The 115343-nt window shown below is 68.3% G+C and carries 99 protein-coding genes and 1 pseudogene (1 of these 100 running past the window's edge); 84 read left to right on the top strand and 16 right to left on the bottom strand.

Going from position 1 to position 115343, the window contains the following annotated elements; all coding sequences use genetic code 11:
• From AC1DTF_RS01465 to AC1DTF_RS01445, 5 genes are all read left to right on the top strand, one after another.
• Positions 1 to 650: the end of a hypothetical protein gene (locus tag AC1DTF_RS01465; RefSeq protein ID WP_477472753.1), read on the top strand. The gene continues 694 nt to the left of window position 1, outside the view; the window shows 650 of its 1344 coding nt (coding positions 695-1344); its start codon lies off the left edge, out of view; its stop codon occupies positions 648 to 650.
• Between the two features lie 55 nt (positions 651 to 705).
• The gene (locus AC1DTF_RS01460; protein WP_477472752.1) at positions 706 to 4020 is read left to right on the top strand and encodes a transglutaminase family protein; all 3315 of its coding nucleotides are present in this window, start codon (positions 706 to 708) and stop codon (positions 4018 to 4020) included.
• Positions 4020 to 6668 carry a circularly permuted type 2 ATP-grasp protein gene (locus tag AC1DTF_RS01455; protein WP_477472751.1) on the top strand — a complete coding sequence of 883 codons (2649 nt, stop codon included), beginning with the start codon at positions 4020 to 4022 and terminating at the stop codon, positions 6666 to 6668. The genes AC1DTF_RS01460 and AC1DTF_RS01455 overlap by 1 nt, the downstream gene beginning before the upstream one ends.
• Complete coding sequence (locus AC1DTF_RS01450) at positions 6665 to 7567, top strand: transglutaminase family protein (RefSeq protein ID WP_057165003.1); 903 nt, start codon at positions 6665 to 6667, stop codon at positions 7565 to 7567. The genes AC1DTF_RS01455 and AC1DTF_RS01450 overlap by 4 nt, the downstream gene beginning before the upstream one ends.
• A 67-nt stretch (positions 7568 to 7634) precedes the next feature.
• The gene (locus AC1DTF_RS01445; protein ID WP_057165004.1) at positions 7635 to 8690 is read left to right on the top strand and encodes a zinc-binding metallopeptidase family protein; all 1056 of its coding nucleotides are present in this window, start codon (positions 7635 to 7637) and stop codon (positions 8688 to 8690) included.
• On the opposite strand, the gene AC1DTF_RS01440 is transcribed toward AC1DTF_RS01445, so the two are convergent.
• Together AC1DTF_RS01440 and AC1DTF_RS01435 are read right to left on the bottom strand one after the other, a co-directional pair.
• Entirely contained in the window at positions 8680 to 9699 is a 1020-nt protein-coding gene (locus AC1DTF_RS01440) for an SDR family oxidoreductase (protein ID WP_477472750.1), read from the bottom strand. The genes AC1DTF_RS01445 and AC1DTF_RS01440 overlap by 11 nt on opposite strands.
• Entirely contained in the window at positions 9689 to 10165 is a 477-nt protein-coding gene (locus tag AC1DTF_RS01435) for a MerR family transcriptional regulator (protein WP_057165006.1), read from the bottom strand. Before AC1DTF_RS01435 ends, AC1DTF_RS01440 begins: the two co-directional genes overlap by 11 nt.
• A 125-nt stretch (positions 10166 to 10290) precedes the next feature.
• Here AC1DTF_RS01435 and AC1DTF_RS01430 point away from each other — a divergent pair, with 125 nt between their 5' ends.
• From AC1DTF_RS01430 to AC1DTF_RS01415, 4 genes and pseudogenes are all read left to right on the top strand, one after another.
• The gene (locus AC1DTF_RS01430) at positions 10291 to 11124 is read left to right on the top strand and encodes a DUF3097 domain-containing protein (protein ID WP_477472749.1); all 834 of its coding nucleotides are present in this window, start codon (positions 10291 to 10293) and stop codon (positions 11122 to 11124) included.
• 77 nt (positions 11125 to 11201) lie between these two features.
• Complete coding sequence (locus AC1DTF_RS01425) at positions 11202 to 12518, top strand: replication-associated recombination protein A (RefSeq protein WP_200962041.1); 1317 nt, start codon at positions 11202 to 11204, stop codon at positions 12516 to 12518.
• 146 nt (positions 12519 to 12664) lie between these two features.
• Positions 12665 to 13012, top strand: coding sequence for an ArsR/SmtB family transcription factor (locus AC1DTF_RS01420; RefSeq protein WP_057165009.1), 348 nt, complete (start codon positions 12665 to 12667; stop codon positions 13010 to 13012).
• An 8-nt stretch (positions 13013 to 13020) separates the two neighbouring features.
• Positions 13021 to 13495 (top strand): annotated as a pseudogene (locus AC1DTF_RS01415) (SRPBCC family protein).
• Between the two features lies 1 nt (position 13496).
• Here the strand turns inward: AC1DTF_RS01415 and AC1DTF_RS01410 are convergent.
• Both AC1DTF_RS01410 and AC1DTF_RS01405 read right to left on the bottom strand, forming a co-directional pair.
• Complete coding sequence (locus AC1DTF_RS01410; protein WP_477472748.1) at positions 13497 to 14117, bottom strand: hypothetical protein; 621 nt, start codon at positions 14115 to 14117, stop codon at positions 13497 to 13499.
• 159 nt (positions 14118 to 14276) lie between these two features.
• Positions 14277 to 14588, bottom strand: a complete 312-nt coding sequence (locus tag AC1DTF_RS01405; RefSeq protein WP_057165012.1) for a GlsB/YeaQ/YmgE family stress response membrane protein — start codon at positions 14586 to 14588, stop codon at positions 14277 to 14279.
• A 111-nt stretch (positions 14589 to 14699) separates the two neighbouring features.
• Here AC1DTF_RS01405 and AC1DTF_RS01400 point away from each other — a divergent pair, with 111 nt between their 5' ends.
• The 10 genes from AC1DTF_RS01400 to aroB all read left to right on the top strand — a co-directional run bounded on the left by AC1DTF_RS01400 (position 14700) and on the right by aroB (position 24312).
• On the top strand, positions 14700 to 15089 hold the full coding sequence (locus AC1DTF_RS01400) for a secondary thiamine-phosphate synthase enzyme YjbQ (RefSeq protein WP_477472808.1): 390 nt from the start codon (positions 14700 to 14702) through the stop codon (positions 15087 to 15089).
• Between the two features lie 63 nt (positions 15090 to 15152).
• Positions 15153 to 17843: an alanine--tRNA ligase gene (alaS, locus tag AC1DTF_RS01395; protein ID WP_477472747.1), complete on the top strand. Its 2691-nt coding sequence runs from the start codon at positions 15153 to 15155 to the stop codon at positions 17841 to 17843.
• Between the two features lie 5 nt (positions 17844 to 17848).
• Positions 17849 to 18343, top strand: a complete 495-nt coding sequence (gene ruvX / locus AC1DTF_RS01390; protein WP_057165015.1) for a Holliday junction resolvase RuvX — start codon at positions 17849 to 17851, stop codon at positions 18341 to 18343.
• Positions 18336 to 19580, top strand: a complete 1245-nt coding sequence (mltG, locus tag AC1DTF_RS01385; RefSeq protein ID WP_057165016.1) for an endolytic transglycosylase MltG — start codon at positions 18336 to 18338, stop codon at positions 19578 to 19580. Before ruvX ends, mltG begins: the two co-directional genes overlap by 8 nt.
• Positions 19570 to 20382 carry a shikimate dehydrogenase gene (locus tag AC1DTF_RS01380; protein WP_477472746.1) on the top strand — a complete coding sequence of 271 codons (813 nt, stop codon included), beginning with the start codon at positions 19570 to 19572 and terminating at the stop codon, positions 20380 to 20382. Before mltG ends, AC1DTF_RS01380 begins: the two co-directional genes overlap by 11 nt.
• 9 nt (positions 20383 to 20391) lie before the next feature.
• Entirely contained in the window at positions 20392 to 20811 is a 420-nt protein-coding gene (locus tag AC1DTF_RS01375; protein ID WP_442928652.1) for a prepilin peptidase, read from the top strand.
• 14 nt (positions 20812 to 20825) lie between these two features.
• On the top strand, positions 20826 to 21344 hold the full coding sequence (locus AC1DTF_RS01370; protein WP_477472745.1) for an N-acetyltransferase family protein: 519 nt from the start codon (positions 20826 to 20828) through the stop codon (positions 21342 to 21344).
• A 42-nt stretch (positions 21345 to 21386) separates the two neighbouring features.
• On the top strand, positions 21387 to 22601 hold the full coding sequence (aroC, locus tag AC1DTF_RS01365) for a chorismate synthase (RefSeq protein WP_477472744.1): 1215 nt from the start codon (positions 21387 to 21389) through the stop codon (positions 22599 to 22601).
• Positions 22602 to 22604: 3 nt separating this feature from the next.
• Positions 22605 to 23240, top strand: a complete 636-nt coding sequence (locus AC1DTF_RS01360) for a shikimate kinase (RefSeq protein WP_057165019.1) — start codon at positions 22605 to 22607, stop codon at positions 23238 to 23240.
• Entirely contained in the window at positions 23233 to 24312 is a 1080-nt protein-coding gene (gene aroB / locus AC1DTF_RS01355) for a 3-dehydroquinate synthase (protein WP_477472743.1), read from the top strand. The genes AC1DTF_RS01360 and aroB overlap by 8 nt, the downstream gene beginning before the upstream one ends.
• Here the strand turns inward: aroB and AC1DTF_RS01350 are convergent.
• Positions 24309 to 24830 (bottom strand): B-4DMT family transporter, encoded by a 522-nt coding sequence (locus AC1DTF_RS01350; protein WP_057165021.1) that lies wholly within the window; start codon positions 24828 to 24830, stop codon positions 24309 to 24311. The two genes, aroB and AC1DTF_RS01350, sit on opposite strands and share 4 nt — an antisense overlap.
• A gap of 33 nt (positions 24831 to 24863) precedes the next feature.
• Between AC1DTF_RS01350 and AC1DTF_RS01345 the strand changes: the two genes are divergently transcribed.
• The 11 genes from AC1DTF_RS01345 (at position 24864) to AC1DTF_RS01295 (ending at position 36041) form a co-directional block, all read left to right on the top strand.
• Positions 24864 to 25958, top strand: a complete 1095-nt coding sequence (locus AC1DTF_RS01345; RefSeq protein WP_477472742.1) for a M24 family metallopeptidase — start codon at positions 24864 to 24866, stop codon at positions 25956 to 25958.
• 19 nt (positions 25959 to 25977) lie between these two features.
• On the top strand, positions 25978 to 26541 hold the full coding sequence (gene efp / locus AC1DTF_RS01340) for an elongation factor P (RefSeq protein ID WP_057165023.1): 564 nt from the start codon (positions 25978 to 25980) through the stop codon (positions 26539 to 26541).
• Positions 26534 to 27013 carry a transcription antitermination factor NusB gene (nusB, locus tag AC1DTF_RS01335; RefSeq protein ID WP_477472741.1) on the top strand — a complete coding sequence of 160 codons (480 nt, stop codon included), beginning with the start codon at positions 26534 to 26536 and terminating at the stop codon, positions 27011 to 27013. The genes efp and nusB overlap by 8 nt, the downstream gene beginning before the upstream one ends.
• Positions 27010 to 27537 (top strand): hypothetical protein, encoded by a 528-nt coding sequence (locus AC1DTF_RS01330; protein WP_057165025.1) that lies wholly within the window; start codon positions 27010 to 27012, stop codon positions 27535 to 27537. The genes nusB and AC1DTF_RS01330 overlap by 4 nt, the downstream gene beginning before the upstream one ends.
• Positions 27538 to 27675: 138 nt before the next feature.
• On the top strand, positions 27676 to 29202 hold the full coding sequence (locus AC1DTF_RS01325) for an HNH endonuclease signature motif containing protein (RefSeq protein ID WP_477472740.1): 1527 nt from the start codon (positions 27676 to 27678) through the stop codon (positions 29200 to 29202).
• A gap of 180 nt (positions 29203 to 29382) precedes the next feature.
• On the top strand, positions 29383 to 30120 hold the full coding sequence (locus AC1DTF_RS01320) for a GntR family transcriptional regulator (protein ID WP_477472739.1): 738 nt from the start codon (positions 29383 to 29385) through the stop codon (positions 30118 to 30120).
• A gap of 16 nt (positions 30121 to 30136) precedes the next feature.
• Positions 30137 to 30364 (top strand): 4Fe-4S dicluster domain-containing protein, encoded by a 228-nt coding sequence (locus tag AC1DTF_RS01315; RefSeq protein WP_019514073.1) that lies wholly within the window; start codon positions 30137 to 30139, stop codon positions 30362 to 30364.
• A gap of 16 nt (positions 30365 to 30380) precedes the next feature.
• Positions 30381 to 31745 (top strand): ABC transporter substrate-binding protein, encoded by a 1365-nt coding sequence (locus AC1DTF_RS01310; RefSeq protein WP_477472738.1) that lies wholly within the window; start codon positions 30381 to 30383, stop codon positions 31743 to 31745.
• Positions 31742 to 32584 carry an ABC transporter permease gene (locus AC1DTF_RS01305; protein WP_477472737.1) on the top strand — a complete coding sequence of 281 codons (843 nt, stop codon included), beginning with the start codon at positions 31742 to 31744 and terminating at the stop codon, positions 32582 to 32584. The genes AC1DTF_RS01310 and AC1DTF_RS01305 overlap by 4 nt, the downstream gene beginning before the upstream one ends.
• Positions 32581 to 33363: an ABC transporter ATP-binding protein gene (locus AC1DTF_RS01300; protein ID WP_057165030.1), complete on the top strand. Its 783-nt coding sequence runs from the start codon at positions 32581 to 32583 to the stop codon at positions 33361 to 33363. The genes AC1DTF_RS01305 and AC1DTF_RS01300 overlap by 4 nt, the downstream gene beginning before the upstream one ends.
• Positions 33360 to 36041, top strand: a complete 2682-nt coding sequence (locus AC1DTF_RS01295) for a fumarate reductase/succinate dehydrogenase flavoprotein subunit (protein ID WP_477472736.1) — start codon at positions 33360 to 33362, stop codon at positions 36039 to 36041. The genes AC1DTF_RS01300 and AC1DTF_RS01295 overlap by 4 nt, the downstream gene beginning before the upstream one ends.
• Here AC1DTF_RS01295 and AC1DTF_RS01290 read toward each other — a convergent pair.
• On the bottom strand, positions 36038 to 37240 hold the full coding sequence (locus AC1DTF_RS01290; RefSeq protein WP_477472735.1) for a serine hydrolase domain-containing protein: 1203 nt from the start codon (positions 37238 to 37240) through the stop codon (positions 36038 to 36040). The two genes, AC1DTF_RS01295 and AC1DTF_RS01290, sit on opposite strands and share 4 nt — an antisense overlap.
• Positions 37241 to 37270: 30 nt before the next feature.
• Between AC1DTF_RS01290 and AC1DTF_RS01285 the strand changes: the two genes are divergently transcribed.
• From AC1DTF_RS01285 to pyrF, 8 genes are all read left to right on the top strand, one after another.
• Positions 37271 to 38551 carry an MFS transporter gene (locus tag AC1DTF_RS01285; RefSeq protein ID WP_477472807.1) on the top strand — a complete coding sequence of 427 codons (1281 nt, stop codon included), beginning with the start codon at positions 37271 to 37273 and terminating at the stop codon, positions 38549 to 38551.
• 72 nt (positions 38552 to 38623) lie between these two features.
• Positions 38624 to 39205, top strand: a complete 582-nt coding sequence (pyrR, locus tag AC1DTF_RS01280; protein WP_477472734.1) for a bifunctional pyr operon transcriptional regulator/uracil phosphoribosyltransferase PyrR — start codon at positions 38624 to 38626, stop codon at positions 39203 to 39205.
• On the top strand, positions 39202 to 40149 hold the full coding sequence (locus AC1DTF_RS01275; protein ID WP_477472733.1) for an aspartate carbamoyltransferase catalytic subunit: 948 nt from the start codon (positions 39202 to 39204) through the stop codon (positions 40147 to 40149). Before pyrR ends, AC1DTF_RS01275 begins: the two co-directional genes overlap by 4 nt.
• Positions 40146 to 41435, top strand: coding sequence for a dihydroorotase (locus AC1DTF_RS01270; protein ID WP_477472732.1), 1290 nt, complete (start codon positions 40146 to 40148; stop codon positions 41433 to 41435). The genes AC1DTF_RS01275 and AC1DTF_RS01270 overlap by 4 nt, the downstream gene beginning before the upstream one ends.
• Positions 41432 to 41935, top strand: coding sequence for a PH-like domain-containing protein (locus AC1DTF_RS01265; RefSeq protein ID WP_477472731.1), 504 nt, complete (start codon positions 41432 to 41434; stop codon positions 41933 to 41935). Before AC1DTF_RS01270 ends, AC1DTF_RS01265 begins: the two co-directional genes overlap by 4 nt.
• Entirely contained in the window at positions 41935 to 43062 is a 1128-nt protein-coding gene (carA, locus tag AC1DTF_RS01260; protein ID WP_477472730.1) for a glutamine-hydrolyzing carbamoyl-phosphate synthase small subunit, read from the top strand. The genes AC1DTF_RS01265 and carA overlap by 1 nt, the downstream gene beginning before the upstream one ends.
• Complete coding sequence (gene carB / locus AC1DTF_RS01255) at positions 43062 to 46409, top strand: carbamoyl-phosphate synthase large subunit (RefSeq protein ID WP_477472729.1); 3348 nt, start codon at positions 43062 to 43064, stop codon at positions 46407 to 46409. Before carA ends, carB begins: the two co-directional genes overlap by 1 nt.
• Entirely contained in the window at positions 46406 to 47206 is an 801-nt protein-coding gene (gene pyrF, locus AC1DTF_RS01250) for an orotidine-5'-phosphate decarboxylase (RefSeq protein WP_477472728.1), read from the top strand. The genes carB and pyrF overlap by 4 nt, the downstream gene beginning before the upstream one ends.
• Here pyrF and AC1DTF_RS01245 read toward each other — a convergent pair.
• The gene (locus AC1DTF_RS01245; protein WP_477472727.1) at positions 47194 to 48252 is read right to left on the bottom strand and encodes a DUF2330 domain-containing protein; all 1059 of its coding nucleotides are present in this window, start codon (positions 48250 to 48252) and stop codon (positions 47194 to 47196) included. The two genes, pyrF and AC1DTF_RS01245, sit on opposite strands and share 13 nt — an antisense overlap.
• A gap of 463 nt (positions 48253 to 48715) precedes the next feature.
• On the opposite strand from AC1DTF_RS01245, the gene mihF reads away from it, so the two are divergent.
• The 5 genes from mihF (at position 48716) to metK (ending at position 52600) form a co-directional block, all read left to right on the top strand.
• Positions 48716 to 49039: an integration host factor, actinobacterial type gene (gene mihF / locus AC1DTF_RS01240; RefSeq protein ID WP_057165041.1), complete on the top strand. Its 324-nt coding sequence runs from the start codon at positions 48716 to 48718 to the stop codon at positions 49037 to 49039.
• A 16-nt stretch (positions 49040 to 49055) separates the two neighbouring features.
• Positions 49056 to 49634 carry a guanylate kinase gene (gene gmk / locus AC1DTF_RS01235; RefSeq protein WP_057165042.1) on the top strand — a complete coding sequence of 193 codons (579 nt, stop codon included), beginning with the start codon at positions 49056 to 49058 and terminating at the stop codon, positions 49632 to 49634.
• Between the two features lie 97 nt (positions 49635 to 49731).
• Complete coding sequence (gene rpoZ / locus AC1DTF_RS01230) at positions 49732 to 50031, top strand: DNA-directed RNA polymerase subunit omega (RefSeq protein ID WP_200962030.1); 300 nt, start codon at positions 49732 to 49734, stop codon at positions 50029 to 50031.
• Between the two features lie 29 nt (positions 50032 to 50060).
• Positions 50061 to 51302, top strand: coding sequence for a bifunctional phosphopantothenoylcysteine decarboxylase/phosphopantothenate--cysteine ligase CoaBC (gene coaBC / locus AC1DTF_RS01225; protein ID WP_057165044.1), 1242 nt, complete (start codon positions 50061 to 50063; stop codon positions 51300 to 51302).
• A 98-nt stretch (positions 51303 to 51400) separates the two neighbouring features.
• Positions 51401 to 52600, top strand: a complete 1200-nt coding sequence (gene metK, locus AC1DTF_RS01220) for a methionine adenosyltransferase (RefSeq protein WP_477472726.1) — start codon at positions 51401 to 51403, stop codon at positions 52598 to 52600.
• 74 nt (positions 52601 to 52674) lie between these two features.
• Here metK and AC1DTF_RS01215 read toward each other — a convergent pair whose 3' ends face one another.
• Genes AC1DTF_RS01215 through AC1DTF_RS01205 form a run of 3 tightly spaced genes read right to left on the bottom strand, consistent with a single transcriptional unit; the run spans position 52675 to position 56069 of the window.
• On the bottom strand, positions 52675 to 54147 hold the full coding sequence (locus AC1DTF_RS01215; RefSeq protein WP_477472725.1) for a flavin-containing monooxygenase: 1473 nt from the start codon (positions 54145 to 54147) through the stop codon (positions 52675 to 52677).
• A 10-nt stretch (positions 54148 to 54157) separates the two neighbouring features.
• A complete protein-coding gene (locus AC1DTF_RS01210) occupies positions 54158 to 55135 on the bottom strand; it encodes an alpha/beta hydrolase (RefSeq protein ID WP_477472724.1) in 978 nt (325 codons plus the stop codon).
• Between the two features lie 4 nt (positions 55136 to 55139).
• The gene (locus AC1DTF_RS01205; RefSeq protein ID WP_477472723.1) at positions 55140 to 56069 is read right to left on the bottom strand and encodes an alpha/beta hydrolase; all 930 of its coding nucleotides are present in this window, start codon (positions 56067 to 56069) and stop codon (positions 55140 to 55142) included.
• On the opposite strand from AC1DTF_RS01205, the gene AC1DTF_RS01200 reads away from it, so the two are divergent.
• The 11 genes from AC1DTF_RS01200 (at position 56068) to AC1DTF_RS01150 (ending at position 67613) form a co-directional block, all read left to right on the top strand.
• Positions 56068 to 56793: a lysoplasmalogenase gene (locus AC1DTF_RS01200; RefSeq protein ID WP_477472722.1), complete on the top strand. Its 726-nt coding sequence runs from the start codon at positions 56068 to 56070 to the stop codon at positions 56791 to 56793. The two genes, AC1DTF_RS01205 and AC1DTF_RS01200, sit on opposite strands and share 2 nt — an antisense overlap.
• Before the next feature lie 50 nt (positions 56794 to 56843).
• Positions 56844 to 58790 (top strand): primosomal protein N', encoded by a 1947-nt coding sequence (locus AC1DTF_RS01195; protein WP_477472806.1) that lies wholly within the window; start codon positions 56844 to 56846, stop codon positions 58788 to 58790.
• A 26-nt stretch (positions 58791 to 58816) separates the two neighbouring features.
• Entirely contained in the window at positions 58817 to 60628 is a 1812-nt protein-coding gene (locus AC1DTF_RS01190) for a DUF2207 domain-containing protein (protein WP_477472721.1), read from the top strand.
• Positions 60622 to 61164 carry a LemA family protein gene (locus AC1DTF_RS01185; protein ID WP_477472720.1) on the top strand — a complete coding sequence of 181 codons (543 nt, stop codon included), beginning with the start codon at positions 60622 to 60624 and terminating at the stop codon, positions 61162 to 61164. Before AC1DTF_RS01190 ends, AC1DTF_RS01185 begins: the two co-directional genes overlap by 7 nt.
• Positions 61165 to 61173: 9 nt before the next feature.
• Complete coding sequence (fmt, locus tag AC1DTF_RS01180; RefSeq protein WP_477472719.1) at positions 61174 to 62100, top strand: methionyl-tRNA formyltransferase; 927 nt, start codon at positions 61174 to 61176, stop codon at positions 62098 to 62100.
• A gap of 89 nt (positions 62101 to 62189) precedes the next feature.
• On the top strand, positions 62190 to 63521 hold the full coding sequence (locus AC1DTF_RS01175) for an RsmB/NOP family class I SAM-dependent RNA methyltransferase (RefSeq protein ID WP_477472805.1): 1332 nt from the start codon (positions 62190 to 62192) through the stop codon (positions 63519 to 63521).
• Positions 63522 to 63526: 5 nt separating this feature from the next.
• A complete protein-coding gene (gene rpe, locus AC1DTF_RS01170; protein ID WP_477472718.1) occupies positions 63527 to 64234 on the top strand; it encodes a ribulose-phosphate 3-epimerase in 708 nt (235 codons plus the stop codon).
• Complete coding sequence (gene ribD, locus AC1DTF_RS01165) at positions 64231 to 65259, top strand: bifunctional diaminohydroxyphosphoribosylaminopyrimidine deaminase/5-amino-6-(5-phosphoribosylamino)uracil reductase RibD (RefSeq protein WP_477472717.1); 1029 nt, start codon at positions 64231 to 64233, stop codon at positions 65257 to 65259. Before rpe ends, ribD begins: the two co-directional genes overlap by 4 nt.
• 171 nt (positions 65260 to 65430) lie before the next feature.
• Positions 65431 to 65580 carry a hypothetical protein gene (locus AC1DTF_RS01160; RefSeq protein WP_156408987.1) on the top strand — a complete coding sequence of 50 codons (150 nt, stop codon included), beginning with the start codon at positions 65431 to 65433 and terminating at the stop codon, positions 65578 to 65580.
• A 91-nt stretch (positions 65581 to 65671) separates the two neighbouring features.
• A complete protein-coding gene (locus tag AC1DTF_RS01155) occupies positions 65672 to 66598 on the top strand; it encodes a sugar phosphate isomerase/epimerase family protein (RefSeq protein ID WP_477472716.1) in 927 nt (308 codons plus the stop codon).
• A 13-nt stretch (positions 66599 to 66611) separates the two neighbouring features.
• Complete coding sequence (locus AC1DTF_RS01150; protein ID WP_477472715.1) at positions 66612 to 67613, top strand: endonuclease/exonuclease/phosphatase family protein; 1002 nt, start codon at positions 66612 to 66614, stop codon at positions 67611 to 67613.
• Positions 67614 to 67737: 124 nt separating this feature from the next.
• Here the strand turns inward: AC1DTF_RS01150 and AC1DTF_RS01145 are convergent, their stop codons facing one another.
• Positions 67738 to 67911: a hypothetical protein gene (locus AC1DTF_RS01145; RefSeq protein ID WP_477472714.1), complete on the bottom strand. Its 174-nt coding sequence runs from the start codon at positions 67909 to 67911 to the stop codon at positions 67738 to 67740.
• Between the two features lie 33 nt (positions 67912 to 67944).
• On the opposite strand from AC1DTF_RS01145, the gene AC1DTF_RS01140 reads away from it, so the two are divergent.
• The 3 genes from AC1DTF_RS01140 to AC1DTF_RS01130 all read left to right on the top strand — a co-directional run bounded on the left by AC1DTF_RS01140 (position 67945) and on the right by AC1DTF_RS01130 (position 71335).
• Positions 67945 to 68709 carry a glycosyltransferase family 2 protein gene (locus AC1DTF_RS01140; protein WP_477472804.1) on the top strand — a complete coding sequence of 255 codons (765 nt, stop codon included), beginning with the start codon at positions 67945 to 67947 and terminating at the stop codon, positions 68707 to 68709.
• Positions 68706 to 69527 carry an FkbM family methyltransferase gene (locus tag AC1DTF_RS01135; RefSeq protein ID WP_477472713.1) on the top strand — a complete coding sequence of 274 codons (822 nt, stop codon included), beginning with the start codon at positions 68706 to 68708 and terminating at the stop codon, positions 69525 to 69527. Before AC1DTF_RS01140 ends, AC1DTF_RS01135 begins: the two co-directional genes overlap by 4 nt.
• Positions 69528 to 69889: 362 nt before the next feature.
• On the top strand, positions 69890 to 71335 hold the full coding sequence (locus AC1DTF_RS01130; protein WP_477472712.1) for a hypothetical protein: 1446 nt from the start codon (positions 69890 to 69892) through the stop codon (positions 71333 to 71335).
• Positions 71336 to 71420: 85 nt separating this feature from the next.
• Here the strand turns inward: AC1DTF_RS01130 and AC1DTF_RS01125 are convergent, their stop codons facing one another.
• Entirely contained in the window at positions 71421 to 75335 is a 3915-nt protein-coding gene (locus AC1DTF_RS01125; RefSeq protein ID WP_477472711.1) for an alpha/beta fold hydrolase, read from the bottom strand.
• A 283-nt stretch (positions 75336 to 75618) separates the two neighbouring features.
• Between AC1DTF_RS01125 and AC1DTF_RS01120 the strand changes: the two genes are divergently transcribed.
• The 6 genes from AC1DTF_RS01120 to AC1DTF_RS01095 are packed head-to-tail and all read left to right on the top strand — an operon-like array spanning position 75619 to position 82007.
• The gene (locus AC1DTF_RS01120; protein ID WP_477472710.1) at positions 75619 to 76272 is read left to right on the top strand and encodes a hypothetical protein; all 654 of its coding nucleotides are present in this window, start codon (positions 75619 to 75621) and stop codon (positions 76270 to 76272) included.
• Between the two features lie 19 nt (positions 76273 to 76291).
• Positions 76292 to 78487: a hypothetical protein gene (locus AC1DTF_RS01115; RefSeq protein ID WP_477472709.1), complete on the top strand. Its 2196-nt coding sequence runs from the start codon at positions 76292 to 76294 to the stop codon at positions 78485 to 78487.
• The gene (locus AC1DTF_RS01110; RefSeq protein ID WP_477472708.1) at positions 78480 to 79424 is read left to right on the top strand and encodes a glycosyltransferase family 2 protein; all 945 of its coding nucleotides are present in this window, start codon (positions 78480 to 78482) and stop codon (positions 79422 to 79424) included. The genes AC1DTF_RS01115 and AC1DTF_RS01110 overlap by 8 nt, the downstream gene beginning before the upstream one ends.
• Positions 79421 to 79948 carry a hypothetical protein gene (locus AC1DTF_RS01105; RefSeq protein ID WP_477472707.1) on the top strand — a complete coding sequence of 176 codons (528 nt, stop codon included), beginning with the start codon at positions 79421 to 79423 and terminating at the stop codon, positions 79946 to 79948. The genes AC1DTF_RS01110 and AC1DTF_RS01105 overlap by 4 nt, the downstream gene beginning before the upstream one ends.
• A 35-nt stretch (positions 79949 to 79983) precedes the next feature.
• A complete protein-coding gene (locus AC1DTF_RS01100; protein WP_477472803.1) occupies positions 79984 to 80742 on the top strand; it encodes a glycoside hydrolase family 16 protein in 759 nt (252 codons plus the stop codon).
• Positions 80739 to 82007 carry a glycosyltransferase family 2 protein gene (locus AC1DTF_RS01095; protein WP_477472706.1) on the top strand — a complete coding sequence of 423 codons (1269 nt, stop codon included), beginning with the start codon at positions 80739 to 80741 and terminating at the stop codon, positions 82005 to 82007. The genes AC1DTF_RS01100 and AC1DTF_RS01095 overlap by 4 nt, the downstream gene beginning before the upstream one ends.
• Here the strand turns inward: AC1DTF_RS01095 and AC1DTF_RS01090 are convergent.
• From AC1DTF_RS01090 to AC1DTF_RS01080, 3 genes are read right to left on the bottom strand one after another with little or no spacing between them, the layout of a single operon-like run.
• The gene (locus AC1DTF_RS01090) at positions 82004 to 83239 is read right to left on the bottom strand and encodes a hypothetical protein (protein ID WP_477472705.1); all 1236 of its coding nucleotides are present in this window, start codon (positions 83237 to 83239) and stop codon (positions 82004 to 82006) included. The genes AC1DTF_RS01095 and AC1DTF_RS01090 overlap by 4 nt on opposite strands.
• 18 nt (positions 83240 to 83257) lie before the next feature.
• A complete protein-coding gene (locus tag AC1DTF_RS01085; protein WP_477472704.1) occupies positions 83258 to 84850 on the bottom strand; it encodes an MFS transporter in 1593 nt (530 codons plus the stop codon).
• The gene (locus tag AC1DTF_RS01080) at positions 84850 to 85560 is read right to left on the bottom strand and encodes an LppX_LprAFG lipoprotein (protein WP_477472703.1); all 711 of its coding nucleotides are present in this window, start codon (positions 85558 to 85560) and stop codon (positions 84850 to 84852) included. The genes AC1DTF_RS01085 and AC1DTF_RS01080 overlap by 1 nt, the downstream gene beginning before the upstream one ends.
• A 77-nt stretch (positions 85561 to 85637) precedes the next feature.
• On the opposite strand from AC1DTF_RS01080, the gene AC1DTF_RS01075 reads away from it, so the two are divergent.
• From AC1DTF_RS01075 to AC1DTF_RS01045, 7 genes are all read left to right on the top strand, one after another.
• A complete protein-coding gene (locus AC1DTF_RS01075; protein WP_477472702.1) occupies positions 85638 to 86237 on the top strand; it encodes a riboflavin synthase in 600 nt (199 codons plus the stop codon).
• A gap of 629 nt (positions 86238 to 86866) precedes the next feature.
• Positions 86867 to 92590, top strand: a complete 5724-nt coding sequence (locus tag AC1DTF_RS01070; RefSeq protein WP_477472701.1) for an Ig-like domain-containing protein — start codon at positions 86867 to 86869, stop codon at positions 92588 to 92590.
• Positions 92591 to 92633: 43 nt separating this feature from the next.
• Positions 92634 to 93260 carry a hypothetical protein gene (locus AC1DTF_RS01065; protein ID WP_057165069.1) on the top strand — a complete coding sequence of 209 codons (627 nt, stop codon included), beginning with the start codon at positions 92634 to 92636 and terminating at the stop codon, positions 93258 to 93260.
• Positions 93261 to 93284: 24 nt separating this feature from the next.
• Positions 93285 to 94970: a hypothetical protein gene (locus AC1DTF_RS01060; protein ID WP_477472700.1), complete on the top strand. Its 1686-nt coding sequence runs from the start codon at positions 93285 to 93287 to the stop codon at positions 94968 to 94970.
• 151 nt (positions 94971 to 95121) lie between these two features.
• Positions 95122 to 96396: a bifunctional 3,4-dihydroxy-2-butanone-4-phosphate synthase/GTP cyclohydrolase II gene (locus AC1DTF_RS01055; RefSeq protein WP_477472699.1), complete on the top strand. Its 1275-nt coding sequence runs from the start codon at positions 95122 to 95124 to the stop codon at positions 96394 to 96396.
• A gap of 17 nt (positions 96397 to 96413) precedes the next feature.
• Positions 96414 to 96872, top strand: coding sequence for a 6,7-dimethyl-8-ribityllumazine synthase (ribH, locus tag AC1DTF_RS01050; RefSeq protein WP_442928659.1), 459 nt, complete (start codon positions 96414 to 96416; stop codon positions 96870 to 96872).
• Positions 96869 to 97375: a PH domain-containing protein gene (locus AC1DTF_RS01045; RefSeq protein WP_057165073.1), complete on the top strand. Its 507-nt coding sequence runs from the start codon at positions 96869 to 96871 to the stop codon at positions 97373 to 97375. The genes ribH and AC1DTF_RS01045 overlap by 4 nt, the downstream gene beginning before the upstream one ends.
• Here the strand turns inward: AC1DTF_RS01045 and AC1DTF_RS01040 are convergent.
• Entirely contained in the window at positions 97350 to 97820 is a 471-nt protein-coding gene (locus AC1DTF_RS01040; protein WP_057165551.1) for a GNAT family N-acetyltransferase, read from the bottom strand. The two genes, AC1DTF_RS01045 and AC1DTF_RS01040, sit on opposite strands and share 26 nt — an antisense overlap.
• A gap of 51 nt (positions 97821 to 97871) precedes the next feature.
• On the opposite strand from AC1DTF_RS01040, the gene AC1DTF_RS01035 reads away from it, so the two are divergent.
• From AC1DTF_RS01035 to ppc, 14 genes are all read left to right on the top strand, one after another.
• Positions 97872 to 98627, top strand: a complete 756-nt coding sequence (locus tag AC1DTF_RS01035; RefSeq protein WP_057165074.1) for a hypothetical protein — start codon at positions 97872 to 97874, stop codon at positions 98625 to 98627.
• Positions 98624 to 99946: a MurL-like N-terminal domain-containing gene (locus AC1DTF_RS01030; RefSeq protein WP_477472698.1), complete on the top strand. Its 1323-nt coding sequence runs from the start codon at positions 98624 to 98626 to the stop codon at positions 99944 to 99946. The genes AC1DTF_RS01035 and AC1DTF_RS01030 overlap by 4 nt, the downstream gene beginning before the upstream one ends.
• The gene (locus AC1DTF_RS01025; RefSeq protein WP_477472697.1) at positions 99939 to 101228 is read left to right on the top strand and encodes a Mur ligase family protein; all 1290 of its coding nucleotides are present in this window, start codon (positions 99939 to 99941) and stop codon (positions 101226 to 101228) included. Before AC1DTF_RS01030 ends, AC1DTF_RS01025 begins: the two co-directional genes overlap by 8 nt.
• A gap of 9 nt (positions 101229 to 101237) precedes the next feature.
• Positions 101238 to 103394 (top strand): excinuclease ABC subunit UvrC, encoded by a 2157-nt coding sequence (uvrC, locus tag AC1DTF_RS01020; protein ID WP_477472696.1) that lies wholly within the window; start codon positions 101238 to 101240, stop codon positions 103392 to 103394.
• Positions 103391 to 104266, top strand: a complete 876-nt coding sequence (gene rapZ / locus AC1DTF_RS01015) for an RNase adapter RapZ (RefSeq protein WP_057165078.1) — start codon at positions 103391 to 103393, stop codon at positions 104264 to 104266. The genes uvrC and rapZ overlap by 4 nt, the downstream gene beginning before the upstream one ends.
• Entirely contained in the window at positions 104263 to 105297 is a 1035-nt protein-coding gene (yvcK, locus tag AC1DTF_RS01010; protein WP_057165079.1) for a uridine diphosphate-N-acetylglucosamine-binding protein YvcK, read from the top strand. Before rapZ ends, yvcK begins: the two co-directional genes overlap by 4 nt.
• Positions 105294 to 106271 (top strand): DNA-binding protein WhiA, encoded by a 978-nt coding sequence (gene whiA, locus AC1DTF_RS01005; protein WP_082613957.1) that lies wholly within the window; start codon positions 105294 to 105296, stop codon positions 106269 to 106271. The genes yvcK and whiA overlap by 4 nt, the downstream gene beginning before the upstream one ends.
• Before the next feature lie 29 nt (positions 106272 to 106300).
• Positions 106301 to 108073, top strand: a complete 1773-nt coding sequence (locus AC1DTF_RS01000) for an ABC transporter ATP-binding protein (protein ID WP_477472695.1) — start codon at positions 106301 to 106303, stop codon at positions 108071 to 108073.
• Positions 108070 to 109062: a phospholipase D-like domain-containing protein gene (locus tag AC1DTF_RS00995; RefSeq protein ID WP_477472694.1), complete on the top strand. Its 993-nt coding sequence runs from the start codon at positions 108070 to 108072 to the stop codon at positions 109060 to 109062. Before AC1DTF_RS01000 ends, AC1DTF_RS00995 begins: the two co-directional genes overlap by 4 nt.
• A 111-nt stretch (positions 109063 to 109173) precedes the next feature.
• Positions 109174 to 110196 (top strand): type I glyceraldehyde-3-phosphate dehydrogenase, encoded by a 1023-nt coding sequence (gap, locus tag AC1DTF_RS00990; protein ID WP_477472693.1) that lies wholly within the window; start codon positions 109174 to 109176, stop codon positions 110194 to 110196.
• Between the two features lie 2 nt (positions 110197 to 110198).
• Entirely contained in the window at positions 110199 to 111428 is a 1230-nt protein-coding gene (locus AC1DTF_RS00985; protein ID WP_477472692.1) for a phosphoglycerate kinase, read from the top strand.
• A gap of 21 nt (positions 111429 to 111449) precedes the next feature.
• A complete protein-coding gene (gene tpiA, locus AC1DTF_RS00980) occupies positions 111450 to 112235 on the top strand; it encodes a triose-phosphate isomerase (RefSeq protein ID WP_477472691.1) in 786 nt (261 codons plus the stop codon).
• A gap of 30 nt (positions 112236 to 112265) precedes the next feature.
• Positions 112266 to 112502, top strand: coding sequence for a preprotein translocase subunit SecG (gene secG / locus AC1DTF_RS00975; RefSeq protein WP_057165086.1), 237 nt, complete (start codon positions 112266 to 112268; stop codon positions 112500 to 112502).
• Positions 112503 to 112549: 47 nt separating this feature from the next.
• A partial coding sequence (gene ppc / locus AC1DTF_RS00970) for a phosphoenolpyruvate carboxylase (protein ID WP_477472690.1) occupies positions 112550 to 115343 on the top strand: 2794 nt, incomplete at its 3' end.

The following is a 115343-nucleotide window of genomic DNA, read 5'->3' as shown; positions in this document are numbered from 1 at the left end:
ACCAGGCCGAGTGGGAGGCCCGCGCCAAGGCGCTCGGTGGGTCCAGCAATGTGCTGCTGGCCGGCATCGCCGCGCGCGTCGGCGCCATCGTCGGGCGAGTCGACGCGGACGGCAAGGCCATGCTCTCGCTGCCGGTCAGCGAACGCGTCGACGGCGACACCCGGGGCAACGCACTCAACACCATCACGGTGATGGCCGACGGGCAACGGGCGCCGGACGATCTCAGCGAGATCCGGGCCGGCATCAAGGCCGCGCTCACCGAACTGGCCGGCAAGCGCGAGTGGCTGCTGGCCCCGCTGCCGCTGGTCCCGTACTCCCCGAAATTCCTGCTGCGCCGCCTGGAGAAGCTGGTTCTCAAGGTCGGCAAGCCCATCGGGTCCTCCAACAGCGGCCCGCTGCCCGACGAGGTCAACCGCCCGGACGGGACCCCCGCGGACCTGTTCGTCGCGGGCTCGCCGGAGCCCGGGCTCACCGCAGGTGACCTGGAGCGGATGGGTGGCCGGATGCTGGTCGCCGCGGGCACCGTCGGGGGTGCGGTATGCATCTCGGTGGCGTCCTGGGAGCCCGGCGCTCCGAATACCAAAGAGGCCCTTATGCAATCGGTCAAGGAAGCCTTCTATGATTTCGATCTGACCGCGGAGATGGAGTAGCGCCCGCGGCCACGCACAATGCGATCCCGCGCTACCTGTGATGGGATCGGACGCTATGGGAATCAAAGTGGCGCTGGAGCACCGGACCACCTATACCTTCGACAGGTTGGTGGACGTGCACCCGCACGTGGTGCGGCTGCGTCCGGCCCCGCACTCACGGACCCCGATCGAGGCTTACTCGCTGCAGGTCGAACCGGCCGACCATTTCGTCAACTGGCAGCAGGACGCCTTCGGTAACTTCGTGGCCCGGCTGGTGTTCCCGAACCGCGCCCGCAGCCTCAGCATCACCGTCGGGCTGATCGCCGACCTGAAGGTGATCAACCCGTTCGACTTCTTCATCGAGGAATGGGCGGAGAAGTTCCCCTTCGAATACCCCGAGGACCTGCTCGCCGACCTGGAGCCCTTCCTGCGGCCGGTCGACGAGGACGGCGTCGGGTCCGGTCCCGGTGACCTCACCAGGTCCTGGGTGCAGCATTTCTCCACCGCGCCGGGCACCCGCACGATCGACTTCCTGGTGAAGCTCAACGCCGCCGTCCGGGCCGACGTGGGTTACAGCGTCCGGATGGAACCCGGCGTGCAGACACCGGATTTCACGCTGCAGACCGGGATCGGCTCCTGCCGTGACTCGGCGTGGCTGATGGTCTCCATCCTGCGCCAGCTCGGCCTGGCGGCGCGCTTCGTCTCCGGGTACCTGGTGCAGCTGACCTCGGATGTCGAAGCGCTCGACGGCCCCTCCGGGCCGGCCGCCGACTTCACCGACCTGCACGCGTGGACCGAGGTCTACATTCCCGGCGCCGGTTGGATCGGCCTGGATCCCACGTCGGCCCTGTTCGCCGGGGAAGGCCACATCCCGCTGTCGGCGACCCCGCACCCCGCGTCCGCGGCGCCCATCACCGGTGCTGTCGGGCCGTGCGAATCGACGCTCGACTTCGCCAACATCGTGACCCGTATCCACGAGGATCCTCGGGTCACGTTGCCGTACACGCCCGAAGCGTGGAAGGCCATCAACGCCCTCGGCGCGCAGATCGACGAACGTCTGGTTGCCGGTGACGTACGCCTGACCGTCGGCGGCGAACCCACTTTCGTGTCGATCGACAACCAGACCGACCCGGAATGGCTCACCACCGCCGATGGCCCGCACAAGCGTGAGCGCGCTTCGGTGCTGGCCGAGCGGCTTCGCAAGGTGTGGGCGCCCAACGGCCTGGTGCAGCGCAGCCAGGGCAAGTGGTACCCGGGAGAACCGTTGCCGCGCTGGCAGATCGGCCTGATCTGGCGCACCGACGGTGAGCCGCTCTGGAACGATCCGACGTTGCTGGCAGACCCCTGGGCGGAGGCGAAGGCCGATGACGCGCCCTCCGATGCCGGCGCCCGCCTGCTCGGGTTCATCGCCGATGGGCTGGGACTGCCCGCCACCCAGGTGCGGGCCGCCTACGAGGACCCGCTGGAGCGTCTGGCCGCCGCGGTGCGCCGCCCCGCCGGGGATCCCGTCGCCACCGGAGACGACCTCACCGAGGATGACACCGCGCGGCGCGCCAAGCTGCTCGCCCGGCTCGACGAATCGACCGAGGAGCCCGCCGCCTACGTCCTGCCGCTGCACCGCCGGGACGACGAGTCCGGGTGGGCGAGCGCCGACTGGCAGCTGCGCCGCGGACGAATCGTATTGCTGGCCGGTGATTCCCCGGCCGGCCTGCGGCTGCCGCTGAACTCGATCAGCTGGCGGGCGCCACGGCCGGACTTCGATGCCGATCCGACCGCGCAGCGCGCCGCACTGCGCACCGGCGCGGTCGCCGACTCGCCGGCACCCGTGGAGGACGCCGATGAGGCGCCGACCACCGCGCTGGTCGCCGAGGTGCGCGACGGGGTGCTCTACGTCTATCTGCCGCCCACCACCGATCTGGACCATTTCGTCGAACTGGTGTCCCGGATCGAGCAGGCCGCGGCCGCCATCGCCGTGCCGGTGGTCATCGAGGGCTACGGACCGCCGCGCGACGGGCGGATCACGTCGATGAGCGTCACCCCCGACCCCGGCGTCATCGAGGTCAATGTGGCGCCCACCAGCAGCTTCGCCGAGCAGAAGGCGCAGCTGGAGACGCTCTACGAGGAGGCCCGGCAAGCCAGGCTGTCCACCGAGGCGTTCGACGTGGACGGCACCCACGGCGGTACCGGCGGTGGCAACCACATCACCCTGGGCGGTGTCACACCCGCCGATTCGCCGATGCTGCGCCGTCCCGACCTGCTGGTGTCGATGCTGACCTACTGGCAGCGCCACCCCGCACTGTCGTATCTGTTCTCCGGCCGCTTCATCGGCACCACCTCCCAGGCCCCGCGGGTGGACGAGGGTCGCGCGGAATCGTTGTACGAGTTGGAGATCGCGTTCGCCGAGATCGCCCGGCTGGCAGAGGAAGACGCCGACACCGCCTGGACCACCGACCGGGCGCTGCGCCACCTGCTCACCGATATCACCGGCAACACCCACCGCGCCGAATTCTGCATCGACAAGCTCTACAGCCCGGACAGTCCCACCGGCCGGCTCGGCCTGCTGGAACTGCGCGGGTTCGAGATGCCGCCGCATCATCAAATGGCGATGGTGCAGTCGCTGCTGGTGCGTTCGCTGATCTCGTGGTTCTGGGACGAGCCGCTCAAGATGCCGCTGATTCGGCACGGCGACAACCTGCACGGGCGATACCTTCTGCCGCACTTCATCATTCAAGACATCGCCGATGTGGCGGCCGACCTGCGGGCGCACGGCGTGAAGTTCGATACCAGCTGGCTGGACCCGTTCACCGAGTTCCGGTTCCCGCGCATCGGTACCGCGGTATTCGACGGCGTCGAGATCGAACTGCGCGGTGCCATCGAACCCTGGAACGTGCTCGGCGAGGAGTCCGCCGGAACCGGCACCGCCCGCTACGTCGATTCCTCGGTGGAGCGCATCCAGGTGCGCCTCGTCGGGGCCGACCGGCACCGCTACATCGTCACCGCGAACGGTCACCCGATACCGCTGCTGGCCACCGATAAGACCGACATCCAGGTCGGCGGCGTGCGGTACCGGGCCTGGCAGCCGCCCAGCGCGCTGCACCCGACCATCACCGTCGACGGTCCGCTGCGTTTCGAACTCGTCGACACCATGACCGGCACATCGCGCGGTGGCTGCACCTATCACGTCGCGCACCCCGGGGGCCGGGCCTATGACAGCCCGCCGGTCAACGCGGTGGAGGCCGAGTCCCGGCGTGGGCGCCGCTTCGAGGCGACGGGATTCACACCCGGACGTGTGGATATGTCGGATCTGCGGGAGAAGCAGGCGCGCCAGTCGACCGACACGGGCGCGCCCGGCATCCTGGACCTGCGCCGGGTGCGTACCGTTCTGCGTTGATGGTTCTTCGCACCGGCTCGATGGAGCCCAACTCCGGGCTCTCCGGCGCGCCGCCGCGCACCGTCGACGTGCTCGCCGGCTACCGGGCCAGGCGCACCCAGCAGGCGCTGTTCGATGTCCGGGGCATGCGGGGGGCCGGGTACGACGAGTTCATCGACGCCACCGGCACCATCCGCCCGGCGTGGCAGGAGCTCGCCGAATGCGTCGGGGACCGGGGACCCGACGGGCTGGACCGGCTGCGCGGCACGGTCCGCAACCTCGTCGATGACGACGGCATCACCTTCGTACACGTCGATCAGGACGCACTCACCGATGACGCGGTGGCCGAGCCGTGGCGCCTCGACGGGCTGCCGCTGCTGCTGTCCTCCGCGGATTGGGACACCCTGGAAGCCGGTCTGGTGCAGCGCTCCCGGCTGCTCGACGCCGTGCTGACCGACCTCTACAGCGAACGCAAGTCGATCACCAGCGGGGTGCTGCCCGCACAGCTGCTGTTCGCCCACCCGGCCTACGTGCGTGCCGCGCACGGTATCGAGGTACCGGGGCGCCACCAGCTGTTCCTGCACGGCTGCGATGTCAGCAGGGCCGCCGACGGCACCTTCCGCGCCAACGCCGACTGGACCCAGGCGCCCTCCGGTGCCGGCTACGCCCTGGCCGGCCGGCGCGTCATCGCCCACGCCGCACCCGATCTGTACGAGCGCATCGCGCCGCGCCCGGTGTCCCCGTGGGCGCAGGCGCTGCGGCTGGCCCTCATCGATGCCGCGCCCGAGGCTGCCGAGGAGCCGGTGGTGGTGGTGCTGAGTCCCGGCACCCAGTCCGAGACCGCGTTCGACCAGGCCTATCTGGCCAATGTGCTGGGCTTCCCGTTGGTGGAGAGCGCTGATCTGGTGGTGCGCGACGGCACCCTGTGGATGCGGTCGCTGGGCACCCTGAAGCGCGTCGATGTGGTGCTGCGCCGGGTCGACGCCGCCTACGTCGACCCCCTCGATCTGCGCGCCGACTCACGCCTTGGCGTGGTCGGACTCGTCGAGGTGCTGCGCCGCGGCGCCGTCACCGTGGTCAACACCCTGGGCAGCGGGATCCTGGAAAGCCCGGGGCTGCTTCATTTCCTGCCCCGGCTGACCGAGATGCTGGTGGGGGAGACCCCGACATTGGCGTCCCCGCAGACCTACTGGGGCGGCACCGATGTGGAGCGTTCCCATCTGCTGGCCAACCTGTCCACGCTGCTGATCAAACCGGCCACCGGTGGTCACACGATCGTCGGTCCGACGCTCACCGTGGCCGACCGTGAACTGCTGGCCGCCCGCATCAGTGCCCATCCGTGGCGGTGGGTGGGCCAGGAACTCCCGCAATTCTCCTCGGCGCCAACCGATTACTACCCCGGCGGCGTATCGGCCGCCGATGTCGGCATCCGGCTGTTCACCGTCGCCCAGCGCGGCGGTTACGCACCGCTGATCGGTGGTCTGGGGTTCCTGCCCGCCCCGGGCAACGCCGCCTACACCCTGGATACCGTTGCCGCCAAGGATGTCTGGGTGCGCACCCCGGACCGGGCCAAGGCGATCCCGACCCCGGCGGTCGACCTGCCGGTCATGACGCCGAGCCCGACCCGTGCCGTGAGCTCGCCGCGTGTGCTGTCCGATCTGTTCTGGCTGGGCCGCTACGCCGAGCGTGCCGAGCACATGGCTCGACTGCTCACGGTCACCCGCGAGCGCTACCACGAATACCGGTACCGCCAGGACATGGAGGAGAGCCAGTGCGTGCCGGTGCTGTTGGGTGCCATCGGCTCGATCACCGGAACCGATACCGGCGCGAGCGATGACGACCACGAGGCGATCGCGGTGGCGCCCAGCACACTCTGGGCGCTGACCGCCGACCGGCGCCGTCCCGGTTCGCTGGCGCAATCGGTGGAACGGCTGGGTCTGGCGGCCAGGGGTGTCCGCGACCAGATGTCCAACGACACCTGGATGGTGCTGGCCGCCGTGGAACGCGCCGTCGTCCAGCGGTACGGCGCCCCACCGGAATCGCAGGCGGCCGGGGACGCCTACCTGCTGACCGCGCAGTCCCAGACGCTGGCCGGGATGTTGGCGCTGTCCGGGATGGCCGCCGAGTCGATGGTGCAGGACATCGGCTGGACCATGATGGACGTCGGCAAGCGGATCGAGCGTGGACTCGGGCTGACCGCACTGCTGCGGGCCACGCTGACCACGGTGCGACGGCCAGGAGCCGAACAGACCGTCACCGAGTCCATGCTGGTGGCCTGTGAATCCTCGGTGATCTACCGGCGCCGCACACTGGGCAAGGTCAGCGTGTCGGCGATCGCGGACCTGGTGCTCTTCGACGAGGAGAACCCCAGATCGCTGGTGTTCCAACTGGAACGGCTGCGGGCGAACCTGAAACGGCTGCCGTCGTCGTCGGGTTCCTCACGGCCGGAACGCTGGGCCGACGAGATCGCCGCCACCTTGCGCCGCGTCGACCCGGCCGATCTGGAAACCGTCGGATCCGACGGCCGCCGAACCGAACTCGTGGAACTGCTCGACCGTCTGCACGCCGACCTGCGGGAGCTGTCCAACCTGATCACCGCCGCCCACCTGTCCCTGCCGACCGGCATCCAGCCGCTGTGGGGCCCCGATGAGCGCAGGTTGCTGCCGTGACACGTACCTACGAGATCACCCACCGCACCACCTACCGGTACTCGGACGATGTCACCAGCTCCTACGGCCGGGGCTTCCTGACGCCGCGGGAAACCGACACCCAACGCTGCCTGTCCCACGAACTGGTGATCGACCCGGACACCACGGACAGCACCACCAGCCGCGACGTCTACGGCAATCTCAGCTCCTACTTCCACGTCACCGAGCGGCACCGCACGCTGATCGTCACCAGCCGGTCGATCGTCGAGGTCGACCCGCCGGCCCCCGAGCTCTACGGCGGCGGTTCGGCACGCGCCCCGTGGGAGATCGCCCGGCCGGTGGGAGCGGACGGCGCGCTGGCCACCGAGTTCACCCTCGACCTGGCGTCCGCGGAGATCACCGACGCGGTACGCGACTATGCGGCACCGAGTTTCACCCCGGAGCGGCCGCTGATCGAGGTGCTGCGCGATCTGAACTCCCGCATCAACAACGACTTCACCTACCGCTCCGGGTCGACCACGGTGTCCACCCGGGTGTCCGAGGTGCTGGCCGCCCGGGAGGGTGTCTGCCAGGACTTCGCCCGGCTGGCGATCGCCTGCCTGCGTGCCAATGGACTCGCCGCCAGCTATGTGTCGGGGTACCTGGCCACCGACCCGCCGCCCGGACGGGAGCGGATGGTCGGGGTGGACGCCACCCACGCCTGGGCCTCGGTGTGGACCCCGCAGAACCAGTGGCTGGGGCTGGATCCCACCAACGACCAGATGGTCGACGAACGCTATATCGTGGTCGGTTTCGGCCGCGACTACGCCGACGTCCCGCCGCTGCGCGGCATCATCTATACAGACTCGGAGAGTAGCGTGATCGAGGTCTCCGTCGACGTCGCGCCGTATGTGACCGGCCCGCCGTCCAGCGTGGTTTAGCCGCGAGCCGCACGGGGCACGTTCAAGCGGTCGCGGATCTGGCCGCGTTATAGGGGAAGAGACGGACATGCGGGATTTCAACTGCCCGAATTGCGGACAGCGGTTGGCGTTCGAGAATTCGAAGTGCCTGTCGTGCGGTTCCAGGCTGGGTTTCTCGCTCGACGATATGGCACTGCTGGTGATCGCGCCCGAGGAGGAGAGCGAGCACGCGGGTGCGGTCGATGAGCAGCAGTACCGGCTGTGCGCGAATCTCCATCTGGCCGAATGCAACTGGTTGGTGGAGAAGGGGCCCATCGTCAAGCTGTGCGCATCGTGCGCGCTGACCCGTACCCGGCCGCACGACAACGACAGAGATGCGTTGGCCAAGTTCGCCAGCGCGGAGAAAGCCAAGCGCCGGGTGATCGCCGAGCTGCACGAGCTGAAGCTGCCGATCATCGGCCGGGATGAGGACCCGCAGTTCGGGCTGGCCTTCGACCTGCTGAGCAGCGTGCAGGAGAAGGTCTTCACCGGGCACGCCGACGGTGTCATCACCCTCGACCTCGCCGAAGGCGATGACGTGCACCGCGAGCAGCTGCGCGTCGCGATGGAGGAGCCCTACCGCACCCTGCTGGGGCACTTCCGCCACGAGCTGGGGCACTACTACTTCTACCGGCTGGTCAGCCCGTCGCAGGACTACCTCACGCGCTTCAACGAGCTGTTCGGCGATCCCGACCTCGATTACCAGGCCGCGCTGGACCGGCATTACACCGAGGGTGCACCGGCGGGCTGGAAGAGCGACTTCGTCTCCTCCTACGCGACCATGCATCCCGCCGAGGACTGGGCCGAGACCTTCGCCCACTATCTGCACATCCGCGACACGCTGGACACCGCAGCCGCCTTCAGCCTCGCCCCGGCCGGCGCCACCTTCGACCGGCGGGCGCTGGGCCCCAGCGGATTCGACACCATCATCGAGATGTGGTTGCCGCTGTCCTGGGCGTTGAACATGGTGAACCGTTCGATGGGCCGCGATGACCTGTACCCGTTCGTGCTGCCCGCGGCGGTGCTGGAGAAGATGCGCTTCATCCACACCGTCATCGACGAGATCACCTCATCGCCGACGAAGCTGGCCGCTGTCAGCGGCTGATCAGGCTCGCTGCGGTCGCGGTCACCGCATCGGCTGCCGGACGCGGACGCCAGTCGAGCTGCTCGACGGCCTTGGCGGCCGACACCTGTTTGGGTGGCCCGAGCAGACCGGCGAACACCTCGAGTTCCGGCCGCTCGGTGGCGGCGGCCCGGATCTCGTCGTCGGAGGCCTCGACGACCGGTACCTGCGCGGCGGCCTCACCGAGGCGCTCGCGCAGGGTGGCCGCGATCTCGGGCAGCGTCATCGCCGCACCGGCAGCGGCCAGATAGCGCTGCCCGGCCGCCACCGGCGAGGTCATGGCCCGGATATGCAGGTCGGCCACATCGCGGACGTCGACGACCGCGAACGAGGCGCGCGGCAGCGGTGAGGGTCGGCCCGACAGCAGCATCGCGATGATGCCGACCGAACTCGACAGGTTCGATCCGAGCGCGGGGCCGAACACCCCTACGGGGTTGATGACCGTCAGCTCGGGGGCACCGGGGTGCTCGGCCGCGAACTCCCACGCCGCCCGCTCGGCGAGCGTCTTCGACAGCACGTAGGGGCTGTTGTCCTGGGCCGGGTCGGTCCAATCGGATTCGTCGTAGGGCAGTCCGGACGGTTTCGGGCTGTAGCCGATCGCGGCGAACGACGACGTCAGGACCACCCTGCGCACCCCGTGCCGGGCCGCGGCGCGCAGCACCCGCAGCGTGCCGTCCCGCGCGGGTCCGATGAGTTCCCCCGCATCCTCGGGTTGCTTCGGCGGGAAGGGCGAGGCCATGTGCAGCACGTACTCGGCGCCGGACACCGCGTCGTCCCAGCCGTCGTCGGCCGTCAGATCGGCGATCGCGAAGCTCAGCGCGGAGACATCGGCACCGGCCCCGACAAGTGCCTCGGTGAGCTCATCGCGCCGGCCTGCCGACCGCACCGTGGTGCGTACCCGCCGGCCCGCCCCGAGAAGCTGCAGAATCGTATGCGCGGCAAGGAATCCGGACCCTCCGGTGACAAGAACGGGGGAAGTGTCATCGGCCATCGGTGGCCTCCTGGTTCAGTAGTCGGTTGCCCAACTCGACGATGGTCGGGATGAGGCGTTGTTCTTCGGCGTCGTCGCCGTCGCACCGGGCCTGCCACAGCGCGGCCTTGGCCGCGACATAGCGCCGCCGCACCTGCAGCCGGGCGATCTCGTCGCCCAGCCGCTGCGCGTGGTCGGCGAAAAGGCGCTGCTGCGCATCCACCGCATCGCCGTCCCGCATGTTGGCCACATAGGACCGCATGTCCTGCACCGACATTCCGGTGCCGCGCAGGCAGGCCAGAGATTCCACGGTGGCCACCAGGTCCGGTGGGAACCGGCGATGGCCGCTGCTGTCATCGCGGGGCACCGGGGCGATCAGCCCGATGCGCTCGTAGTAGCGCAACGCGGATTCGCTCAGCCCGGTGCGCCGGGCCACCTGCTGGATGGTGAGATCGGCGGTCACCGGTTCGGACAGGTTGATGGCCATGGCACCACTCTGCCGAACCTGAAGCGCTTCAAGTCAAGCCTCGCCGGGCAACGGGGCGATCACGATGGCGCGCCGGGGCATGTCGCAACGCCGATTCCGGCGCCGCTGTTTCTAGGATCGCCCGCGTGACTGATCGCTACGGCTCCGACATCCTGGCCACGAACCCGCACGCGCGTACGCGCGTGCGCTCGGTCGAACATCCGGCCGACAAGGGACTGGTCGTCGAGGACCCGTCCAGTGGTTTCGTCGGCGCGGTGGTGCGTATCGAGAGCGGCCGGGTGGACCTGGAAGACCGCAACCRCCGGGTCCGGTCATTCCCATTGGGGCCCGGCTTCCTGGTCGAGGGCAAACCGGTCATCCTGGTCAAGCCGAAGGTGGTGGCCGCGACAGCCCGCACGGCCTCGGGTTCGGTGGCGGTGTCCGGCGCCAAGGCCAGGGTCGCACTGGCCAGCCGCATCTACGTGGAGGGCCGCCACGATGCCGAGCTGGTCGAACAGGTGTGGGGCGCGGATCTGCGCATCGAGGGTGTCGTCGTCGAATACCTGGGCGGGGTCGACGACCTGAGCGCCATCGTGGCCGAGTTCCAGCCCGGTCCCGGCCGCCGGCTCGGGGTGCTGGTCGACCACCTGATTGCCGGCTCCAAGGAATCCAAGATCGCCGACGCCGTCCGGCGCGGACCCGGCGGGGAGAACACCCTGGTGGTCGGCCATCCCTACATCGATATCTGGCAGGCGGTCAAACCCGCGCGGCTGGGATTGAAGCAGTGGCCGGTGATCCCGCGCGGGATCGACTGGAAGCACGGCATCTGCGAGGCGCTGGGCTGGCCGCACGCCACCCAGGCCGACATCGCGGGCGCCTGGCAGCGGATCAGGGGTCGGGTGCGGGACTGGAACGACCTGGAGCCCGCGCTGATCGGCCGGGTCGAGGAGCTCATCGACTTCGTTACGGCACCAGCCTGATCGATTACGGCACCAGCCTGGCGGAGCCCGTCGGCTCGGCGTGGTAAGCAGAACTCGTGTCAGACAGTTTGTTCGACATGCCGGGCGATGCGCCGGCCGCTGCCGATATGCCGACGGGCGCCAGCCCGCTGGCCGTGCGCATGCGCCCGGCCAGCCTCGACGACGTCGTCGGCCAGCAGCATCTGCTCAAACCCGGCTCACCGCTGCGCCGCCTCGTGGAGGGCTCCGGCGCGGCCAGCGTCATCCTGTACGGGCCGCCCGGCACCGGTAAGACCACGCTGGCCTCGCTGATCTCCGGTGCCACCGGGCGCCGGTTCGAGGCGCTGTCGGCCCTGAGCGCCGGGGTCAAGGAAGTCCGGGCGGTGATCGAGACGGCGCGCCACGCCGCCATCCGCGGCCAGCAGACCGTGCTGTTCATCGACGAGGTGCACCGGTTCTCCAAGACCCAGCAGGACGCGCTGCTGGCGGCCGTGGAGAACCGGATCGTGCTGCTGGTCGCGGCGACCACGGAGAACCCGTCCTTCTCGGTGGTCGCCCCCCTGCTCAGCCGGTCACTGATCCTGCAGCTGCAGCCGTTGGGCGCCGATGACATCCGCGCCGTGCTGCAGCGGGCCGCCGCCGATGAGCGTGGTCTCGCCGGCAAGGTCGCCATCGACGACGATGCGCTGGAGCTGCTGGTCAAACTGTCGGCCGGGGATGCCCGCCGCGCGCTGACCGCGCTGGAGGTCGCCGCCGAAACCTCCGGCGGCGCGGGCGGCACGGTCACCGTCGAGGTGGTGGAGCAGTCGCTGGATCAGGCGGCGGTGCGCTATGACCGCGACGGCGATCAGCACTACGACGTCATCAGCGCCTTCATCAAGTCGGTGCGCGGCTCGGATGTGGATGCCGCGCTGCACTACCTGGCCCGGATGCTGACCGCGGGGGAGGATCCGCGCTTCCTGGCCCGCCGGCTGGTGATCCTGGCCAGCGAGGACATCGGGATGGCCGATCCGATGGCGCTGCAGACCGCGGTCGCCGCGGCGCAGACAGTGGCGCTGATCGGGATGCCGGAGGCGCAGCTGACGCTGGCGCACGCGACGGTGCATTTGGCGACCGCGCCGAAGTCGAACGCGGTGACGACCGCCCTCGGCGCGGCGATGGCGGATATCCGGGCGGGCAAGGCCGGCCTGGTGCCTGCGCACCTGCGTGACGGGCACTATTCGGGGGCTCAGAAGCTGGGCAACGCGGTCGGCTACAAATATGCCCATGACGCGCCGGGTGGTGTTGCCGCCCAACAGTATCCGCCCGATGAGCTGGTGGGTGTCGACTACTATCAGCCCACCAGTTACGGCGCCGAGCGGGAGATCGCGAGCCGGTTGGAGAAGTTGCGGGCCATCATCCGGCGCAAACGCTAGGTCGAGTGTGAGCGCTGTGTACGCCTGAACGCGAGTGTGCGTACATAGCCCCCACATTCGCGGCACGACGACGCCCCTTGACCCCGTTAGCGCCGTCGCCTATCGTGGTAATCAACCAATTGGTTGCACAACCGAAAGATTGACTAATGGGCATGCTGGACGACGACCTGGACCGCGCGTTCCTGGCGCTGGCCGATCCGGTCCGGCGTGCCATGGTGGCGCGACTGGCCAGGGGGCCGGCCACGGTCAACGAACTGGCCGCGCCGTTCGACATCACCAAACAGGCGGTGTCCAAGCACATTCAGGTGCTGGAGCGGGCCGGACTGGTCACCCGCAGCCGGGAGGCGCAGCGTCGGCCGGTGCACCTGGATGCCGCCGCGCTGGAACGGCTCACCGAATGGATCGACAGGTACCGGCTGGACGCCGAACGCACCTACCGCCGGCTGGACGGCCTGCTGGCGACGCTCACCGAAGAACCACCCACCGAAAGCTAGGAGACGACATGACCAACGCACTCGACCTGACCGCGCCGGTGGACACGCTGGCGATGGAGTTCAGCCGGGAGTTCGACGCGCCGGTGCACGCCCTGTTCCGGGCACACAGCGACCCCGAGTTGGTCAAGCAGTGGCTCGGCCCGCACGGTCTGCAGCTGGAGATCACCGAATGGGACTTCAAAAACCATGGTGGATACCGCTATTCACACTCCGATGGCAGCGGGACCTACGGCTTCAACGGTACCTTCCACACCGTCCGGGACAAATGAGTTCATCCTGCAGACCTTCGAGTTCGACGGTGCCCCGGACATGGTCAACATCGAGTACCTGTGGTTCGAGGACCTCGGTGGCGGCCGGTCGCGGCTGCGGGGCCGCTCGATCTGTCCCAACACCGAGGCCCGTGACGCGCTGCTGTCCTCCGGTATGGAGGGCGGTATGACCGAGGGCTACGTGAAACTGGACGCCCTGCTCAGCACCCTCTGAGTCAGACCAGCTCCGGTGCCCGCAGGTGGGCGATGACGAGTTCGAACTCGCCCTCGTCCACTGCACTGGCACCTGCCGCCCGGATCGACTCGGCCTTCAGCGTCGAGGCGTAGTCGCGGTTGTGCTCCATCACTTCCTGGCTGACGAACGACACCGAGGACACCGCCCGCCCGGACGTGGTGTCGACGAGGAGGCTGGCGCTGCGGAATCCGGGTAGGTGCTCGATCTGGGGGAGTACCGCGCTGCGGTAATACTCGACACCCGCCTCGGTGAGCTGCGGCGGCACCGTCACCCAGGTGGCCCGCACCCAGGCACCCGGATCGGAGCTGTGCTCGCGGTGCAGCACCGCGATCTCCCAATCCTCCGCGGTGGCCGGTCCGCCGAATCGCTCACCGGCCTGCGCGCGCAGCCGGCCGGCCGCATCGGCGCTCTCGGCCATCGCATCCGCGTTGTCCCAGGCGCTGGTGGCGATGCACCGGCCGGTCTGCCGGTCGACCATCAGCGACAGACCGATGCAACCGGCGAGTTCCAGAAGTGCCGGCATGACCTCGTCGCGGACATAGGCGATGCCGTCGTCGACCGATTCGGGGCGCGCCATCACTGTGGTAGATCGTGCGAACACGGTCCACCTCCTTCGCTAGAGGGCAGCGCCCCGCCGGCGCCACCGGTCACGTCAACTGTCCTCCCGGCGGCCGCGCCGCACAATGGTTTTGCCCCGCGCAAAGAGATGATCCCGGCCGGCCGAGGGCCGACCGGGATCACCGGGGTGGGAACTGGGGGATCAGCGGAAGATGCCGGACGTCCGGCGGCTGCCGAGCAGACCGGTCTTGCGGCGGCCCATCAGCGCGGCGAGCAGAGCCACGCCCGCCGCCGCGACGAGGACCTGGACGAGCAGTTCGAGCCAGTCGATTCCGCCGGTTGCCGTCGGGATGCCGATGGCACGGGCCAGGGCGGTGCCGACGAGCGCGGACACGATGCCGACCAGGATGGTCAACAGCATGCCGATCGGTTGCTTGCCGGGAAGCAGCAGGCGGCCGAGGACGCCGACCACGATGCCGATCAGGATTGCGGTGAAGATGCCGGTGACGGTCATGAGTTCCTCCGTGTGGGGTTCGGTTGCCGCACAAGTACCCTGGCCCGCCGCTCAATAAACGCCTACGTCAATTCAGGTGTGGCCTCGTAGGCTGGAAACGTGAACACCGAAGTGCTCGAACTGGACACCTCGCGCCGCCGGGTCGTCGACCTGACCTCGGAGGTGCGCGAATTCTGCGCGGCCAAGGGCGACGGGCTGTGCAATGTCTTCGTGCCGCACGCGACCGCCGGCGTCGCCGTCATCGAGACCGGGGCGGGCTCGGATGACGACCTGCTGGACGCGCTGGAGCGACTGCTGCCGCGCGACGGCCGGTACCGGCACGCGCACGGCTCACCCGGCCACGGCGCCGATCACGTGCTGCCGGGGCTGGTATCCCCGTCGGTGACGGTCCCGGTCGGCGCCGGAGAGCCCTTGCTGGGCACCTGGCAGAGCATCGTGCTGGTGGACCTGAACAGGGACAACCCCCGACGATCGGTGCGCCTGAGCTTCGTGTCGGGCTGAGAAACGCGACCGGTACTGTGGTGCGGTCAAAGTATTCGCAGGTTGACCAAAGGACAGCAGCACGTGCAGACACACGAGATCAGGAAACGCTTCCTCGATCATTTCGTGAAGGCGGGACACACGGAGGTGCCCAGCGCCTCGGTGATCCTCGACGACCCGAACCTGCTGTTCGTCAACGCCGGCATGGTGCAGTTCGTACCCTTCTTCCTCGGCGCGCGCACACCGCCCTACGACAAAGCCGTCAGCGTGCAGAAGTGCATCCGCACCCCCGACATCGAAGAAGTCGGTATCACCACCCGGCACAACACCTTCTTCCAGATGGCCGGCAACTTCAGCTTCGGCGACTACTTCAAGAAGCAGGCCATCGAGCTGGCCTGGACCTTGCTGACCAACCCGCAGGACCAGGGCGGCTACGGCTTCGATCCGGAAAGGCTATGGGCCACCGTCTATCTCGATGACGATGACGCCATCGCGCTGTGGCAGGAGGTGGCCGGCCTGCCGCTGGAGCGCATCCAGCGCCGCGGGATGGCCGACAACTACTGGTCGATGGGCATCCCCGGCCCGTGCGGTCCGTGCTCGGAGATCTACTACGACCGCGGCCCGGAATACGGCATCGAAGGCGGTCCGGAGGCCAACGAGGACCGCTACATCGAGATCTGGAATCTCGTCTTCATGCAGAACGAGCGCGGGGAAGGCACCTCGAAGGACAACTTCGAGATCCTCGGTCCGCTGCCGCGCAAGAACATCGACACCGGCATGGGTGTCGAGCGCATCGCCTGTCTGCTGCAGGACGTGGACAACGTCTACGAGACCGATCTGGTGCGCCCGGTCATCGACCTGGTCGCCGGGATCGCGCCGCGCGGCTACGGGCAGGGCAACCACACCGACGATGTGCGCTACCGCATCATCGGCGATCACAGCCGCACCGCGGCGATCATCATCGGCGACGGGGTCACCCCCGGTAACGAGGGCCGCGGCTACGTGCTGCGCCGGTTGCTGCGCCGGATCATCCGCGCGGCCCGCCTGCTCGGCGTGGAACGGCCCATCATGGCCGAGCTGATGACGACGGTGCGCGACGAGATGGGGCCGTCCTACCCGGAACTGGTCACGGATTTCGACCGGATCAGCCGCATCGCGGTGGCCGAGGAGACCGCGTTCAATCGCACTCTGCTCTCGGGTTCACGGCTGTTCGAGGATGCTGCCGACGCGACCCGCACCGCCGGAAAGTCCACGCTGTCCGGCAATGACGCGTTCACGCTGCACGACACCTACGGGTTCCCGATCGATCTGACCCTGGAAATGGCCGCCGAGGCCGGCCTGACCGTCGACGAAGAGGGCTTCCGCGGTCTGATGGCCGAACAGCGCCAGCGCGCCAAGGCCGACGCCGCCGCCCGCAAGCAGGCCCACACGGATCTGTCCGCGTACCGGGAGCTCGTCGACGGCGGACCCACCGAATTCACCGGCTTCGACGAGTTGAGTTCGCAGGCACGCATTCTGGGCATCTTCGTCGACGGTAAACGGGTTCCCGTGGTGTCCCATGAGGGCACCCAGGGCCAGCAGGTCGAGTTGATCCTGGACCGCACACCGTTCTACGCCGAATCCGGCGGCCAGATCGCGGATGAGGGTTCCATCACCGGTACCGGTGCCTCGGAGACCGCCAAGGCCGCGGTGACCGATGTCCAGAAGATCGCGAAAACCGTGTGGGCGCATCGTGTCTCGGTGGAGTCCGGGGAGTTCGTCGAGGGCGACACCATCACCGCCACGGTCGACGACAAGTGGCGCCACGGCGCGACCCAGGGGCATTCCGGCACCCACATGGTGCACGCCGCGTTGCGGGAAGTGCTGGGTCCCAACGCGGTTCAGGCAGGCTCGCTGAACCGGCCGGGCTACCTGCGCTTCGACTTCAACTGGCAGGGTTCGCTGTCGGACGAGCAGCGCGCACAGATCGAAGAGGTCGCCAACGAAGCGGTGCAGGCCGACTTCGCGGTGAACACCTTCAACACCGGACTGGATCAGGCCAAAGCCATGGGCGCGATGGCGCTGTTCGGCGAGAACTACCCCGACGAGGTCCGGGTGGTCGAGATCGGCGGACCGTTCTCCCTGGAGCTGTGCGGCGGTACGCACGTGCGCAGCTCGGCGCAGATCGGACCGGTCACCGTGCTGGGCGAGTCCTCGGTGGGCTCCGGTGTGCGCCGCGTCGAGGCCTACGTCGGGCTGGAATCGTTCCGGCACCTGTCCAAGGAACGCGCGTTGATGGCGGGCCTGGCGTCGTCGCTGAAGGTGCCCTCGGAAGAGGTGCCGGCACGGGTGGCCAACCTGGTGGAACGGCTGCGGGCCGCGGAAAAGGAACTGGACAAGGCGCGGCTGGCAAACGCGCGCGCCGCGGCCGCAAATGCGGCTGCCGGCGCGCAGCTTGTAGGTAAAATTCGTTTTGTGGCTCAGCGCATGGCCGGTGGAATCACCGCGGGGGATCTGCGCAGCCTGGTCGGTGACATCAAGGGCAAGCTCGGGTCCGATCCGGCCGTGGTGGCCCTGATCGCCGAAGGTGAGGATGACGCGGTGCCGTTCGTGGTCGCGGTCAATCCCGCCGCACAGGATCTCGGCCTCAGTGCCAACGACCTGGTGAAGACGTTGGGCGCGGCCGTCAACGGCCGCGGGGGTGGCAAGGCTGATCTGGCCCAGGGTTCCGGTAAGGGGGCGGCGGGTATCGACGCGGCATTGGCCGCGCTGCACGCAGAGATCGCCCGGAGCTAGCCGCGGTGAGTGCTGAGGTCGACCGCCTGCCGGACAGGCCGGGTCCCGACGATCCGGGACGGGGTCGCCGGCTCGGCGTCGACGTGGGCACCGTACGGATCGGGGTCGCGGGAAGCGACCCCGACGGCATTCTGGCCACCCCGCTGGAGACCGTGCAGCGGGACAAATCGGGTCGTCACCTGCGCAGGCTGGTGAAGCTCGCCGAAGAGTTGGAAGCGGTCGAGGTCGTCGTCGGCCTGCCGCGCACGCTGGCGAACCGCTCCGGTTCCTCAGCACAAGACGCCGTCGAATTGGCCGATGCCCTGGCGGCCCGGATCGCACCGACACCGGTGCGGCTGGCCGATGAGCGGCTGACCACGGTGACCGCCCAGCGGTCGCTGCGGGAGGCAGGGGTACGCGCCAAGAATCAGCGGGCCATGGTCGATCAGGTTGCCGCAGTGGGCATTCTGCAGAACTGGTTGGACCAGCGCCGGTCCGCATTAAGGGTTGTTGATGAGTGATCACTGGAGTCCCGAGCGAAGCGAGCCGCAGGCGGTCGGTCCACCGCGCCGCCGGCTGAGCCGCGCCGCCCGGGCGCAGGAACGACGTACCGCACGGCGCCGCCGGGTGTTCTCCATCGCTGCGCTGGTGACGCTCGTCGTCGTCGTCATCGGAGTGGTGTTCGTCGGCTCCAAGATGTGGCACGGCCTGTTCGGTGGCAGCAGCGATTTCGCCGGCGAAGGCACCGCCGATGTCGTCGTCGAGGTGCACAGCGGAGACTCGACCACCGCGATCGGGCAGACGCTGCAGGAACAGAATGTGGTGTCCTCGTCGAAGGCATTCGTCGACGCCGCGGCCACCAATTCGGCGATCGCGGCCATCCAGCCCGGTTTCTACAAGCTGCGCACCGAGATCCCGGTGTCCAGCGCCGTGGAGAAGCTTGCCGACCCGGAGAACCGCGTCGGACAGATGGTCATCCCCGAGGGCCGCCAGCTCGACGACGTCGCCGACGTGAGGACCAACGCCGTCACCAAGGGCATCCTGTCGCTCATCTCCGACGCCTCCTGCGTCGACCTCGACGGCACCCGGGCCTGTGTCTCGGCCGACGAATTGAAGCAGGCCGCCAGTACCGCCGAACTCGCCGCACTGTCGGTGCCCAGCTGGGCGACCTCCGGGGTGACCGAGATGGGCAGCGATCACCGCCGGCTCGAGGGCCTCATCGCGCCGGGCAGCTGGAACGTCGACCCGTCCGGCTCGGCCGAGGAGATCCTCGCCGCCCTCATCGGGGCCAGCACCGCTCAGTACGAGGCCAACGGCCTGCTCGCCGCCGCCGAGACCACCCGGATGTCGCCCTACGAGATCCTGATCGTCGCCTCGTTGGTGCAGCGCGAGTCCAAGCCGCAGGACTTCTCCAAGGTGGCGCGGGTGATCTTCAACCGGCTGGCCGAGAACCGCAAGCTGGAATTCGACTCCACGGTGAACTATTCCCTGGACCGCACCGAGGTGGCCACCACCGACGGCGACCGCGCCCGGGTGACCCCGTGGAACACCTATGCCTCCCTTGGCCTTCCGAAGACCCCGATCTGCTCGCCCGGGCAGCCCGCGCTGGCCGCGGCGGAGAATCCGGAACCAGGGGACTGGCTGTACTTCGTCACCATCGACCTGGAGGGCACCACGCTCTTCACCCGTGATTACGAACAGCACCTGGCGAGCATCGAACTGGCCAGACGAAACGGTGTCCTGGACAGTGCCCGATAGGCGGCGTCCCGCCGCGGAGCCCGTCAGGCGAGCCGGCGTCCTGGGGTCACCGATCTCGCACTCCCGTTCGCCGGACATCCACCTGGCCGCCTACCGGGAACTGGGCCTGACGTCGTGGACCTATGACCGCATCGAGTGCACGGCCCAGCAGTTGCCGGCACTGGTGGCCGGGCTGGGACCGGAGTGGGTCGGGCTCTCGGTCACCATGCCGAACAAGTTCGCCGCCCTGGCGGTCGCCTCCGAGCGGACGGCCCGCGCCACCCTGGTGGGCTCGGCGAACACCCTGGTGCGCACACCGACGGGCTGGCGGGCCGACAACACCGATATCGACGGGGTCATCGGTGCGCTGACGAACGCGTGCGGACCCCGCGCCGCGGTGCTCGGCTCGGGCGGTACCGCCCCGGCCGCGGTGGTGGGCCTGGCCACTCTCGGTGTCACCGAGATCGCGGTGCTCGCCCGCAACCCGGAGCGGGCGCAACCGTTGGTCGCCCTGGCCGAACCGCTCGGTGTCGCCATCCGGTGGGTCGAACTCGGCAACCCGGTCGAGGTGGACGTCGCGGTCAACACCCTGCCCGCCGACATCGCGGCCGGCTACGTCCACACCATCGAAACCGTGCCGGTGCTGCTGGACGCGATCTACGACCCCTGGCCCACCCCGTTGGCCTCCGCGGTGCAGGCCGGCGGCGGCCGGGTGATCAGCGGGCTGCAGATGCTGCTGCATCAGGCCGTCGCGCAGGTCGAACAGTTCACCGGCTTGCCTGCGCCCAAAGAGGTGATGAGGCGGGCCCTGCCGGGGTCCTAGCCTTGGACTGTGGGTGTGCTGGTGATCGGTGGCTGGCTGATCGCGCTGAGCATCCATGACCTGCGCCGCCGCCGCCTGCCGAACGCGCTGACCCTGCCCGGCGCGGTACTCATCCTCGGGGTGGCCGTGCTGGCGGGCCGGGGAACGCCCGCTGCGCTGGGTGCGCTCGCCCTGAGCCTGCTCTATCTGATGGTCCACCTGATCGACCCGGCCGCGCTCGGTGCCGGGGACGTGAAACTCGCGATCGGCCTCGGCGCGCTCACCGGGGCGTTCGGGGTGGAGGTGTGGCTGCTCGGTGCCTTCGGTGCGGTGCTGCTGACCGCGCTCGCCGGGATCATCGTCGTGCTGTCGCGGGGCGGATCGACCGTGCCGCACGGCCCGTCGATGTGTGCCGCCAGCGCGGCAGCGGTCGCCCTGGCGTGGTGGTAGTCCTACGCTGAGCCATGACCGTGCGGCCCGCCATCACCGATGACCTGCCGGTCATCGCGGCCGTCTACGCCCACTACGTCGCCAGTTCGGTGGCGAGCTTCGAGATCGACGCACCCGACGTGGACGAGTGGGCGCGGCGTTTCGCCACCATCACCGAACGCGATCTGCCGTTCCTGGTCGCCGAGCGCGACGGCGCCGTGGCCGGATACGCCTATTGCACGCCGTGGAAGGAACGCCCCGCCTACCGGGCCACCGTGGAGGACTCGGTGTACGTCGCGCCATGGGCGCTGGGCGCGGGCTGCGGAACCGAACTGCTCACCGCGTTGCTGGAGCGGTGCCGGTCGATCGGGGTGCGCGAGGTCATCGCGGTGATCGCCGACTCCGGGGATCCGGCCTCGACCGGCCTGCACCGTCGGCTGGGATTTCGGGAGGCCGGACGGCTGGTCCGGGTCGGCTACAAACACGACCGTTGGATCGACACCGTGCTGCTGCAATGGAGTGCACCCCGGCAACCCGGGCCAGCGACCCGGTGACGGATTCGGTCGCACAGATGACCGCATGGGAGAATGTCATCCGTGTTGCGATGGACTACCGCAGGTGAATCCCACGGCCGTGCCCTGGTAGCGATGGTCGAAGGCATGGTTGCGGGTTTGTCCGTCACCTCCGACGACATCGCGGTCCAGTTGCAGCGCCGCCGGCTCGGTTACGGCCGCGGTGCGCGGATGAAGTTCGAGAAGGACCAGGTGACCGTGCTGGGCGGCGTACGCCACGGCCTCACCCTGGGCGGACCGATCGCCATCGAGATCGGCAACACCGAATGGCCCAAGTGGGAGACCGTGATGGCGTCGGACCCGGTGCCCGCCGAGCAACTCGACAGCGACGCCGCCCGCAACGCCCCACTGACCCGTCCCCGCCCCGGCCACGCCGATTACGCGGGCATGCTCAAATACGGCTTCGACGACGCCCGTCCGGTGCTGGAGCGTGCCAGCGCCCGCGAGACCGCGGCCCGCGTCGCCGCCGGCACCGTGGCCCGCGCCTTCCTGCAGCAGGCGCTCGGCGTCGAGGTGATCTCCCACGTCGTGTCCATCGGTGCCTCGAAGCCCTACGACGGCCCGCCGCCGCAGCCGCAGGATCTGGCCGCCATCGACGACAGCCCGGTGCGTGCCTTCGACAAGGACGCCGAGCAGCTGATGATCGACGAGATCGAAGCCGCCAAGAAGGACGGTGACACCCTCGGCGGCATCGTCGAGGTCGTGGTCACCGGGCTGCCCATCGGACTGGGCTCCTTCACCAGTGGTGACAACCGCCTCGACAGCCAGTTGGCCGCGGCGGTGATGGGCATCCAGGCCATCAAGGGCGTCGAAATCGGCGACGGGTTCGAGACGGCGCGCCGCCGCGGCAGCGTCGCCCACGACGAGATGTACCCGGGCCCGGACGGCATCACCCGGTCCACCAACCGCGCCGGCGGTCTGGAGGGCGGCATGACCAACGGGCAGCCGCTACGGGTGCGCGCCGCGATGAAGCCGATCTCCACGGTGCCCCGCGCGCTGGCCACCGTGGACATGTCCACCGGCGACGAGGCCGTCGCGATCCATCAGCGTTCCGATGTGTGCGCGGTGCCGGCCGCCGGCGTCGTCGTCGAGACGATGGTCGCGCTGGTGCTGGCGCGCGCCGCGCTGCTCAAGTTCGGCGGCGACTCGCTGGCCGAGACCCGCAGGAACGTCGAGAGCTACCTGGCCTCGGTCGCCGAGCACGAGCCGTCCACCCCGTCGGTTCCGGCCTCGGGATAGCCGATGGGTCCCAAAGTGGTGCTGGTGGGCATGCCGGGTTCCGGCAAGTCCACCATCGGCCGGCGGTTGGCCAAGGCGCTGGGCGTGCCGTTACTGGACACCGACGTCAAGATCGTGGAGACCGCCGGGCGCAGCATCGCCGAGATCTTCGTGGAAGGCGAGACGCAGTTCCGTCAGATCGAAGCCGACGTGGTGCGCGCCGCGCTCGACGAGCACGAGGGTGTGGTGTCTCTCGGTGGCGGCGCGGTGACCACCCCGGAGGTGCGCGAGGCACTCAAGGGTCACACCGTGATCTACCTGGAAATCAGTGCCGCAGAAGGTATTCGGCGTACCACCGGCAGCGCGCGTCCGTTGCTGGCCGGCGATGATCCGGCAGCGAAATACCGTTCCCTGATGGAGCAGCGGGTGCCGTTGTTCCGTGAGGTGGCCACCATGCGGGTGAACACCAATCGGCGCAATCCCGGTGCGGTGGTGCGCCATATCGTCACCCGGCTGTCCGGATGCGGGCCCGCCCGGCCGCGGCGGCGGCGCAGACCGGCCTGGCGGCGCGGTCCCACAGTCCTGAACCCCGCACCCACCACCGAGGCCCCGCCCACCCCGGCGGCGCTGGCCCGACGAGCAGAGGCACGCAATGAGTGAACCCGTGACTGTCGACGTACTCGTCGACCGGCCGTACCCGGTGATCATCGGCACCGGCCTGCTGGAGGACCTCGGCCGCACGCTGGCCGGGCGCCACAGAGTGGCAATCCTGCACCAGCCCACCTTGGCGCAGACCGCCGAGGTCATCCGGGAACACCTGGCAGGCAACGGGATCGACGCACACCGCATCGAGATCCCGGATGCCGAATCCGGCAAGGAACTGCCGGTCGTCGGCTTCATCTGGGAGGTGCTGGGCCGGATCGGCATCGGCCGCAAGGATGCCGTCGTCAGCCTCGGCGGCGGTGCGGCCACCGACGTCGCCGGGTTCGCCGCGGCCACCTGGCTGCGCGGCGTCGACATCGTGCACGTGCCCACCACACTGCTGGGCATGGTGGACGCCGCCGTCGGCGGCAAGACCGGGATCAACACCGACGCCGGCAAGAACCTGGTCGGCGCGTTCCATCAGCCGCTGGCCGTGCTGGTCGACCTGGCGACTCTGCAGACGTTGCCGCGCAACGAGATCGTGGCCGGGATGGCCGAGATCGTGAAGGCCGGTTTCATCGCAGACGCGGTGATCCTGGACCTCATCGAGGCCGACCCGGAGGCCGCGCTGGACCCGTCGGGCACCGTGCTGCCCGAACTGATCCGCCGTGCCATCGCCGTCAAGGCAGAGGTGGTGGCCGCCGACGAGAAGGAGTCGGCGCTGCGCGAAATCCTCAACTACGGACACACTTTGGCCCACGCCATCGAGCGCCGCGAGCGCTACAAGTGGCGCCACGGGGCCGCCGTATCGGTGGGTCTGGTGTTCGCCGCGGAGCTGGGCCGGCTGGCCGGCCGTCTGGACGACGACACCGCCGACCGGCACATCCGGGTGCTGGAAGCGCTGGGGCTACCGGTCAGCTATGACGCCGACGCGCTGCCGCAGCTGCTCGAATACATGGCCGGGGACAAGAAGAACCGTTCCGGGGTGTTGCGTTTCGTGGTGCTCGACGGACTGGCCAAGCCGGGCCGCCTTGAAGGGCCGGACCCGACGCTGCTGGCCGCGGCCTACTCCGTGGTGGGTACCCGCTAGGACTGCTTGGCTTCTTCGTCTGCGCTGGGCTGCACCGCTGCGAACACATCGGTGTCGGCCCGCTCCTCATCGCCCTCACGGCGACGGACGTACGGCGGGGCCTTGCGGTCGACGCTCCAGCGGCCGATGGTCACCGCGATGACACCGGCCAGGAAGATCAGCAGCGCGGTGAACGCCGCGAACGAGGTCAGCTCGCTGATCAGGCCGCCGGTGTAGAGCACCGGGTAGAACAGCCCGATGAACCAGCACACCAGGTCGCCGAGCAGGCCGGCGATCAGGCCGGCGATCAGCCAGACCATCGCGAGATCCTGACGGCGGTCCGGGTCGGACTGCGCATTGGCGTCGGCGCGGCCGTCGAAATAGGCCCACAGGATCGCGGGGATCGCGAGGAACAGACCCAGTGTGGGACTGATCCATCCGGCCTGCGTCGGGAAGGAGTCGACCAGCACTCCCTGGATCAACCGGAGGACAACCACGACCGCCGCGAACACGAGTCCGCGCAGCAACCACTTGCTCATGAGGGGACAGCGTAGCGAGTACCGTCAGCGCCTGTGACGATTTCTCAGCGCCGGGACCGGTTACGGCGCCGGCTGGCGGCCGCCGAACTGGACGCCATGTTGGTAACTGACCTGGTCAACGTCCGATATCTGTCCGGATTCACCGGTTCCAACGCCGCCCTTTTGGTGCGTGCCGACCAGGACACGCCGGTGTTGGCAACGGACGGACGTTATGTAACGCAGGCCGCGGCGCAGGCGCCCGACGCCGAACTGGTCATCGAACGGGCGGTGGCGCCCCACCTGGCGGGCCGTGCGGCCGCCGACGGCGTGCGCCGGCTCGGATTCGAGAGCCACGTGGTGACGGTGGACGGTTTCGGTCTGCTGGAGCGTGCGGGAGAGGGTCTGGAGTTCGTCCGCGCCGCCGGCATGGTGGAACGGCTGCGCGAGGTCAAGGACGTCGGTGAGATCGCCATTCTGCGGCTGGCCTGCGAGGCGGCCGACGCGGCGCTGCATGATCTGGTGGCCCGCGGTGGGTTGCGCCCCGGACGCACCGAGAAAGAGGTCGGTCGCGAGCTGGAATCGCTGATGCTCGACCACGGCGCCGACGGGGTGTCCTTCGAAACCATCGTGGCCGCCGGCGCGAACTCGGCGATCCCGCATCACCGGCCCACCGACGCCGTGCTGGCCGACGGCGATTTCGTGAAGATCGACTTCGGCGCCCTGGTGGCGGGCTATCACTCGGACATGACGCGCACCTTCGTGCTGGGACACGCCGCGCAGTGGCAGCTGGACCTGTACGAACTCGTGGCGACCAGCCAGGCGGCCGGCCGGAAGGCCCTGGTGGAGGGGGCGAACCTGAAGGATGTCGACGGCGCCTCGCGGCAGGTGATCGCCGACGCCGGATTCGCCGAAAACTTCGGGCACGGCCTCGGTCACGGGGTCGGACTACAGATCCACGAAGCGCCGGGTATCAGCGCGTCAGCCGTCGGTACACTGCTTGCTGGCGCTGCGGTCACCGTGGAGCCCGGCGTCTATCTGCCCGGCCGGGGCGGTGTCCGAATCGAGGACACCCTGGTTGTCGGCAGCGAGAGCGCACCTACACCCGAGTTACTCACCCGGTTCCCCAAGGAACTGGCTGTTATCACCTGATCTAGGAGCTGTACAGACCGTGGCATCAACCGCCGACTTCAAGAATGGGCTCGTTCTGCAGATCGAAAACCAGCTGTGGCAGATCACCGAGTTCCAGCACGTCAAGCCCGGTAAGGGCCCGGCCTTCGTGCGCACCAAGCTCAAGAACGTGCTGACCGGCAAGGTCGTCGACAAGACGTTCAACGCCGGGGTCAAGGTGGAGACCGCCACCGTCGACCGGCGTGACGCCACCTACCTGTACCGCGACGGCAGCGACTTCGTCTTCATGGACTCCGAGGACTTCGAGCAGCATCCGCTGTCCGAGGCGCTGGTGGGCCGGCTGGCCGACTTCCTGCTCGAGGGGATCGGCGTGCAGATCGCCTTCCACGAGGGCGCGCCGCTGTACCTGGAGCTCCCGGTCACCGTCGAACTCGTCGTCACCCACACGGAGCCGGGCCTGCAGGGCGATCGCTCCAGCGCGGGCACCAAGCCCGCCACCGTGGAGACCGGCGCCGAACTCCAGGTGCCGCTGTTCATCAACACCGGTGACAAGCTGAAGGTTGATTCCCGTGACGGCAGCTACTTGGGAAGGGTCAATGGCTGACCGTCGTGGTGACCGTGGTCGGCACCAGGCGCGTAAGCGTGCCGTCGACCTGCTGTTCGAAGCCGAGGCGCGCGGGATCACCGCCGCCGAGGCCGCCGACGGTCGCAATGCGCTGTCCCACACCCAGGCCGACATCAACGCGCTGAACCCGTACACCGTGACGGTGGCTCGTGGTGTCACCGAGCAGGCCGCGCACGTCGACGACCTCATCTCCTCGCACCTGCAGGGCTGGACGCTGGAGCGGCTGCCCGCCGTGGACCGCGCCATCCTGCGGGTGGCGGTGTGGGAACTGCTGCACGCCGAGGACGTGCCGGAGCCCGTGGCCGTCGACGAGGCCGTCGAGCTGGCCAAGGAACTGTCCACCGACGAGTCGCCGGGCTTCGTCAACGGCGTGCTCGGTCAGGTGATGCTGGTGACCCCGCAGATCCGAGCGGCCGCCGCGGCGTTGCGCCCCTCCGACGCCGGGGAGTGAGCGTGCCGCAGGACTGGGCGCCCTACACGAGCGTGCAGGATGCGGCGACGGTTTATCTGCGTGATCCCGAGCTCGCGCTCGAACAGCTGCGGTCGGTCATCGAGTTCCCCGGCATCGCCGCGTTCATCATGTCCCGCGGTGAGACCGAGGAGATCGAGGGCACCGCGGTATGGCAGGAAGTGGTGGCCACCGATGGCCTGCGCCTCATCATGTGGCGCGCCGATGACGAATTCGCCGACGACCGTCGGCAATTGAACTCCTCGGTGCGCACCATCCTGTTGTCCACCATCAGCGATCACATCCTCAGCACCCAGTTCGAGGTCCTCGGCGACGGCACCCGCAGGCTGTCCGAGGTCCGGCTGCGGATGTACACCCAGCTGGTGACCCGAGCCCGGCGCACCTCGGCGACCGACAGCGACCTGTACTGCGAGTCGTTCCGCTACACCAAGTCGGTGGACAACGGCGGCCTGGCCCAGATGGAGCGGCTGCTGCAGTTCGGGCGGGTGCTGTCGCGCTCGATGTAGCGGACTGTGGGGTGCGAAAGTGCCCATCTCTCAGCGACTTTCGAGCGACAGCCGAGTCCCAGAAATTTCTTTGGATTCATTGATCACGGCCGTCACTTTCTGGGCGGTTTTGTCGGTGATCGCACGTATGTTCGAGATATGAACGGTGACGTGGTGGGCGGTCGGGAAGCGGTGCAGCACGCACTCTCCGATCGCGCCGGGTCGGTCAAGGCACTGCTGGATGCCGACTTCACCGTGTTCGACACCGCGGAGTTGTTGGGGCTGTTGTCCGAGCGGGAGCACTACGCCCGCGCCGATACCGCGGTCGATCACCGGATCCTGGCCGCCCTGATGGATCGGGCCACCCCGCATGAGATCGGCGGGAAATCCTGGAACGACGTACTGGCCACCCGGGACCGCCTCAGCAGCGCCGAGGCCGGGCGCCGCATCGCGCAGGCCCGCGACCTCGGACCGCGGCATGCGCTGAACGGTGAGGTGTTGGAGCCGCTGCTACCCGCATGCGCTCACGCGTTGGCAGCCGGGTCCATCAACACCGCCCACATCAAGGTCATCCGGTCCGCGCTCAAGCAGGCCTCGCGATATCTCGATGCCGGCGAGCGGGCCCAGATGGAGGCCACCCTGGTCGCGGTCGCCGAGACCAATACCCCCGAGACGCTGGCCGAGCTCGCCGAACAGATGGTCTACGTGCTCAACCAGAACGGCGAGGGCCCGGACCTGACGCGCCACAAGGTGGGGCTCACGATCGGAAAGCCCGATGTCGATGGATTGTCGAAGGTGTCGGGGCGGGTGGATTCGGAGTTCGCGGCCTACCTGCGCACGATCCTGGACGTSTGGGCGCGGCCCGGGATCAACAACCCCGACGACGCGGAACCSCARCACAAYCCGGTGCCCAACCCGCTCGAAGAGCAGCCGCCCGGCGAACGCTGCGGCGACACCGAACCAACGCCGRAACCTGAGCCTGTCGAGGAGCGGCCGTTCCCGCGCGACTTCGGCGARCTSGCYGAYCTCGCYGACACCYTSCCMCCACCGATCARGCGYGACCTSGAACCGCCSGCCGGYGATCACCGCACCCAAGCCCAACGCAACCACGACGCCATCAAAGCGGTCCTGCGCGACACCCTGATGTCCCGGCGCCTCGGCCAACACAACGGGCTACCSGTCACCGTCGTSGTCTCCACCACGCTGGCCGAGTTGGAGGCCGGTGCCGGGATCGCGGTCACCGGCTCCGGAACCCGCATGCCCATGCGGGATCTGATCCGCCTCGCCGAGCACGCCCACCACTACCTGATCGTCTACCGCCACCACACCGCCGAGCCGCTCTACCTGGGGCGCACCAAACGCCTGGCCACCAAGGCTCAACGGCTGCTGCTCTACAACCGCGATCGTGGCTGCACCCGCCCCGGCTGCACCAAAGGTGCGTGTCACTGCCAGGCACATCACGCCCATCCCAGCTGGCATCACGGCGGGTACACCGACGCCCCGGACCTCGCACTCGGCTGCGGACCGGACAACCGGCTCGCCGAACTGGGCTGGACCAACACCATCGACCCCGCCACCGGCCGCGTGCACTGGCACCCGCCACCACTCATGGACACCGGTGGGGACACCCTCAACCACCACTTCCACCGGCGAAGAGCTCCTCCCACCCGATCCCGACGAGGATGACTGAGCTTTTGACTCACCGCGATTGGAATATCTGCCTGCTCTGAGGTAGTGGCGTAATACCACAATGCCCCGGCTTTTTGGCTGGTCCCTCGGTTGGGGCAGCGGCGCAATCGACCGTCGCGGCGCACCGGACCTGCGMAGAAGCCGGAGGGCACCCGGCAACGGTTTTACGGTGATCAGGTGCCAGCCCCCGATCCGACCCCCATCCGACGCCCCCGCGCGGACCAGGCGCGCCAGGTCGCGGACCTACTGCGGCACCAGATCCACGCCGGCGGATACCCGGACGGGCTGCCCAGCGAAGCCGACCTGATCGAGGAATTCACGGTATCGCGCAACACCATCAGGGAAGCACTGGCCGTCCTCAAGGCCGAGGGGCTGATCGATCGTGGCACCCGGGTCGGCACCCACGTCGCGGTCCGCAAATACGACCACGGCCTCGACGCGCTCACCGGTCTCAAGGAGACCTTCAAGGACTACGGCGAGGTCCGCAACGAGGTCCGGGCCGTGCTGCAGATGGCCGCCCCGCCCGCGGTCGCCCGCAAGCTCGAACTCGATCCTGGCACCCAGGTGGTCTACATCGAACGGCTGCGCTACCTCGGCGATCTGCCGCTGTCCCTGGATCTCACCTACCTGGCCCCCGACATCGGCGAACAGGTGATCGCGCACCCACTGGAGACCAACGACGTGTTCGCGCTCATCGAGCAGGTCAGCGGCCAGCGGCTGGGATCGGCCACCCTCGCGCTGGAGGCCATCGCGGCGGACCCGCACTCCGCGGCCACCCTGCAGGTGCCCGACGGCGCCGCCCTGCTGATGCTGGAACGACTGACCAGCCTCGGCGACGGGCGCCCCGTCGACCTCGAATACATCCGCATGCGTGGTGACCGGATCACCATGCGCGGCAACCTTTTCCGAAACTGACCCGTCAGGAGCTGACATGACACTGGTGAACAACCGCGTCGACGTACCGGTGACCATCGATGAGTCGCTGTGTATCGAGGGCTGCACGCTGTGCGTGGAGATCTGCCCACTGGACTCGCTGGCGATCAACCCCGAGAACGGCAAGGCGTTCATGCACGTCGACGAATGTTGGTACTGCGGACCGTGCGCCGCGCGCTGTCCCACCGGCGCCGTCACCGTCAACATGCCCTTCCTGATCCGCTGACCTCTAAGGCACTCCCGTGAAGAAAACGCTCGTTGCGCTGCTTGCTGCCCTCACCGCGTCGGTCACCGCCTGCTCACTGGATTCGGCAGCCGGGTCCGATGACGTCGTCAACGTCGTCATCGGCTACCAGTCCAAGACCATCAACACCGTCACCGCGGGAACACTGCTGCGCGCCAAGGGATTCCTGGAGCAGCGACTCGCCGACATCACCACCGACACCGGCACCGAATACAACGTGACCTGGCAGGACTACGACACGGGCGCACCGATCACCGCGCAGATGGTCGCCGAGAAAATCGACATCGGCTCCATGGGTGACTACCCGATGCTGATCAACGGCTCCAAGACCCAGTCCAACGACCGCGCCCGCACCGATATCGTCTCCGTCACCGGCTACCACCCCAAGGGTGCGCTCAACATGGTCGTGGTGGACCCGGACTCGCCGGCCCAGACGCTGCCCGACCTGGCCGGTCAGAAGGTGTCGGCGAGCGTCGGGTCGGCCGGACACGGCACCCTGGTGCGCGCGCTGGAACGGGCCGGCCTCGACCCCAAGACCGGTGTCGAGGTCCTCAACCAGCAACCGCAGGTCGGTGCGTCGGCACTGGAATCCGGACAGGTGCAGGGCCTTTCGCAGTTCGTGGCATGGCCGGGGCTGCTGGTCTTCCAGGACAAGGCCCGGCTGCTCTACGACGGGGCCGAACTGGACTACCCGACGCTGCACGGGGTGGTGGTGCGCCAGGCCTACTCCGCGCAGCACCCCGAGGTGCTCGACGCCTTCCTGCAGGCACAACTCGATGCCACCGAGTTCCTGAACACCGAACCGCTGGAGGCCGCCCGCATCGTCGCCGAGGGCAGCGGCCTGCCGCAGGAAGTCGTCTACCTCTACAACGGTCCCGGTGGCACCTCGTTCGACACGACGCTGAAGCCCTCGCTGGTCGAGGCGCTCAAAGGTGATGTGCCCTACCTGAAGTCGATCGGCGATTTCGCCGACCTCGACGTCGCCGGCTTCGTCGACGACGGTCCGCTTCGGAAGGCCTTCCAGGAACGAGGCCAGGACTATGACACCGCGTTGGCGGCCACCAGCGCACCGGCCGCTGGAGAACTCTGGTTGCAGGGCTCCGACAGCACCACACCGGCGGCCACCCCGAACGAGTTGCTGCGAGCGGTCCGCGAAGCCGAAGCCGGGGGAGCCACCGTGCGCGCGGCCTACGTGCCCGACACCGAACTCGGCACCCGCTGGTTCGCCGATAAAGCTGTGTGGGTCCGTGACGGTGCGCAGTACCTGCCGTTCGGCACCTCGGCCGGTGCGCAGCGGCACGTCGCCGCGCACCCGGGCACCGAGATCGTGGACTACCGCCAGGCACTGGTCGGTGCGGTATGACCGCCCTGCTCGATCCGCCGCAGACCACGACGCCGACAGCGCGTCCGGCCCGCAAGCCGGGCGCGTGGCGGAACCGGCTGCTGCGGGTGGCCTCGGTGCTGGCAGCCATCGGCCTGTGGGAAGTGTTGACTGCCAACGGTGTTCGGTTGTGGTTGCGCTTCGACACGCTGCCGACCGTCACCGAGATCGCCGCGGCGCTGGCCGCCCGCGTCGGGACCGCCGAGTACTGGCTCGATCTTGGGCAGTCGCTGATCCGCATCCTGACCGGGTTCGGCCTGGCGGCGCTCATCGGCGTCATCACCGGCATCCTGCTGGGCCGGTCGCGGCTGTTCGCCGACGTCGTCGGCCCGCTGACCGAGCTGGTGCGACCCATCCCGGCGATCGCCGTCGTCCCGGTCGCTATCCTGCTGTTCCCGTCCGATGAGGCGGGCATCGTCTCCATCACCTTCCTGGCCGCGTACTTCCCGATCATGGTCAGCACCCGGCACGCGGTGCGCGCGCTGCCGACCATCTGGGAGGACTCGGTGCGCACGCTCGGCGGCGGTCGCCTCGACGTGCTGCGCCAGGTGGTGCTGCCCGGCATCCTGCCCGGATTGTTCGGCGGACTGTCGGTGGGCATGGGGGTGGCCTGGATCTGTGTCATCTCCGCGGAGATGATCTCGGGCCGGTTGGGCGTCGGCTACCGCACGTGGCAGGCCTACACGGTGCTCGACTATCCCGGTGTATTCGTCGGCATCATCACCATCGGCGTACTCGGCTTCGCCACCGCGGCAGCCATCGAACTGATCGGCCGGCGGGCCACCCGCTGGCTGCCCCGCGGTGAGGAGAACATCCGATGAGCACCGCCATCGCGACCGGCATGAAACTCGAACTCGACGAGGTCACGCTGTCCTACACCGGCACCCCGGTGGTGGACGGGCTGAGCCTGACGGTGCAGCCCGGCGAGATCCTGGTGCTGACCGGACCGTCCGGCTGCGGCAAGTCCACCGTGCTGCGGGCGCTGGCCGGGCTGCTGGCCCCCGATGCCGGCCGGGTGCTGGCCGACGGCGATCCGGTGACCACCACCTCCCGGGACCGCGGCATGGTGTTCCAGGACAGCGCGCTGCTGCCCTGGCGCAGCGTGCGCTCGAACATCGAACTGGCGCTGAAGCTCCGGGGTGAACCGCGGGCCGGGCGCCGTGCCCGGGCGGAACGCTGGATCGAGGAGGTCAACCTCACCGGTTACGCCGACTACCTGCCCAAGAGCCTGTCCGGCGGCATGCGCCAGCGCGTGCAGCTGGCCCGCGGTCTGGCCGGGGCGCCGCGCGCGGTGATGATGGACGAACCGTTCGGCGCGCTGGATGCCCAGACCCGCGCGGCGATGCAGCGCCTGCTCATCGACACCTGGCGCGCCCATCCCACCACCATCGTCTTCGTCACCCACGACGTCGACGAGGCACTGACCCTCGGCGACCGGGTGGCCGTTCTCGGCCGCTCCCAGCCATCTCCCGTCGCTACGCTCGCCCCTGAGCCCTCGCTGCGCGTTCTCGTCGAGGTGCCGCAGCCCCGCAGCGAATCCACCCAGCCCGGGCGCGCCGCGTTGCGCGCCGAAATCCTTGCAGCACTGGATAACACATGACTGAAATCCCCGACCTTTCCGACACCATCCGGATGGAATGCGATGTCCTGGTGATCGGCGGCGGCACCGCGGGCACCATGGCCGCGCTGACCGCCGCCGAGAACGGCGCGCAGGTGCTGCTGCTGGAGAAGGCGCATGTCCGTCACTCCGGCGCACTGGCCATGGGCATGGACGGCGTGAACAACGCGGTCATCCCCGGCAAGGCCGAACCGGAGGACTACGTCGCCGAGATCACCCGCGCCAACGACGGAATCGTCAATCAGCGCACCATCTATCAGACCGCCACCCGCGGCTTCGCCATGGTGCAGCGACTGGAACGCTACGGCGTCAAGTTCGAGAAGGACGAGCACGGCGAGTACGCGGTGCGCCGGGTGCACCGGTCCGGGTCCTACGTGCTGCCGATGCCCGAGGGCAAGGACGTCAAGAAGGCGCTGTACCGGGTCATGCGGCAGCGCTCGATGCGCGAGAAGATCCAGATCGAGAACCGGCTGATGCCGGTCCGGGTGCTCGTCGACGAGGATGGTCGAGCGGTCGGCGCGGCCGCACTGAACACCCGCACCGGTGAGTTCGTGGCCGTCGCGGCCAAGGCCGTCATCCTGGCCACCGGCCCGTGCGGGCGCCTCGGCCTGCCGGCGTCGGGTTATCTGTACGGCACCTACGAGAACCCGACGAACGCCGGCGACGGCTATTCGATGGCGTATCACGCCGGCGCCGAACTCTCCGGAATCGAGTGCTTCCAGGTCAATCCGCTGATCAAGGACTACAACGGGCCCGCCTGCGCGTACGTGGCCAATCCGTTCGGCGGGTATCAGGTCAACGCGCACGGCGAGCGCTTCGTGGACTCCGATTACTGGTCCGGTCAGATGATGTCGGAGGTGCACAGCGAGATCGAATCCGCGCGCGGCCCGATCTACCTGAAGGTGTCCCACCTACCCGATGAGACGCTCACTGCGCTGGAGAACATCCTGCACACCACCGAGCGGCCCACCCGGGGCACGTTCCACGCCAACCGCGGCCACGATTACCGGACCCACGATATCGAGATGCACATCTCCGAGATCGGCCTGTGTAGTGGCCATTCGGCATCGGGGGTCTGGGTCGACGAGCATGCCCGGACCACTGTGCCCGGGCTGTACGCCGCCGGTGACTTGGCGTGTGTCCCGCACAACTACATGATCGGCGCCTTCGTCTACGGTGACCTCGCGGGCGAACACGCGGCCGGTACGCTGTCCGAAACCGCTGCGCCGGTGAATCTTCCGGCCGATCAGCTGGCCGAGGCGCACGAACTCGTCTACCGGCCGCTGCGCCAGCCCGACGGGCCACCGCAGCCACAGGTGGAATACAAGTTGCGACGCTTCGTCAACGACTATGTGGCGCCACCCAAGACGGCCGCCAAGCTGTCCATCGCGGTGCAGACCTTCGACCGGATGCGCGACGAAGTGGAGGGTATCGGGGCGCGCACTCCGCACGAGTTGATGCGGGCCGTGGAGGTGTCATTCATCCGGGACTGCGCGGAGATGGCGGCGCGGTCCTCGTTGACGCGGACCGAATCCCGCTGGGGGCTCTACCACGAACGGGCCGATGTGCCGCTGCGCGACGACACGGAGTGGGGTTTCCACCTGAACCTGCGCAAGGCGGCCGACGGCAGCATGCGCTTCCTGAAGCGGYCCGTCGCGCCCTATCTGGTGCCGGTACCCGGTCTGGACCATGTGCCCTCGGATGCCGCGGTGGTCGATGTCGAGCAACCGCCGCTGTTCGGTGGCCGGGCGCCGGCGAGCGTCGTCTCGCGGGTGGCCGCCCCGCCCGCTCAACCCCCGTCACCGCGTATCGCTGCAGTGCTGGCCCTGGAAGAACCCGCGCTGGACGTGCTTACCGACTACCTCGCCGATGAGGATCCCGGCGTCCGCCGCACCGCGGTGGCCACCCTGGTGGAGAACCTGCCCGACGGTTACCCGGCCGCGCTGCTGCACGCACTGGGCGACGCCGACCGGGAGGTGCGCCTGCAGGCCGCCGAATCGGTGCGTGAACTCGTCGAGGTTCTTCCCGGTCCGGAAGCCATTGCAGAACATCTGGATTCGGTTGACCCGGTGGTCCGTGCCGCGACGGTGTACGTGCTCAGTTCGCGGCGGGCCGGGGCGGGCGCCGACTACCGGCAGGCGCTGACCGACGCCGACCAGCGGGTGCGCATCGAGGCGGTGCGGGCACTGGTGTCGGTCGACGATGCCGACGGTGTCGCGGCGGCGGCCGGCGACGACAGCCGTGAGGTGCGCATCGCGGTGGCCAATGCGCTGGGGACCCTGCGCGCCGGTGCCACGACGGTGCGCACCCTGCTCGCCGACCGGGACCCACTGGTGCGGGCCGCCGCGCTGGCGGCGCTGGGATCACTGGGCGATGCCGACGGCGACGTGACCGCGATCGAACGCGCGCTCGTCGAACCGGCCTGGCAGGTGCGGGTCGGCGCGGCCAGGGCATTGTCCGGGGCGTCGGCTGCGGTGGCGGTGCCGCCGCTGTCGCGGGCGCTGGCGGACGCCCACCTCGACGTGCGCAAGGCGGCGGTGCTGAGCCTGACCCGTTGGGCGGAGTCGGAGGCGGCGGCCCGGGATGCGCTGGGCCTGGCGCTCAAGGACGCCGACGCCGACGTCCGGGCCTACGCGCGCCGCGCCCTGGAACCGGCCTAGAGTCCCAGTCCCTGATAGGTGCGCCGGACGAATTTCGGTTGCGCCATCCGCAATTTGGCCATCGAGGTGTTACCGGCGACCTGCGCGACGTCGGCGGTCAGATCCGGATAATTCTGGATCAGGTAGAGCACGATGACGTCATTGGCCGGGTCGGCTTGCCACCAGGTGCCGAAGGCGCCCGGCCAGCCGAACGTGCCGAGCCCGCCGGGGCCGAAGAACCGCTCGGACTGGGCAGGATCGGTGACCACCGACATGCTCAGGCCGAACCCGCGGCCGATCCAGAACGGCACCCCCAGGAAGTTCTGTTCCTTCTGTTCCGCGGTCAGCCGGTCGGTACGCATCAACCGCACCGATTGCGGGGAGAGCACGCGCACCCCGTCGACGGTGCCCTCACCCAGCAGCATCCGGGCGAACGCCAGGTAGTCGTCGGCGGTCGACATCAAACCCGCACCGCCGGCGCAGAATTCGGGCGGCGTCAGCGCCGGGGGACCCATCACATCGTCGCGTAATTCTTCGTTCTCCCCGAGTCCATACATGGTGGCCATCCGGCGGCGCTGTTGCAGGCTGACCGCAAAACCGGTGTCGGACATGCCCAGTGGTCCGAAGATGCGCTCGGCCAGCAGTTCGTGTAGCGGCTTGCCCGCCATCCGCGAGATCGCGATGCCCAGCACATCGGTGCCGTGGCTGTAGGTGATCCGGACCCCGGGCTGATGCGCCAGCGGCAACTGGGCCAGTTCGGTGAGCCAGCGCTCCTCGTTCTGCCGGAACGAGAGCCGGCCATAGGCCTTGGCCAGCGGCCCGGTGATGGAGAACGGGTAGGCGAAGCCGGCGCGGTGGGTCATCAGATCGTCGAAGGTGATGGGCCGGCGCAGGGCAGTGGTGTCGTCCAGCGCGCTGCGCGGTTCGATCAGCACCCGCAGCCCGGCAATCTCGGGCAGCCACCGGGCCACCGGATCGTCGAGCGCGAACAGCCCTTCTTCGGCCAGGGTCATCGCGGCCGCCACCGTCACCGGCTTGGTCATCGAGGCGATTCGGAAGATGGTGTCGCGCTGCATCGGCAGGCCGGCCGCGATATCGCGGTGACCCAACTCATTGACCTGCACCACCTGCCCGGCATGCCAGACCAGGGTGACGGCACCGGCGAGCAGGCCTCCGTCGATGGCCTCGGAGATGGAGGCGCGGTTGTTGTCGAGATTCACCCGGCTGACGTTAACGTGTGCGACATGCAGATGCGGAAGGTGGCTTTCGCGAGCTTCGTGGGCACCGCCATCGAGTTCTACGACTTCTACATCTACGGGACCGCCGCGGCGCTGATCTTCCCGCACGTGTTCTTCCCGAACATGAGCCCGGCCCTGGCTACCGTGTCGTCGCTGGCCACCTTCGCCGCGGCGTTCTTCTCCCGCCCCGTCGGCGCGGCGGTGTTCGGGCATTTCGGAGATCGACTGGGCCGCAAGAGGACCCTGGTCGCCACCCTGCTGATCATGGGCATCTCGACGGTCGGGGTGGGCCTGGTGCCCAGCGCCGCCTCCATCGGGGTCGCGGCGCCGATCCTGCTGTTGTGCCTGCGGCTGTGCCAGGGGTTCGCCGTCGGCGGGGAGTGGGCCGGTTCGGCGCTGCTCTCGGCCGAGTATGCGCCCGCCGCGCAGCGCGGCCGCTACGGCATGTTCACCCAACTCGGCGCGGGCGCTGGGCTGGCGGTCAGCAACCTGGTCTTCCTCATCGCCAACGTCACGATCGGGGAGAAGAGCGCGGTGTTCCTGAGCTGGGGCTGGCGGGTGCCGTTCCTGTTCAGCGGGCTGCTGGTGATCGTGGCGCTCTACATCCGGCTGACCATCGAGGAAACCCCGGTGTTCCGGGAGGAGCGCGACCGCGACACCACACCCCGGGCGCCGCTGGCCGAACTGCTGCGCACCCAGCTGCGGCAGGTACTGCTGGCCGCGGGCTGCATGGTGGGCATCTTCACCATGAGCTTCCTGGGCGGTACCTACCTGTTGAGTTACGCCAGCACCCAGATCGGGCATCCGCGCGGCCTCATCCTGGCTGTCGGGGTGCTGGCCGGCGTGGCGCTGATGACCACCACCGCGATCTCGGCCGTCTTGTCCGACCGGTGCGGACGGCGCCGGATCATTCTCACCGGGTTCGGCATCGCACTGCCATGGTCGTTCCTGGTGATGCCGATGATCGACACCGGATCCATGGTGCTGTTCGCGGTCGCGATCGGTGGCACGTTCTGCGTCTTCGGGATCTCCTACGGACCGATCGCCTCGTTCCTGCCGGAGACGTTCGCCACCCGCTACCGCTACACCGGGGCGGGGCTGGCGTTCAACCTGGCCGGGATCGTCGGCGGGGCGCTGCCGCCGCTGGTCGCCGGGCTGCTGGTCGACGACGTCGGCGGCTGGGCCGTGGGCCTGATGATGGCGGTGTTCGTCGCGGTCAGCGTGCTGTCCACCTGGGCGCTGCCCGAGACGAAGGGCACATCGCTGCGCGACGGGGTCGCGTCACCGGCCTGATAGGCTGACCGGCAGTTCGACGTCCTTTAACGATCCGTCCCGAGAGGCGGAGAAGGAGGTCCGGGTTTACTCGTGGCTGCCGCAAACCCTGCCAGTCCCGACCGGGAATTGATGTCCGCCGCCGATGTGAGCCGGACGATCTCGCGCATCGCGCACCAGATCATCGAGAAGACCGCGCTCGACGCGCCGGATGCCCCGCGCGTCGTGCTGCTGGGCATCCCCACCCGCGGGGTGACGCTGGCGGCCAGGCTCGCGGAGAAGGTCAAGGAGTTCGCCGATGTCACGCTGCCGTATGGCGCGCTGGACATCACGCTCTACCGCGACGACCTGAACTCCAAACCCCCGCGGCCGCTGGAGTCGACCTCCATCCCGGCCGGCGGTATCGACGGCGCGCTGGTGATCCTGGTCGACGACGTGCTGTATTCCGGTCGTTCGGTGCGCTCGGCGCTGGATGCGCTCCGTGATATCGGGCGGCCCCGCATCGTGCAGCTGGCGGTGCTCGTCGACCGCGGCCACCGCGAGCTGCCGGTCCGCGCGGACTACGTCGGCAAGAACGTGCCCACGTCGCGGTCGGAGAACGTCAAGGTACGGCTGCAGGAGCCCGATGGGGAGGACAGCGTGAGGATCGCACCGTACGGAGGACCTCCCAGATGAAGCATCTACTCACCGCCGCGGACCTGTCGCGCGATGAGGCGGTCGCGCTGCTCGACGACGCCGACCGGTTCCGGGAGGCGCTGCTCGGCCGCGAGGTCAAGAAATTGCCCACCCTGCGCGGGCGCACCATCATCACCATGTTCTACGAGAACTCCACCCGGACCCGGGTGTCATTCGAGGTCGCGGGCAAGTGGATGAGTGCCGACGTCATCAACGTCAGCGCCTCGGGATCCTCGGTGGTCAAGGGCGAATCGCTGCGCGACACCGCGCTGACCCTGCGGGCCGCGGGCGCCGACGCGCTGATCATCCGGCACCCGGCTTCCGGTGCGGCCCAACAACTCTCCGAGTGGACCGTGGAGCCGGACGGCTCCGGTCCCGCGGTGATCAATGCCGGCGACGGCACCCACGAACACCCCACCCAGGCGTTGCTCGACGCCCTGACGCTGCGCCAGCGCCTCGGCTCCATCGAGGGCAGGCGGGTGGTGATCGTCGGCGACGTGCTGCACAGCCGGGTGGCGCGCTCCAATGTCGAGTTGCTCGCCACCCTGGGAGCCGAGGTGGTGCTGGTGGCACCGCCCACCCTGCTGCCGGTCGGGGTGTCCGGGTGGCCGGTGACGGTATCCCACGATCTGGACGCAGAACTGCCCGCCGCCGACGCGGTGCTGATGCTGCGGGTGCAGGCCGAACGGATGAACGGCGGTTTCTTTCCCTCGGCGCGGGAGTATTCGGTGCTCTACGGCCTCTCCGAGAAGCGGCAGGCCAAGCTCGCCGAGCACGCCGTGGTGCTGCACCCCGGCCCGATGCTGCGCGGTATGGAGATCGCCTACTCGGTGGCGGATTCATCGCAATCGGCGGTGCTGCAGCAGGTTTCCAACGGAGTTCATGTACGGATGGCGGTGCTGTTCCACCTGCTGGTCGGCGCCGGGACAGAGGTGACGGTGTGAGTGTGCTGATCAGGGGCGTGCGGCTCTACGGTGAAGGCGATCCCGTCGATGTGCGTGTCGCCGACGGTCAGATCGCCGAGATCGGCTCCGGTATCGAGGCCGAGGGCGCCGAGGTCATCGACGCGGCCGGTCAAATTCTGCTGCCCGGTTTCGTCGACCTGCACACCCACCTGCGCGAGCCGGGCCGCGAGTACGCGGAGGACATCGAAACCGGCTCGGCGGCAGCAGCTCTCGGTGGCTACACCGCCGTCTTCGCCATGGCCAACACCGACCCGGTCGCGGACAGCCCGGTGGTCACCGATCACGTCTGGCACCGTGGCCAACAGGTCGGCCTGGTCGATGTGCACCCGGTCGGTGCGGTCACCGTGGGTCTGGAAGGCAAGCAGCTGACCGAGATGGGCCTGATGGCCGCCGGTGTGGGTCAGGTCCGGATGTTCTCCGATGACGGCATCTGCGTGCACGATCCGCTCATCATGCGCCGCGCGCTGGAGTACGCGAGCGGACTCGGTGTGCTCATCGCCCAGCACGCCGAAGAGCCGCGGCTCACCGTCGGCGCCGTCGCACACGAGGGCCCCAACGCGGCCAAGCTCGGGTTGGCCGGTTGGCCGCGGTCGGCCGAGGAGTCCATCGTCGCGCGCGACGCGATCCTGGCCCGCGATGCCGGTGCCCGGGTCCACATCTGCCACGCCTCCACGGCCGGCACCGTCGAGCTGCTGAAATGGGCCAAGACGCAGGGTATTTCGATCACCGCCGAGGTCACCCCGCACCACCTGCTGCTCGACGACGGCCGGCTGAGCAGCTACGACGGCCGCAACCGGGTCAACCCGCCGCTGCGCGAAGCCAGCGATGTGGAGGCGCTGCGGCGCGCCCTCGCCGACGGCGTCATCGACTGTGTCGCCACCGATCACGCGCCGCACGCCGAGCAGGAGAAGTGCTGCGAATTCGCCAACGCACGTCCCGGCATGCTGGGGCTGGAGACCGCCCTGTCGGTGGTCGTCGCCACCATGGTGAAGACCGGCCTGCTGACCTGGCGCGATGTCGCCAGGGTGATGAGCGAGGCGCCGGCGGCGATCGTCGGTCTACCGGATCAGGGTCGCCCGCTGGAGGTGGGGGAGCCGGCCAACCTCACCGTCGTCGATCCCGAAACCACCTGGACGGTGACCGGATCGAAGCTGGCCAGCCGATCGGACAACACCCCGTTCGAGTCGATGGAACTGCCGGCGACGGTGACGCTGACCCTGCTGCGGGGCAAGGTCACCGCGCGCAATGGAGTGTCTGCACAGTGAACGACCAGACGTTGATCGGATCGCTGGTGGTGGCCGCGGTGATCGCGCTGCTGATCGGGTTCTTCATCCGCCGGCTGCTCACCGGCTGGCGCCACCGGATGGCCCGGCAGGCCGAACTGATCGGCAACCTGCCGGCGCTGCCCGACTCCGTCGGGCCGGTGCTGACCGGCCCCACCAAGGGCCTCTATGTCGGCAGCACCATCGCCCCGCACTGGAACGACAAGGTCGCCGCGGCGGCACTGGGATTCCGCGCGAAGGCGGTGCTGACCCGGTACCCCGAGGGGATCATGTTGCAGCGCACCGGTATTGGACCGATCTGGATCCCCGACGAGTCGATCGTGGCGATACGCAGCGAACGCGCCATCGCCGGCAAGGCACTGACCTTCGACGGCATCATCGCGATCCGCTGGAAACTGCCGTCGAGCACCGAGATCGACACCGGCTTCCGCGCCGATGACCGCGGTGAAATCAGTAAATGGGTCAATGAGGAGGACGTGTGATGGCCAGCGAGAAGGCAGTCCTGGTTCTGGAGGACGGCCGGACCTTCACCGGTACGCCGTTCGGCGCGACCGGTCAGACACTCGGTGAGGCGGTGTTCTCCACCGGGATGTCCGGCTACCAGGAGACACTGACCGATCCGAGCTATCACGGCCAGATCGTGGTGGCGACGGCGCCGCAGATCGGCAACACCGGGTGGAACGGTGAGGACGGCGAGAGCCGGGGCGACAAGATCTGGGTGGCCGGATACGCGGTGCGCGACCCCTCGCCGCGCGCCTCGAACTGGCGTGCCACCGGAACCCTCGACGACGAGTTGGTACGCCAGGGCATCGTCGGTATCGCGGGCATCGACACCCGCGCGGTGGTGCGGCATCTGCGCACGGCCGGTTCGATGAAGGCCGGCGTGTTCTCCGGTGACGCCCTCGCCGACACCGCCACGCTGGTGGACCGGGTGCGCAGCCAGCCCTCGATGCTCGGCGCCGATCTGGCCGGCCAGGTCAGTACGCAGGCGCGCTATGTGGTGGATCCCGAGGGCGAGCCGCGCTTCACGGTCGCCGCCATCGACCTCGGCATCAAGACCAACACGCCACGCAACTTCGCCCGCCGCGGGGTGCGCAGCCACGTGCTGCCCTCGGCGACCACCTTCGACGAGATCACCGAGCTCAAGCCCGACGGGGTGTTTCTCTCCAACGGGCCCGGCGACCCGGCCACCGCCGACCACATCGTGGAGGTCACCCGGGCTGTGCTGGGCGCCGGTATTCCGTTGTTCGGCATCTGCTTCGGCAACCAGATCCTGGGCCGGGCGCTCGGCCGGTCCACCTACAAGATGACCTTCGGGCACCGCGGTATCAACATCCCGGTGATGGACCACGTCACCGGCCGGGTCGCCGTCACCGCGCAGAACCACGGGTTCGCACTCGAAGGCGAGGCCGGCGAGGAGTTCGACACCCCGTTCGGGCGCGGGATCGTCAGCCACACCTGCGCCAACGACGGCGTCGTGGAGGGCATCAAACTCGTTGACGGGCGCGCCTTCTCGGTGCAGTACCACCCCGAGGCCGCCGCCGGCCCGCATGATGCCGAGTACCTGTTCGACCAGTTCATCGACCTTCTGTCCGGGGAGAGCAAGTAATGCCACGTCGCAGCGATCTCAACCACATACTGGTGATCGGGTCCGGCCCGATCGTCATCGGCCAGGCCTGTGAATTCGACTACTCGGGCACCCAGGCCTGCCGCGTGCTGCGTGCCGAGGGTCTGCAGGTCAGCCTGATCAACTCGAACCCGGCGACCATCATGACCGACCCGGAGTACGCCGATCACACCTACGTCGAGCCGATCACCGCGGCATTCGTGGAGAAGATCTTCGCCCAGCAGGCCGAGCGCGGCAACAAGATCGACGCGGTGCTGGCCACCCTGGGCGGGCAGACCGCACTCAACACCGCGGTGGCCCTGCACGATCAGGGCATCCTGGAGAAGTACGGCGTCGAGATGATCGGCGCCGACTTCGACGCCATCCAGCGCGGCGAGGACCGGCAGAAGTTCAAGGACATCGTCGCCAAGGTCGGCGGAGAGTCGGCGAAGTCGCGGGTCTGTTACACCATGGACGAGGTCCGCGACACCGTCGCCGACCTGGGCCTGCCGGTCGTGGTGCGGCCGTCGTTCACCATGGGCGGACTGGGTTCCGGCATGGCGTACTCGACCGAGGATGTCGAACGGATGGCCGGTGACGGGCTGTCCGCCTCACCCACCGCCAACGTGCTCATCGAGGAATCCATCTACGGCTGGAAGGAATTCGAACTCGAGCTGATGCGCGATCACCACGACAACGTGGTGGTGGTGTGCTCGATCGAGAACTTCGACCCGATGGGTGTGCACACCGGTGACTCGGTGACCGTCGCCCCGGCGATGACGCTGACCGACCGCGAGTACCAGATCATGCGCGACCTCGGTATCGCCATCCTGCGCGAGGTCGGCGTGGACACCGGGGGCTGCAACATCCAGTTCGCCATCAACCCGACAGACGGCCGTCTCATCGTCATCGAGATGAACCCGCGGGTCTCGCGCTCATCGGCGCTGGCGTCCAAGGCAACCGGTTTCCCGATCGCGAAGATCGCCGCCAAGCTGGCCATCGGCTACACCCTGGACGAGATCGTCAACGACATCACCAAGGAGACGCCGGCCTGTTTCGAGCCGACCCTGGACTATGTCGTGGTCAAGGCGCCCCGGTTCGCGTTCGAGAAGTTCCCCGGCGCCGACCCCACGCTGACCACCACCATGAAGTCGGTGGGCGAGGCGATGTCGCTGGGCCGCAACTTCATCGAGGCCCTCGGCAAGGTGATGCGCTCACTGGAGACCAAGCACGCCGGCTTCTGGACCCAACCTGACCGCGAGGCCACCCTCGAGGAACTGCTGGCCGATCTGCGCATCGCCACCGACGGCCGGATCTACGTCATCGAGCAGGCGCTGCGCCTGGGTGGGACGGTCGAGCAGGTCGCCGAGGCCTCCGGGGTCGATCCCTGGTTCGTCGACCAGATCGCCGGCCTGGTGACGTTGCGCGCCGAGCTCGTGGATGCGCCGGTGCTGGACGAGACGCTGCTGCGGCACGCCAAGCACAGCGGGCTGTCCGACGGTCAGATCGCGGCACTGCGGCCGGAACTGGCCGGTGAGACCGGGGTGCGGGCGTTGCGCGAGCGGCTCGGCATCCACCCGGTGTACAAGACCGTCGACACCTGCGCCGCGGAGTTCGAGGCCCGCACGCCCTACCACTACAGCAGCTACGAGCTGGACCCCTCCGCGGAGACCGAGGTCGCCCCGCAGACCGAGCGGCCCAAGGTGCTCATCTTGGGATCGGGACCCAACCGGATCGGCCAGGGCATCGAATTCGACTACAGCTGCGTGCATGCGGCGACGACGTTGAGCCAGGCCGGATTCGAGACCATCATGGTCAACTGCAACCCCGAGACGGTGTCCACCGACTACGACACCGCCGACCGGCTGTACTTCGAACCGCTGACCTTCGAGGATGTGCTGGAGGTCTACCACGCCGAACAGGCTTCCGGCGCAGGCGGTCCCGGTGTGGTGGGCGTCATCGTCCAGCTGGGCGGGCAGACCCCGCTGGGGCKGGCCGCGCGGCTGGAGAAGGCCGGTGTGCCGATCGTGGGCACCAAGCCCGAGGCCATCGATCTGGCCGAGGACCGCGGCGAGTTCGGTGAGGTGCTGCGCCGAGCCGGGCTGCCTGCGCCCCGATTCGGCACGGCCACCAGTTTCGATCAGGCGCGCAGGATCGCCGCCGACATCGGCTACCCGGTGCTGGTGCGGCCGTCCTACGTGCTCGGCGGGCGCGGTATGGAGATCGTCTACGACGAGGAGACCCTGCAGGGCTACATCACCCGGGCCACCGAGCTGTCCCCGGAGCACCCGGTGCTGGTGGACCGGTTCCTGGAGGACGCCATTGAGATCGATGTCGACGCGCTCTGCGATGGCGCCGAGGTCTACATCGGCGGCGTGATGGAACACATCGAGGAGGCCGGTATCCACTCCGGTGACTCCGCGTGCGCGCTGCCGCCGGTCACGCTGGGCCGCACCGATATCGAGAAGGTCCGTGAGGCCACCGAGGCGTTGGCACACGGTATCGGCGTCGTGGGTCTGCTCAACGTGCAGTACGCGCTCAAGGACGATGTGCTCTACGTCCTGGAGGCCAATCCGCGGGCCAGTCGCACCGTGCCGTTCGTCTCCAAGGCCACTGCGATCCCGCTGGCCAAGGCGTGCGCGCGGGTCATGCTCGGCGCCACCATCGCCCAGCTCCGTGAGGAGGGCGTGCTGGCCGCCGAGGGGGACGGCGCGACGGTCTCCCCGGATGCCCCGATCGCGGTGAAGGAAGCCGTGCTGCCTTTCCACCGGTTCCGCAAGGCCGACGGCTCGCAGGTGGATTCGCTGCTCGGGCCGGAGATGAAATCCACCGGCGAGGTGATGGGCATCGACCGCGATTTCGGCACCGCCTTCGCCAAGAGCCAGACCGCGGCCTACGGGTCGCTGCCCGCCTCGGGCACGGTGTTCGTCTCGGTGGCCAACCGGGACAAGCGCTCCCTGGTGTTCCCGGTCAAGCGGCTCGCCGATCTCGGGTTCAAGGTGCTGGCCACCGAGGGCACCGCGGAGATGCTGCGCCGCAACGGGATTCCCTGCGAGGTCGTGCGCAAGAACTTCGAGGAGCCGGGGGAGGGCAGGCCCGCCAGGTCTGCCGTGGACGCCATCCGCTCCGGTGAGGTCGACATGGTGATCAACACCCCGTACGGCAACTCCGGGCCGCGTATCGACGGCTACGAGATCCGTTCAGCGGCGGTGTCGGTGAACATCCCGTGTGTGACGACGGTGCAGGGCGCCTCGGCCGCGGTGCAGGGCATCGAGGCCGGTATCCGCGGCGATATCGGCGTGCGGTCCCTGCAGGAGTTGCACAGCCAATTGGGGAACGGCCGGCCGTGACGGGCTTCGGGGCGCGCCTGGCCGACGCCGTTGCCGCCAGGGGGCCGCTGTGCCCCGGCATCGACCCGCACCCCGAACTGCTGTCGTCATGGGGTCTGCCCGCGGACGTCGCGGGGCTGCGCGCGTTCAGCGAGATCTGTGTAGAGGCCTTCGCAGAGTTCGCCATCGTCAAGCCGCAGGTGGCCTTCTTCGAGGCTTACGGCTCGGCCGGATTCGCGGTCCTGGAGCAGACCATCGCGGGACTGAAAGCGGCCGGCGTGCTGGTGCTCGCCGACGCCAAACGCGGCGATATCGGCTCCACCATGGCTGCCTACGCGCAGGCCTGGGCGGGGGAGTCACCGCTGGCCGCCGACGCGGTCACCGCCTCGCCGTACCTGGGCTTCGAATCGCTGCGACCACTGCTGGACGTCGCCGCGGAGCACGGGCGCGGCGTGTTCGTGCTGGCGGCCACATCGAATCCCGAGGGCGCGAGCGTACAGCGGGCCACTGCGGACGGGCGTACCGTCGCGCAGTCGATCGTCGACGCGGCCGGTGCCGAAAACCGTTCCACCGCATCGGGTTCGGTCGGAGTGGTGATCGGGGCAACGCTGCAAGAGTTACCGGACCTCGCGGCGCTCGACGGTCCGGTGCTGGCGCCCGGCGTGGGCGCCCAGGGCGGGCGCGCCGAGGATCTCGGCAGGCTCGGCGCCCGGGTGCTGCCCGCGGTGTCCCGCGAGATCCTGCGCGCCGGACCCGATATCGGTGCGCTGCGGGCCGCCGCGGCCACGCTGCGCGACCAGGTCGCCTATCTGGCCTGACGAGCCCGTCGCAGCACCAGGAACATCGCGGTGAGCAGCCCCGCCACGACGGCCAGGATCAGCACCGCGCCGGTGAGATCACCGCGATCGCGGGTGCGGTGGACGACCTGTTGATACGTGGTGTCCGCACCGGCGCGGGTGAAGACATAATCGCGCTCGATCTGCGCCGGTTCTCCGATGAAGTCGCTCCAACTCGTCAGGAAGGCACCGGACTCCAGATAGGGCGCCAGCGCCTCGGGTGCCGTCTGCTCATCGAGGTGCCCGGCGTACCGCAAGGTCGGTTCGGCACCGTCGACCGGCACGGTGCTCGGGTCCATCCGATGCTCGGCGAGCACCGACAGCTCCACCGACTGCGGCACGGTGGCCGCCCGCGACAACCGCATCGGATAGACCACGGTGTCGGAGGCGAAGGACAGCCGCAACGGCTGCAGCGCACCGGTCAACGAGCCGGTGCCGTCCGGCGCGAGCTGGATGGCGACGATCTCCCAGCCCTGCTCCACGTAGGGCGCGAGGTTGTCGTCGAGGGTGGTGGGCCTGGGAAACCCGTTGTCGCCCAGCCAGGCGGCCAGTGCGGCCGAGTTGTCACCGGCCAGCCGGGTCACCTCGAACGGACCGATGCGCTGGGTGTCCAGCACGCTGACCCCGCCCGGCGGGAGGGCGCCCACCCCCTCCTGTGGGCCGCTGGAGCTCTGGATCAGCCAGCTGAAGGTCGGCCACCAGCTGTCGCGGTATTCGATGCGTGGCGCGGTCAGCGTGGCGAGGTCGTCGAACACCGCGTGGTCACCGAGGGTCACCCGGGCCGCCGACGGCACCGGCATCACCCAGGCGGCCCGCTCGGAGCTGCCGGTGACCCCGAAGGACATCAGGATGTCCTCGGTGCTGCCGTCCCAGGCAATGAGGGCCCGCTCGTCGACGACGGTCGCGCCGGCCCGGTCGGGGATGTACGCCCCGCAACCGCACGCCCACGCCGGTGCGGCGACGTTGGTCAGCAGTCCGGCGAACAGCAGCACGAGGACGGCGCAGACCGGCCGGTACGCACGACGCATCGGTCGACCGTACCGGCCGCAGCTCGGGAAAGGCGCAGATCATACGCCGTGCGGGCGCCCAGTTGTTCAAGTCGGTCAGGTATCTGCCGGCGCCGCTCGCGAGACGGGTGTCCAGGCGGCCGACGACACGCCCGACACGCCATGACCAGCGAAAATTTCTCATTCGACCGCCAGGATTCGCGATTCAGCGAACTTGCGGCAGGCCGACGGAAACCCCCGCCGACCTGCCCGAGCGCCGAAAACCCTTGATATGCAGGGAGATCAGAAATCCAGGTCGCGCAAACGGTGCCGACACGCGGGAAACCGGCATTGCGCACACATGCCGTACACGCTGGCCTTTTGACGGCATAACCCGGGGGTGGGGTTAGCTTTCGTCAGGATGCGTGGGTACGGTCGTCGTCGCTGGCTGGTTACGTGATCCAGCCGTGATGAAACAACAGATGGCGAGAGACGGAGGAACCCCGTGGCCCTTCCCCAGTTGACCGACGAACAGCGCGCGGCAGCGTTGGAGAAGGCTGCTGCCGCACGTCGAGCGCGTGCCGAGCTCAAAGATCGGCTCAAGCGTGGCGGCACCAACCTCAAGCAGGTCCTCAAGGACGCAGAGTCCGATGAGGTCCTCGGCAAGATGAAGGTCTCCGCATTGCTGGAGGCACTGCCCAAGGTCGGCAAGGTCAAGGCGCAGGAGATCATGACCGAGCTGGAGATCGCTCCGACCCGCCGCTTGCGCGGCCTCGGTGATCGTCAGCGCAAGGCACTCCTGGAGAAGTTCGACTTCACCGCCGACTAAAACGCAGTACATACAAGTGAAGACTGGTGGTGGGCCGGACAAGGCTGCAGTGGTGGTCCTGTCCGGCCCGTCCGCCGTCGGGAAGTCCACAGTGGTGCGCTGTCTGCGCGACCGGATCCCCGACCTGCATTTCAGCGTGTCGGTGACGACACGTGCGCCGCGACCCGGTGAGGTCGACGGCGTGGACTACAGCTTCGTCTCCGCCGAGCAGTTCCAGCGGCTGATCGACGAGGGCGAACTCCTCGAATGGGCCGATATCCACGGCGGCCTGCACCGCTCGGGAACCCCGGCAGCACCGGTGCGCTCCGCGACCAGCCAGGGCGTCCCGGTACTCATCGAGGTCGATCTGGCCGGTGCCCGCGCCGTGAAGGCCGCGATGCCCGAGGTGACGACGGTCTTCCTCGCCCCGCCCAGTTGGGCGGTGCTGGAGGAGCGACTGGTCGGCCGCGGGACCGAAAGCCCGGAGGTACAGGCCCGGCGACTGAGCACCGCGCGCGAGGAGATGGCCGCCCAGGGCGACTTCGATGTCGTGGTGGTCAACACTCAATTGGAGTCGGCGTGCGCAGAATTGGTATCCTTGCTGGTGGCCCGTTAGCCGGTTCGATCCGACAGCTGCCTCAACCTCACCAACAGCAACGTCTTTAACACTTGCCTGATAACCACGTAGTTCGTAACACCTTGGGAGAATTTCAGTGAGCACGCCTGTCGAGAATCTTGACGCCGCCAACGCCTACGACACCCCGCTGGGCATCACCAACCCGCCCATCGACGAGCTGCTCGACCGCGCGTCGAGCAAGTATGCGCTGGTCATCTACGCCGCCAAGCGCGCGCGCCAGATCAACGACTACTACAACCAGCTCGGTGACGGCATCCTGGAATACGTCGGTCCGCTGGTCGAGCCGGGCCTGCAGGAGAAGCCGCTGTCGATCGCGATGCGCGAGATCCACGCCGATCTGCTTGAGCACACCGAGGGCGAGCAACACTCAAGCTGACCTGTGAGGCTCCCGGCCGAAGGGCGGATATGACCGACAAAAAGCGCATCATCGTCGGCGTCGCCGGTGGCATCGCCGCCTACAAGGCATGCACCGTCGTCCGTCAGCTCACCGAGGCGGGCCACGAGGTCCGGGTGGTGCCCACCGAGTCGGCACTGAAGTTCGTCGGCGCCGCGACTTTCGAGGCGCTGTCCGGACAGCCGGTGCACACCGGTGTCTTCGAATCCGTTCCCGAGGTTCCCCATGTCCGGATCGGCCAGCAGGCCGATCTGGTGGTGGTGGCGCCCGCGACCGCCGACCTGCTGGCGCGCGCCGTCGCCGGCCGCGCCGATGATCTGCTGACCGCGACGCTGCTGACCGCCCGCTGTCCGGTGCTGTTCGCCCCCGCCATGCACACGGAGATGTGGTTCCACCCGGCCACCGTCGAGAACGTCGCGACGCTGCGGCGCCGCGGTGCCATCGTGCTGGAGCCCGCATCCGGGCGCCTCACCGGCGCCGACACCGGTCCGGGACGGCTGCCCGAGGCCGAGGAGATCACCACCCTGGCCGGGTTGCTGCTGGAACGCGGCGACGCCCTGCCCTACGACATGGCCGGGGTGAAAGTCCTGGTCACCGCGGGCGGCACCCGGGAGCCGCTGGACCCGGTGCGCTTCATCGGCAACCGGAGTTCGGGCAAGCAGGGATATGCGGTCGCGCGGGTGATGGCCCAGCGCGGCGCCGAGGTCACCCTGGTCGCCGGGAACACCGCCGGCCTGATCGATCCGGCCGGGGTCAACGTCGTGCACATCGGCTCGGCCGCCCAGCTCGGAGACGCGGTGTCCAAACACGCGCCCGATGCCAACGTCCTGGTGATGGCTGCCGCCGTCGCCGATTTCCGGCCCGCCCACGTGGCCACCGCGAAGATCAAGAAGAGTGCCGACGAGAAAGACGCGCCGTCGGTCGAACTCGTCCGCAATGACGATGTGCTCGCCGGAGCTGTCCGCGCCCGTGCCGACGGTCAGCTGCCCAATATGCGCGCGATCGTCGGATTCGCCGCCGAGACCGGCGATGCCAATGGTGATGTGTTGTTCCACGCCAGGGCCAAGCTCAAGCGCAAGGGCTGCGAGATGCTGGTGGTCAATGCGGTCGGTGAGGGCCGGGCATTCGAGGTCGATCACAACGACGGTTGGATGCTGGCCGCCGACGGCACCGAGACCGCGCTGGAGCACGGTTCGAAGACTTTGATGGCCAGCCGTATCGTGGACGCGATCGGGGCACTCCTGCAGGGGTGAAACCGCGTGCAGGTAACTGTTGCGTCATGGGCGTTTACACGGTTGGCTGCCAGTGAGCACAACAATAATTCGTCTACCTAACTAATGGAGGATGCCACGTGAGCGCAGGTCGGCTGTTTACCAGTGAGTCGGTCACCGAAGGTCACCCCGACAAGATCTGTGATGCGATCAGCGACTCGGTGCTCGACGCGCTGCTGGAGCAGGATCCCGCATCGCGGGTCGCGGTGGAGACGTTGGTCACCACCGGCCAGGTGCATGTCGCCGGCGAGGTCACCACATCGGCCTACGCCGATATCCCCAAGATCGTGCGCGAGCGCATCCTGGAGATCGGCTACGACTCGTCCACCAAGGGCTTCGACGGCGCATCCTGCGGCGTGAACATCGCCATCGGCGCGCAGTCCCCGGACATCGCCCAGGGCGTCGACAAGGCGCACGAGGCACGGGTCGAGGGTGCGGGCGATCCGCTGGACTCCCAGGGCGCCGGTGATCAGGGCCTGATGTTCGGCTACGCCATCGGCGACACCCCCGAACTCATGCCGCTGCCGATCGCGCTGGCGCACCGGCTGGCCCGCCGCCTCACCGAGGTCCGCAAGAACGGCGTGCTGCCCTACCTGCGACCTGACGGCAAGACCCAGGTCACCATCCAGTACGACGGCACGACGCCGGTGCGCCTCGACACCGTGGTGCTCTCGACCCAGCACGCCGCCGATATCGACCTGGAAAGCCTGCTGACCCCCGACATCCGCGAGAAGGTCGTCAACACCGTCCTGGAGGATCTCGGCCACGAGACCCTGGACACCTCCGACTACCGCCTGCTGGTCAACCCGACCGGCAAGTTCGTGCTCGGTGGCCCGATGGGTGACGCCGGCCTGACCGGTCGCAAGATCATCGTCGACACCTACGGTGGCTGGGCCCGCCATGGTGGCGGTGCGTTCTCGGGCAAGGATCCGTCAAAGGTGGACCGCTCGGCGGCCTACGCGATGCGCTGGGTGGCCAAGAACGTGGTCGCCGCCGGGCTCGCGGAGCGTGTCGAGGTGCAGGTCGCCTACGCCATCGGCAAGGCCGCCCCGGTCGGGCTGTTCGTCGAGACGTTCGGCACCGAGACCGTCGACCCGGCCCGCATCGAGAAGGCCATCAGCAGCGTGTTCGATCTGCGTCCGGGTGCCATCGTGCGCGACCTGGACCTGCTGCGCCCGATCTACGCGCAGACCGCGGCCTACGGTCACTTCGGCCGCACCGACATCGAGCTGCCGTGGGAACAGACCAACAAGGTCGACGACCTGAAGGCGTCCGTCTAGCTTTTCACTGCGCGAGCAGTCGCAAATGGCCCCGATTCCGGATGGAATCGGGGCCATTTGTGTCTGCTCGCGCGTTATGGGGTGAATTCGTAGTCACTGAGCGGGAAGCTGCGGCTGCGCCAGTACGCCTCGGGCGTGCTGGCCGGTCGCAGCGGCACGTCACCGTTCTTGTCGAAGTAGTAACTGTTGGCCGACGCGCAACTGTCCTGCCAGAAGATCTGACGGTGCCGTTTGCGCATCATCTCGTCGAAGTAGCGGGCGTTGGCCTCCTGGCGTATCTCGACGCGGGCCGCGCCCGTACGGTCCGCCTGCTGCAGACAGCGCACGATATGGCGGGTCTGCGTCTCGATCAATGCGAAATACGATGAGCCCACGTACCCGTAGGGCCCGCAGATGTTGAAGAAGTTCGGGAAGCCGGGCACGCTGACCCCCTCATAGGCCTGCATCCGGTTGCGGGTCCAGAAATCGGCCAGCGACTGGCCGCCGGGGCCGATCAGCGGGAAGGTCCCCGAATCGACGTCCATCACCTTGAAACCCGTGGCCAGCACCAGCACGTCGACATCATGGGCGACGCCGTCCGCGGTGACCACGCCGGCCGGGGTGATCCGCTCGATTGCCTCGGTGACCAGGCTGACGTTGTCCCGGTTGAAGGTGCTCAGGTAGCTGTTGTGGAAGGCCGGGCGTTTACAGCCGACCGCGTAGCGCGGAGTCAGCTTGTCCCGCAACGCCGGATCCTTGACCTCGCGCCGCAGATAGTTCCTGGCCATCCGCTCGGCGCCCCCACTGAGGGGCAGCACGCTGTGATACTGCGCGGACAGCGGGAAGGTCACCTCCACATAGGCCTGACTGAGCAGCCGCTGCGCGGTGCTGCCGAACGGTAGGCGCATCGCCCACCGGGCCGGGGCGGGCAGTGGCACATCAAGTTTGGGAAAACACCAGATGGGGGTGCGCTGAAACACGCTGAGGTGTGCCACCTTTGGGGCGATCTCTGGGATGAGTTGCACCGCCGAGGCCCCGGTGCCGATCACCGCTACCCGCTTCCCGGTGAGGTCGGCGCCGTGATCCCAGCGCGCGGTGTGCAGGGTGGTGCCCGCGAAGGTGTCCACGCCCGGGATGTCGGGCAGCTTCGGCACATTGAGCACACCCGCGGCATTGATCAGATGCCGCGCGGTGATGGTCGAATCCTTGGTGCTCAGCCGCCACAGGTCGGCGTCCGCGTCGAAATGGGCCCCGATGACCTCGGTGCCGAACCGGATCCGGGAGGCGATCCCGTACTTGGCCACGCAGTGATCGGCATAGGCCTTCAGTTCGTGACCCGGGGCGTACGTGCGTGACCAGTCCGGGCTCTGCTCGAACGAGAACTGGTAGGAGAACGACGGGATGTCCACGGCGATACCGGGATAGGTGTTCCAGTACCAGGTGCCGCCGGCCTCCGCGCCCGCCTCCACGATGAGGTAGTCGCTCAGGCCGGCCTTGTCCAGCGCGATCGCCGCACCGATGCCGGAGAACCCGGCGCCGATGATGACGGTGTGGAATTCCGGCGTCATGAGCGGATCCTCAGGGGTGCAGTGCGGCGCGAAGGGCAGCGATGCCGCGTTCGGTGGCCTCGGTGGCCGCGGGGGAGGCCAGCGCGAGACTGACGTAGCCGTGGACCATCGTCGGTTCGTTGCTGTGCTGCACCGCAACTCCGGCCGCGGTGAGCAGTTGGGCGTACTTGCCGCCGTCGTCGCGCAGCGGGTCGTGTTCGGCGGTGCCGATGAAGGCCGGCGGCAGCCCGCTCAGCGAGTCGGCATTCGCCGGTGCGACATCGGTCGGTAGCGAGCCCGGATCATCGAGATCGACACCGGGCAGGTACCAGGTGAGGAAGGCATTGGTGACATCCCGGTTGAGGATGTAGGCGTCGGCGTTCTCGATGAACGATGGCGCCTTGATGTCGCCGATGGCCACCGGGTACCACAACAACTGGAACACCAGCGGCGGGCCGCCCGCGTCACGAGCGCGCAAGGCCATCACCGCCGAGAGGTTGCCGCCCGCCGAATCCCCGGCCACCGCAATCCGTGTCGGGTCACCACCAAGCTCGGCGGCATGGTCGCCCACCCAGCGCAACGCCGCCCATGCGTCCTCGACCCCGGCGGGGAAGGGATGCTCGGGGGCGAGCCGGTAGTCCACCGACACCACGATGGCCTCGGCGCCCACCGCATGTGCGCGGGCCACGTGGTCATGGGTGTCCAGATCGCCGATCGCCCAGCCACCACCGTGGTAGTAGACGAGCACCGGCAGATTGTCGTGCTGTTCGACTGGCGGCCAGTAGATCCGCGCCGGGATGTCGGTGAGGTCGCCGTACCCGATGGTGCGCTCCTCGACCCGCAGCTGCGGGAGCATCTCCGGCGGCGGCCTGAGCGCACGGAACTTCTCGCGGGCCACATCGACACCGTCCTCGGCGGTGAATTCCAGTGGTACGGCGTCCAACAGGGCCTTGAGGTTGGGGTCGACATCCGGCCTGGTCGTGGGAGAAGAGGGCGAGGGGTGAGCCATGACGTCAGGCTAACGCGCCCCGCAGTGCGGCAAAGGCGAGATCGGCCGCCTCGGTGGCCGCCGGCACGACGCCGTGATAACCCAGATAGCCGTGGACCAGCGTGTCTGCGTTGTGGACCTGCGCGGGCACACCGGCGGCGGCCAGCAGTTCCGCATAGCGGATGCCGTCGTCGCGCAGCGGGTCGTATCCGGCCACCGCGATATAGGCCGGGGCAACGTCGGCCAGCGATGCGGCGCGGGCAGGCACCAGGGTGGCTGGCGGATCGCTCAGATCGGTGTCACCGGCGTACAGCTTGGAGAACCCGGCGACCGAACCGCGGTCCAGGATCGGTGCGTCGGCGTTCTCGGTGAACGACGGCAGCCTGGTGTCCCACGTGGTTGCCGGGTACCAGAGCAGCTGGGCGCGCAGGCCCAGCCCGGCGTCACGGGCCAGCTGGGCCACCACCGCGGCCAGATTGCCGCCGGCAGAATCCCCGGCCACCGCGATGCGGGCGGGGTCCGCGCCCAGTTCATCGGCGTGGGCGGCGACCCACCGGGTCACGGCCCAGACGTCCTCGACCGCCGCCGGATAGGGATGCTCGGGGGCCAGCCGGTAGTCCACCGATACCACCACCGCACCCACGCCGACCGCATGCTCGCGGGCGGTGCCGTCATAGGTGTCCAGATCGCCGACGACCCAGCCGCCGCCGTGGAAGAACAGCAGCACCGGCGGCTTCTCCGCAGGTTCCGACGGCCAGTAGATCCGCACCGGCACGCCGTCGACGGTGCGGTCCTCGACGCGCAGTTCCGGGTGCACCTCGCGGCGCGGCAGTGCGCGGAAACGCTCCCGCGCGGCGTCGGGACCACCCTCCATCGTCAATTGGAACGGCACCGCTTCCAGTACCTTCTCCAGGATGGCGTCCAAGGCGGGTCTGTCGGTACCGGATTCAGGCATGGGTTCACCGTACGCAGCGCGCTGGACCGCGCTGTTCTGGGCACTCGCGGTGGCCGTCGGCGCCGGCTACGGCATCTTTCTGATCACCGTCGCGCTGCGGGTGCCCTCCGGCGCCGAACTCACCGGGCAGTTCGCCCTGCAGCCCGCCCTCAAGGCCGCCGCCGCGGTGCTGCTGGCGGTCGCCGCGCTGCGTCACCCGGTCGCCCGGGAACGACGCTGGCTGATCGCGGCGCTGATCGGGTCCGCCGCCGGTGACTATCTGCTCGCCATGCCGTGGTGGGAGCCGTCCTTCGTGCTGGGCCTGGCCTCGTTCCTGATCGCCCACCTGTGCTTCCTTGCCGCCCTGGTCCCATTGGTGGCCCGGCGCACCTCGCGGCTGGTTGCGGCCGCGGTCGTGGTGCTGGCCTGCGTGGCAATGCTGATGTGGTTCTGGCCGGCCCTGCTCGAGCAGGGCATGGCGCTGCCGGTCACCGTCTACATGGCCGTGCTCGGCGCGATGGTGTGTGCGGCACTGCTCGCCGAGCTGCCGACGCCGTGGACTGCCCTGGGTGCGGTGTGTTTCGCGGTCTCGGATTCGATGATCGGCATCAGCAAGTTCGTGCTCGGGTCGGAGGCGTTGGCGGTACCCATCTGGTGGGCGTATGCGGCATCGCTGTTCCTGATCACCGCCGGCTTCTTCTTCGGGCGGCAGCGCACGACCGGCGTCCGGTGGCAGCAGGGGTGACGCAGACCCGTCGCGCCGCTGAGCACGAGCCGATAGCGCGTGTGCTGCCGATGCTGTCCGTGCCGCACCTGGACCGCGAGTTCGACTACCTCGTCTCGGCCGAACAATCCGACGACGCCCAGCCCGGGGTGCGGGTCCGGGTGCGTTTCCACGGCAGGCTGGTGGACGCCTTCATCCTGGAAAGGCGTTCGGACACCGATCATTCGGGCAAACTCGGCTCGCTGGACCGGGTGGTGTCCGCCGAGCCGGTGCTGACCCCCGAGATCCGCAGGCTGACTGACGCGGTCGCGGCCCGCTACGTCGGCACCCGACCCGACGTGCTGCGGCTGGCGATCCCGCCGCGGCACGCCGGTGTGGAGAAGAAGCCGCAGGCCGAGCTGCCGCCACTGGCGCACCAGCCGGTCGACGAGTCGGGATGGGCGCAATACGGGCGCGGCGAACAGTTCCTGGCCGCGATCCGGGAGGGCCGGGCGGCGCGGGCGGTGTGGCAGGCACTGCCCGGCGAGCACTGGGCGTTGCGGCTCGCCGAGGCCGCGGCGGCCACCGTGCATGCCGGGCGCGGTGCGCTGATCGTGGTGCCCGACCAAGGGGACGTCGACGCCGTGCATGCGGCCGCGGTGAGCTGTGTGGACGAATCCCGGGTGGTGGCGCTGTCGGCCGGGCTGGGGCCCTCGCAGCGCTACCGGCGCTGGCTGGCGGTGCTGCGCGGTCAGGCCCGGCTGGTGATCGGCACCCGCAGTGCCGTGTTCGCGCCCATCGCCGACCTCGGTCTGGTCATCGTCTGGGACGACGGTGACGACAACCTCGCCGAACCCCGGGCGCCATACCCGCATGCCCGTGAGGTGGCCATGCTGCGGGCACACCAATTGCGTTGTGCCGCAATCATCGGCGGGTATGCCAGGACCGCCGAGGCGCACGCTCTGGTGCGCAGCCGGTGGGCCCATGATCTCGTCGCGGCCCGGCCGGTGGTGCGTAACCACGCGCCGCGGGTGGTGGCATTGGACGACAACGCCTTCGACCAGGAACGCGACCCGGCGGCACATACGGCGCGGCTGCCGTCGATGGCACTACGCACCGCGCGCGCCGCGCTGGAGGCCGGGCACCCGGTACTCGTGCAGGTGCCGCGGCGCGGATACGTCCCGGCCCTGGCCTGTGCCCGCTGCCGCACCGTGGCCCGGTGCAGGCACTGCACCGGGCCGCTGTCGCTGCCGGACCGTGACACGCACGGCGCGGTGTGCCGCTGGTGCGCCCGCGCCGAACTGACGTTGCGATGCGTGAGCTGCGGATCTGATGCGGTGCGCGCGGTGGTGGTCGGTGCGCGACGGACCGCCGAGGAGCTCGGGCGGGCGCTGCCGGGCGCCACCGTCATCACCTCGGGCGGTGAGTCGGTGCTGTCCACGGTGGGTCCGAAACCCGCGGTCGTGGTCGCGACCCCCGGCGCCGAGCCGGTGGCCGAGGGCGGCTACGGTGCCGCGCTGCTGCTCGACAGCTGGGCGCTGCTGGGCCGTCAGGATCTGCGGGCGGCCGAGGACACGTTGCGGCGCTGGATGGCCGCGGCGGCTCTGGTCCGCAGCCGCGCCGACGGTGGCTCGGTGGCGGTGATCGCCGAGTCGGCGATCCCGACCGTGCAATCGCTGATCCGCTGGGACCCGGTCGGCCATGCCGAATCCGAACTGAACGGCCGCGACGAGGTGGCACTGCCCCCGGCGGTGCATCTCGCGGTGCTCGACGGGGTGCCCGAGGCGGTCACCGCGCTGCTGGAGGCCGCCGAGTTGCCACCCGAGGCCGAACCGCTGGGGCCGGTGGACCTGCCGCCCGGGGCGCGCAGACCTCCCGGTGTCGCGGTCGACAGCGAGGTGAGCCGGATGCTGGTGCGGGTGCCCCGCACCGGTGGCCTGGACCTGGCTGCGGCCCTGCGGCGCGCGGTGAACTCGATGAGCGCCCGCCACGACCAGCAGCCGGTTCGTGTGCAAATGGATCCCTTGCACATAGGGTAAGCAACGTAACCGGTGCGGAGGTGGGTATGGGGCGGCTGTTCAAGCTGTTGATCCCGTTGGTGCTCATCGCGTTTGGCGTGCTGTGGCCGCTGGTGTTCAGCGCCACCCCCACCGGTGGTGGCGACGCCGCCGCGGATCCAGTGGTCATCAGCGACTACACCGCCCACTACACGGTGAACGCCGACGGTGATCTGGATGCGGTCGAGACCATCACCGGTGAGTTCCCCGTCGGACGGCACGGCATCTTCCGGCACTGGGATGTGACCAACCAGAACAGTCCCAAGGTCCGGCAGGTGCCCGAACTCCGGTCGATCCTGTGGGACGGCGAGCCGGCGCCCTACCAGTTGCTCTGGGAGGGCCGGGAACGGTTCCGGGTGGCCAAGATCGGCAGCCCGGACAGCACCCTGGACCCTGGGCCGCACGTGTTCGAGATCCGGTACACCATCCCCGGTGTGCTCGATCCCGGAACCACCGGCGCCGGTAAACAATTCGGCGAATCTACGGGCGACGCGAACGCGCCCACGGTGTTCTTCTGGAATGTCATCGCACCCGCCTGGAACAACGAGATCGAGAACGTCGACATCACCGTGACGCTGCCCGAACCGGTGCTCGGCGCCCAGTGTTCGGTCGGATTCGGTCGCGGCGCCGCCTGCAGCGACCTCACCGTCGACGGCAACACCGTGCGACTGGGCGCGCAGGGATTGGCGCCACACACCCCGGTCACCCTGCGGGCGGGCGTGGACATGCCGACGCCGCCGCGCGCAGAGCTGTTGTGGACCTACCACTGGGACCGGGTGCTGGGGCAGTCGACGACCCGGGTGGTGGTGCTGCTGGCGCTGACCCTGCTCGGCGCCGCCGTGGCCATCCTGTGGGCGCGCAGCACCTTCGAACGTCCCCCGGGTTTCCCGATCCAGTACGCGCCGCCGCCCGGGCTGGGACCGGTGCAGACCGAGTACATCCGCACCGAGGCGGTCCCCAAGAACGGCCTCACCGCCACACTGTTCCACCTGGCCGAACGCAAACTGGTCGAGCTGCGCCAGATCAGCAAGGACGACTGGAACGTCACCGGGACCGCCCAGCCGGGCGCCTGGGCCGATATCGACCCGGTGGGTGTCGCCGTCGGTTCGGCGCTGAAGGTCATCGGCCCCGGCGCCGAGTTCAAGGCCAGGAAGTCCGCCAAGGCGGGGGAGAAGCTCAGCGCGGCCAAGACCGACATGACCGCCGCGGTGCAGAAATGGGCCATCGACGAGGGCCTGATGGTCAAGCGCCGCAAGGAACTGTGGTTGCGCGCGGCCAATGCCGTCGCGGCGATCCTGATGGTGTGCGGCTTCTTCCGCTGGGGTTTCCCGATCACCCTGTGGGCGTTGCCGTTCGCGGCCTTCTTCCTGTTCTCCACCGTGTCCTGGCGTGACGGTGTCGGTACCCGGCGCACCGAGGCCGGTCGCGAACTGTGGTCACGGGCAGGCGGATTCCACCGGCTGCTGTCCACCGACTCGGCGGAGAGCCGCTTCGATTTCGGGGCCCGCAAGGATCTCTACGCGGCCTACGTCCCGTTCGCGGTGGCTGCGGGCAGCGCGGCCCTGTGGGCGCAGAAGTATCGCGACGCCACCGGCGCCGTTGCGCCGCAACCGGAGTGGTACTACTCCTCGTCCACGACATCCTGGGGCCTGGCCGGAGGATCCGACGTGGCGGGGTTCGACAGTTTCGAATCGGCGCTGTCGTCATCGATCGGCGCCTACACCGCATCGCAGGCCTCCTCCTCGAGCGGCGGCAGCAGTAGCAGCGGTGGGGGCGGCGGCGGTGGCGGTGGCGGAGGAGGTGGAGGCGGATCATGGTGAGGTTCTTGCTGATTCTGGTGCTCGCGATCGCGGTGCTGGTGCTGATCGGGCTGGTGGCCGGTTACAACAAGCTCAAAACCGCCGACGTGCGGGTGTCCGAGGCACTGTCCGGGATCGATGTCGAACTGACCCGGCGGGCGGCGCTGATCCCCAGCCTGGTGCACGCGGTGGGAACGTTCGCCACCCACGAGAAGGCGATCCTCGATCACGTCACCGACGCCCGGGCCGCGCTGAACGCGGCCACCGGCGGTGAATCGGTGGCTCGGCGCAGCGCCGCGGAGGGCGAACTGGACACCGCGCTCGGCCAGGTATTGGCACTCGGGCAGAGCTACCCGCAGCTCAATTCGTCGAACAACTTCCTGAACCTGCAGGAGAACCTCGCCGACACCGAGAACAAGCTGGCCTTCGCCCGCCAGTACTACAACGATGCGGTGGCCGGGGTGAACCGGTTGATCACCACGATGCCGTGGATGTTCGTGGCGCCGATCGCCGGTGTGCAGGAACGCGAGTTCTATCAGACCCCGCGCCTTCCCTAGACTGTCTCGGTGCGACTCGTCTTTGCCGGAACACCGGAGCCTGCGCTGCCCTCGCTGCGTCGACTCATCGAATCCGAAAACCATGACGTCGTCGCGGTGCTGACCCGGCCCGATGCCGCGGCGGGCCGGCGCGGAAAACCGGCACCGTCCCCGGTGGCCCAGCTGGCCGCCGAGCACGGCATCCCGGTGCTCAAACCCGAGCGGCCCAACACCGCGGAGTTCGTTGCCGAATTGACCGCCCTGGCACCCGACGCCTGCGCGGTGGTCGCCTACGGAGCGCTGCTGCGTGCGGATCTGCTGGCGGTACCCGCGCACGGCTGGGTGAATCTGCACTTCTCGCTGCTGCCGGCCTGGCGCGGCGCCGCCCCGGTGCAGGCCGCGATCGCCGCAGGAGACGAGGTGACCGGGGCCACCACCTTCCAGATCGAACTGGACCTGGACTCCGGACCCGTCTACGGCGTCGTCACCGAAACCATCCGCCCGACCGACACCGCCGGGGATCTGCTTGAGCGGCTGTCTGTTTCGGGTGCAGGATTATTGGAGGCCACCATGGACGGTATCGCCGACGGTTCGTTGAACCCGGTACCCCAGCCCGCCGACGGGGTCACCGTCGCGCCCAAGATCACCGTCGAGGAGGCGCGGGTGCGCTGGGAACTGCCCGCGCACGCGGTCGATCGCCGGGTCCGTGCGGTCACCCCGAATCCCGGCGCCTGGACGATGATCGGCGATGTCCGCGTCAAGGTGGGACCGGTGCGTCCCGATGACACCAAGGCGCTCGCAGTCGGTGAGATCGAGGTCGGCAGGCGTGACGTGTGGGTCGGCACCGGTTCGCATGCGGTCACCCTGAGCTGGGTGCAGCCGCCCGGGAAGAAGCCGATGAACGCCGCCGACTGGGCACGCGGCGCACGTCCGGACGCATCGGTGCGCGCGCTGTGAGCCGGCCCTCGTCACCGGGGCGTGGTGGGCGCCCGTCGCGCCACCACTCCAACAACGCACCGCAGCGCAAGGGTCCGCCGCGCAAGCCGCTGGACCCGGCCCGGCGCGCGGCGTTCGACGTGTTGCGCGCGGTCAGCGAACGCGACGCCTACGCCAACCTCACCCTGCCGGCGTTACTGCGCGAACGGGGGATCAAAGGCCTCGACGCCGCCTTCGCCACCGAACTGGCCTACGGCACCTGTCGCACCCGGGGTCTGCTCGATGCCGTGATCAGCTCCGCGGCCGACCGGCCCGTGGACCAGATCGACTCGGTCCTGCTGGACCTGCTGCGGCTGGGTAGCTACCAATTGCTGCGCACCAGGGTGGACGCGCACGCCGCCCTCGACACCACCGTCGATCAGGCCGGAATCGAATTCGATTCGGTACGCGCAGGTTTCGTCAATGGTGTGCTGCGCAAGATCGCCGGCCAGGATGAGCAGGCCTGGGTTGCCGAACTGGCACCCCCGCAGGCCACCGATCCCATCGGGCACGCCGCCTTCGTCAACGCGCACCCGCGGTGGGTGGCCCAGGCCTTCGTCGACGCCCTCGGCGCCGGCGCCGGCCAACTCGGCGCGCTGCTCGCCAGCGACGACGAGCGCCCGGTCGTGCACCTGGCGGCYCGACCCGGTGTGCTGACCGCCACGGACCTGGCCGCCCAGGTCGACGGCACCGTCGGCCGGTTCTCGCCGTATGCGGTCTATCTGTCCGGCGGTGACCCGGGTGACCTGGCCGCCGTGCGCGAAGGTGCCGCACTGGTGCAGGACGAGGGATCGCAGCTGGTGGCCCGGGCACTCACCCTGGCGACCGTGGACGGCCCCGAGAACGGCCGGTGGCTGGACCTGTGTTCGGGACCGGGCGGCAAGACCGCGCTGATCGCGGCGCTGGCCGGGGATGCCCGTGTCACCGCGGTGGAGCCCGCCGAGCACCGGGCCGATTTCGTGGAACGGAACACCGCCGGACTGCCCGTCGACGTGTTGCGGGTGGACGGGCGGGAGTCCGGTCTGGAACCGGCAAGCTTCGACCGCGTGCTGGTCGACGCGCCGTGCACCGGGCTGGGCGCACTGCGCCGCAGGCCCGAGGCGCGCTGGCGGCGCCAGCCCGGCGACGTGCCCACACTGGCCAAGTTGCAGCGTGAGCTGCTGGCCTCGGCGATCGGACTGACCAGGCCCGGTGGTGTGGTGCTCTACGCCACGTGTTCGCCGCATCTGGCCGAGACTTTCGGGGTGGTGGCCGACGCGCTGCGCAGGCAACCGGTGACGGCGCTGGACACCCGCGAGTTCTTCCCCGGTGTCGATCAGCTCGGCGACGGACCCTACGTGCAGTTGTGGCCGCACCTGCACGGCACCGATGCGATGTTCGCCGCCGCCCTGAAAGTAGGCTGACCGGCATGGCTGGTCAATCTCCCGTCCCTCGGCTCGCCCCGGCCCCACTCATTGCGCCGTCGATTCTCGCCGCCGACTTCGCCAGGCTGTCCGACGAAGTCGCGGCCGTCGCAGGCGCGGACTGGTTACACGTCGACGTGATGGACAACCACTTCGTGCCGAACCTCACGCTGGGGCTGCCGGTGGTGGAGAGCCTGCTCAAGGTCACCGACATCCCGATGGACTGTCATCTGATGATCGACCAGCCGGAACGGTGGGCACCGCCGTATGCGGAGGCCGGCGCCTACAACGTCACCTTCCACGCCGAGGCGACCGACAACCCGGTCGGTGTCGCGCGCGATATCCGCGCCGCCGGGGCCAAGGCGGGACTCTCGGTGAAGCCGGGCACCCCGCTGGAGCCCTACCTGGAGATCCTGCGGGAGTTCGACACCCTGCTGGTGATGTCGGTGGAGCCCGGCTTCGGTGGCCAGAAGTTCATCCCCGAGGTTCTCGCCAAGGTGTCCACCGTGCGCCGCCTGGTGGATGCCGGGGAGCTGACGATCGTGGTGGAGATCGACGGTGGCATCAACGCCGACACCATCGAGGCCGCCGCGGAGGCCGGGGTGGACTGTTTCGTCGCAGGATCCGCGGTGTACAGCGCCGAGGATCCGGCCGAGGCGGTGCGACGGCTGCGCAGGCAGGCCGCCGCGGTGTCACCACACCTGACGCTATGACCTCCGAGGCAGCCAAGCGACCGGTCAGCCCGGAAGCCGCGATGCGGCTCGCCGTCGAGCAGGCCGATCGGGTGAAGGGCGCCACCTATCCGAATCCGCCCGTGGGCGCGGTGATCCTGGACGCCGCCGGCGAGGTGGTCGGCGTCGGTGCGACCGAGCCGGCCGGGGGAGCGCACGCCGAGGTGGTGGCGCTGCGCCGCGCGGGTGAGCTGGCACGCGGGGGTACCGCGGTGGTGACCCTGGAACCGTGCAACCACCATGGACGAACACCCCCGTGCGTGGACGGCCTTCTGGCAGCCGGGGTTTCGCGGGTGGTGTACGCCGTCTCGGATCCCAACCCGGTGGCCGCGGGCGGGGCGTCGCGTCTGGGCGAGGCCGGTGTCGAGGTCAGGGCCGGGGTGCTCGGCACCGAGGTCGCCGGCGGTCCGTTGCGCGAATGGCTGCACAAGCAGCGCACCGGGCTCCCGCATGTCACGTGGAAATTCGCCACCAGCGTGGACGGGCGCAGCGCCGCCGCCGACGGCAGCAGCCAGTGGATCACCAGTGAGGCCGCCCGCGCCGACGTGCACCGCCGCCGCGGCGTGGCGGAGGCCATCGTGGTCGGCACCGGCACGGTGCTCTTCGACGACCCGACGCTGACCGCGCGACTGCCCGACGGCAGCCTCGCCGGCCGTCAGCCGTTGCGGGTGGTGGTCGGGCAGCGGGAGATCTCGCCGGATTCCAACGTGCTCAACGACGACTCGCGCACCATGGTGATCCGGACCCGCGATCCGCATGAGGTGATGCGTGCCCTTTCCGGCCGGACGGCGGTGCTGCTCGAGGGTGGGCCGACCCTGGCCGGCGCGTTTCTGCGTGCCGGGGTGATCGACCGGATTCTCGCCTACGTGGCGCCGATGTTGCTCGGCGGTCCGATCACGGCGGTCGACGATGTCGGGGTGCTCAGCATGGCCGGCGCGCAACGCTGGCGCTTCGACGGAATCGAGGCCATCGGCCCGGATGTGCGGCTCAGCCTGGTGCCGAACTGAGCTGTGACCGCAGCCACAGTTCCGCCGCCGGTGTGACGTTCAATCCTGTTGCCCGCGTGGCCTTTGCCGGGTGTTGTAACCGGGTGCCGGGATCGGTGCGCCGGTAGACTCGGATCAAAGCGCCTTCACCGACGAGTCGCTCGGGGATTGCACTAACAAAGGACGACGAGCATGACTGCCTTGCAGGACTGGCTCAACAGCGGGCCGGTCAACCCGCAGAACTTCAGGTCACTGGTGTTCGGTGTACTGCGGATGGGACCTCAGCAGGCGCACTATCCGCGCGCCCCCAAGATCATGCAGCGCGGTCTCGAGCGGTGCTGATTTGCTGAAATTGCCATCCAGGTAGCGCAACCACCCGACCTGGCCGGCCGGCCTGGGCAACGTAGCCCCCAAAATCTCGCATCGATCGGCGATGATGTTCCGCGGAGCGGGTTTTCCGCAGAATCCGGCGGGCGGCGAGGAGATGGTGATGGGCACGGCGGCAGAGTCGCAGGGTCTCGGCGAAGGACGGATTCTTTCGCTGGCGCCGCTGACTGTGCTCGAACTCGACCCGGCCGAGCTCGTCGCTTGCGCTGCCGAGGCCGGGTACGACGCCGTCGGGCTACGGCTGATCCGCGCGACCGAACAAGAGCCGCTGCGGCCCACCGTCGGCCGGACCCCGTTGATCCTGGAAACCAAGCGCCGCCTTGATGATTCGGGATTGCGTTCGGTGGATATCGAGGTGCTGCGGCTGCGTCCGGAGACCCGGGTGCGCGCAGATTTCGAGGCGTTCCTGGAGACCGGTGCGTTTCTCGGCGCCACCGAGGTCCTGGTGACGGGCAATGACCCCGACCACCGCCGGACCGCCGACAACCTCGCCGAGTTGGCTTTGCTGGCAGCCGAATTCGGGCTGACCCCCAACCTCGAGCCCATGCCGTGGACCGATGTCAAGGATCTGCACCAGGGCATCGCCGTTCTGTCGGCGTGCCAGCGCAACGTCGGTCTGCTGGTGGACGCCATCCACTATGACCGTGCCATGAACTCGCCCGCCGAACTGGCGGCCCTGCCGCGGGACTGGATTCGCTATGCGCAGATCTGTGACGCGCCTGCCGAGCGGCCCGGCACCGTGGAAGAAATGATGTATCAGGGCCGCAGTGCGCGGTTGCTTCCCGGTGCGGGAGGTATCGATTTGGTCTCGATGTTGCGCGCGCTGCCCGCGGGAATCCCGATCAGTGTGGAGGCTCCTCTGCAGAGCGATGCCCCGGCCGTGGTCCGGGCCACGGCTGCCGCGCGCGCGGCACGCGAGGTGCTCACGCTGGCCGACGACACGACGTGGTCACCGCTCGTCCGTACTGCCTGACACGCTGTCGACGGTGCCTGGTTCTCGTACGGTCATCGGTGCGGTCGGTGGCCTGTTCCTTGCGATCGGCTCGGCGGGCGTCGGTGCGCACTTCGTCGGGCTGACCAGCACCGCGGTGGCCTGGATTGCCTCGTTCACCCCGTTGGCGATCATTGTCTCGGCGGTTGCGCTGGTGCTCCTGCTGCTGGGCCGTCGTCGATGGCCCGCCGTCATCGCTACCGTCGTGGTGACCGTCGGTGTGTTGACGCAGGCCCCGCTCTACCGCGGTAGCGCGGGGGACGAGTCCGCGGCCCGGTCGGTGCGGATCATGCAGGCCAACATCCGGCTGGGTGAGGCGGATCTCGGTGCGCTGGTGCGCTCGGTGCGCGACCGCGACATCGATCTGCTGACCGTGATCGAGCTGACCGAGTCCGCGGTCGATGGTATGGCTGCCACCGGAATCGGCGAGGTGTTGCCCTACACGTGCGGACGTCCTCGCGCCGGTGGCGGCGGTGCCGGAATCTACTCGCGCTACCCGCTGCACGAGTGCGCACAGCTGGACGGGTTCGTGCTGAACAATCTGCGGGCCGTCGCTGCGATCCCGGCTTCCGCGCCGACCGCAGTGTATGCGCTGCATCCGCTACCGCCGTATCCCGAACCGGCGTGGAAGTGGGTGTACGAGTTGAAGCGGCTGCGGCCGATCTTCGCGGCGGAACGTCACCCGATGATCGTCGGTGCCGATTTCAACTCGACGTACGACCACCGGCAATACCGCGAGCTGCTGGAGAACTCGACGCCGGCCGGCACCGCACGGTTGGTCGACGCCGCCGAATATGTCGGTGCCGGTGTGGTTCCCACCTTTCCCGCCGATAGCATCGTTCCGCCGTTGCTGGCCATCGACCGAATACTGGCTCGCGGACCGGTGCCGGTCTCATTCGAGCGGTTCGATTTGCCCGGGTCCGACCACCTCGGTGTCATCGGCAATCTTGCTATCCCAGAGATGAATTCAAACCGATCTGGTTTTGAATTCATCTGATCCTTTGCTGCGCATGGGATTTCATTCCCAGATCGAGGCCCCTGGGGTGTGGGCTGCGTCATATCCTTCGATGTAGCTGACAATTATCTGTGAATTCTCGCTAATGTAATTCTCGCAACCAAATTCACCAGCGGCAGGCCGCACGTGGACGCATGTCCGCGATCGCATACCCGGTGCCTTCCAGCCATGAAAGGTAATGACTCCCTTGACAGATACCGTGGAGGGTACGGGTGTAGAGCGAATGGCGAAGGCCATCGACATCGTGGTCGACGCCATTGCCAGCAAACAGATTGATCATCGCGAGAACTGTGATTGTGTGCGCGAAACGGATATGGGTGGCGCGGTGGAGGGTACGGCTCGGCCGACCGTGACCGTCGTGATCCCGACCCGCAACGAGGCGCGGAACCTGCCCTATGTCGCAAAACGGATGCCCCCGGTCGACCAGATCGTCGTCGTCGACGGTTCATCGGTCGACAACACGATCGAGGTTGCCCGCCAATTGTGGCCGGATGCGCTGATCATCAACCAGTCGCGACGCGGCAAGGGCAATGCACTGGCATGCGCCTTCGAGGTGAGCACGTGCGACATCGTGGTGATGATCGACGCCGACGGGTCCACCGACCCGGCCGAGATCCCGGATTTCGTTGCGGCACTTGTGTCCGGCGCCGACTTCGCGAAAGGCAGCCGCTTCACGAGCTCCGGTGGCAGCGATGACATCACCCAGCTGCGGCGGCTCGGGAACAAGGGTCTCAACTGGCTGGTGAACCAGCTGTTTGCCACGAAGTTCACCGATCTTTGCTACGGGTACAACGCTTTCTGGCGCGAGCACCTCACGGTGCTCGATCTGCCCCGCACGGATGTCCAGGAAGCGCAATGGGGTGACGGGTTCGAGATCGAGACCGTCATCAACGTCCGCGTCGCCCGCAACGGACTGAAGATCAAAGAGGTCAGCAGTTTCGAGGGAAAGCGCATCTACGGGCGCAGCAACCTCAATGCGGTGACCGACGGTCTGCGGGTGCTGCGCACGATAGGTCGCGAACGTCGACTGCATCGTTCTGCCACCGCGCCGGCAAAAGCGCCGGCGACATCGCGATGACGAAATTCCGTGAAAAGCTAGGGCACACGCTGTCGCTCGCGCAGAGCATCGGCACCCTGTCCGCGCTGAATCTCGTGGCGCGACGCTCACTCGGCATGGCCAAACCCGTTGCGGTCACCTGCGGTGCGCATCGGCTGACGGTTCGCCCGCTGGACAGTGACCCGTTCGTGCTCGCCCAGATCTTCACCGAGCGCGAGTATGACGCACACCCGTTCTGGATGGAGCGGCTGAACGCCGTGGCGGCACAGATGCGGCAGGCCGGACAGGTCCCGCTGATCATCGATGCCGGCGCGAATGTCGGCTACTCCGCGTTGTATCTGGCCGAGCACTTCCCGGACGCCGTCATCCTCGCGGTGGAGCCGGACCGCCACTGCGTCGATCTCATCGAACGCAACTGTGCAGGCAACCCCAGGATCAGGCCCGTTCACGCGGCGGTGTGGAGCCACGAGGACGGTGTCGATCTGACAACGCGGGACGAGGGCTCCTGGGCCAACCGGGTGACCGATGTCGGGACGACGCCCTCGGTGACGCTCGAGACGCTGATCGCCGAGATCCCGGACGCCGCACCGTTCATCGTGAAGCTCGACATCGAGGGCGCGGAATCCGAGGTCTGCCAGGCCTCCCCGGGGGCCGTGGCGTCCTTCGCGTGCATCATGATCGAGCCCCACGACTGGATGCTGCCGGGGTCGGGCGGCCTTGCCCCGCTCTATGAAGCGGTCGCGGGCAAGAAGATGGACACCCTCATCCGGGACGAAACCCTGATGCTCTTCGACTGTGCCGTGCTGGAACAGTTCAGCGCGGTGACGATCACTCACTGACACTGTCCGGAGTTTGCCGGACATTGTGCGAAACACGCTGCGTTGCAGCGTTATTTGGCCCTATCGGCCGCCGCCGGGTAGAAACGCGTCCGTTCGGAACTACCGCGAGGCGTGTCTTCGGCGTGCGTAATACCGCTTCCTGAAAAAAATTTCAGCAAAGCGACGCGTGCGCAGGGGTAGGTATTGTCACCTGCTCTGCGCTGCAATAACATTCGCGACAGCCACATATGGCTAATCACCCCTCAAGTTAATTTAGGAGAACCGTGTCACTCGCTGTTCACGCGGACTCGGGGCGCGACTTCTGGTCTGCACCTTCGTCATCCGCACCTCTCAAGAAGAGGTTGCTACTCGCCTCGGTAGCGATGACGGGAGCGTCGGTCATCGCCGTTTCGCCCGTCGCATCCAATCTGCCGGCACTGGAAATCGCCCAGCAGCGCGCGGTGGATCTCGTTGCCTTCGAGAACCCGTTCGCGGTGCTGGCCGGCACGGTCTCGAACACGTTCAAGAATCTGAGTGCCCGCGGTGGCGAGATCAATGCCACCCTGATCCCCAACCTGTCGGCGATCCTGGGTAACAAGGAACTGCAGCGCGAGCTCTCGGTCATCCTGTTCCGGCCGGAGACCGTGGCGCAGCAGCTGCAGGACCGGTTGGCGGAGCATCAGGAGACCCTGCGGCTGGGTTATGAGCAGTCGCAGGCGGGTTGGGCGGCGCATACCGAGCTGCTCCCCGGGGTGATGGAGCGTGCGCAGGCCGAACTGCTGGCCGGACATTTCACCGAGGCCTTCGCTCATATCAACGACTGGTTCATCTTCGGTCTGGGCGCGGCCGGCTGGCCGCTGTACCCGAGCTTCGCGGTCCCGGGCCAGGTCGCCCGTGACGTCGGCGGCCCGGCCATCGGCGCCATCCTGGACGCTCTGCTCGTCGGTGACACCACGCTGGCCGGCTACCCGCACGCCATCCTGGTTCCGTTCGTCAGCGCCATCTTCCGGTTCACCGACAGCCTCGACGAGATCCAGGTGGCGACCCAGGCCGGTGACGTGGTGACCGCACTCAGTCACATGATCAACCTGCCGGTGAAGGTGTTGGGCGCGTTCCTCAATGGATACACCCCGAGCATTGCGCCGGAGTGGTCGGTCTTCCCCGGGTTCCTGACCCCCGGCGGGCCGATCGACTCGTTCTTCGTGCAGTACCCGACGCTGATCGCCAAGGCGCTGGGGCTCATCCCGAAGACGACCACTCAGACGGTTCAGGAGCCCACCGCGGCGCTGGCCAAGGTGTCGTCGACCGATACGGTCGCCGATTCCGATCTGGTGACGCTGAGCGTCGAGACGGCCGCCGGCGGGGCCACCCCGGTCGAGTCGGTGGCAGTGAGTACCGAGACCGAGGAATCGGCCGAAACCACCGAGGAGACCGCAGTTTCCGAGGACGTCGTCACCGAGGACGTCGTCACCGAGGACGAGGTCGAGACGGTCGTCGAGGCCCCGGCCGAGACCGCGGTCGATCCGGTCGTCACCGAGACGGCCCCCGAGGCAGCAGCCGACGAGGCCGCCACGGAGACCCCGGACGCCAAGACCGACGCCAAGACGGACACCAAGGCGGATGCCAAGGATGACGCCGCTTCGGACAGCACGCCCGATGCGAAGGCCGACAAGGCTGAGAAGGCCGACAAGGCCGAGAAGGCTGAGAAGGCTGAGAAGGCTGACGCCAAGTCGGACAAGAAGGCCGACAGCTCGTCGAGCAGCACCAGCTCGGACAGCAAGTCCAGCAGCAGCTCCTCGGGCAACTCCGGAAGCAGCAGCAGCGACTGATCTCCGCTGATCGCAGTACGGCCCCCTCTCAGGAGGGGGCCGTACGTCGTTTCGGGGGCAGTGCGCCCGGGGGAGCCCTCAGCGGTCAGAGCTGGTTCTGCTCCGCGGCGATCATGTCGACAACCCGGCCGACATGCGGTTCACGCACCACCGAATCGTGGTCACAGTTGATCCGCTGAACCGTGAGTGCGCCGGTGAGCACCTGCGGCCACACCCGGTCGTCATCGCGGTTGAAGCTGCTGAGCACCAGCAGAGTTCGGCCCGGATACAGCTTCGGCCGGTGCAGTCGGCCCACCCGGACACCGACCTCCCGTAGCGCGGCGACCTTCTCCTCGGGTGTGCCGTCGACGATGCCGGCCATCGGCAGCCACAGCCGCTGACGCCACAGCACGGCCGCGGCCGCCGGCGGCTGCTCCAGCAGTGTCGATCCGACATTGGGCAGGTCACGCCGTGCGGCGCGGACCGTACGAGGCGGCAGGAAGGGATCGAGCAGGGTGACCAGTTCCACCTCCTGGCCCAGCGCCCTCAGCCGGTTCGCGATGTCGATCGCGATGAAAGCGCCCAGGGAGTGCCCGGCCAGGGTGTAGGGCCCTGTCGGCTGCAGCGCCAACAGATCCCGCAGATGGCGCCGGGCCGCGCGACCGATCGTCCAGTCGGGGAACGCCCGGTTCTCCAGCCCCTGCGCCTGGAAGGCGACGACGGCGGTGTCCCGGTCCAGACGGTCGGTCAGCGGTACGAACGACAGTGCCGAGGCGCCCGCACCCGCGAAGCAGAACAAGATCTTTCGGGTGCTGTCGGTCGGGGGGCGCAGCAGCACCGTTGTCGGCGCGATCCGCTTGTCCCGGCCGACGGCATCGCCGGCCAAACGTCCCGCCACGACCTCGGTGAACTGCGCGACGGTCGGTGCGACCGCCAGGTCCGAGGATGCCAGCCGCACGCCGTGCTGCTCGCCGACCAGGCTGATCATCTGCTGGACGTTCAGCGAATCCCCGCCCAGCGCATAGAAATTCTCGTCGCGTCCGACCTGACTCAGGCGCAGGACATCCGACCACGCGGTGGCGACCTCGGTCTCCAGACCGGGTGCGGCGGGCACGATCGGCCCGCGGGTCGGCGCGGGCAGTGCTCTGCGGTCGACCTTTCCGCGTTCGTTGCGGGGCAGGGCCTCCAGCATCACGACATTCGTCGGAACCATCCAGGCGGGCAGCCTGGTGTGCAACTGGGCACGCACGTCGGCCACCGCGGGGCTGCGGATCTCGGGATCGGGCGCCACATACGCGGTCAGTACCGGTGTCTCGGCGAGTTGGTCGGCGACCACCAGCGCCTCCCGGATCCCGGGGCAGTCGAGGAGCGCGGCCTCGACCTCGGCCGGTTCGACCAGGTACCCGCGGATCTTCACCGCGGCATCCACCCGCCCGAGCACCACGAGCACGCCGTCATCGGTGATGCGGGCGCGGTCGTTGGTGACGAATGTGCGGCTGCCGTCCGGGTTCTCGGTAAAGGTCGTGGAGGCGCTGTCGGGTTTGAGGTAGCCGGCGGCCAGGTACGGCGAGGTGACCGTCAACTGGCCGTGATCGTCGATGCCGAGTTGCTTGTGCGGTACCGCGACGCCGGCCGGGATGACACCGGCCGGGATCTCGTCGCCCGGCCAGATGTCGAAGTGCGCGATGCCCAGTGTCTCCGACGAGCCCGCCCAGTTGGTGAGCCCGGCATGGGGCGCGAGCTCGCGGGCCCGGCGGATCACGTTGCTGTAGATGGGTTCCCCGGTGGTGACGATGCGCTGCACTCGGTGCAGGACGCGATCGCCGGCGGCCTCGGTCAGCGACTGCAGGAAAGACGGCGTGCACATCACGATATCGGTGTCGGCGAGCCGGTCGATCGCGGCTTCGGGGGTGCAGTTGCGGGGATCGATGGCGATGATCTCGGCACCCGACAGCAATGCCCCCACCAGCACGTTGAGCCCGGCCGCGAAACTCACCGGCATGCACAGTGCGACCTTGCTGTCCTCGACGATGCCGAACCGGTCGCGATGCAGAATCCAGTCGCTCAACCAGGTTCCGTGCACATGCAGCACGGCCTTGGGCTCACCGGAGGATCCGGAGGTGAACTGGATGCTGGTCACCGTCTGCCTGCCGAGGACAGGCGCGGCTGTGGACGGTCCGGTCGGTTGCGGCGGCCTGGCGGCCGGCCACACCGTGTGGTCCTTGCCGAGTTCGTGTCCCAGCGGGTTGCCGGCGTCGTCCATGACGATGGTGTCGAGTCGGTAGCCCTGCTCCCGCAGCGCGTCGAAGATGTGCGTCATCCGGTCCTGCGGCAGTGCGGGATCCAGCGGGACCAGCGGTGCGCCGGCGGCGAAACTGCCGAGGACCACCGCGGTGGTGTGCGGGTTCAGATCGCCCACCATGGCCAGGGCGGACCCGGCCTCGTCACGCGCACGCAGCGCCGACGTCCACGCCGCGGCGGCCGATCGCAGCGCACCGTAGGTGATCGATCCGTGCTCGGTGCGCAGCGCCACCTGGTTGTGCTTCTGCTCGGCGATCTGCTCGAAACGCTGGCTCACCGAATCGAATTCGATCGGAGCTACATGCGAGAGATCGGGCCGGACGACGGCCCGCACCGGACTGTCGAGGGTTTGCCCGCGCGGGGTCGCCGCAACCTTGCGCAGCAGCGCCACGGTGGGGAGCAGGACGACCAGCGTGATGAGCAGCTCGCCGGCGACGTAGGTGTATCCGACCGCGTTGATACCCCAGCGCGGCGTGGTGAGAATGACGCCGACGACCACCAGCACACCCAGCAGCACCTGCGAGATGACGGCCAGCCGCAGTGTGCGTTGCAGGCGCGCCAGCGCGGTGTAGATCGTGGTCAGCGCGACGGCGGGCAGCACCAGCGCCATGATCCTGATCAGCGTGGTCCCGTTCTCCGCGTACCGCGGACCCAGGATGCCCAGGATGAACGGCGCCACCACCATCAGCGTCACACAGCCCGCCACCGCAGATCCGCCACACAGCAGGACGAATCGCTTGGTGCAGGCCCGCACATCGGCTCCGGGCGTCGACGCCGCGGCGATGAACGGGGCCGAGGTCGCGACGATCAGGGCGCCGAGGGTGTTGACCACCAACCAGCACATCGAGAAGTAGGCGTTCATCTCGGTGCCCAGTTGTGCGACGACGATGAGCGGCACCAGGAGCGGGACGATGACGTTGATGGCGTTGATGGCATAGGAGCTGGCGAAGAAGGTGAACAGCTCGCGGCGGGCCGGCAGGTTCGGCGTCCCGGTCCGGGTGCCGGTCTCGCGGCGGATGATGACCACCGCGATGATGGCCGTGATGGCGGCCGCCGGCAGCACCCAGGACCAGACGATCGCGGCGCCGGTCGCCAGCGGGATGAGCGCGGCGACGACAATCAGCTTTACCGTGGACTGACTGATGTTCTTGATCGCGATCGTGCGCGCCCGGCTCAACCCGATCAGGATCTGATCCTGCAGCGCGTAGATCGCCAGGACCGCGACGAACAGCGGGAAGAGCAGCATCTCAACCCAATTCGGGAAGAGCTGTGTCCGCGGCCCCACACCGATGAAGATGACTCCGAACAGCAGCGCGGCGCAGGCGACGAACGCGGTGCCCTCGTGCACCAAGCGCTGGGTGCGTGCCCCTGCCAGGGGCAGGAACCGCTCGTAGAGGCTGCCGAGGCTGAAGTTGGCGAGGATGGCGATCAGGGTCGCCGAGGAGATGATGGCCGAGGCGCGGCCGACCTCCGCGGTGTCATAGCCGCGCGCTGCCACCGTCCAGAAGACGAAGCCCAGGATTCCGGTCGCTGCACTCGACGTCATCACTGCGACGATGTCGATACCGAGACCGCCGCCCTTGTCGTGTGGGCCCGGATTTCGTGGCAGCACGGGGTCGCCGCCGGAACCGGTCACCGCRGCGACCGGCGCCCCCAGTTCGTCAGCCAGAGTGGGTTTTTGCTGCGTGCGCAGGGCGTCGGGGCTGCCAGTGGTCGGCATGGGGGTGTGGTCCTAGCGGGAGGTGTGAGAGGGCGGGGAGTGCCGCCGAAAAGGAGAATACTGACTCGGCGCAGAATTGGTTAGCCTACCCAAATCAGTGATGCGCATCATACTGGTAGAGGTAGCCGCCCAAACGGCGTCACGTGTTGCTAATCTCCGGTGCAGTCGAGTCGAACTGCGTTGCGCTGATGGTTTTTCCGTCGCCCGGATGGCGAGCAATGCGTTTTGTGAGTCGACTCTTGGTGATCAGGGAAAGCCTCCGCATCGGAGGATGGTGAGATACGTGCGTCCGTTAGTTCCAGCCCGGCTCACCGGGTGGGTATCGCTGGTACCGCTGGTGTACTTCGCCGCCGAGTGGGTGGTTTCGGCTTCGTGGCGCGGTCTCTACGGCTACCGCGACGATCTGGTCGGGCCGCTGGGAATCGCGTTCTGCGGACCGGTGGGCAACTGGCCGTGCAGCGAGTTGTACCGGGTGATGAATGTCGGCTTGGTGGCAACGGGTTTGGCCATCGCGTTCGTCGCGGCCGGCCTGTTCGCACAACGTCTCGCCGACCGCGCCACCGCCCTGCTGCTGCTGGTGTCGGGACTGGCCCTGGCCGCCGGTGGCGTGATCACCCAGAACGTGAGCTACGCCTGGAACATCACCGCCACGGTGGTGTTCATGACGCTGGGATCGGTGAGCGCGCTGTTGATCGCGGTGACCTCGCCGGCCGAGATGTCGGGGGAGCGCCGCGGCATCGCGGTGGTCGCCGGCCTGACCGGACTGTTCGGATACCTCGTGTACGCGGGTGGGCAGGACATCTTCGGCCCCGGTGGGGCCCAGCGGCTGTGCATCTACGGAATTCTGGTCGTCGTCATCACCGTCGGGACCGCGGGATTCGTGACGGCACCGGTCCGGGACGGCGGCATGCGTGAGCTCGTCGGGCAAACACGATGAACGACAGGCGGTTCCGGCCATGACCGCGACGCTCGAGCCGACCGTCGGCGATATCGCTTCCGAGACCGCGGCTCAGCCCGTCCGGTACCGGGTGCCGGTGCTGCGGTTGCGGCAGGCCGATCTCGCGGTCGTCGGCGCGCTCGCCGGCGTGCTCGCGCTGACCGGTCTTCCGGACGGGGTGCGCGCGCTGGGGCTGATGGTGTTCATCGCCGCCGGTCCCGGTGCGGCGGTGCTCACCTGGGTGCGTATCCCGCGGCGGGCCCTGTTGTCCACGGTGCCGTTGCTGGGGGCGGCCATCACCACGTTGGTGGCGATGGCGGCGATGTGGTCATACCGGTGGAGCCCGCCCGAGATCCTGTGGGTGCAGATCGTCGCGGTGTGCGGCAGTAGCGCCTACTGGTACCACCGCAACCGCGATACGCCGCTGACTGCCATGCGCCGGGTGCGGTGGCGGCTGGTCGCCGCTGCGGGGCCGGCCGGCGAGTCTGTTGTCCGCAAACACCTTTCGCTGCTGCTGAGCGTGGTGGCCCTGGCGATCTGGCTGGCCGCCGTGCCCGGACTGCCCGGGGTGGAGGCCAGCTACTACGGCCTGCTGTTCTCCGGGACGGGCCCGTTGCTGGCGGTGTGCATCGTGCTGTGCGCGTGGGCGTTACTGGTGGCGGTGCGTGACCGCCGGCTGATTCCGGCGGCGGTCGCGGTCGGGGCGGCGATCATCGTCTCCCGGGTCACCACCGTGGTGGCCACCGAGGTCCCGCTCTATGACTGGACCTACAAGCATCTCGCGGTGGTCGACTACATCCTGGTGAACGGCCGCATCGCGCCGGACGGCACCGACATCTACGCCCAATGGTCGGCCTTCTTCGTGATGTTCGCCTGGTTCAGTGACGTCACCGGCATCGCCCCGATGACCATCGCCCATGTCTTCGCTCCGGTCATCCACGTGCTCATCGCACTTGCCGTGTACTGCGCGGCGCGGGTCCTCGGACGCTCGCGGCGCACCGCGATCACGGCGGCCTTCCTGGCCGAGGTGTTCAACTGGGTGGGCCAGGACTACTTTTCGCCGCAGGCATGGTCGTTGGCGCTGGCTTTCGGCATGATCGTGCTGCTGCTGGCATCACCACGCAGCCGTGCCAGCGGTGTGCTGGCCATCGTGGTGTTCGCCGCGACGGTGCCCACCCACCAGCTGACCCCGTTCTGGGCGGTCGCGGTGGCGTGCCTGCTGTGCGTGTTCAGGCGTGCCCGGCCCTGGTGGATCTCGGTGGTCATGGTGACGATCGTCGGCAGCTATCTGTTGCTCAACCTGGAGGCGGTGTTGCCCTACGGTGTGTTCTCCGGCAGCAGCGTGGTGAGCAACGCCACCAGCAACGTGGTGAGTTCCGGTATGCCCGCCAAGGATTTCACCTCGGCAGTGGTGCGCGCGTTGTCCCTGACGGTGGTGGCCACGGCCTTCTGCAGCGCGATCTGGTTGTGGCGGCGCAAGCGTCCGATGATCGGCCTGTCCATCGTGGCGTTCTCGTCGTTCGGTCTGCTGCTGGGACAGAACTACGGCGGTGAGGCGATCTTCCGGGTGTATCTGTACGCCCTGCTCGGTTGCGCGATTCTGATCGCACCCGCGGTGGTGGCCGGCGTGGACCGGAATCGGGTCGGCCCGCGCGCCGCCGTCACCCGGGTGATCGCGGTGCTCGGACTGAGCGGGGTGTCACTGGCCGGCCTGCACGGCTACGTCGCGCTGTGGCCGATGGTGCTGGAAACCCGCGCCCAGGTTGACCTGATGAACTCGATCACCACCGACGCGGATCTGCGCACCCGCCTGGTGATGATGCGTCTCGGCGGGATGCCCACCCGGCTGAACGCCGACTACGCCGACGTGGTGTATTTCAACCCGTACTTCGACGAGACGATCGCCTACGACCTGTGGGACGGTCAGGACCCGAATCTCGCGGAGCGCAAGAAGAACTTCCCCGCCGACAACGACATCGACATGCTCAACGACAACGCCACCCGAGAGGCGTACATGGCGTACCTGATGTTCAGCGAGCAGTCGAACAAGGCCCTGCGGTACTACGGCGACTACCGTCCCGAGGCGATCGAGATCCTGCAGGACGCGGTCCGCAGCTCGCCGAACTGGTCGGTGTTCTACGAGGACGGCGCCACGCTGGTGTTCCGCAGTGTCAACCACGACAACGCGGCCGAAGGAGAGTCGGACGGTGGCTGACACCCTGCCGGTCACCGCGACCCGGCTGTCGGTCGTGGTGTGTTGCTACACCGCGGCGCGGCGGGCGCAGGTGCTGCGTGTCGTCGAATCGGCGCTGAACCAGGTCGCCGGCAACGGGGAAGAGATCATTGTCGTCGTCGACCACAACGACGAGCTGCGCGACGATCTGTCGACCGCACTACCGGAGTCGATCATCCTCATTCCGAACACCTTTGAACGTGGACTGTCCGGTGCCCGCAACACCGGGGTAGGGCGTGCGGGCAATGAGGTCGTGGTGTTCGTCGACGATGACGCGGTGCTCACCCCGGGTGCACTCGACGGCGCGCGGCAGGCGTTCGACGATCCGTCGATCGTCGCGATCGGCGGTGCGGTCGACGCCGACTGGGAGGTCGGGTCGGCACCGGACTGGTTCCCCCAGGAGTACGGCTGGGTCGTCGGGTGCGATTACCGGGGGTTGCCGGCCTGCGGCGATCAGATCCGCAATCCGATCGGCGCGGCCATGGCCGTCCGGCGCGCCGCTCTCAACCACATCAACGGCTTCTCCACGAAGCTCGGCCGGGTGGGCGAGCTCCCGTCCGGATGCGAGGAGACGCTGATGGGCGTCCAGTTGCGCGCCGAATTCCCCGAACAGCGGATCGTCCGGCACACCGCATTCCGTGTTTCCCATCATGTTCCCTCCGTTCGGGCCACCCTGCGCTATTTCACCAGCCGCTGCTATCACGAGGGCCGGTCCAAGGCCGCGCTGACCCGGATCTCCGGCCGGCAGGCCGCGCTGTCCAGCGAACGTAGTTACACCACCCGGATACTCACCTCGGGTGCCTGGCAGGCCCGCCGTAATCCGCGCAGGCTCATCGCACTGATCGCGGGATTCCTCTACACCGCAACCGGATTCGCGACCGGTATGGTGCTCACCGCACGTCAGGAACGCCATCGATGAACGCACTGCTCCACCCCCGGATCGCCGGCGCGGCCGCTGCGGTCATCCTGATCTACTTCATCGCCGAGTGGCTGCTCCCACCGATCATGCCGGTGGCGGTCGTGCTGACCGGGTTGGCCGTCGCGGTGACCGCGGCGGCGCTGGGTGCCCAGCGCCTGATCGCCGGCGCGCCCGCAACGCTGCTCGCGGCGGCCGGCGTCGCCCTGGCACTCACCGGCATCGTCGCCGACCACGTGACACGCACCAGCCTCGATTCGGCGTTCAAGCTGCTCGGCGCCGCGGGTATCTTCCTGATCGGTACCGGCACAAAATTGCCTGCGCCGTTGCGATTGCTGCTCACCGGCGCCGGCCTGACCGCGCTCGTCGGCTACCTGGTCTCGGTGAGCGGCCACGCATCCGCGATGGACACGGTCGCGACCGGCATGCTGGCGATCTACCCGGTGCTGGTGTCGGTTCTCGTGCTGGGCTGGGCGCGTCCGAGCGTGCCCGCGCCCATCGCTGCCGACGATGAGGTGACGGTGTGAGAGCCCTGCGACTGGGGGTGCTGCTCCTTGGCGGCATGCTGGTCTGCTCCTGTGCGCTGACCGGAACGGCCTCCGGACAACCCCGGGTGCTGTTGGACGCCGAGTTCGACGGGCCCGCAGGCAGCCCGCCCGACGGTATCTGGCAGGTGGCCACCGGCGGCGGGGGCTGGGGCAACAACGAATCGCAGGTCTACACCGACCATCCCGACAACGTCGGCTTGGACGGCAACGGCCACCTGGCCCTCACCGCGCGACGAGATGCCAACGGCCAGATCACCTCGTCGCGGATCAGCACCGACAACACCTTCGCCTTCACCTACGGCCGTGCCGAGGCCCGCATCTCGCTGCCGGCCGGAACCGGTCTGCACCCGGCTTTCTGGCTGCTCGGCGCCAACCTCGATGAGGTCGGGTGGCCGGCCGCCGGCGAGATCGACGTGATCGAGACCCTCAACCACGCCACGGAATGGCATTCGGCCGTGCACGCTCCGCAAGCCGGAACCGAACGCGGCCGACAGATGTCGGCGGCGGGACCGGTGCCGTTCCCGCTGGCCGGTGTGTTCCGCACCTACTGGGTCGAACGCACACCGGGCCGCATCGTGACCGGTGTCGACGATGTCACCCTGCTCACCGTCACACCGCTGAACCTGGCGGAGGGCGCGACGTGGGTTTTCGACGCACCGTTCCAGCTCCTGCTCAACCTGGCGGTCGGCGGGAACTGGCCCGGACCTGCCGACGAGTCCACCCCGTATCCGTCCACCATGCTCGTCGACTGGGTGAGGGTCACCGAACTATGACCGCCAAGCTGACGATCGACCCCGCAATGACATCCGTCGGCAGCCCCGACGGTGGGCACGCACGCTGGATCGGGCACCTCGACATCGACACGGTCGGCGACCACGATGGCCAGGTGACCGTCACGATCACCCGCCCGGACGAATACCGCAGGGCGCGCATACTTTTGCGTAATGGATCGGGTCCCATCGACTTCGTCGAAGCCGATATCGTCGACGGCGCGGTCACGCTGACCATTCCGGAACAGTTCGGGTGCCCGGGTGCACCCCGGGAGAGCCCGCTGCCGCCGATCTCGGTCGTGCTGTGCACCCGGGAACGCCCCGATGACCTGACCGGTGCGCTCGCCTCGCTGCGCACCGTCGACTACCCGGACTTCGAGATCGTGGTGGTCGACAATGCCCCCACCACCGATGCCACCGAACGCGTGGTCGCCGCCGCGGCCGACCCACGGATCAGGCGGGTCGTGGAACCGGTTGCCGGACTGTCGAATGCGCGTAATGCCGGACTGCGGGCAGCCCGCCACGACATCGTTGCTTTCACCGATGACGACGTCGTGGTCGACCCGCACTGGCTGCACGGGCTGGCCCGCGGATTCGATCGTGCCGACAATGTGTCCTGTGTCTGCGGGATGGTGCCCAGCGGCGAACTGCGCACAGCGGCGCAGGCCTACTTCGACCAGCGGGTGTCCTGGGCGTCCACGCTGGCGCCGCGTATCTACTCGCTGGCCGAGCCGCCGACGGATCTGCCGCTGTTCCCTTTTCAGGTGGGGATCTACGGCACCGGTGCGAACTTCGCCATCTCACGCAGCGCCGCCACCGCCATGGGCGGCTTCGATGAGGCGCTGGGCGCCGGCACCTCCACCAAGGGCGGTGAGGACATCGACATGTTCTTCCGCTTGGTGGCGGCCGGGCACACCCTGGTCAACGAGCCGGCCGCGATCGTGTGGCACCGCCACCGCAGTGACGGCGCGGCGCTGCTCATCCAGGCCCGCGGTTACGGACTGGGTCTCGGTGCCTGGCTGACCAAGGTGGCACTCGATCGTCACCACCGGCGGCTGGCCTTCCGGGTGGCGCGCAAGCAGTTCCGGTCCTCGTTGCGGGCGGGTGCCGGGTACGGCGCGGTCATGGTGCCCCCGGCCGATCTCGTCGACAGCATCCCCAGGTCGGTCGGACGCACCGAGGTGCTGTCCGTGCTGGGCGGGCCGTGGGCCCTGTGGCAGGGACGCCGGCAGGGCCGCCGTTCGTCGCCGATGCGTCGGGCGGGCTAACCGGAGGACAGCAGGTCGGCCACGGTCCGGGGGAGCAGTCCAAGGCCTGCGCTGATCGCATCCGGATCGAACACCGAGCGGTGAAATTCAGCGGTGAACCACAGGTTCTCGGCCACCGCCACCGAGGTCACCGTCACCCCGGTGGCGGCCGCGGGGTCGTTGGCCACCAGCATGCAGGCGTGCTCGGCAGAGGTGAACGGCCAGGGCCCGTTCCATTGCGGGGAGCCCAGGTTCGAATGCAGCAGATGCAGTCTCGGTGCGGCCGGGACAGCGGTCGTGAGGTGATCGATCCGGCCGCGACCGCGGGCCTTTGCGGTGCCCACCAACAGATTCGCCACCGGCCGGCCGGTCCGCGCGGCCCGGGTCATCTCGTGCTGCAGGCGTGCCGGGCCGCCGGCGCGGTCGATGACGAAATCGAGGCCGGCCGAGAAGGATGCCAGCGTGTCCCGGCCGCCGGGAAGGTAGCGCCGCACGTCGAACGGGACCTTCACCGCATCGTCCACCGCGATACCGGCCCGCTCGAACGACGACCACAGCGCGCAGGTGAACAGCGCCACCATGCTCACCCCGGGCAGTTTCCGGTCCCGGCGGGCACGCAACTCGGCGACCTCATCGGCTCTCAGCCCGATCACCCGGGTGGTCGGCGCAGCGGTGAACGGCATGCCGGGTCCCGACGGCGCGGGGCTGTGCCGAGCCGGGGCGCTCCGGTCTCGTTGCGCTGTCAGGAGTTTCGCCAGTCGCACCGGGTTGGCGCCGAACGTCGCCGCCGCCGCGACGCCCAGGGGTGAGCGGGTGCGCGCATACCGTCGCCAGGTCTCGGGATCGCGAGCGTCGGTGATACCGAACAGCACGTCGAGCAGCGTGTGGATGAGCGGGATCTCGCCCAGACCGTGGCTGAAGTCAATCGCCAGCCAGTCGCCTGCGGTGGCCACCGTGAGCCCGCGGTCATCGAGTTCCCGGACGGTCTGCAGCAGCCCCAGGGGCGGGGCCGGATCGTCCAGCGGCGCAACCGCATACACCCGGGGGGTGCGGCCCTCGGTCACGCGGCTCCAGCGGGTGTGTGCCGCCGACGGTTCCAGGCACAGCCGGGCGACGGGGCCCGCAGCGGTCATCGCGTCCAGACGCGAGGTCAGCTGGTGATGCGACGGAATCCTCAGCGGTCCCACCACGACGGCCGACCGCCGCCGGCTGTGCACCGTGTCGAGGGTGGCCACCCGGACGCGCCCGGTCACGGGGTCACCCCAGTGTGGTCAGGACGACGGCGGCGTCGGAAACGCCGAACTGTCTTGGTCTTCCGCGGCCGGGATGGTCTCTTCGTCCTGCTCGTCGTGGTGGTCACGGTCGCTGATCAGCAGCGACGACAGGGCGCCGACGACACACACCACCGCGGTGATGGCGAAGATCTCGCCGTACTGCATGGTGTAGGCGATCCGGGTGTTCTCCAGCAGCTGCCTGCCTGCGTCCAGCAGATTGCCGGTGTCGACGACGGGCAGCGACTGCAGAATCTGGTTGAAGCGGTACAGACCCCAGGCCGACAACGCGGCCATACCGATGAGCATGCCGATCATCCGGGAGACGACCACCGAGGCCGAGGCGATGCCGTGTTCGGCGGACGGCACCACCCGCAGCGCCGCGGAGGTCAGCGGGCCGATCACCAGTCCCAGTCCGAAGCCGGCGAGGGCCAGGTCGGTGTCGAAGGTCGGCAGCGTGAAGAGCCCGAGATCGTGACGCGCGGAGAGCACGTTGACATCCCAGTGCGAGATCAGCCAGTAGCCGAACGCGGCGATCAGCAGACCGGTCACCGCGATGGGCCGATCACCGATGCGGGTGGCCAGCCAGCCGCCGAGCAGTGCACCGATGGGCAGCGCGATGAGGAAGCGCAGCAGCAGCACGACAGCTTCGTTCTTGTCCATGCCGAGCACGCCCTGCCCGAACAGTTCCACGTTGACCAGCGTCACCATCAGTGCGGCGCCCGCAGTGAGCGAGGCGCCGAGCGCGGCCAGGAAGGGCCGGAACTTCACTCCGGCCGGCTCCAGGAGCCGGGTGGTGGCTTTCTTTTCCCAGACGAAGAAGCCGACCATGGTGACCACCGCCACGATCAGCAGCGGGATCCCGTAGCTGGGCAGCAGATTCTTGCCATCCGGTGCCGGGTTGTACAGGCCGACGACTGCGGCGCCGAGCGCGATGGCCAGCAGCAGGCCGCCGACGACGTCCACCTTCTGCTGCGGTTGATCGCGATCCCGGGACGGCACGCTGAAATGGATCATGACCATCGCGGCCGCGGCCATCGGGATGTTGATCCAGAAGATGTCGCGCCAGGTGCTCAGCGCCCACACGACGGCGATGCCGTAGAGCGGTCCCAGCACGCTGCCGAGTTCCTGGGCCGCACCGATGCCGCCGAGCACGGTGGCCCGGCCGCGTGCCGACCAGAGGTCGGCCGCCAGTGCCAGGGTGACCGGCAGCAGGGCGCCACTGGCGATGCCCAGGATGGTGCGACCGATGACCAGCGTGGTCAGGTCGCCGGCCAGGGCGGTGACCACCGATCCGGCCATGAAGCCGAGCAGTCCGATCTGCAGAATCACTTTGCGGCCGAACCGGTCTGAGGCCTTGCCCAACAGTGGCATGGCCGCGATGTAGCCGAGCAGATAGCTGGTCACGATTGGCGTGACCTGCTGGATCTGGTTGATGGGGATGCCGACGTCTCGCATGATGTCGGTCATGATGGTGATCACGACATAGGTGTCGAGAGCACCGAGGGTGACCGCCAGGCCACCCGCACTGATTGCGAGGCGGCGGTTGGTGCCCGCCGAGCCGGCCGCCCGGTGGCTGTTGGCCGCCGTCATCAGCTACCGGGCTTCGTGACGGTGACGGCCTTGCCCCAGTCGGTGAGGGTCATCGTGATCGTGTTGCCGGCCGACGGCGCGATCTGCACCTGAGCCAACTGGTGGTCGCCGTCCTCACGGATCCAGGCGGTGGCCGGGGCCGGAGCGGCCTGCTTGAGCTGCGGAGCGATCTTGTTGACCGCGTCGGCGCTGACGGTGCCGGTGATCTTCACCGCGTCCGAGCCGCCGATGGCCTCGCGGCCCTCGGCCTTGGGGTCGGAGAAGCTGGCCAGGATGTTGGCCAAGCCGGTGTCCGGGTTCAGGATCGCCGAGATGTCATAGATATCGGCGGCCGGCCCGAAGTTCTGCATGTTGCCGCCCTTGGTGATGGCGCCGTACAGATCGCCGTCGGCGACGACGAAGGCGACATCGGTCAGCTTCTGGCCGAGGAAGATGATGTCGGCGTCGCCCTGGGCCGCCACCACGGGGGCGTTGGTCAGATCGCCGCTGAGGCTGGCGATGGGCAGTTCCTTGATCTCACCGCCGACGGTCAGTTCGAGGTGCACGCTCTGCTGGCTGCGGGTGGTCTCGGCGGATTCGGTGATCAGCGTGGCCGCTTCGGGGAGCGGGGCGTCATTGGTCTTCGACCCGCAGCCGACGAGCGCTGCTGCCGCCATCAGGATGGCGAAGAGGGGGAGGAGGATCCGGACTGCACGGGGGCGCGTCTGCATGATCTGCATCGTAGTGGGTCTCCCCGAGTGGCCCCCGAGCTACGTGGACGGGGCGACCGCATCACTAATCTTGAGACATGTTCACCGGAATCGTGGAAGAGCTCGGAGAAATCGTCGGCAAAGAGGACCTCGCGGATGCTGCGCGTTTTGTGATCCGCGGGCCGGTGGTCACCTCCGATGCAGGTCACGGCGACTCGATTGCGGTCAACGGTGTCTGTCTGACGGTGGTGGAGGTGCGCCCGGACGGTGCGTTCACCGCCGATGTGATGGCCGAGACCCTCAACAGGTCCAGCCTGCGCGCGGTGAATGTCGGCAGCCAGGTCAATCTGGAGCGCGCCGCGGCGATCAACAGCCGTCTCGGCGGCCACATCGTGCAGGGCCACGTGGACGGCACCGGCGAGGTGGTCGCCCGAACCCCGTCGGAGAACTGGGAAGTGGTCCGTATCTCGCTGCCCGGCGAACTGGCCCGTTATGTGGTGGAAAAGGGCTCGATCACCGTCGACGGCATCTCCCTTACGGTCTCCGGACTGGGGGAGGACTGGTTCGAGGTCTCCTTGATCCCGACCACGCTGTCACTGACGACTCTGGGCGGCGCCCCGGTCGGCACCCCGGTGAACCTCGAGGTGGATGTCATCGCGAAATATGTCGAACGGTTGATGGCCGACCGCGATCGCTGAGCCGGTCGATCATTTGATCTTTGCTCCCCGGGCAGTCAGCAACGGGTGGGGCCCTCGGCGTGTCGCCCCGCCGGCCGGGTCGATTCCGGGCTTCGGGCAGCGGTCGGCGCGCAGCATCCGGTGAGCTCGGTCCGACGGAAATGTCGGTCGCAGTCACTTGATTGCGGAAGTATTTGCGTGTTTCGCGCCCGCGGTGGAACTCCGTCACCGGAACCGGGTTCCGCTAAGGGTCTGTCGTCGCGTCGGTGGCGCTGCGGTCCTCGCGGGCGCCGCCATCGATGCAGGTGACGGCGGTGGCGAATTTGTCATTGCGGCATCGCCGCATCGACCTCGACGATCGACGGAAATGTCGTGGGACTGCTGTGACCGTGGTGTTTGCGGTACTGCATCGTTGCTGGCGGACGCGCTTGGTCGCACGTGTGTGGTCTGCTTGCGTACCGGCGCCGGTAACGCCTGGTGATCTGGTGTCAGCTAATCGGCGGACACCCGACGAAATCACCTCAGGATTTCCTCAGTTTGTGCTTTCTAGTTATTGACGGTCGTGTTAACTTACGGCGCAGTCAATAGGACTGTGCGCTCGGTCACGGCAACGGATGCCACGGCAGGGCGGTTGAACGCTGAGGAGTGAAATGGCGACCCATCGGAAGAAGTCAGCGAAGAAGCGGATCCGCACCGGTGAATTCGCCGTTGCCGCATTCCTCGGCCTGGCGGTCACCGCCGCACCGGCCATCGCGACCGCTGACACCTCCGATGGTCCGTCGACCGGCCCCTCGACGGACAAGAGCAGCGCGTCCGACACCAGCGGGGTGAAGACCGGACCCAAGACCGCGAAGGTCGGAAAGACCAGCGCCGGTAACGGGACTCCGCTGCGTACCCAGGCGGCGGCTGTCGAAGAAGACGCGGCTGTCGAAGAAGACGAAGACGAAGCCGTCCTCGGCGGTGAGGGCGCCGGCGAGGACACCGAGGGTGAGGGCACCGAGACCGGTCCGGTCACCGACACCACGACCGACGAAGGCGACGGCGCCGGCGCCGGAGAAGAAGCGCCGCCGGTCGTCGAAACCGGCCCCGGCACCACCGGCACCGAGATCGTCGAGCCCCCGGTCGACCCCGAAACCCCCGAGCCTCCGGTGACGGATCCCGCGACCGTCGAGCCCGAGGTCATCGAGACCCCAGCAACCCCCGAAACGACCCCGGTCGTGGACGTGATCGAGATTCCGTCCTCCGATCACTCGGCCTCGTCGCTCTCGCTCAAGGGTTCCGACCCGTCGCCGACACCCACCGCACTCGCCTCGGCCCTGCTCGACATCAATCTCGACATCGTGCCCAAGCCGCCGGTGATTCCGGCCTTCGCGCCCCTGATGGGCATCATCAACGGCCTCGCCAGCTGGGTCGACAAGGTCTTCCCGCCCTATGCCGCCGATCCGCTGCTCAGTCCCACCCAGGTCGCCGCCGGCTATGTGATGACGCTGCTGGCCGGGTTGCAGTCGTCCTACTGGCAGGGCCAGCCCACGCCGTTCACCTTCGGCGCCCTCGTGCTCGTCACCGCCGCATACGCGCGCTACGAGCGCCTCGCCACCAACCACCTGCCGGGTGTCCCCACGGTCTCCGCCGGCCCGCTGCCGCTGACCTGGAAGCTCAAGAGCATCGACCCGGATGGCGACCTGCTGGTCTATTCGGTCGATCTGAACGGCCAGCCCGCCAACGGCCTGATCACCATGAGCCCGGACGGCACCTTCAGCTTCATCCCCAGCTCGCTGACCGACCTGAACGACGGCACCGACGTCACGTTCACCGTCCGGGTCAACGACAGCCTGGGCATGCTGGAGCACCCCATCAACCCGGAAGGCAACGACGCGTTCTACACCGTGTCGTTCCGGTACCCGGGCCTGGGCATCAACAACCTGCCCGTTTTCAACCCGCCCGGTAAGGCCACGGTGGTCGGCACCGACGGAAACACCGGCAAGGTCACCATCGTCGCGCAGGCCACCGATGCCGACGGCGACCCGCTGACCTACACGGCCTCATCGCTCTTCGGCACCGTTACCCGCAACGAGGACGGCACGTTCACCTACACCCCGAATGCGGCGGCCCGCCACGCTGCGGCGAGCGATCTCGCCGCGGCCCTCGGACTGAACAAGGACCTCGTCACCATCTATGCCAGTGACGGTCGCGGCGGCATCACGCTGCTACCGACCACCGTGACCGTCGACATCGTCGGCGCGAACAACGCGCCCACGGTCACCGTGAAGCCACCGGCCATCTCCGATCCGCTGACCGGTCTGATCGCCGGCGGGTTCGACATCGATGACAACGACAACGATCTGGTCACCTTCTCGCCCCTGGCGCTGACCACCAGCCGCGGGGGCATCGTCACGGTGACCGGCCTGGGCTACACGTACCTGCCGTCGATCCAGGCCCGTTCGCAGGGCGGCACGGACACCTTCACCGTGACCGCCGATGACGGGCACGGCGGCACCGTCGAGGTCTCGATCACCGTCACCATCGCGAAGTTCAACCTCGGCCCGGTCGGTGGGATCACCGTCGCCACACCGGATTCCGACGGCGTCGTGCGCGGCCAGGTTTCCGCAACCGACCTCAACGGTGACACCATCACCTACACGCTCAGCGGCGGACTGTCCTCGGGACGCAGCGCAAAGGGCGGCATCGTCCTGCTGAACTCCGACGGCACTTTCACCTTCATCCCCAAGCCGTCGACCGATGTGCTGCCGGGCCTCACAATGGACTCGTTCGAGGTCGAACTGTCGGACGGCAACGGTGGTTTCGCCACCACCACGGTAACCGTGTTCGCCGATCTCAAGCTGGACCCCAAGGTCACCAGCAATGCCGGCGGTGTCATCAAGGGTGGGGTGGACATCGATGACAACGACAACGTCGGCCTGCTGACCTACAGCGTCGGCACCGGTCCGAACAAGGGCACCGTCACGGTCAACGCTGACGGTACCTACACCTACACCGCCACCACGGCGGGCTGGAACGAGACCGATTCGTTCACCATCATCGGCACCGTCAACGGCCTGTCGATCACCGTCGCCACCGTCAGCCTGGTCCCCAAGCCGAACGTCGCACCGACCTCGGATCTTGTTGGTGGCGCGGTCATCCCGATCGGCGTGGGCTCGGGCATCGCCACGGGCAACGTCAACGCGCACGACGAGAACGGCGACACCCTGCACTACAGCGTCACCGGCTACGGCGGCGGATCCACCATCACGCTGTCCAACGGTTCCATCGTGACCGTGGACGCCACCGGCAAGTGGACCTACATCCCCGGCCTGAACAGCGGTGACCTGGGCGGACTTTCGCCGATCATCACCGGGTCGTCGTTCACCGTGTACGTCACCGACGGCAAGGGCGGGCAGACCAGCACGCCCGTGATCGTCACCACCCACGAGCTCGATCTCCCGGTCACCAAGGTCGTCAACAACGGCACCGTCACCGGCGGTCTCGGTCTCACGGCCGGTGAGCAGGGCCTGATGACCTACAGCGTCGGCACCGGCCCCACCAAGGGCACGATCACCGTGAACGCCGACGGTACCTACACCTACACGGCCACCTCGGCGGGCTGGAACGAGACCGATTCGTTCACCATCGTCGGCACCATCAACGGCCAGCACATCACGGTGGCCGAGGTCTCCGTGGTGCCGAAATCGAATGCCGCGCCGACCTCCCCGCTGCTCGACGGCGCCACCGTCATCGGTGGTTCCGGCATCGCGACCGGCACCATCGGCGCCTCGGACGCCAACGGCGACACGTTGCACTACAGCGTCACCGGGCACGGCGGCCTGTCCACGAAGACCCTGGCCAACGGCGCAATCGTGACGGTCGACGCCAACGGCAAGTGGACCTACATCCCGGGCCTCAACAGTGGGGTGCTGGGCGTGATCCTCGCGTCCTCGTTCACGGTCTACATCTCCGACGGCAAGGGCGGCGAGACCAGCACGCTGGTCACCGTCAACACCCATGACCTCGACATCCCGGTGACCAAGACGGGCAGCAACGGCACCGTCACCGGTGGTCTGGGCCTGACCGCGGGCGAGCAGGGCCTGATGACCTACAAGGTCGGCGCCGGGCCCAGCAAGGGCACCGTCACGGTCAACGCCAACGGCACCTACACCTACACGGCCACCTCGGCGGGCTGGAACGAGACCGATTCGTTCACCATCGTCGGCGTCGTCAACGGTGTCGAGATCACCGTCGCCAATGTGTCGGTGGTGCCGAAGGTGAACTCCGCTCCGAATTCGAAGGGCCTCGACGGCGCGGTGATCGTCGGCGGGTCGGGCATCGCGAGCGGCAACGTCGCCGCCAACGATGACGACAACGACACGCTGCATTACAGCGTCACCGGATACGGCGGAGGCTCCAGCCGGATCCTGTCGAACGGGTCCATCGTCACCGTGGACGCCAACGGCAAGTGGTCCTATGTGCCGGGCCAGAACAGCGGCATCCTCGGCGCCATCGTCGGCTCCTCCTTCACGGTGTACGTCAGCGACGGAAAGGGCGGTCAGACAAGCACTCTGGTGACCGTCAGCACGCATGACCTGGATCTGCCCGTCACCACCACAAATGGCGGCCATGGCGTCACCACCGGTGGTGTCCAGCTGACCTCCAGCGAACAGGGCGTGCTGACCTACAGCGTGGGAACCGGTCCGACCAAGGGCACGGTGACCATCAACCCCGACGGCACCTACACCTACACCCGGACCGCGTCAGGCCATACGGGCGGACCTACCGATACGTTCCAGATCGTCGGCAGTGTCGGTGGCGTCAGCATCGTCGTTGCTTCCGTGACCGTGAACCCGACGCTCAGCAACGCGGCGCCCACCGCAGGCACCACTACGATCACCGAATCCTCGTTGGGTGGCGAGTTCCTCGGGATCCGGACCCAGAGCGGCAAGGGCAAGGTCACCGCGTTCGATGCGGACGGTGACGCGATCAGCTACCCGGGCGGGTCGATCATTCCGGCGCTCTACGGGACCGCCAACGGAGGATCGGTGTCGTTCTACTCGGACGGAACCTTCACCTACACCATCACCAAGTCGAGCAGTTACTTCCATGCAGCGGCCGCCAACGGCGCAACCGGGTTGGCGGTGGCCGACACGTTCACCATCACGGTGACGGATGCCCTCGGCGCCAGCTCGACGATCGTGGTATCGGTTCCGGTCGAGAAGCTGAACTCCACCCCGTCCTCGAGCGTGTCGGTGGGCGGCAAGACCACCGACGCCCTCGGTGTGGTGCGAGGCACTCTCAGCGGCTCCGATGGAGACGACGACGCGCTGACCTACACCCTGGTCGGCGGGACCAACGGCACCGCAGCCACCTCCAACGGCGGCATCATCCGGTTCAGCGGCACCTCGTTCACCTACATCCCGACCGCGGGCAAGGCCACGGATTCGTTCCAGGTACAGGTCATCGACGGCCACGGCGGCGTCTCGACGGCCACCATCAGCCTGACCGGGCTCAGCACGCCGTCGCCGACCACCAATGTGAACACCTCGACGGTCAATGTGGTGACCGGCCAGTTGAATACGGCCGGCAATACCGGACTCACCTACAGCGTGGGCGGTCAGGGGAGCAAGGGCACGGTGACGGTGACCGCCTCCGGTGCCTTCACCTACACCCGGACCGTGTCCGGTCACTTCCAGACGCCCGCTGACACGTTCACGATCCGGGCCACCGACGCCGACGGCAACTCGGTGATCATCGCGACGGTGAACGTCACCCCGACGGTGAGCAACGCCGCCCCGGTGGCCGGCACGACGGTCTTCACCGGCTCGTCGATCGATGACAACAGGATCCTCGGCATCGGCACCCTGAAGCAGACCACCACCGGCACACTCAAGGCCACCGACGCCGATACAGACACCGTGACCTTCGTGTCGGGCTCGTTCGCCACGGCCAACGGCGGCACCGTGGTGATCAACGCCAACGGCACCTTCACCTACACCATCGACGAGGGCTTCTCGTACTACCACGGGGCGGCCAAGATCGGTGCGACGGGCAGTGCGGTCGCCGATACCTTCTCGGCCACGGCGGTGGACGGGTTCGGCGGTAGCACCAGCTACTCGGTGTCGGTGTCGATCTACGCGATCAACAGCACCCCGACCATCTCCGGCGGCAGCAAGGCGTTCGGAAACGTCAGCTTCATCAACGTCGACGACAATGACGGCGACAGCCTGACGTTCAGCCACAACGGGTCGAGCTTCACCTTCGGCGGACGGGGCCTGGCCACCAGCACGCTGTGGGGCGGCAGCCGGCTCACCGTCTCCGACGGCTACTACGTGACGGTCAACGGCGTCGTCACCGGCACGCCGTCCACCGTGACGAAGACCTGGTAGGCCGAGCGCCCGAGACTCGCACTCACCCAGAGAGATTCGCATCATGACGATCGACGGTCTGTCGCGCAGCGCACCCCCGGTGGAGCCTTGGGTCGATCTCGCCGGTCCGGACCGGCAGACCGGTCTGGTGCACGGCTCGGTTCAGATCGTCGAGCAGGGCGACCGGGCGCTGCGCTTCGGGCCGGAGCGGTCCACCACCGCCAAGGGTGGCCTCGTCACGGTGCACCCCCGGACCGGGCACTTCACCTACAGCCCGTCGGTGTCGGCCCGGGAAGTCTCCCGCACAAGTACGAATTACGGGGACACGGTCGATACGTTCACCGTCGACGTCGTCGACGCCTACGGCACCCGGGCCGAGGCGCACGTCGTGGTCGACATCCTGGCCGAGAACGTCCTCGGTGCGGTGAAGCCGAGTGTTGGTGTGAAGACCAACACCATCCTCGGTGCCAAAGAGGTGCAGTGGGAATCGATCACCATCGGCAGCGGATCCCTGGACATCGTGTCGACATCGGGTGGCACCTCCGTACTCAGCGTCGGACCGGCCGGTGGCCACACCCTGACGTTCACGTCTTCCGACGGCAGTTATTTCACCAAGGGCCCGGCCGGCAGCGTGGTGTTGCGGGTGACGGACGCGCACGGGTTCCACGCCGACCAGACCTACACCTACTGAGCCGAATTCAGCTGATAGAAGGAGATGTGCGCCATCACCATCGATGATATTCACCGCGGCAGCTTCGGCTCGTCGATGGCGGTGAACCTCGGACCCGAGACCGGTAGCCACGTCGAGGCACCCACAGCGTTTTCCACCACTGCACACGTGGTGGACATGGTGGTGCACGCGGACACCCCGCCGACGGCCTTCGCGGAGGTCGGTGACCCCAGTCGGCCGACCGGTACGGTGGCCGGCGCGGTGATCAGCCGCAACACCGGGGCGTTGAGCTACGGACCGGTGCTGTTCACCACGGCCAAGGGTGGTCTGGTCTCGGTCGGCGCGTTGTCCGGTCGGTTCAGCTACACGCCGTCGGATCAGGCGCGGATGCTGGCCGCCTCGAGTGCCGATCTGGACGACAGGGTGGACACCTTCACGGTCACCGTCACCGACCTGTACGGCGGGTCGACCGCGGTGCCGGTGACGGCGGAGATCCTGGCCGCCGACATGCCGCCGGTCGGTGCTCCCATCCTGCAATTGCCGGACGCCAATGGTGTTGTCTGCGGGCATATTCAGGGTTCTGCCCGCGACGGCGGCACGCTCGTCTACAGCCTGGCGAACGCCGCCAATCCGGTCGGCTCCACCGAGGAATCGGCATATTCGCGCAAGGGCGGGCTGGTCCAACTGGATCCGACGACCGGCCGATTCGTCTTCGTCCCGACGCTCTCGCGAGCCGAGATCCCGGGTCTGGACACCGACACATTCACGGTGACGGTGACCAACACCCTCGGCGGGTCCGCCGATGTCACCGTGAATCCATTGGCGCACTTGACCATCGGCGTGGAAACCGTCAGCACCGCCCCCGATGTCCAATGCGGCAGGCTGGCAGTCAGCGAGGACGGTCCGTTGTCGTTCGGCGTGGGCAGCGGCCCCCGCAAGGGCACCGTCCAGGTGGACCGCAACGGCAATTACGTCTACACCCGCACCCCCGGCCTGGGACATGGCATCACCGCTGCCGACAGCTTCACGATCACCGGCACCGATGACTACGGCCGGTCGGTGACGGTGGCCACCGTCACGGTGTCCCCGCCGTTGGCGAGCACCGCACCGGTGACCGCCACGGTCCAGATCAGCGAGTCCGCGATCGACGGGCTGGGCAATCAGACGACCAGGGGCAGGATCACCGCAACCGGTGCCGCACGCTTCACCAGCGGCACCGTGCTGTCGATCAAGGGCAGTTCTGCCAAGATCGCCGAGGACGGCACCTTCACCTACTCCAGCGCGCAGAACCTCGGGGTGGGCCACGCCGCCGCCGCGGTCGACGCGCTGGCCGCAGACAAGGTGGACACCTTCTCCGTGCTCGCCGAGCACCCCGACGGCCGGCGCACCCCGGTGCTGGTGGCAGTGCCGCTGCACCCGTACAACAACACCCCGACGCAGGGCACGGTCGGGGGCAGTGGTCGCGTCCGGGGCCTGGGGACCGGCGACTGGACCACCAGCGTCGTCGACGTCGACGGTGACGACATCACCTTCAGCATCACCCAGCGCAACCCCACCGGTGTGGTGTCGGTGGGCCGCAACCGGGTGGGCGCGTTCACCGTGCACTACGAATCGACGTCGCCGCGGGCGGGCACCTGGTATCCCGCCGAGGCGTTCACCATCACCTTCTATGACGGTCACCTGAAGTCGGACGGGACTCCCGCCTCGGTGACCGCGGAATACGTGTTCTAGGTCGCACCGAATACCCGGCTCATTGCCCGCTGGTCCCCTCCGGGACCGGCGGGCAATAACTGTTGAGGGCCCGTGGTTCATACTGATGTAACCGGCCTACCCGCGCGTGCGCACAGGTCGACGCTCACGAATCTGATGAAGGTGGCACAAGATGACAAGGCTGGATTCCGTCGAACGGGCGGTGGCCGACATCGCGGCGGGCAAGGCAGTCGTGGTCATCGACGACGAGGACCGCGAGAACGAGGGCGATCTGATCTTCGCGGCCGAGAAGGCCACCCCTGAGCTGGTCGCCTTCATGGTCCGCTACACCTCGGGTTATCTGTGCGTGCCGCTGGACGGGGCCGTCTGCGACCGGCTCGGCCTGCTGCCGATGTACGCGGTGAACCAGGACAAACACGGCACCGCCTATACGGTGACCGTCGACGCCAAGAAGGGCGTCGGCACCGGCATCTCGGCCTCGGACCGCGCCACCACCATGCGTGCGCTCGCCGACCCGGCGGCCGTCGCCGAGGACTTCACCAAGCCCGGCCATGTGGTCCCGCTGCGCGCCAAGGACGGCGGCGTGCTCCGCCGCCCCGGACACACAGAAGCCGCGGTCGACCTGGCCCGCCTCGCCGGACTGCAGCCGGCCGGCGCCATCTGCGAGATCGTCAGCCAGAAGGACGAAGGCGCCATGGCGCAGACCGATGAGCTGCGGGTCTTCGCCGACGACCACAATCTGGCGCTCATCTCCATCGCCGATCTCATCGAGTGGCGCCGCWAGCACGAGAAGCACATCGAGCGCATCGCCGAGGCCCGCATCCCGACCCGGCACGGCGAGTTCCGGGCGGTCGGCTACACCTCGATCTACGAGGACGTCGAGCACGTCGCGCTGGTGCGCGGCGACATCTCCGGCCCGGAGTTCGACGGCCACGACGTGCTGGTGCGGGTGCACTCCGAATGCCTGACCGGCGATGTGTTCGGCTCACGCCGCTGCGACTGCGGTCCACAGCTGGACGCCGCGATGGCCATGGTGGCCCAGGAGGGCCGCGGCATCGTGCTGTACATGCGCGGCCACGAGGGCCGGGGGATCGGCCTGCTGCACAAACTGCAGGCCTACCAGCTGCAGGATGCGGGCGCGGACACCGTGGACGCCAACCTGGAACTGGGCCTGCCCGCGGATTCGCGCGACTACGGCATCGGGGCGCAGATCCTGGTCGACCTCGGTGTGCGATCCATGCGGCTGCTGACCAACAACCCCGCCAAGCGGGTCGGGCTGGACGGCTACGGCCTGCACATCACCGAGCGGGTTCCGCTGCCGGTGCGTGCCAACGCCGAGAACATCCGCTACCTGATGACCAAGCGTGACCGGATGGGCCACGACCTGGTGGGCCTGGAGGACTACGACGAGGTCTCGCCGTCCGGTGAAGTGGGGGGCGCGCTGTGAGCGGCCACGACGGAGCGATCCCGGATCTGCCGGATATCGACGCCTCCTCGGTGTCGCTGGGGATCGTGGTGAGCACCTGGCATGCCCGCATCTGCGATGCCCTGCTCGACGGTGCGCTGCGCGCCGCCAAACAGCTGGGCGTGACCGATCCCGCGGTGGTGCGGGTGCACGGCGCCATCGAGATCCCGGTCGTCGCGCAGGCGCTGGCGCGCAAGTACGACGCGGTGGTGGCACTCGGTGTGGTGATCCGCGGTGAGACACCGCATTTCGACTACGTGTGTGACGCCGTCACCCAGGGGCTGACCCGGGTGTCGCTGGATCTCGCGACGCCGGTGGCCAACGGCGTGCTGACCACCAATACCGAGCAGCAGGCGCTGGCCAGGGCGGGACTGCCGAACTCCAGTGAGGACAAGGGCGCTCAGGCAGCTGCCGCGGCACTGTCCACGGCATTGGTCCTGCGCGACCTGGCGTCATGAGCCGAGACGCCGGCGGGCGGGAGCAGAGCGACCCGCGGAATGTCGAATGGGAGCTGGAGGTCCGGCCGCACCTGACCCCGTACTTCGTCTACGCGGCGGCCTTCCTGATCGCGGCCGCCCACATCGGTGTCGGGTTCCTGCTGAAGGTCGGTTCCAGCGGCGTGATCTTCCGCACCGCGGACCAGGTCGGCATCGCCCTCGTCGGGATCACCATCGCCAGCGTGACACTGTTGCTCGCCAGGCCCCGGCTGCGTGCCGGCGCCGCGGGTATCGCGGTGCGGAATGCGCTGGCCTACAAGCTGATCCCGTGGTCCGACGTGGTCGACGTGTCCTTCCCGGTGGGCGCGCGGTGGGCCAGAGTCGACCTGCCCGATGACGAGTACACCGCGATCATGGCGATCCAGGCGGTCGACAAGGATCGCGCGGTACAGGCGATGGACCGGCTGCGATCGCTGATGGATCACTACCGCCCCGACCTCAATTCACATTCAGCATCATCGTGATTTCACCGGCGGTGCCGGCAGTGTCGGCCGCGCTGACGGTGAAACCCAGGCCGTCATAGATGGCGCGCGCCGCCTCGTTGGCGGCGTGCACGCGCAGCGTCACCCACTGCACCCGCTGGCTGCGGGCCCAGTCCACCGCCTCGGCGACCAGCGTGCGGCCCAGCCCGCGCCCGCGCGCCGCGGGATCCAGCCACAGCGAGTACAGATACACCGACTCCGGGCTCTGGCGTTGGGCGCCGATCAGGCCCACCGGCCGGTTGTCCACGACGGCGGCGAACTGGGCGTGCGCGCGCAGCCTGCGGCGCCACTGCGCGGCGGTGAAGGTCGACTCGTGCCGGTACTGCGGGTCCTCGGCGCCCAGCGAATCGGTGAGGGCACGCAGCCGGACTCCCGCGAAGGCCCGCCAGTCCGTCTCGGTCAGCCGCGCGATCCGCGCCTGCGCCATCCCCATCGCACCAGTATCGCCGCTGCTGGCTGCGGTAGGATCGGCAAGTCGATGAGTACCTTGGAATTCGTGTCGACGTCGGCCGGCGGCATCGCCGAAAGCGACGCGCCACTCGTCTCAGCACCCGCCCTGGTTGCGGCTCTGGGCACCCATCCGGCGCTCACGGTGCCGCTGGTCAGCGGCCGCACACCCGATAGCGACCTCATCTGGGCGCGCCTGGACGAGGCGGCCCGCTTCTTCGGCCACGACATCCCACCGGCCACCGCACTGCGCGACACCGTGGCGGGCTTCCTCGACGAGGCCACCGTCCGGCACGGCCAGGTAACCCTGGCAGCGCGGGTGATGGTCGTCGACCTCGACGGGCGGGCCCGCTTCGTGGTGTCGGCGTCGGTGATCGACCCGGTACGGTCCGCGCCGGTGGCGCTGACCGTCACCTCGAACCGGGAGGCCGGGCCGGTGCCACACTGGCGTCGGATGGCCGCGCGCACCGCCAGCCGGGCCGAGTCCGACCTCGCCGAACGCGAGCTGGCTGCCGGCGGTTACGCCGACGAGGTTGGCACCGACGGGGAGCTGGTGCACCGTCCGCGGCTGGGCGCGTTGATCCTGGGCACGGCCGAACGTGCCGTCGGCATCGGTGCCGACAGACTGGATTTGTTGCGGGCCGCCGGTCTGCTGGACGGCGTGCGGTACTCCGATGAGCCCGTCCCGATGTCCGGCACCACGCACGCATGGTGGGTGTCACCGCGTTTCGAGACCCATCCCGTCAGCGCCATCGGCGCCCGTCGTCTCGAGGTGGCACCGACATGAGTGAGTCCTTCCGTCCGGAATCCTTCGACGCCTTGGTGATCGACGGCCACGACTGGGTCGACGGCCGGCTCGAACTGCACTACACGCTGCGCGGGCCGGATCCGGTCGGCTTCACCGAGGTGATCGATTTCGGTGACAGCCTGGCCGGCGCGGCGCCGGACCCGTTGCTGTCCCGGCTGCTGACGCTCACCTGCTCGCTGAGCTACTACAAGGCGGCCGCCCCGCCCCGGATCGAGATCGCTTTCCCCACACACGATTTCGAGAAACGCTACCTGAACGCGCTCATCGAGGGCGGGCTCGGTGAGTTCGCCTACACCAACCAGTTGCCCGGTGCGCTGACACCCGAGATCGACGGCCCGGCCGCGACCGACGGGCCTCGACCCGGTGACGACTGGGATCCGGCGGCGACCCCGCTGGTCCCCGTCGGCGGCGGCAAGGATTCGGTGGTCAGCATCGAGGCGTTCCGGCGGCACGGTGTTGCGCCGATGTTGTTCAGCGTCAACCGGTATGACCCCATCGACCGGTGCATCGAGGTCAGCGGCCTGAACAGTGTGCACGTCCGGCGCAGCATCGACCGCCGCCTCATCCAGGCCAACGCCGAGGGCGCCTACAACGGGCATGTGCCGGTGACCGCGATCAACAGCGTGATCGGGTTGATCGTTGCCGACGCCAACGGGTTCGGGCCGGTGGTGCTGTCCAATGAGCGGTCCTCCAACGTCGGCAACGTCGAGTGGCTCGGCCGCGACATCAACCACCAGTGGTCCAAGAGTCTGGCCTACGAGACGCTGCTACGGGACACCCTGGCGCGCCACGGCTTCAACCCGGACCGCTACTTCTCGCTGCTGCGCGGGCTGTCGGAATCGCAGATCGCCGACCGGTTCGCCACCAGCCCCGAGTACTTCGGTGTGTTCACCAGTTGTAACCGGCTGTTCGCGCTCGATCCCAGCCGGCGCGCCAGCTCGTGGTGTGGGCACTGCCCGAAATGCCAGTTCGTCTTCGTGCTGCTGGCGCCGCGACTGGGCCGGCCCACGCTGGAAAAGATCTTCGGCCGCAACCTGTTCGCCGACACCGGGAACCGCGACGGTATCGCCGACATCCTCGGCGTCGGTGTGCACAAGCCGTTCGAATGCGTGGGGGAGTACTACGAGGCCGCCGAGTCCATGCTCGCGGTGATCGACGACCCGCAGTGGCAGGGTCTGGAGTTGGTCGACGAATTCGCCGGGCAGCGTGCGCAATTGGCGGTGGTGGCGGTCAATCCGGATCCCTCACCGGCCGAACACCATGTGCCCGAACGCTATGCGAACCTGCTCGATGACTGAGCTGGCAGGCCGGGTCATCGGTATCTGGGGGCTCGGCAAGGAGGGGCTCTCGATGGCCCGCACCGCCGCCGCACAGGGGGCCGCCCGCATCATCGCGGTCGATGATCGCGCCACCACCGACGCCCCCGACCTGCCCAATCTGACGGTCAGTCATGGACCCGACGCCCCCGAACAGTTGCGCGACACCGATATCGTCTTCGTCAGTCCCGGTGTGCCCTGGCGGCATCCGGTGTTCGCGCAGATGCGTGACGCCGGCCAAGCGGTGTCCAACGCCGCCGACTGGTTCATGGCCCGCCACGGCGCCCACACCGTGGGGATCACCGGCACCAAGGGCAAGAGCACCACCGCAGCCTTCCTCGCGCATCTGCTGGCCGGGCTGGGCGTGCCCGCGGTGGCCGCGGGCAATATCGGCACTCCGCTGTCGGATCTGGACCCGGCCGGGGACGAAWGGGTGGTGGCCGAACTGTCGAGTCAGCAGTGCGCGTTGTTGCACACGCCGCCCGCAGTGGCGGTGATCACCAACCTGTTCCAGGATCACCTCGACTTCCACGGCGACATCGCGTCCTACTACGAGGCCAAATCCCACGTGTTCGGTGCTGCAACGCGCTGCCTCGTCACGACACCCGGTGTCGTCGAATCGCTTCGGCGGATCGGGATCTCGGAGTTTCCCCCGCTGCGCGAACTGGACCCGGCCACGGTCAGAACACCGGCGGGGGACTCGGTGCTGTCCTACGCGCACAACACCGTCAATGCCGCACTGGCGGCGCTGGCGGCCGAGCAGGTGCTGGGGCGCGCGGTGACCGCGGCCGAGGTGGATGCCGCGGCCGCCTCGTTCAGCGGTCTGCCACATCGGCTGCAGACCGTGCGGCGCACCGGGGGTATCCGCTGGATCGACGACACGCTGGCGACCACCGGGGAGGCCGTGGTGGCCGCGCTGACCGCCATGCGATCCGATGAGGAGATCGCACTGATCGTGGGCGGCATGGACCGGGCACTGGACTACCGGCAACTCGACACCTACCTGTGCAGCGGGCAGCGCCGGGTCACCCTCATCCAGGGTCCGACCAATGGCGCCCGCATCGGCACCGGCTTCGCCGCCGCGCACCCCGACCGCACCCATCCGGTGGACAGCCTGCAGGACGCCGTCCGGGTGGCCGCAGCGGTCCCCGGCGTCGACGTGGTGCTGCTGTCCCCGGGGGCGGCAAGTTACGACCTTTTCCGGAACTTCGAAGAAAAAGGCGCCGTGTACTGCGGGTATATCGACGTCGTAGACACGCTCTAACCTGGACCCGTGCCCGATCCAGCGACCTACCGGCCCGCGCCGGGTTCGATTCCCGTCGAACCCGGTGTCTACCGGTTCCGTGATCCGCACGGCCGGGTGATCTACGTCGGCAAGGCCAAGAGCCTGCGCAGCCGCCTCAACTCCTATTTCGCGGACATCTCCGGCCTGGCGCCGCGGACCCGGCAGATGGTGATGACGGCGGGCAGCGTCGAGTGGACCGTGGTGTCCACCGAGGTCGAGGCCCTGCAGCTGGAATACAACTGGATCAAGGAGTTCGACCCGCGGTTCAACATCCGGTACCGCGACGACAAGTCCTACCCGGTGCTGGCGGTGACGCTGAACGAGGAATACCCGCGGCTGTTCGTCTATCGCGGGCCGCGGCGCAAAGGGGTGCGCTACTTCGGGCCCTACTCGCATGCGTGGGCCATCCGGGAGACCCTGGATCTGCTGACCCGGGTGTTCCCGGCGCGCACCTGCTCGGCCGGAGTCTTCAAGCGGCACAAGCAGATCGACCGGCCGTGCCTGCTCGGGTACATCGACAAGTGCTCGGCGCCCTGTATCGGACGGGTCAGTGCCGAACAGCACCGGCAGATCGTGCTGGACTTCTGCGATTTCCTGGCGGGCAAGACCGACCGGCTGGTCCGCGACATGGAGCGGCAGATGAACGCCGCCGCCGAGGAACTCGACTTCGAGCGGGCGGCCCGGCTGCGCGACGACATCGGCGCGCTCAAACGTGCCCTGGAGAAGCAGACCGTGGTGTTCGGTGACGGCACCGATGCCGATGTGGTGGCCTTCGCCGACGACGACCTGGAGGCGGCGGTCCAGGTGTTCCACGTGCGCGGCGGGCGGGTACGCGGGCAGCGCGGCTGGGTGGTCGAAAAGACAGGAGAACCGGGGGATTCGGGCGAGGCGCGCCTGGTGGAGCAGTTCCTCACCCAGTTCTACGGCGATCAGGCCGAACTCGGGGCCGTCGGCGGTCCACAGGACGAGGCCACCAACCCGGTGCCCAAGCAGGTCCTGGTGCCGGTGCTTCCGGAGAACGCCGAGGAACTCACCGACTGGCTGAGCGGACTGCGGGGATCGCGGGTGGACCTGCGGGTGCCGGTACGCGGTGACAAGCGGACGCTGGCCGAGACGGTGCAGCGAAATGCCCAGGATGCGCTGGCGCAGCACAAACTCAAGCGGGCCGGTGACTTCAACGCCAGATCCGAAGCGCTGCAGAGCATCCAGACAACGCTCGAGCTCGCCGATGCGCCGCTCCGGATCGAGTGTGTCGACATCAGCCACGTTCAGGGCACCGATGTGGTGGCCTCGCTGGTGGTCTTCGAGGACGGTCTGCCGCGGAAATCGGACTACCGGCACTACGCCATCCGGGAGGCCGCCGGGGAAGGCCGGTCCGATGATGTGGCGTCCATCGCCGAGGTCACCCGGCGCCGGTTCGCCCGGCACGTCGCCGATGCCGAACAGCCGATGGTGGCCGAAGGCAAATCACGCCGGTTCGCCTACCCACCCAACCTCTACGTCGTCGACGGCGGCGCACCGCAGGTGAACGCCGCGGCCGCGGTGCTGCGCGACCTCGGGGTCACCGATGTCGCGGTGATCGGATTGGCCAAACGTCTGGAAGAGGTCTGGGTGCCCGGCCCGTCGGCGGACCCGGTGATCTTCCCGCGCACCAGCGAGGGGCTCTACCTGTTGCAGCGCATCCGTGACGAGGCTCACCGCTTCGCCATCACGTTCCACCGCAGCAAGCGCTCCAAGCGCATGACCGCCTCGGCGCTGGATTCGGTGCGAGGATTGGGGGAGCACCGGCGCAAGGCGCTGGTGACGCACTTCGGTTCGGTATCGCGTTTGCGCGCAGCCAGCGTCGAGGAGATCACCACGGTGCCCGGAATCGGCGTCGCGACGGCGAAGGCGGTGCTGGAAGCGTTGGGGGTGGCGACGCCCGGCCCGGCGGGTGATGAGATGGACACGCCCATCGATTCCGACACGCCCGAGCCGCTTTTGCACAATGATCGACCCGAAGACGATCGACCCGAAGACGATCGACCCGAAGACGATCGACCCGAAGACGATCGACCCCAACACGGTCCACCCGAAGACGAACAGACCGAACGACAAGCCGACCAGAACTCAGAACAGATATCGGAGTGGCAGACCAGCGAATGAGCGAGGAATCAGGGATCGAAGTCGTCCTGGTCACCGGATTGTCGGGCGCCGGCCGCGGCACCGCCGCCAAAGTGCTCGAAGACCTCGGCTGGTACGTCGCCGACAACCTGCCGCCCGAGCTGATCGCGCGGATGGTGGATCTCGGTCTGGCCGCGGGTTCCCGCATCACCCAGCTGGCGCTGGTGATGGACGTCCGGTCCCGCGGATTCACCGGCGACCTGGATTCGGTGCGCAACGAACTGGCCACCCGCGGTATCCGGCCACGGGTGCTGTTCATGGAAGCCGCCGACGAGATCCTGGTGCGCCGGTACGAGCAGAACCGCCGCAGCCATCCGTTGCAGGGCAATCAAACTCTGGCCGAAGGGATTACCGCCGAACGAGCCATGCTGGCCCCGGTGCGCGCGGTGGCCGACCTGGTCATCGATACGACGACACTGGCGGTGCCCGCGCTGCGGGAGAGCATCGAACGTGCCTTCGGCAGCGAGGCGGTCGCGCACACCAACGTGACAGTGGAATCCTTCGGCTACAAATACGGACTGCCGATGGACGCCGACACCGTCATGGATGTCCGGTTCCTGCCCAACCCGCACTGGGTCGACGAGCTGCGCCCGCACACCGGTCAGCATCCGGCCGTGCGCGACTACGTGCTCGGTCAGGACGGCGCCGCGGAGTTCCTCGATACCTATCATCGGCTGCTGGGGGTGGTGATCGAGGGATACCGCCGGGAAGGCAAGCGCTACATGACGGTGGCCATCGGCTGCACCGGAGGCAAACACCGCAGCGTCGCCATCGCCGAGGCGCTGGCCGGCCGGCTGGAGGCCGATGACCACCTGACGGTGCGGGCACTGCACCGGGATCTGGGTCGCGAATGACGGCGGGTCCAACGCGCGTCGTCGCGCTCGGCGGCGGCCACGGTCTGTACGCGACGCTGTCGGCGGCCCGTCGGCTCACCCCGCATGTCACCGCCGTGGTGACCGTCGCCGACGATGGTGGTTCCTCCGGGCGGCTGCGCAGCGAACTCGACATCGTGCCGCCCGGCGATCTGCGAATGGCCTTGGCCGCATTGGCCTCTGACTCACCGCACGGCCGTCTGTGGGCGACGATCATCCAGCACCGTTTCGGCGGCAGCGGCGCGCTGGCGGGTCACCCGATCGGCAATCTGCTGCTCGCCGGTCTCAGCGAGGTGCTCGCCGATCCGGTCGCCGCGCTCGACGAACTGGGCCGCATCCTCGACCTCAAGGGCCGGGTGCTGCCGATGTGCCCGCTGGCGCTGCAGATCGAAGCCGACGTGGCCGGGCTGGAATCCGATCCGCGGATGTTCCGGGTGATCCGCGGTCAGGTCGCGGTGGCGACCACGGTCGGTCAGGTCCGCCGGGTACGGCTGCTGCCGGGCGATCCGCCCGCGACGCGGCAGGCCGTCGACGCGATCATGGCCGCCGATCTGGTGGTGCTGGGCCCCGGGTCGTGGTTCACCAGCGTGATCCCGCATGTGCTGGTTCCCGGATTGGCCTCGGCACTGAATGCGACCGGCGCGCGACGGGCACTGGTGCTCAATCTGGCGGCCGAGCCGGGGGAGACCGCTGGTTTCTCCGCCGAACGTCACATTCACGTTCTGGCCCAGCATGCTCCCGGCTTCCAGGTGGACGACATCATCATCGACGCGTCGCGGGTGCCCAGTGACAGGGAGCGCGAACAACTGGCACGCACGGCCACGCTGCTCGGCGCGAATGTGGAGTTTGCCGCGGTATCCCGACCTGGTACACAGTTACACGACCCGTCGATGCTGGCTGCAGCGCTGGAAGGGGTACGGGTGCGTGGCCGGGAGCCCGGCCCACCCGGTGAGCAGGACCAGGACGGACAACAGACAATGAACGGACCAAGGGGGGACGAGTCGTGGCGATGACGGCCGAGGTCAAGGACGAGCTGAGCCGTCTGGTCGTGAACTCGGTCAGTGCGCGGCGCGCGGAGGTGTCCGCGCTGCTCCGGTTCGCCGGCGGCCTGCACATCGTCGCCGGCCGGGTGGTGGTCGAAGCCGAGGTCGACCTCGGCATCATCGCGCGCCGGCTGCGCAAGGACATCCACGACCTCTACGGCTACAACGCCGTGGTGCACGTGCTGTCGGCCAGTGGCATCCGCAAGAGCACCCGCTACGTGGTGCGGGTCGCCAAAGACGGTGAAGCCCTGGCGCGGCAAACCGGGCTGCTCGACCTGCGGGGCCGCCCGGTTCGCGGGTTGCCCGCCCAGGTGGTCGGCGGCAGTGTCAACGACGCCGAAGCGGCTTGGCGTGGCGCGTTTTTGGCGCACGGCTCGCTCACCGAGCCCGGCCGTTCCTCGGCACTGGAGGTCAGCTGCCCGGGTCCCGAGGCCGCGCTGGCCCTGGTCGGTGCCGCCCGCCGGCTCGGGATCAGCGCCAAGGCGCGCGAGGTGCGCGGCAGCGACCGGGTGGTGGTGCGCGACGGCGAGGCGATCGGGGCACTGCTGACCCGGATGGGTGCGCAGGACACCCGGCTCACCTGGGAGGAACGCCGGATGCGGCGCGAGGTCCGGGCGACCGCCAACAGGCTGGCCAACTTCGATGACGCCAACCTGCGGCGCTCGGCGCGCGCTGCGGTGGCCGCCGCGGCCCGGGTGGAACGCGCCCTCAACATTCTCGGCGACACCGTCCCCGACCATCTGGCGCAGGCCGGCCGGTTGCGGGTCGAGCACCGGCAGGCCTCACTGGAGGAGCTGGGCCGGCTGGCCGAACCGCCGATGACCAAAGATGCCGTGGCAGGACGCATTCGGCGACTGCTGTCGATGGCCGACCGCAAGGCCAAGCAGGACGGTATCCCCGACACCGAGTCGGCGGTCACCCCGGACCTGCTCGAAGACGCCTAGGAGCCGATCGAGACGAGGCGACGGTCACGATGAGACTGATCCTTGAACTGATCCGCCCCTACCGGTGGCTGGTCGCCGGCATCTTCGCGGTGCTCCTGGTCCAGATCGCGATGGGCCTTGCCGCGCCCTGGCCGCTCAAGATCGTGCTGGACAGCGTCATCGGCCACCACCCGTTGCCCGAGTGGTTGCATCGCCTGCTGCCGCTGCTGGGCGGTGAGGGCCGGATGCACATCGCCGGTCTGGCGGCGATCATGGTCCTCATCATCGCCGTCATCGCCGCGGTGGCGACCTACGTGGCGACCTATCTGACCGAGACCGTCGGCCAGCGCATCGGCAACGACCTGCGCACCCGGGCGTACCACCATCTGCAGCAGCTGTCGTTGAACTATTTCGACACCCACCGCGTCGGGCCCATCCTGAGCACACTCACCGACGATGTCGACACCATCCAGGATTTCGCGTCGGCCTCGACGCTGGGTATCGCCACCGATCTGCTGACCATCGTGGGAATGATGTCGCTGATGCTGTGGCTGCAGTGGGACTTCACCCTCATCGCCCTCGCGGTGGCGCCACTGCTGCTGTTGTTCGTGTCGCGGATCCGTAAGATGGTCAAGGCGGCCACCCACGAAGTACGCAGACGGGAATCCGACATCGTGGCGGTCGCGGAGGAGGGCCTGCAGTCCATCCGCGTGGTCAAGGCGTTCGACCGGGAGGATCTGCAGGAGCGTCAACTCGCGATCGCTGGACAGCAGGCGGTCGACGCGGCTCTCAACGCGCGGCGGGTGAAATCGGTCGTATCGCCCATCGTGGCCGTGGTCGTCGCCGCGTGCACGGCGGTGGTGTTGTGGCGGGGATCGGCGCTCGTCATCGCGGGCACCATGACCGCGGGCACGCTCACCGTCTTCATCTCCTATCTGGCCTCGTTCTTCAAACCCGTCCAGGATCTGGCCAAACTCACCAACACCATCGCGATGGCCTCGGTCGGGGTGGACCGGGTCAACGCACTGCTCACCGCCGAGACCGGCATCGAGGAGAAGCCCGACGCGGTGGACCCCGTCGATGTCCGGGGCGCGATCGGTTTCGAGCGGGTGGCGTTCAGCTACGACGGCGCGACGCCGGTGTTGCGGGATGTCACTTTCGAGGTGCAGCCGGGGCAGCTGGTCGGCGTGGTCGGCCACACCGGCAGCGGAAAGTCCAGTCTGGTCAGCCTGATTCCGCGGTTCTACGACCCCAGTGTGGGCACGGTGCGCATCGACGGGGTCGACGTGCGCGACTACAAACTCCATGAATTGCGCCGCCAGATCGCCTACGTGCTGCAGGACACGGTGCTGTTCCGCGGCACCATCCGGGACAACATCGCCTTCGGCAGGCCCGAGGCCGATCACGACGAGATCGTCGAGATGGCCAAGCTGGCCAACGCACACGAGTTCATCTCCGAGATGCCGCAGGGCTATGACAGCGCGGTCGGCGATCGCGGTCTCACCCTGTCCGGTGGTCAGCGTCAACGCATCGGGATCGCCCGTGCCCTCATCCGGGACAGTCCGATCCTGATTCTCGACGAGCCGACCGCGGCCCTGGACGCGGAGTCCGAGCACCTGGTCATGTCCGCGCTGCAGCGATTGATGCGGGACCGTACGGTGATCACGATTGCCCACCGGCTCAGCACGATTCGCGATTCCGACAAGATCGTCGTGCTGGAGGAGGGGCGTGTGGTCGAGGAGGGCACGCACAATCAGCTGCTGACGGCGGGTGGCAGGTATGCCGACCTGCACCGCATCCAATACGAGGACGACACTCCGTGACACGTTCGCTGATCATTCTTCCCGACGATTCGGCGAAGCCGGTGCTCGATGCGATCCACGGCGCCACCCGGTCGGTGCGCGTCAAGATGTTCGCCTTCAGTCACCGGGCCCTGCTGGACGCGGTGGTCGCCGCGCACCGGCGGGGCGTGAATGTGAAGGTGATGCTGAACCCCGAACGCCGCGACGGGGAGGCCGACAACGACGCCGCCCGCGAGATGTTGCAGGGTTTCGGCATCGATGTCCGCACCAGCAACCCGGCCTTCGACATCACCCACGAGAAGTCGATGGTGATCGACGACGAGCATGCCTTCGTCGAATCGCTGAACTGGACCGATGACAATTTCACCCGCACCCGCGACTACGCGGTGGTCACACCCAGCGCCTACGAAGTGAGCGAGATCATCGACTGCTTCGAAGCGGACTGGGCCCGTGAGGATTTCGCCCCGGGTGCCGGGGCGCACCTGATCTGGTGCCCGACCAACGGCAGGCATCGCATCGCCGATTTCATCGACAGCGCCCAGCACACGCTGTTCCTGCAGAACGAGCGCTACCAGGACCCGGTGATCATCGAACGCCTGGTCCGGGCGAAACGTCGCGGGGTGAAGGTGCACGTGATGGCCCGGGCGGCGCATCACCTCAAGGACGGCAAGCTGGTCGAAGGTGTCAGCGGTATGCGCATCCTCGACGACGTCGGGATCAAGATCCACCGCCTCAAGCACATGAAGCTGCACGCCAAGATGATTCTCGCCGATCACGAGCGGGCCGTCGTCGGCTCGATCAACTTCTCACCGGGCAGCTTCGACCACCGCCGCGAGCTCGCCATCCAGGTCACCGACCACCAGATCACCACCCGGCTGAACGAGGTCGCCCATCATGACTGGAAACACTCCGAGGCCATGGACCTCTCCGATGCCGGGCTGATCGCCGATCTCACCGGCCGCGACCCACGTGATGTCGACCAACTCGCCCTGCACGACGCGGACGACTGAACGTGCTGTGACCGGTACGTCTGACCAGCGTGCACGCGCAGGAACCGGCACTACTAGGCTGGCCTGCGAGCAGTTCACCGCGATTTCCCTCGACGATCTAGGAGAGACACTGTGACCATTCGGGTAGGCGTCAACGGCTTCGGCCGCATCGGACGCAACTTCTTCCGCGCCCTCGACGCGCAGAAGACCGCGGGCAAGAACACCGACATCGAGATCGTCGCGGTCAACGACCTGACCTCCAACGCCACCCTGGCGCATCTGCTGAAGTTCGACTCGATCCTGGGCCGGCTGCCCTACGACGTCTCCCTTGAGGGTGAGGACACCATCGTCGTCGGCGACACCAAGATCAAGGCTCTTGAGGTCAAGGAAGGCCCGGCGGCGCTGCCCTGGGGCGACCTGGGCGTCGACATCGTCGTGGAGTCCACCGGCATCTTTACCAAGCGCGACAAGGCGCAGGGTCACCTGGACGCCGGCGCCAAGAAGGTCATCATCTCCGCGCCCGCCAGCGATGAGGACATCACCATCGTGCTCGGCGTCAACGACGACAAGTACGACGGCAGCCAGAACATCATCTCCAACGCCTCGTGCACCACGAACTGCCTCGGCCCGCTGGCCAAGGTGCTCAACGACGAGTTCGGCATCGTCAAGGGCCTGATGACCACGATCCACGCCTACACCCAGGATCAGAACCTGCAGGACGGCCCGCACAGCGACCTGCGTCGCGCCCGTGCCGCCGCCATCAACATCGTGCCCACTTCCACCGGTGCGGCCAAGGCCATCGGCCTGGTGCTGCCCGAGCTGAAGGGAAAGCTGGACGGCTACGCGCTGCGGGTGCCGATCCCCACGGGTTCGGTCACCGACCTCACCGCCGAGCTGAGGAAGTCGGCCACCGCCGACGAGATCAACGCCGCCATGAAGGCCGCTGCCGAGGGCAAGCTCAAGGGCATCCTGAAGTACTACGACGCGCCGATCGTCTCCAGCGACATCGTCACCGACCCGCACAGCTCGCTGTTCGACTCGGGCCTGACCAAGGTCATCGACAACCAGGCCAAGGTCGTCTCCTGGTACGACAACGAGTGGGGCTACTCCAACCGCCTCGTGGATCTGGTTGCGCTGGTCGGTAAGTCGCTGTAGTCATGGTCGCCACTCTCGACGATCTATTGAACGAGGGTCCCGACGGGGTCAGGGGTCGGGGCGTCCTCGTGCGCTCCGACCTGAACGTCCCCCTCGACGACGACGGCGCCATCACCGACCCCGGCCGCATCATCGCCTCGGTGCCGACGCTGAAGGCGCTCGCCGAGGCCGGCGCCAAGGTCGTCGTGACCGCGCATCTCGGCCGCCCCAAGGGCGAGCCGGACCCCAAGTTCTCGCTCGCCCCGGTGGCCGCGGCGCTGGGAGAGCAGCTGGGACGCCACGTCCAGCTCGCCGGCGACGTGGTGGGCACCGACGCACTGGCGCGCGCCGAGGGCCTCACCGACGGTGACGTGCTGCTGCTGGAAAACATCCGGTTCGACGCCCGGGAGACCAGCAAGGACGACGCCGAACGCCTGGCGCTGGCCAAGGCGCTGGCCGGGCTCGTCGAGGGTGCCGACGGAACGCCGGGGGCCTTCGTGTCCGACGGTTTCGGCGTGGTGCACCGCAAGCAGGCCTCGGTATACGACGTCGCCACCCTGCTGCCGCACTACGCGGGCACGCTGGTGGCCACCGAGGTCAAGGTGCTCGAGCAGCTGACCAGCTCGACCGAGCGGCCCTACGCGGTGGTGCTCGGCGGCTCCAAGGTGTCCGACAAGCTCGCGGTCATCGAGAACCTCGCGACCAAGGCCGACAGCATCGTCATCGGTGGCGGCATGTGCTACACCTTCCTTGCCGCGCAAGGACTTTCGGTGGGCGATTCGCTGTGCCAGGTCGAGATGATCGACACCTGCAAGAAGCTGCTGGAGACCTACGGCGACGTGATCCACCTGCCGGTGGACATCGAGGTGGCCGACGGATTCGCCGCCGATTCACCGCACGAGACGGTGGCTGCGGACAAGATCCCGGACGGCAAGATGGGCCTGGACATCGGCCCGGAGTCGGTCAAGCGTTTCGCCGCGCTGCTGTCCAACGCCAAGACGGTGTTCTGGAACGGCCCGATGGGCGTGTTCGAGTTCCCGGACTTCGCCGCCGGCACCAAGGGTGTCGCCGAGGCGATCATCGGTGCCACCGGCAAGGGCGCGTTCAGCGTGGTCGGCGGCGGCGACTCGGCGGCTGCGGTGCGCCAGCTCGGGCTGCCCGACGACGGCTTCTCGCACATCTCGACCGGCGGCGGCGCGTCGCTGGAATACCTCGAGGGCAAAACCCTGCCCGGCATCGATGTCCTGAAATAGACGTACTGGAGTCGCAGAAATATGGCACGTAAGCCGCTCATCGCCGGCAACTGGAAGATGAACCTCAATCATTTCGAGGCCATCGCGCTGGTGCAGAAGATCGCATTCGCCTTGCCGGACAAGTACTTCGACAAGGTCGACGTCACCGTCATCCCGCCGTTCACCGATCTGCGCAGCGTGCAGACCCTGGTGGACGGGGACAAGCTGCGACTGACCTACGGCGCGCAGGATGTGTCCCAGCACGATTCCGGCGCCTACACCGGTGAGATCAGTGGCTCGTTCCTGGCCAAGCTGGGTGTCACCTTCGCCGTCGTCGGGCACTCCGAGCGGCGCACCTACCACCACGAGGATGACGCGGTGGTGGCCGCCAAGGCGCTCGCCGCGCTCAAGCACGGTCTCACCCCGATCGTGTGCATCGGTGAGCAGCTCGAGGTGCGTGAAGCCGGCGATCACGTGGAGTTCAACGTCAACTCGTTGCGTGCCTCGCTGGCCGGGCTGTCCGCCGAGCAGATCAACCAGGTGGTGATTGCCTACGAGCCGGTGTGGGCGATCGGCACCGGCCGGGTGGCCAGCGCCGCGGACGCGCAGGAAGTGTGTGCGGCCATCCGCACGGAACTCGCCGCGCTGTCGTCCAAGGAGATCGCCGCCGGCGTGCGGGTGCTCTACGGCGGGTCGGTCAACGCCAAGAACGTGGGCGAGATCGTGGGACAGACCGACGTGGACGGTGCGCTGGTCGGTGGCGCCTCGCTGGACGGGGAGCAGTTCGCCACCCTGTCCGCGATCGCCGCCGGTGGGCCACTCCCGTAACAGCTGACCCCACCCGGTAAACTCTCCGCCATGGAACTCGCTCTGCAGATCGTGCTGATCATCACCAGTCTCCTGGTGGTGCTGCTCGTCCTGCTGCACCGGGCCAAGGGCGGCGGTCTCTCGACGCTCTTCGGTGGTGGCGTGCAGTCCAGCCTGTCCGGTTCGACCGTCGTGGAGAAGAACCTGGACCGCCTGACGCTCTTCGTCATCGGCATCTGGCTGGTGTCGATCGTCGGTATGGCATTGCGCATCAAGTACAACGCGTAGAACCGTCTCGTTCTGCAGTACCGTTCCCGCACGTCGATACTTGAGTGATGGCAGACCGCACCGACACCGCACTGGAACCGATCGGCTCGGTGCAACGCACCACTGGTGGTCGCGAGGCGACCGAGCCCATGCGCGAGGACATTCGACTTCTCGGTGCGATTCTCGGCGACACCGTCCGCGACCAGAACGGCGACACCGTCTTCGATCTGGTGGAACGGGCCCGGGTGGAATCCTTCCGGGTGCGGCGCTCCGAGATCGACCGCGCCGAGCTGGCCGGGCTGTTCCGCGATATCGACGTCCACCAGGCCATCCCGGTGATCCGCGCGTTCACCCATTTCGCCTTGCTGGCCAACGTGGCCGAGGACATTCACCGGGAACGGCGCCGGGCGGTACACGAGGCCGCCGGCGAACCGCCGCAGGACAGCAGCCTGGCCGCCACCTACCTCAAACTCGATGACGCCCAGCTCGACGCGGCCGCGGTCGCCGACGCACTGACCGGTGCACTGGTGTCACCGGTGATCACCGCGCACCCGACCGAGACCCGTCGCCGCACGGTGTTCGACACCCAGCACCACATCACCGAACTGATGCGGCTGCGCCTGCACGGGCACACCCGCACCGACACCGGCCGCGATATCGAAACCGAATTGCGCAGGCACATCCTCACGTTGTGGCAGACCGCGCTGGTGCGGCTGTCGCGGCTGAAGATCTCCGACGAGATCGAGACCGGGCTGCGGTATTACCCGGCCGCCTTCCTCGACGTCATCCCACGGGTCAACGCCGAGGTGCGCACCGCCCTGCAGGAACGGTTCCCGGGAACGGAGCTGCTGGCCACGCCGATCCTGCGGCCCGGATCCTGGATCGGTGGTGACCGGGACGGCAACCCGAACGTCGACGCCGACGTGGTGCGGCTGGCCACCGGGCGGGCCGCGTTCACCGCGTTCACCCACTACTTCAGCGAGATCACCACGCTGGAGGAGGAACTGTCGATGTCGGCACGGCTGGTGCAGGTCAGCCCGGCTCTGGAAGCGCTGGCCGATGCCTGCGCCGAGCCCGCCCGCAGCGATGAGCCCTACCGCCGCGCGCTGCGGGTCATCCACGCCCGGCTCACCGCCACCGCCGGGCAGATCCTGGACCGTCGCCCCGAGCGCGGACTCGATCTGGGACTGCCCGCCTACGACTCGCCCGGCCAGCTGCTCGACGACCTCGACGCCGTCGACGAATCGCTACGCGTCAACGGTTCCGCGGTGCTCGCCGATGATCGACTGGGCCGGCTGCGGGAAGCGGTGCGGGTCTTCGGCTTCCATCTTTCCGGGCTCGACATGCGGCAGAACTCCGAGGTGCACGAGCAGGTCGTCGCTGAACTGCTGGCCTGGGCCGGCGTGCACCCCGACTACGCCGCACTGTCCGAGGATGAGCGGGTGACGTTGCTGGCCGCCGAGATCGGCACCCGCCGTCCGCTGATCGGACCGGGCGCCGACCTGTCCGAGCTGGCCGCCAAGGAACTCGGCATCGTCGGCGCGGCGGCCCGTGCGGTGCAGGTGTTCGGAGCCGAGGCGGTGCCGAACTACATCATCTCGATGTGCCAGTCGGTCTCGGACATGCTGGAGGCGGCGGTGCTGCTCAAGGAGGCCGGCCTGCTGGACGTCTCCGGCGACCAGGCCTACGCACCCGTGGGCATCGTGCCGCTGTTCGAGACCATCGACGATCTGCAGCGCGGCTCCTCGATCCTGGAATCCGCCCTGGACGTGCCGGTCTACGCGGCCGCGGTCGCCGCGCGCAACGGTCACCAGGAAGTGATGCTGGGCTATTCCGATTCCAACAAGGACGGCGGCTACCTGGCGGCGAACTGGGCGCTGTACCGGGCCGAACTGGACCTCGTCGAATCGGCGCGCAAGACCGGAATCCGGTTGCGGCTGTTCCACGGTCGCGGGGGGACGGTCGGCCGTGGTGGCGGCCCCAGCTATGACGCCATCCTGGCTCAACCGCCCGGCGCGGTGAAGGGGTCGCTGCGGATCACCGAGCAGGGCGAGGTGATCGCCGCGAAGTACGCCGAGCCGAGGATCGCGCACCGCAACCTGGAGACACTGTTGGCGGCGACGCTGGAATCCACCCTGCTCGACACCGAGGGGCTGGGGGAGTTCGCCGAAAGCGCCTACTCGGTGCTCGACGATCTGGCCGCCCGCGCGCAACGTGCCTACTCCGAATTGGTCCATGAGACACCGGGATTCGTGGAGTACTTCAAGGAGTCCACGCCGGTGAGTGAGATCGGGGCGCTCAATATCGGCAGCCGTCCGACCTCGCGGAAACCGACCACCGCCATCTCGGATCTGCGGGCGATCCCCTGGGTACTGGCCTGGAGCCAGTCGCGGGTGATGCTGCCCGGCTGGTACGGCACCGGGACCGCGTTCGAGGAGTACATCGCCGGCGACGACGCCAGGCTCGACACCCTGCGCGATCTCTACCAGCGCTGGCCGTTCTTCCGGACGGTGCTGTCGAACATGGCTCAGGTGCTGGCCAAATCCGATCTGGGCCTGGCCGCCCGGTACTCCGAGCTGGTGGCCGACGAGGACCTGCGGGCCCGGGTCTTCGACAAGATCGTCGCCGAACACGAGCGCACCGTGCGGATCCACGGGCTGATCACCGGGCAGGACGATCTGCTCGCCGACAACCCCGCGCTGGCCCGGTCGGTGTTTAACCGGTTCCCCTACCTGGAGCCGCTGAACCACCTGCAGGTCGAACTGCTGCGCCGGTTCCGGTCCGGCGACGAAGACGAACTGGTGCAGCGGGGCATCCTGCTCACCATGAGCGGGCTGGCCAGCGCGCTGCGTAACTCCGGTT

This window comes from Mycobacterium sp. P4_H6 (assembly GCF_056400845.1).
The sequence above is the reverse complement of the archived record's forward strand: the minus strand, read 5'-3'. Positions and strand labels throughout refer to the sequence as shown.

Excerpts from the sequence above, each read along its gene's own strand:
- AC1DTF_RS01155 (WP_477472716.1), top strand. The coding sequence starts at position 65,672 with ATGATGTTCCGCGGAGCGGGTTTTCCGCAGAATCCGGCGGGCGGCGAG.
- AC1DTF_RS01440 (WP_477472750.1), bottom strand. The coding sequence starts at position 9,699 with ATGGCCGATGACACTTCCCCCGTTCTTGTCACCGGAGGGTCCGGATTC.
- whiA (WP_082613957.1), top strand. The coding sequence starts at position 105,294 with ATGACGGCCGAGGTCAAGGACGAGCTGAGCCGTCTGGTCGTGAACTCG.
- AC1DTF_RS01115 (WP_477472709.1), top strand. The coding sequence starts at position 76,292 with ATGACCGCGACGCTCGAGCCGACCGTCGGCGATATCGCTTCCGAGACC.
- rapZ (WP_057165078.1), top strand. The coding sequence starts at position 103,391 with ATGAGCGAGGAATCAGGGATCGAAGTCGTCCTGGTCACCGGATTGTCG.
- AC1DTF_RS01160 (WP_156408987.1), top strand. The coding sequence starts at position 65,431 with ATGACTGCCTTGCAGGACTGGCTCAACAGCGGGCCGGTCAACCCGCAG.
- tpiA (WP_477472691.1), top strand. The coding sequence starts at position 111,450 with ATGGCACGTAAGCCGCTCATCGCCGGCAACTGGAAGATGAACCTCAAT.
- AC1DTF_RS01060 (WP_477472700.1), top strand. The coding sequence starts at position 93,285 with ATGTGCGCCATCACCATCGATGATATTCACCGCGGCAGCTTCGGCTCG.
- ribD (WP_477472717.1), top strand. The coding sequence starts at position 64,231 with ATGACCTCCGAGGCAGCCAAGCGACCGGTCAGCCCGGAAGCCGCGATG.
- coaBC (WP_057165044.1), top strand. The coding sequence starts at position 50,061 with ATGACCGACAAAAAGCGCATCATCGTCGGCGTCGCCGGTGGCATCGCC.
- AC1DTF_RS01105 (WP_477472707.1), top strand. The coding sequence starts at position 79,421 with ATGAACGCACTGCTCCACCCCCGGATCGCCGGCGCGGCCGCTGCGGTC.
- AC1DTF_RS01205 (WP_477472723.1), bottom strand. The coding sequence starts at position 56,069 with ATGCCTGAATCCGGTACCGACAGACCCGCCTTGGACGCCATCCTGGAG.
- AC1DTF_RS01035 (WP_057165074.1), top strand. The coding sequence starts at position 97,872 with ATGAGTACCTTGGAATTCGTGTCGACGTCGGCCGGCGGCATCGCCGAA.
- AC1DTF_RS01130 (WP_477472712.1), top strand. The coding sequence starts at position 69,890 with ATGACGGGAGCGTCGGTCATCGCCGTTTCGCCCGTCGCATCCAATCTG.
- AC1DTF_RS01435 (WP_057165006.1), bottom strand. The coding sequence starts at position 10,165 with ATGGCCATCAACCTGTCCGAACCGGTGACCGCCGATCTCACCATCCAG.
- AC1DTF_RS01080 (WP_477472703.1), bottom strand. The coding sequence starts at position 85,560 with ATGCAGACGCGCCCCCGTGCAGTCCGGATCCTCCTCCCCCTCTTCGCC.
- AC1DTF_RS01275 (WP_477472733.1), top strand. The coding sequence starts at position 39,202 with ATGAAGCATCTACTCACCGCCGCGGACCTGTCGCGCGATGAGGCGGTC.
- carA (WP_477472730.1), top strand. The coding sequence starts at position 41,935 with ATGGCCAGCGAGAAGGCAGTCCTGGTTCTGGAGGACGGCCGGACCTTC.
- AC1DTF_RS01445 (WP_057165004.1), top strand. The coding sequence starts at position 7,635 with ATGCGGGATTTCAACTGCCCGAATTGCGGACAGCGGTTGGCGTTCGAG.
- rpe (WP_477472718.1), top strand. The coding sequence starts at position 63,527 with ATGGCTGGTCAATCTCCCGTCCCTCGGCTCGCCCCGGCCCCACTCATT.
- AC1DTF_RS01095 (WP_477472706.1), top strand. The coding sequence starts at position 80,739 with ATGACCGCCAAGCTGACGATCGACCCCGCAATGACATCCGTCGGCAGC.
- AC1DTF_RS01100 (WP_477472803.1), top strand. The coding sequence starts at position 79,984 with ATGCTGGTCTGCTCCTGTGCGCTGACCGGAACGGCCTCCGGACAACCC.
- AC1DTF_RS01210 (WP_477472724.1), bottom strand. The coding sequence starts at position 55,135 with ATGGCTCACCCCTCGCCCTCTTCTCCCACGACCAGGCCGGATGTCGAC.
- AC1DTF_RS01300 (WP_057165030.1), top strand. The coding sequence starts at position 32,581 with ATGAGCACCGCCATCGCGACCGGCATGAAACTCGAACTCGACGAGGTC.
- AC1DTF_RS01405 (WP_057165012.1), bottom strand. The coding sequence starts at position 14,588 with ATGACCGTCACCGGCATCTTCACCGCAATCCTGATCGGCATCGTGGTC.
- AC1DTF_RS01315 (WP_019514073.1), top strand. The coding sequence starts at position 30,137 with ATGACACTGGTGAACAACCGCGTCGACGTACCGGTGACCATCGATGAG.
- AC1DTF_RS01140 (WP_477472804.1), top strand. The coding sequence starts at position 67,945 with ATGGGTGGCGCGGTGGAGGGTACGGCTCGGCCGACCGTGACCGTCGTG.
- AC1DTF_RS01285 (WP_477472807.1), top strand. The coding sequence starts at position 37,271 with ATGCGGAAGGTGGCTTTCGCGAGCTTCGTGGGCACCGCCATCGAGTTC.
- AC1DTF_RS01460 (WP_477472752.1), top strand. The coding sequence starts at position 706 with ATGGGAATCAAAGTGGCGCTGGAGCACCGGACCACCTATACCTTCGAC.
- AC1DTF_RS01195 (WP_477472806.1), top strand. The coding sequence starts at position 56,844 with ATGCTGTCCGTGCCGCACCTGGACCGCGAGTTCGACTACCTCGTCTCG.
- AC1DTF_RS01370 (WP_477472745.1), top strand. The coding sequence starts at position 20,826 with ATGACCGTGCGGCCCGCCATCACCGATGACCTGCCGGTCATCGCGGCC.
- AC1DTF_RS01145 (WP_477472714.1), bottom strand. The coding sequence starts at position 67,911 with ATGATCAATCTGTTTGCTGGCAATGGCGTCGACCACGATGTCGATGGC.
- AC1DTF_RS01075 (WP_477472702.1), top strand. The coding sequence starts at position 85,638 with ATGTTCACCGGAATCGTGGAAGAGCTCGGAGAAATCGTCGGCAAAGAG.
- AC1DTF_RS01190 (WP_477472721.1), top strand. The coding sequence starts at position 58,817 with ATGGGGCGGCTGTTCAAGCTGTTGATCCCGTTGGTGCTCATCGCGTTT.
- secG (WP_057165086.1), top strand. The coding sequence starts at position 112,266 with ATGGAACTCGCTCTGCAGATCGTGCTGATCATCACCAGTCTCCTGGTG.
- mltG (WP_057165016.1), top strand. The coding sequence starts at position 18,336 with ATGAGTGATCACTGGAGTCCCGAGCGAAGCGAGCCGCAGGCGGTCGGT.
- AC1DTF_RS01455 (WP_477472751.1), top strand. The coding sequence starts at position 4,020 with ATGGTTCTTCGCACCGGCTCGATGGAGCCCAACTCCGGGCTCTCCGGC.
- AC1DTF_RS01065 (WP_057165069.1), top strand. The coding sequence starts at position 92,634 with ATGACGATCGACGGTCTGTCGCGCAGCGCACCCCCGGTGGAGCCTTGG.
- AC1DTF_RS01185 (WP_477472720.1), top strand. The coding sequence starts at position 60,622 with ATGGTGAGGTTCTTGCTGATTCTGGTGCTCGCGATCGCGGTGCTGGTG.
- AC1DTF_RS01350 (WP_057165021.1), bottom strand. The coding sequence starts at position 24,830 with ATGAGCAAGTGGTTGCTGCGCGGACTCGTGTTCGCGGCGGTCGTGGTT.
- AC1DTF_RS01030 (WP_477472698.1), top strand. The coding sequence starts at position 98,624 with ATGAGTGAGTCCTTCCGTCCGGAATCCTTCGACGCCTTGGTGATCGAC.
- AC1DTF_RS01135 (WP_477472713.1), top strand. The coding sequence starts at position 68,706 with ATGACGAAATTCCGTGAAAAGCTAGGGCACACGCTGTCGCTCGCGCAG.
- AC1DTF_RS01245 (WP_477472727.1), bottom strand. The coding sequence starts at position 48,252 with ATGCGTCGTGCGTACCGGCCGGTCTGCGCCGTCCTCGTGCTGCTGTTC.
- nusB (WP_477472741.1), top strand. The coding sequence starts at position 26,534 with ATGGCTGACCGTCGTGGTGACCGTGGTCGGCACCAGGCGCGTAAGCGT.
- AC1DTF_RS01305 (WP_477472737.1), top strand. The coding sequence starts at position 31,742 with ATGACCGCCCTGCTCGATCCGCCGCAGACCACGACGCCGACAGCGCGT.
- AC1DTF_RS01070 (WP_477472701.1), top strand. The coding sequence starts at position 86,867 with ATGGCGACCCATCGGAAGAAGTCAGCGAAGAAGCGGATCCGCACCGGT.
- AC1DTF_RS01425 (WP_200962041.1), top strand. The coding sequence starts at position 11,202 with ATGCCGGGCGATGCGCCGGCCGCTGCCGATATGCCGACGGGCGCCAGC.
- AC1DTF_RS01040 (WP_057165551.1), bottom strand. The coding sequence starts at position 97,820 with ATGGCGCAGGCGCGGATCGCGCGGCTGACCGAGACGGACTGGCGGGCC.
- AC1DTF_RS01000 (WP_477472695.1), top strand. The coding sequence starts at position 106,301 with ATGAGACTGATCCTTGAACTGATCCGCCCCTACCGGTGGCTGGTCGCC.
- AC1DTF_RS01045 (WP_057165073.1), top strand. The coding sequence starts at position 96,869 with ATGAGCCGAGACGCCGGCGGGCGGGAGCAGAGCGACCCGCGGAATGTC.
- AC1DTF_RS00985 (WP_477472692.1), top strand. The coding sequence starts at position 110,199 with ATGGTCGCCACTCTCGACGATCTATTGAACGAGGGTCCCGACGGGGTC.
- AC1DTF_RS01420 (WP_057165009.1), top strand. The coding sequence starts at position 12,665 with ATGGGCATGCTGGACGACGACCTGGACCGCGCGTTCCTGGCGCTGGCC.
- yvcK (WP_057165079.1), top strand. The coding sequence starts at position 104,263 with ATGACGGCGGGTCCAACGCGCGTCGTCGCGCTCGGCGGCGGCCACGGT.
- AC1DTF_RS01360 (WP_057165019.1), top strand. The coding sequence starts at position 22,605 with ATGGGTCCCAAAGTGGTGCTGGTGGGCATGCCGGGTTCCGGCAAGTCC.
- aroB (WP_477472743.1), top strand. The coding sequence starts at position 23,233 with ATGAGTGAACCCGTGACTGTCGACGTACTCGTCGACCGGCCGTACCCG.
- AC1DTF_RS01215 (WP_477472725.1), bottom strand. The coding sequence starts at position 54,147 with ATGACGCCGGAATTCCACACCGTCATCATCGGCGCCGGGTTCTCCGGC.
- AC1DTF_RS01085 (WP_477472704.1), bottom strand. The coding sequence starts at position 84,850 with ATGACGGCGGCCAACAGCCACCGGGCGGCCGGCTCGGCGGGCACCAAC.
- AC1DTF_RS01200 (WP_477472722.1), top strand. The coding sequence starts at position 56,068 with ATGGGTTCACCGTACGCAGCGCGCTGGACCGCGCTGTTCTGGGCACTC.